Origin of the sequence: Streptomyces albidicamelliae (assembly GCF_025642175.1) — a bacterium.
Classification (GTDB): domain Bacteria; phylum Actinomycetota; class Actinomycetes; order Streptomycetales; family Streptomycetaceae; genus Streptomyces; species Streptomyces albidocamelliae.
In genome coordinates this window covers 5135151-5250493 of record NZ_CP106795.1, presented here as the reverse complement: position 1 = coordinate 5250493, position 115343 = coordinate 5135151, and the positions used below count along the sequence as shown (strand labels likewise).

Annotated in this window: 96 protein-coding genes and 2 pseudogenes (2 of these 98 cut by a window edge); 46 read left to right on the top strand and 52 right to left on the bottom strand. The window is 71.9% G+C overall.

Annotated elements, in window-relative coordinates; translation table 11 throughout:
* Positions 1-1025: the 5' portion of a glycosyltransferase gene (locus N8I86_RS24105; protein WP_263278685.1), read on the bottom strand. The gene continues 91 nt to the left of window position 1, outside the view; 1025 of the gene's 1116 nt are visible here — the first part of the coding sequence; its start codon is at positions 1023-1025; the stop codon falls past the left edge of the window.
* 291 nt (positions 1026-1316) lie between these two features.
* Here N8I86_RS24105 and N8I86_RS24100 point away from each other — a divergent pair, with 291 nt between their 5' ends.
* Positions 1317-1940 (top strand): tetratricopeptide repeat protein, encoded by a 624-nt coding sequence (locus N8I86_RS24100; RefSeq protein ID WP_263278684.1) that lies wholly within the window; start codon positions 1317-1319, stop codon positions 1938-1940.
* A 144-nt stretch (positions 1941-2084) separates the two neighbouring features.
* Here the strand turns inward: N8I86_RS24100 and N8I86_RS24095 are convergent, their stop codons facing one another.
* Both N8I86_RS24095 and N8I86_RS24090 read right to left on the bottom strand, forming a co-directional pair.
* A complete protein-coding gene (locus N8I86_RS24095; RefSeq protein ID WP_263278683.1) occupies positions 2085-2873 on the bottom strand; it encodes a hypothetical protein in 789 nt (262 codons plus the stop codon).
* 469 nt (positions 2874-3342) lie between these two features.
* Positions 3343-5166, bottom strand: coding sequence for a phosphoenolpyruvate carboxykinase (GTP) (locus N8I86_RS24090; RefSeq protein ID WP_263278682.1), 1824 nt, complete (start codon positions 5164-5166; stop codon positions 3343-3345).
* Between the two features lie 279 nt (positions 5167-5445).
* Between N8I86_RS24090 and trhA the strand changes: the two genes are divergently transcribed.
* The 5 genes from trhA (at position 5446) to N8I86_RS24065 (ending at position 12308) form a co-directional block, all read left to right on the top strand.
* A complete protein-coding gene (trhA, locus tag N8I86_RS24085) occupies positions 5446-6159 on the top strand; it encodes a PAQR family membrane homeostasis protein TrhA (RefSeq protein WP_263278681.1) in 714 nt (237 codons plus the stop codon).
* 95 nt (positions 6160-6254) lie between these two features.
* Positions 6255-7754 carry a glycosyltransferase family 39 protein gene (locus N8I86_RS24080; RefSeq protein WP_263278680.1) on the top strand — a complete coding sequence of 500 codons (1500 nt, stop codon included), beginning with the start codon at positions 6255-6257 and terminating at the stop codon, positions 7752-7754.
* A 136-nt stretch (positions 7755-7890) separates the two neighbouring features.
* Positions 7891-9741: a glycosyltransferase family 2 protein gene (locus N8I86_RS24075; protein ID WP_263278679.1), complete on the top strand. Its 1851-nt coding sequence runs from the start codon at positions 7891-7893 to the stop codon at positions 9739-9741.
* 255 nt (positions 9742-9996) lie between these two features.
* A complete protein-coding gene (locus N8I86_RS24070; RefSeq protein ID WP_263278678.1) occupies positions 9997-11532 on the top strand; it encodes a glycosyltransferase family 39 protein in 1536 nt (511 codons plus the stop codon).
* Positions 11533-11576: 44 nt separating this feature from the next.
* A complete protein-coding gene (locus tag N8I86_RS24065) occupies positions 11577-12308 on the top strand; it encodes a Mut7-C ubiquitin/RNAse domain-containing protein (RefSeq protein ID WP_263278677.1) in 732 nt (243 codons plus the stop codon).
* Positions 12309-12314: 6 nt separating this feature from the next.
* Here N8I86_RS24065 and N8I86_RS24060 read toward each other — a convergent pair whose 3' ends face one another.
* The 6 genes from N8I86_RS24060 to N8I86_RS24035 all read right to left on the bottom strand — a co-directional run bounded on the left by N8I86_RS24060 (position 12315) and on the right by N8I86_RS24035 (position 21617).
* Complete coding sequence (locus tag N8I86_RS24060; protein ID WP_263278676.1) at positions 12315-14714, bottom strand: galactose oxidase early set domain-containing protein; 2400 nt, start codon at positions 14712-14714, stop codon at positions 12315-12317.
* On the bottom strand, positions 14711-15895 hold the full coding sequence (locus N8I86_RS24055) for a glycosyltransferase (RefSeq protein WP_123436850.1): 1185 nt from the start codon (positions 15893-15895) through the stop codon (positions 14711-14713). Before N8I86_RS24055 ends, N8I86_RS24060 begins: the two co-directional genes overlap by 4 nt.
* Positions 15892-17544, bottom strand: coding sequence for an ArnT family glycosyltransferase (locus tag N8I86_RS24050; protein ID WP_123436851.1), 1653 nt, complete (start codon positions 17542-17544; stop codon positions 15892-15894). The genes N8I86_RS24055 and N8I86_RS24050 overlap by 4 nt, the downstream gene beginning before the upstream one ends.
* Positions 17541-18809 carry a glycosyltransferase gene (locus N8I86_RS24045; protein WP_073889060.1) on the bottom strand — a complete coding sequence of 423 codons (1269 nt, stop codon included), beginning with the start codon at positions 18807-18809 and terminating at the stop codon, positions 17541-17543. The genes N8I86_RS24050 and N8I86_RS24045 overlap by 4 nt, the downstream gene beginning before the upstream one ends.
* A gap of 206 nt (positions 18810-19015) precedes the next feature.
* Complete coding sequence (locus N8I86_RS24040) at positions 19016-21046, bottom strand: thioredoxin domain-containing protein (protein ID WP_263278675.1); 2031 nt, start codon at positions 21044-21046, stop codon at positions 19016-19018.
* Entirely contained in the window at positions 21027-21617 is a 591-nt protein-coding gene (locus N8I86_RS24035; protein ID WP_073889057.1) for a winged helix-turn-helix domain-containing protein, read from the bottom strand. Before N8I86_RS24035 ends, N8I86_RS24040 begins: the two co-directional genes overlap by 20 nt.
* Positions 21618-22270: 653 nt before the next feature.
* Here N8I86_RS24035 and N8I86_RS24030 point away from each other — a divergent pair.
* Positions 22271-25471: a tetratricopeptide repeat protein gene (locus tag N8I86_RS24030; protein WP_263278674.1), complete on the top strand. Its 3201-nt coding sequence runs from the start codon at positions 22271-22273 to the stop codon at positions 25469-25471.
* Between the two features lie 89 nt (positions 25472-25560).
* Here the strand turns inward: N8I86_RS24030 and N8I86_RS24025 are convergent, their stop codons facing one another.
* Positions 25561-25824 (bottom strand): hypothetical protein, encoded by a 264-nt coding sequence (locus tag N8I86_RS24025; RefSeq protein WP_263278673.1) that lies wholly within the window; start codon positions 25822-25824, stop codon positions 25561-25563.
* Positions 25817-26698 (bottom strand): mycothiol conjugate amidase Mca, encoded by an 882-nt coding sequence (mca, locus tag N8I86_RS24020; RefSeq protein ID WP_073889051.1) that lies wholly within the window; start codon positions 26696-26698, stop codon positions 25817-25819. Before mca ends, N8I86_RS24025 begins: the two co-directional genes overlap by 8 nt.
* A 147-nt stretch (positions 26699-26845) precedes the next feature.
* Here mca and N8I86_RS24015 point away from each other — a divergent pair, with 147 nt between their 5' ends.
* Both N8I86_RS24015 and greA read left to right on the top strand, forming a co-directional pair.
* A complete protein-coding gene (locus N8I86_RS24015) occupies positions 26846-27244 on the top strand; it encodes a DUF4307 domain-containing protein (RefSeq protein WP_073889049.1) in 399 nt (132 codons plus the stop codon).
* 185 nt (positions 27245-27429) lie between these two features.
* Positions 27430-27930 (top strand): transcription elongation factor GreA, encoded by a 501-nt coding sequence (gene greA / locus N8I86_RS24010; RefSeq protein ID WP_073889048.1) that lies wholly within the window; start codon positions 27430-27432, stop codon positions 27928-27930.
* A gap of 66 nt (positions 27931-27996) precedes the next feature.
* Here the strand turns inward: greA and N8I86_RS24005 are convergent, their stop codons facing one another.
* The 3 genes from N8I86_RS24005 to ilvA form a co-directional block, all read right to left on the bottom strand.
* Positions 27997-28854 (bottom strand): ABC transporter permease, encoded by an 858-nt coding sequence (locus N8I86_RS24005; RefSeq protein ID WP_073889046.1) that lies wholly within the window; start codon positions 28852-28854, stop codon positions 27997-27999.
* Entirely contained in the window at positions 28851-29834 is a 984-nt protein-coding gene (locus tag N8I86_RS24000) for an ATP-binding cassette domain-containing protein (RefSeq protein ID WP_073889045.1), read from the bottom strand. Before N8I86_RS24000 ends, N8I86_RS24005 begins: the two co-directional genes overlap by 4 nt.
* Before the next feature lie 195 nt (positions 29835-30029).
* Positions 30030-31259 carry a threonine ammonia-lyase gene (gene ilvA / locus N8I86_RS23995; RefSeq protein WP_073889043.1) on the bottom strand — a complete coding sequence of 410 codons (1230 nt, stop codon included), beginning with the start codon at positions 31257-31259 and terminating at the stop codon, positions 30030-30032.
* A 161-nt stretch (positions 31260-31420) separates the two neighbouring features.
* Here ilvA and N8I86_RS23990 point away from each other — a divergent pair, with 161 nt between their 5' ends.
* The 3 genes from N8I86_RS23990 (at position 31421) to N8I86_RS23980 (ending at position 32853) form a co-directional block, all read left to right on the top strand.
* Positions 31421-31927 carry a MarR family winged helix-turn-helix transcriptional regulator gene (locus tag N8I86_RS23990; protein WP_185091557.1) on the top strand — a complete coding sequence of 169 codons (507 nt, stop codon included), beginning with the start codon at positions 31421-31423 and terminating at the stop codon, positions 31925-31927.
* Positions 31928-32069: 142 nt separating this feature from the next.
* Positions 32070-32576 carry a sigma factor-like helix-turn-helix DNA-binding protein gene (locus tag N8I86_RS23985; RefSeq protein WP_107423589.1) on the top strand — a complete coding sequence of 169 codons (507 nt, stop codon included), beginning with the start codon at positions 32070-32072 and terminating at the stop codon, positions 32574-32576.
* A gap of 28 nt (positions 32577-32604) precedes the next feature.
* On the top strand, positions 32605-32853 hold the full coding sequence (locus tag N8I86_RS23980; protein WP_073889042.1) for a hypothetical protein: 249 nt from the start codon (positions 32605-32607) through the stop codon (positions 32851-32853).
* A gap of 11 nt (positions 32854-32864) precedes the next feature.
* Here the strand turns inward: N8I86_RS23980 and N8I86_RS23975 are convergent, their stop codons facing one another.
* On the bottom strand, positions 32865-34019 hold the full coding sequence (locus tag N8I86_RS23975; protein ID WP_123436859.1) for a cystathionine gamma-synthase: 1155 nt from the start codon (positions 34017-34019) through the stop codon (positions 32865-32867).
* A 320-nt stretch (positions 34020-34339) separates the two neighbouring features.
* Between N8I86_RS23975 and N8I86_RS23970 the strand changes: the two genes are divergently transcribed.
* From N8I86_RS23970 to N8I86_RS23960, 3 genes and pseudogenes are all read left to right on the top strand, one after another.
* Positions 34340-35458 (top strand): hypothetical protein, encoded by a 1119-nt coding sequence (locus tag N8I86_RS23970; protein WP_263278672.1) that lies wholly within the window; start codon positions 34340-34342, stop codon positions 35456-35458.
* Between the two features lie 121 nt (positions 35459-35579).
* A pseudogene (locus tag N8I86_RS23965) lies at positions 35580-36172 on the top strand (DUF4291 domain-containing protein).
* Between the two features lie 108 nt (positions 36173-36280).
* The gene (locus N8I86_RS23960; protein WP_073889034.1) at positions 36281-38716 is read left to right on the top strand and encodes a SpoIIE family protein phosphatase; all 2436 of its coding nucleotides are present in this window, start codon (positions 36281-36283) and stop codon (positions 38714-38716) included.
* Here N8I86_RS23960 and N8I86_RS23955 read toward each other — a convergent pair.
* Positions 38640-39359 carry a nitrilase-related carbon-nitrogen hydrolase gene (locus tag N8I86_RS23955; RefSeq protein WP_263278671.1) on the bottom strand — a complete coding sequence of 240 codons (720 nt, stop codon included), beginning with the start codon at positions 39357-39359 and terminating at the stop codon, positions 38640-38642. The genes N8I86_RS23960 and N8I86_RS23955 overlap by 77 nt on opposite strands.
* 45 nt (positions 39360-39404) lie before the next feature.
* Positions 39405-39929, bottom strand: coding sequence for a gluconokinase (locus N8I86_RS23950; protein ID WP_241840741.1), 525 nt, complete (start codon positions 39927-39929; stop codon positions 39405-39407).
* A 199-nt stretch (positions 39930-40128) separates the two neighbouring features.
* Here N8I86_RS23950 and N8I86_RS23945 point away from each other — a divergent pair, with 199 nt between their 5' ends.
* Positions 40129-41100: a 2-hydroxyacid dehydrogenase gene (locus tag N8I86_RS23945; protein ID WP_263278670.1), complete on the top strand. Its 972-nt coding sequence runs from the start codon at positions 40129-40131 to the stop codon at positions 41098-41100.
* 12 nt (positions 41101-41112) lie between these two features.
* Here N8I86_RS23945 and N8I86_RS23940 read toward each other — a convergent pair whose 3' ends face one another.
* Positions 41113-42741 (bottom strand): phosphodiester glycosidase family protein, encoded by a 1629-nt coding sequence (locus N8I86_RS23940; protein WP_263278669.1) that lies wholly within the window; start codon positions 42739-42741, stop codon positions 41113-41115.
* Positions 42742-42956: 215 nt separating this feature from the next.
* Here N8I86_RS23940 and N8I86_RS23935 point away from each other — a divergent pair, with 215 nt between their 5' ends.
* Positions 42957-43685, top strand: coding sequence for a type 1 glutamine amidotransferase family protein (locus tag N8I86_RS23935; RefSeq protein ID WP_263278668.1), 729 nt, complete (start codon positions 42957-42959; stop codon positions 43683-43685).
* A 125-nt stretch (positions 43686-43810) separates the two neighbouring features.
* On the opposite strand, the gene N8I86_RS23930 is transcribed toward N8I86_RS23935, so the two are convergent.
* Positions 43811-44854, bottom strand: a complete 1044-nt coding sequence (locus N8I86_RS23930; protein WP_123436865.1) for an NAD(P)-dependent alcohol dehydrogenase — start codon at positions 44852-44854, stop codon at positions 43811-43813.
* A 169-nt stretch (positions 44855-45023) separates the two neighbouring features.
* On the opposite strand from N8I86_RS23930, the gene N8I86_RS23925 reads away from it, so the two are divergent.
* A complete protein-coding gene (locus N8I86_RS23925; RefSeq protein ID WP_073889027.1) occupies positions 45024-45932 on the top strand; it encodes a helix-turn-helix domain-containing protein in 909 nt (302 codons plus the stop codon).
* Positions 45933-46016: 84 nt separating this feature from the next.
* On the opposite strand, the gene N8I86_RS23920 is transcribed toward N8I86_RS23925, so the two are convergent.
* From N8I86_RS23920 to N8I86_RS23900, 5 genes and pseudogenes are all read right to left on the bottom strand, one after another.
* The gene (locus tag N8I86_RS23920) at positions 46017-49256 is read right to left on the bottom strand and encodes a S8 family peptidase (RefSeq protein WP_385324139.1); all 3240 of its coding nucleotides are present in this window, start codon (positions 49254-49256) and stop codon (positions 46017-46019) included.
* 316 nt (positions 49257-49572) lie between these two features.
* Positions 49573-50256, bottom strand: a complete 684-nt coding sequence (locus N8I86_RS23915) for an ABC transporter ATP-binding protein (RefSeq protein WP_263278667.1) — start codon at positions 50254-50256, stop codon at positions 49573-49575.
* A gap of 42 nt (positions 50257-50298) precedes the next feature.
* Positions 50299-51770, bottom strand: a pseudogene (locus N8I86_RS23910) (ABC transporter permease).
* Positions 51771-51903: 133 nt separating this feature from the next.
* On the bottom strand, positions 51904-53151 hold the full coding sequence (locus N8I86_RS23905) for a L,D-transpeptidase (RefSeq protein WP_241840740.1): 1248 nt from the start codon (positions 53149-53151) through the stop codon (positions 51904-51906).
* Between the two features lie 217 nt (positions 53152-53368).
* Entirely contained in the window at positions 53369-53707 is a 339-nt protein-coding gene (locus N8I86_RS23900) for a hypothetical protein (protein WP_073889020.1), read from the bottom strand.
* A gap of 109 nt (positions 53708-53816) precedes the next feature.
* Here N8I86_RS23900 and N8I86_RS23895 point away from each other — a divergent pair, with 109 nt between their 5' ends.
* Positions 53817-54164: a hypothetical protein gene (locus N8I86_RS23895; RefSeq protein ID WP_073889019.1), complete on the top strand. Its 348-nt coding sequence runs from the start codon at positions 53817-53819 to the stop codon at positions 54162-54164.
* 42 nt (positions 54165-54206) lie between these two features.
* Positions 54207-54983, top strand: a complete 777-nt coding sequence (locus tag N8I86_RS23890) for a hypothetical protein (protein ID WP_241840739.1) — start codon at positions 54207-54209, stop codon at positions 54981-54983.
* 77 nt (positions 54984-55060) lie between these two features.
* Here N8I86_RS23890 and hutH read toward each other — a convergent pair whose 3' ends face one another.
* From hutH to N8I86_RS23875, 3 genes are all read right to left on the bottom strand, one after another.
* On the bottom strand, positions 55061-56599 hold the full coding sequence (gene hutH, locus N8I86_RS23885) for a histidine ammonia-lyase (RefSeq protein WP_073889016.1): 1539 nt from the start codon (positions 56597-56599) through the stop codon (positions 55061-55063).
* Between the two features lie 88 nt (positions 56600-56687).
* Entirely contained in the window at positions 56688-57830 is a 1143-nt protein-coding gene (locus N8I86_RS23880; RefSeq protein ID WP_073889014.1) for a GGDEF domain-containing protein, read from the bottom strand.
* A gap of 138 nt (positions 57831-57968) precedes the next feature.
* On the bottom strand, positions 57969-58763 hold the full coding sequence (locus tag N8I86_RS23875; RefSeq protein ID WP_073889013.1) for an enoyl-CoA hydratase/isomerase family protein: 795 nt from the start codon (positions 58761-58763) through the stop codon (positions 57969-57971).
* A 190-nt stretch (positions 58764-58953) separates the two neighbouring features.
* Between N8I86_RS23875 and N8I86_RS23870 the strand changes: the two genes are divergently transcribed.
* Positions 58954-59595, top strand: coding sequence for a hypothetical protein (locus N8I86_RS23870; RefSeq protein WP_263278666.1), 642 nt, complete (start codon positions 58954-58956; stop codon positions 59593-59595).
* A gap of 79 nt (positions 59596-59674) precedes the next feature.
* Here N8I86_RS23870 and N8I86_RS23865 read toward each other — a convergent pair whose 3' ends face one another.
* Complete coding sequence (locus N8I86_RS23865) at positions 59675-60823, bottom strand: adenylate/guanylate cyclase domain-containing protein (RefSeq protein WP_263278665.1); 1149 nt, start codon at positions 60821-60823, stop codon at positions 59675-59677.
* A gap of 249 nt (positions 60824-61072) precedes the next feature.
* Positions 61073-61933, bottom strand: coding sequence for a biotin--[acetyl-CoA-carboxylase] ligase (locus N8I86_RS23860; protein ID WP_073889010.1), 861 nt, complete (start codon positions 61931-61933; stop codon positions 61073-61075).
* Positions 61934-62043: 110 nt separating this feature from the next.
* On the opposite strand from N8I86_RS23860, the gene N8I86_RS23855 reads away from it, so the two are divergent.
* The 4 genes from N8I86_RS23855 to N8I86_RS23840 all read left to right on the top strand — a co-directional run bounded on the left by N8I86_RS23855 (position 62044) and on the right by N8I86_RS23840 (position 64761).
* Positions 62044-63657 carry an acyl-CoA carboxylase subunit beta gene (locus tag N8I86_RS23855; protein WP_123436872.1) on the top strand — a complete coding sequence of 538 codons (1614 nt, stop codon included), beginning with the start codon at positions 62044-62046 and terminating at the stop codon, positions 63655-63657.
* A 26-nt stretch (positions 63658-63683) separates the two neighbouring features.
* Positions 63684-63893, top strand: coding sequence for an acyl-CoA carboxylase epsilon subunit (locus N8I86_RS23850; RefSeq protein ID WP_073889007.1), 210 nt, complete (start codon positions 63684-63686; stop codon positions 63891-63893).
* 89 nt (positions 63894-63982) lie between these two features.
* Positions 63983-64111: a morphogenic membrane protein MmpB gene (gene mmpB / locus N8I86_RS23845; RefSeq protein WP_260148084.1), complete on the top strand. Its 129-nt coding sequence runs from the start codon at positions 63983-63985 to the stop codon at positions 64109-64111.
* 32 nt (positions 64112-64143) lie between these two features.
* Positions 64144-64761, top strand: coding sequence for a Maf family protein (locus N8I86_RS23840; RefSeq protein ID WP_073889005.1), 618 nt, complete (start codon positions 64144-64146; stop codon positions 64759-64761).
* Here N8I86_RS23840 and N8I86_RS23835 read toward each other — a convergent pair.
* Complete coding sequence (locus N8I86_RS23835) at positions 64733-65317, bottom strand: hypothetical protein (RefSeq protein WP_241840737.1); 585 nt, start codon at positions 65315-65317, stop codon at positions 64733-64735. The genes N8I86_RS23840 and N8I86_RS23835 overlap by 29 nt on opposite strands.
* Positions 65318-65681: 364 nt before the next feature.
* Between N8I86_RS23835 and N8I86_RS23830 the strand changes: the two genes are divergently transcribed.
* Positions 65682-67454, top strand: a complete 1773-nt coding sequence (locus tag N8I86_RS23830) for an acetyl/propionyl/methylcrotonyl-CoA carboxylase subunit alpha (protein WP_073889004.1) — start codon at positions 65682-65684, stop codon at positions 67452-67454.
* 204 nt (positions 67455-67658) lie between these two features.
* On the opposite strand, the gene N8I86_RS23825 is transcribed toward N8I86_RS23830, so the two are convergent.
* Complete coding sequence (locus N8I86_RS23825; RefSeq protein ID WP_256339494.1) at positions 67659-68570, bottom strand: DeoR/GlpR family DNA-binding transcription regulator; 912 nt, start codon at positions 68568-68570, stop codon at positions 67659-67661.
* A gap of 188 nt (positions 68571-68758) precedes the next feature.
* A complete protein-coding gene (locus tag N8I86_RS23820; protein WP_073889000.1) occupies positions 68759-70207 on the bottom strand; it encodes an NAD(P)H-quinone dehydrogenase in 1449 nt (482 codons plus the stop codon).
* A gap of 96 nt (positions 70208-70303) precedes the next feature.
* Here N8I86_RS23820 and N8I86_RS23815 point away from each other — a divergent pair, with 96 nt between their 5' ends.
* The 3 genes from N8I86_RS23815 to N8I86_RS23805 all read left to right on the top strand — a co-directional run bounded on the left by N8I86_RS23815 (position 70304) and on the right by N8I86_RS23805 (position 73754).
* Positions 70304-70741 carry a gamma-glutamylcyclotransferase gene (locus tag N8I86_RS23815; protein WP_073888999.1) on the top strand — a complete coding sequence of 146 codons (438 nt, stop codon included), beginning with the start codon at positions 70304-70306 and terminating at the stop codon, positions 70739-70741.
* A 138-nt stretch (positions 70742-70879) separates the two neighbouring features.
* A complete protein-coding gene (locus N8I86_RS23810) occupies positions 70880-71704 on the top strand; it encodes a purine-nucleoside phosphorylase (protein WP_123436873.1) in 825 nt (274 codons plus the stop codon).
* A gap of 403 nt (positions 71705-72107) precedes the next feature.
* Positions 72108-73754: a phospho-sugar mutase gene (locus tag N8I86_RS23805; RefSeq protein ID WP_263278664.1), complete on the top strand. Its 1647-nt coding sequence runs from the start codon at positions 72108-72110 to the stop codon at positions 73752-73754.
* 1050 nt (positions 73755-74804) lie between these two features.
* Here N8I86_RS23805 and N8I86_RS23800 read toward each other — a convergent pair.
* On the bottom strand, positions 74805-75503 hold the full coding sequence (locus N8I86_RS23800; RefSeq protein ID WP_073888970.1) for a PH domain-containing protein: 699 nt from the start codon (positions 75501-75503) through the stop codon (positions 74805-74807).
* Between the two features lie 136 nt (positions 75504-75639).
* On the opposite strand from N8I86_RS23800, the gene deoC reads away from it, so the two are divergent.
* From deoC to N8I86_RS23785, 3 genes are read left to right on the top strand one after another with little or no spacing between them, the layout of a single operon-like run.
* Positions 75640-76599: a deoxyribose-phosphate aldolase gene (deoC, locus tag N8I86_RS23795; RefSeq protein ID WP_073888968.1), complete on the top strand. Its 960-nt coding sequence runs from the start codon at positions 75640-75642 to the stop codon at positions 76597-76599.
* A gap of 5 nt (positions 76600-76604) precedes the next feature.
* Positions 76605-78041 carry an aldehyde dehydrogenase family protein gene (locus N8I86_RS23790; RefSeq protein ID WP_073888967.1) on the top strand — a complete coding sequence of 479 codons (1437 nt, stop codon included), beginning with the start codon at positions 76605-76607 and terminating at the stop codon, positions 78039-78041.
* Positions 78034-78918, top strand: coding sequence for an aldehyde dehydrogenase family protein (locus N8I86_RS23785; protein WP_263278663.1), 885 nt, complete (start codon positions 78034-78036; stop codon positions 78916-78918). Before N8I86_RS23790 ends, N8I86_RS23785 begins: the two co-directional genes overlap by 8 nt.
* 113 nt (positions 78919-79031) lie before the next feature.
* Here N8I86_RS23785 and N8I86_RS23780 read toward each other — a convergent pair whose 3' ends face one another.
* A complete protein-coding gene (locus N8I86_RS23780) occupies positions 79032-79433 on the bottom strand; it encodes a hypothetical protein (protein WP_123436877.1) in 402 nt (133 codons plus the stop codon).
* A 127-nt stretch (positions 79434-79560) separates the two neighbouring features.
* Between N8I86_RS23780 and N8I86_RS23775 the strand changes: the two genes are divergently transcribed.
* On the top strand, positions 79561-80196 hold the full coding sequence (locus N8I86_RS23775) for a uridine kinase family protein (protein WP_241840736.1): 636 nt from the start codon (positions 79561-79563) through the stop codon (positions 80194-80196).
* 192 nt (positions 80197-80388) lie between these two features.
* Here N8I86_RS23775 and N8I86_RS23770 read toward each other — a convergent pair whose 3' ends face one another.
* Complete coding sequence (locus tag N8I86_RS23770; RefSeq protein ID WP_073888960.1) at positions 80389-81162, bottom strand: SigE family RNA polymerase sigma factor; 774 nt, start codon at positions 81160-81162, stop codon at positions 80389-80391.
* A gap of 243 nt (positions 81163-81405) precedes the next feature.
* On the opposite strand from N8I86_RS23770, the gene afsQ1 reads away from it, so the two are divergent.
* From afsQ1 to N8I86_RS23745, 5 genes are all read left to right on the top strand, one after another.
* A complete protein-coding gene (afsQ1, locus tag N8I86_RS23765) occupies positions 81406-82083 on the top strand; it encodes a two-component system response regulator AfsQ1 (RefSeq protein WP_176985599.1) in 678 nt (225 codons plus the stop codon).
* Positions 82080-83693, top strand: coding sequence for a sensor histidine kinase (locus N8I86_RS23760; RefSeq protein ID WP_263278662.1), 1614 nt, complete (start codon positions 82080-82082; stop codon positions 83691-83693). Before afsQ1 ends, N8I86_RS23760 begins: the two co-directional genes overlap by 4 nt.
* Positions 83690-84292 (top strand): hypothetical protein, encoded by a 603-nt coding sequence (locus tag N8I86_RS23755; RefSeq protein ID WP_263278661.1) that lies wholly within the window; start codon positions 83690-83692, stop codon positions 84290-84292. The genes N8I86_RS23760 and N8I86_RS23755 overlap by 4 nt, the downstream gene beginning before the upstream one ends.
* A 55-nt stretch (positions 84293-84347) precedes the next feature.
* The gene (locus N8I86_RS23750; RefSeq protein WP_073888956.1) at positions 84348-84908 is read left to right on the top strand and encodes a VanZ family protein; all 561 of its coding nucleotides are present in this window, start codon (positions 84348-84350) and stop codon (positions 84906-84908) included.
* Between the two features lie 110 nt (positions 84909-85018).
* Positions 85019-85219 (top strand): PspC domain-containing protein, encoded by a 201-nt coding sequence (locus N8I86_RS23745; protein WP_073888954.1) that lies wholly within the window; start codon positions 85019-85021, stop codon positions 85217-85219.
* A 72-nt stretch (positions 85220-85291) separates the two neighbouring features.
* On the opposite strand, the gene N8I86_RS23740 is transcribed toward N8I86_RS23745, so the two are convergent.
* Together N8I86_RS23740 and N8I86_RS23735 are read right to left on the bottom strand one after the other, a co-directional pair.
* Entirely contained in the window at positions 85292-85675 is a 384-nt protein-coding gene (locus N8I86_RS23740; RefSeq protein WP_073888953.1) for an ATP-binding protein, read from the bottom strand.
* A 190-nt stretch (positions 85676-85865) separates the two neighbouring features.
* Complete coding sequence (locus tag N8I86_RS23735) at positions 85866-87014, bottom strand: adenosine deaminase (RefSeq protein ID WP_263278660.1); 1149 nt, start codon at positions 87012-87014, stop codon at positions 85866-85868.
* 146 nt (positions 87015-87160) lie between these two features.
* Here N8I86_RS23735 and N8I86_RS23730 point away from each other — a divergent pair, with 146 nt between their 5' ends.
* A complete protein-coding gene (locus N8I86_RS23730; protein WP_073888950.1) occupies positions 87161-87931 on the top strand; it encodes a dienelactone hydrolase family protein in 771 nt (256 codons plus the stop codon).
* Here the strand turns inward: N8I86_RS23730 and N8I86_RS23725 are convergent.
* Complete coding sequence (locus N8I86_RS23725; protein WP_123436881.1) at positions 87928-88887, bottom strand: LysR family transcriptional regulator; 960 nt, start codon at positions 88885-88887, stop codon at positions 87928-87930. The genes N8I86_RS23730 and N8I86_RS23725 overlap by 4 nt on opposite strands.
* Before the next feature lie 63 nt (positions 88888-88950).
* Between N8I86_RS23725 and N8I86_RS23720 the strand changes: the two genes are divergently transcribed.
* Both N8I86_RS23720 and N8I86_RS23715 read left to right on the top strand, forming a co-directional pair.
* The gene (locus N8I86_RS23720) at positions 88951-90240 is read left to right on the top strand and encodes an MFS transporter (RefSeq protein WP_073888947.1); all 1290 of its coding nucleotides are present in this window, start codon (positions 88951-88953) and stop codon (positions 90238-90240) included.
* Between the two features lie 172 nt (positions 90241-90412).
* Positions 90413-91426, top strand: coding sequence for a sigma-70 family RNA polymerase sigma factor (locus N8I86_RS23715; protein ID WP_263278659.1), 1014 nt, complete (start codon positions 90413-90415; stop codon positions 91424-91426).
* On the opposite strand, the gene N8I86_RS23710 is transcribed toward N8I86_RS23715, so the two are convergent.
* The gene (locus tag N8I86_RS23710) at positions 91310-91585 is read right to left on the bottom strand and encodes an STAS domain-containing protein (RefSeq protein ID WP_241840778.1); all 276 of its coding nucleotides are present in this window, start codon (positions 91583-91585) and stop codon (positions 91310-91312) included. The genes N8I86_RS23715 and N8I86_RS23710 overlap by 117 nt on opposite strands.
* 185 nt (positions 91586-91770) lie before the next feature.
* Between N8I86_RS23710 and N8I86_RS23705 the strand changes: the two genes are divergently transcribed.
* Entirely contained in the window at positions 91771-92691 is a 921-nt protein-coding gene (locus N8I86_RS23705; protein WP_263278658.1) for an AEC family transporter, read from the top strand.
* A gap of 118 nt (positions 92692-92809) precedes the next feature.
* On the opposite strand, the gene N8I86_RS23700 is transcribed toward N8I86_RS23705, so the two are convergent.
* The 7 genes from N8I86_RS23700 to N8I86_RS23670 form a co-directional block, all read right to left on the bottom strand.
* Positions 92810-94093, bottom strand: a complete 1284-nt coding sequence (locus N8I86_RS23700) for a thymidine phosphorylase (RefSeq protein WP_073888944.1) — start codon at positions 94091-94093, stop codon at positions 92810-92812.
* A 72-nt stretch (positions 94094-94165) separates the two neighbouring features.
* On the bottom strand, positions 94166-94573 hold the full coding sequence (locus N8I86_RS23695; RefSeq protein ID WP_263278657.1) for a cytidine deaminase: 408 nt from the start codon (positions 94571-94573) through the stop codon (positions 94166-94168).
* Positions 94570-95856 (bottom strand): ABC transporter permease, encoded by a 1287-nt coding sequence (locus N8I86_RS23690; RefSeq protein WP_073888941.1) that lies wholly within the window; start codon positions 95854-95856, stop codon positions 94570-94572. Before N8I86_RS23690 ends, N8I86_RS23695 begins: the two co-directional genes overlap by 4 nt.
* Positions 95856-96983 (bottom strand): ABC transporter permease, encoded by a 1128-nt coding sequence (locus tag N8I86_RS23685; RefSeq protein ID WP_073888939.1) that lies wholly within the window; start codon positions 96981-96983, stop codon positions 95856-95858. Before N8I86_RS23685 ends, N8I86_RS23690 begins: the two co-directional genes overlap by 1 nt.
* Positions 96980-98506, bottom strand: a complete 1527-nt coding sequence (locus N8I86_RS23680) for an ABC transporter ATP-binding protein (RefSeq protein ID WP_073888938.1) — start codon at positions 98504-98506, stop codon at positions 96980-96982. The genes N8I86_RS23685 and N8I86_RS23680 overlap by 4 nt, the downstream gene beginning before the upstream one ends.
* Positions 98507-98708: 202 nt before the next feature.
* Positions 98709-99764 (bottom strand): BMP family lipoprotein, encoded by a 1056-nt coding sequence (locus N8I86_RS23675; RefSeq protein WP_123436887.1) that lies wholly within the window; start codon positions 99762-99764, stop codon positions 98709-98711.
* A 672-nt stretch (positions 99765-100436) separates the two neighbouring features.
* Positions 100437-101672 carry an amidohydrolase gene (locus tag N8I86_RS23670; protein ID WP_263280145.1) on the bottom strand — a complete coding sequence of 412 codons (1236 nt, stop codon included), beginning with the start codon at positions 101670-101672 and terminating at the stop codon, positions 100437-100439.
* Between the two features lie 234 nt (positions 101673-101906).
* On the opposite strand from N8I86_RS23670, the gene N8I86_RS23665 reads away from it, so the two are divergent.
* Positions 101907-102560 carry a class I SAM-dependent DNA methyltransferase gene (locus N8I86_RS23665; protein WP_263278656.1) on the top strand — a complete coding sequence of 218 codons (654 nt, stop codon included), beginning with the start codon at positions 101907-101909 and terminating at the stop codon, positions 102558-102560.
* A 169-nt stretch (positions 102561-102729) separates the two neighbouring features.
* On the opposite strand, the gene N8I86_RS23660 is transcribed toward N8I86_RS23665, so the two are convergent.
* From N8I86_RS23660 to N8I86_RS23645, 4 genes are read right to left on the bottom strand one after another with little or no spacing between them, the layout of a single operon-like run.
* Positions 102730-103881: a hypothetical protein gene (locus N8I86_RS23660; protein WP_073888932.1), complete on the bottom strand. Its 1152-nt coding sequence runs from the start codon at positions 103879-103881 to the stop codon at positions 102730-102732.
* Between the two features lie 50 nt (positions 103882-103931).
* The gene (locus N8I86_RS23655; protein ID WP_073888930.1) at positions 103932-104870 is read right to left on the bottom strand and encodes an N-acetylneuraminate synthase family protein; all 939 of its coding nucleotides are present in this window, start codon (positions 104868-104870) and stop codon (positions 103932-103934) included.
* A 12-nt stretch (positions 104871-104882) separates the two neighbouring features.
* Positions 104883-106178 (bottom strand): N-acylneuraminate cytidylyltransferase, encoded by a 1296-nt coding sequence (locus N8I86_RS23650; protein ID WP_073888929.1) that lies wholly within the window; start codon positions 106176-106178, stop codon positions 104883-104885.
* 59 nt (positions 106179-106237) lie between these two features.
* Positions 106238-107548: a DUF6716 putative glycosyltransferase gene (locus N8I86_RS23645; RefSeq protein WP_073888927.1), complete on the bottom strand. Its 1311-nt coding sequence runs from the start codon at positions 107546-107548 to the stop codon at positions 106238-106240.
* A gap of 198 nt (positions 107549-107746) precedes the next feature.
* Here N8I86_RS23645 and N8I86_RS23640 point away from each other — a divergent pair, with 198 nt between their 5' ends.
* Positions 107747-108724, top strand: a complete 978-nt coding sequence (locus N8I86_RS23640; RefSeq protein ID WP_073888925.1) for a glycosyltransferase family 2 protein — start codon at positions 107747-107749, stop codon at positions 108722-108724.
* Positions 108721-110055: an alpha-2,8-polysialyltransferase family protein gene (locus tag N8I86_RS23635; RefSeq protein ID WP_263278655.1), complete on the top strand. Its 1335-nt coding sequence runs from the start codon at positions 108721-108723 to the stop codon at positions 110053-110055. Before N8I86_RS23640 ends, N8I86_RS23635 begins: the two co-directional genes overlap by 4 nt.
* A gap of 108 nt (positions 110056-110163) precedes the next feature.
* Here the strand turns inward: N8I86_RS23635 and N8I86_RS23630 are convergent, their stop codons facing one another.
* Together N8I86_RS23630 and N8I86_RS23625 are read right to left on the bottom strand one after the other, a co-directional pair.
* A complete protein-coding gene (locus N8I86_RS23630) occupies positions 110164-112479 on the bottom strand; it encodes a glycosyltransferase (protein WP_263278654.1) in 2316 nt (771 codons plus the stop codon).
* Positions 112476-113942 (bottom strand): glycosyltransferase family 29 protein, encoded by a 1467-nt coding sequence (locus N8I86_RS23625; protein ID WP_263278653.1) that lies wholly within the window; start codon positions 113940-113942, stop codon positions 112476-112478. Before N8I86_RS23625 ends, N8I86_RS23630 begins: the two co-directional genes overlap by 4 nt.
* Before the next feature lie 263 nt (positions 113943-114205).
* Between N8I86_RS23625 and N8I86_RS23620 the strand changes: the two genes are divergently transcribed.
* A protein-coding gene (locus N8I86_RS23620; RefSeq protein ID WP_263278652.1) for an acyltransferase family protein crosses the window boundary here: on the top strand, positions 114206-115343 show its 5' portion. It continues 71 nt past the right edge of the window; only the first 1138 of its 1209 coding nucleotides appear in the window; it begins with the start codon at positions 114206-114208; its stop codon lies off the right edge, out of view.

The window sequence follows — 115343 nt, the reverse complement described above, 5'->3', positions numbered from 1 at the left end:
CCGCTTTCCAGCAGGCGTTCGCAGCAGTTCTTCGACTCCTCGTACTCACCCACCCAGTAGGCGGAGACCGCGAGTTCGTCCAGTGCCGCCCAGTCGTACCAGCCGGACTCGACGAACAGGCCGTGAGCCGGCTGCGGGATCCGTACCGCCTGCCGCGCGTACATATAGGCGAGAGGCCAGCGCCGGCCGTTGAGGCGGCACCAGCGCGCGAGGGCCGCCAAGGCCTCGGCGCGCGTGGGCAGGCACTCGTGGGCCCGCAGGTAGCGGTCCATCACCTCGGCGGGCGGCCGGTCGAGAGTCTCCGCGGCCCGGGCGGCCGCGAGGTGGGCGCAGAAGGTCTCGTGGTCCCAGCCGTCCATGGCCGCGCGGCGGTCGTAGGCCTCGATGGCCTTCTCCAGCTCACCCGCGTCACGCCAGCTCTGCGCGAGGTAGAAGGCGTACCGCTCGTTGCCCGGCTCCTTGGCCAGACCGTCTTCCAGGATCTTCGCGTCGCGCAGGTACTTGTCCCGCAGGCCCTCGTTCCGCTGCCGCCCCCCGCCGCCCAGGATGACCATCCGGGCGCCTTCGAGAGTGCCGAGGCTGAACGGCACACCGCATTCCACGTACTCGTGCAGAACGCCGACGTACCGCCAGGGAAGCCGCGTCGAGACCAGGGCGGGACGCCAGTAGACGCTGCCCCCGTAGTGGATGTCGACCCGGTAGGCGTCGTGGGTCAACTCGGGCATACGAAAGCCCGGCTCCATCTCCATGACGTCGTCGGCGTCGATGAAGAACAGGAATTCGGCGCGGTCACGGGCCAGTTCGATCGCCTCGGTCCGGCTGCCGTCGAATCCCTTCCAGGACCGTTCGTACAGTTCGCCGGGCAGGTCGCGGTAGACGTCGCGGATGATGTCCTGGGTGCCGTCGGTGGAACCGGTGTCCACGATGACCCAGGTGTCGATCAAGGGCCGCACGGATTCCAGACAGCGCCGGATCACCGGGGCTTCGTCCTTGACAATCATGTTCAGACAGACCGTTGGTTTCATGGGTCCCATCCCACTCGGTGGCGGCATACAACCGAATCGGGACGGTATCCAGCAGTTTCGGCCCATGCAAAGAGGCTGAACCGGGAAAGCGTTTCCGACTCGTGCATCCGGGTGGTTCGGCTCGTGCGCGCGGACTCGGGACACCGCCGGATGGCTCGTGCATTCGAGTGGTCTGAACGACGCCGGAGCCTGCCGGAAGACACCACCTCAACCGTGGACTCGTAACGTCGGGATCGACCATCCGAGAGAACCCAACTCCACCCGCCCGCAAGCTTCCACGAAGAGTGACAAATGAAAAAATCGACCTTCTGGGCAGGAATCGCGACCGCGGCGACGGTCGTCACCGGACTGACCTTCTGGGCGGTGCACTCCCCGTCGGCGGGACCGTCGGAATCCAAATCCGTCTCGGTCGCCGGGGACACCAAGTCGGCCACCAAGCCGGCCACAAAGTCAGTCACCAACTCAGTCGACGCGCTTCTCCAGTCGGCCCTCAAGCGCCAGACGCATCAGGATTTCGCGGGCGCGGCCGAGGACTACCGGCGCGTTCTGGAAGCCGATCCGAACAACAAACAGGCCTGGTACGGCATGGGACTCATCGACCAGGCGTCCGGCAGAACGGCGGAGGCCCGCAAGGACTACGACAAGGCCCTCGAAGCCGATCCGCGCTTCACGTCCGCTCTCTACAGCCAGGCGTTCATGCTGAGATCGAGCGACCCCGACCGGGCGATCGAACTCCTCGGGCGTGCCGCCGCCATCCAGCCGAGGGCGGCAGCGGTCCAGCTGCAACTGGGCCAGTTGCTGGCGGAGCGGAACCGCGACGGCGAGGCCGGGGAAGCCTTCCGCCGTGCGGTCGCGGCCGATGGCCGTCTCCTCTCCCGGGTCCCGGAGGAATTCCGCGACGCGGCAAGCCCCTGACGGCAGAACCCCCCACCGGGCACTGCGTGGCCGACAAGCGAGCAGGTGCCCACGAGGCCGAAGCCCCGGGGCACCTGTTGCTCAGTGGTGGCCGGGAGGAGCGGGCAGTCGCTGCCGCTCCCCCCTCATCGGCCGGTCACTGCCTCACGACGTCCTGACACAGACCACGTAGGCGGTGATGTTGTTCTCGTTGTTGGCGGTGGTGGTGGCCGTCCATGCCGTCGGCGACGTCGTCGAGCTGCCGTCGGCGGGGTAGGTCTCGACCAGGTCGCCGTTGGTGGCGAGGGCACCGCCGCCGGTGGCGAAGTCGCCCTCGTCACAAGAAGCGGTCACCGAGCGCGTCCCGGTGGCGGTGTTGACGTACGTGCCTGCGATCGTGCCCGTGGCACCCGTCGCACCGGTGGCACCGGTGGCACCGGTCGCGCCGGTGGCACCCGTCGCGCCGGTGGCACCCGTCGGGCCCACGGAACCGGTACCGCCAGGACCCGTCGGGCCCGTCGCACCCGTGGCACCGGTGGCACCCGTCGGGCCCACGGAACCGGTACCGCCAGGACCCGTCGGGCCCGTGGCACCGGTCGCACCCGTGGCACCGGTGGCGCCCGTGGCGCCGTTCTCGCAGTGGCAGGGCTTGCCGCCGTCTCCGTACTCGTCGGAGCCGGTCGGACCCGGGCCGTACGCGTCGTCGTCGGAGCCGGTCGCCCCGTACGCCTCGTCGGAGTCGGTCGGACCCTGGCTGTACGCGTCGCGCTTCCAGTCGAGGGCGTCGACGGCGGCCCTGTCGATCGCATCGGCGATGGCCGAGCTGAGGTCGTCGTGCGGGCTCTGCCGCTCCGCGACGGCGCCGGCGCTGTGCCGGTCCATCTGCTGGGCGGCGGCGACCGTGCCCGGCAGGACGTTGAGGGCGACGGTGAGCGCGCCGGTACCCACCAGCATGGCGGACTTCAGGCGCGAATTACGAATCGATCTGCGGCTCAAGAGAACCTTCCCTGGGAGTGAGCGGAATACCGCGGGCGGATGCGCCGGGGAGCGCCTTTCCGCATGCGTGTCTCGCAGCGTCGTCCGCGGACGACTACAATGTGCACGCTTCGCTCACCGAGGAAAACGACTATCTGCGCGCCGCCTGGGAAGGATCACTCGGGTGGCGTTAATTTGAGACACGAAGCGTCCAACCACGGAGTGTCCGCTTTCGCGCGAGGATTCTCTGAATTACGGCCCCACCTCCGAAAGGGGGACGTGAGTATTTTGCGAAGTCGATGTGACGCCTCGTCAGGCCGCCTTTTCCGACGACGCGAAAGGCCCCGCACACCTTTGTGCGGGGCCCTTGCGCGTTCATGTCCGCGGCCGGTCGTGACGATCGCTGGTCAGGGCACATCCAAACCGGCCGCGGAGTTCGTGGTGGGCGTCAGCCCAGGCGCTCCACCAGGGCGCGGTACTGGTCCCACAGCTCCTTCGGGGTGTGCTCGCCGAAGGTGTTGAGGTGCTCGGGGACGAGCGCCGCCTCCTCGCGCCAGACCTCCTTGTCGACCGTCAGCAGGAAGTCGAGGTCGGCGTCGGCGAGTTCGAGGCCCTTGGTGTCGAGCGCCTCCTTGGTCGGCAGGACGCCGATCGGGGTCTCGACGCCCTCGGCCTTGCCGTCGAGGCGCTCCACGATCCACTTCAGGACACGGGAGTTCTCACCGAAGCCGGGCCAGACGAACTTGCCCTCGTCGTTCTTGCGGAACCAGTTGACGTAGTAGATCTTCGGCAGCTTGGACTGGTCCTTGTCCTTGGCCACGTCGACCCAGTGGGCCATGTAGTCGCCCATGTTGTAGCCGCAGAACGGCAGCATGGCGAACGGGTCCCGGCGCAGCTCGCCGACCTTGCCCTCGGCCGCGGCGGTCTTCTCGGAGGCCACGTTGGCGCCGAGGAAGACGCCGTGGTTCCAGTCGAAGGACTCGGTCACCAGCGGCACGGCGCTGGCGCGCCGGCCGCCGAAGAGGATCGCCGAGATCGGCACGCCCTTGGGGTCCTCCCACTCGGGCGCGATGATCGGGCACTGGGAGGCGGGGACGGTGAAGCGGGCGTTGGGGTGGGCGGCCGGAACGTCGGAGGCCGGCGTCCAGTCGTTGCCCTTCCAGTCGGTCAGGTGGGCCGGGGCCTCCTCGGTCATGCCCTCCCACCAGACGTCGCCGTCGTCGGTGAGCGCCACGTTGGTGAAGACCGCGTTGCCCCACAGGGTCTTCATCGCGTTGGCGTTGGTGTGCTCTCCGGTGCCGGGCGCGACGCCGAAGAAGCCGGCCTCGGGGTTGATCGCGTAGAGACGGCCGTCCTCGCCGAAGCGCATCCAGGCGATGTCGTCGCCGATGGTCTCCACGGTCCAGCCGGAGATCGTGGGCTCCAGCATGGCGAGGTTGGTCTTGCCGCACGCGGACGGGAAGGCGGCGGCGACGTACTTCGCCTCGCCCTGCGGCGGGGTCAGCTTCAGGACGAGCATGTGCTCGGCCAGCCAGCCCTCGTCACGCGCCATGACGGAGGCGATACGCAGCGCGTAGCACTTCTTGCCGAGCAGGGCGTTGCCGCCGTAGCCGGAGCCGAAGGACCAGATCTCGCGGTCCTCGGGGAAGTGCGAGATGTACTTGGTGGAGTTGCACGGCCACGGAACGTCCTGCGCGCCCTGCTCCAGGGGCGCGCCGAGGGTGTGGACGGCCTTGACGAAGAAGCCCTCGTCGCCCAGCTCGTCGAGGACGGCCTGGCCCATGCGCGTCATCGTGCGCATGGACACGGCGACGTAGGCGGAGTCGGTGATCTCCACGCCGATCGCGGACAGCGGGGAGCCGAGCGGGCCCATGCAGAACGGGACGACGTACATCGTGCGGCCCCGCATCGAGCCCCGGAACAGGCCCTTCTCACCGGCGAAGATCTCCCGCATCTCGGCGGGGTCCTTCCAGTGGTTGGTGGGGCCCGCGTCCGCCTCCTTCTCGGAGCAGATGAAGGTCCGGTCCTCGACGCGCGCGACGTCGGTCGGGTCGGAGGCGGCGTAGTAGGAGTGCGGGCGCTTGACCGGGTCGAGCTTCTTGAAGGTGCCCTTCGCCACCAGCTCCTCGGCCAGTCGCTCGTATTCAGCCTCGGAGCCGTCGCACCAGACCACGCTGTCCGGCTGGGTCAGTTCGGCGATCTCGTTGACCCACGAGATCAGTTCCTGGTGGTTGGTGGGGACGACGGTGGGAGCCGCGATGTCGCGCGCCACGATTGCTCCTAAAAGAGGGATTTTTGTCTTGTTCGCCCCGTGGGGGCCGCGACCCGGACGCTTCGTAGCTGCTCATCCGGTGCCGACCGCACTCATTTGATCATCCGATTCTAGTGCCCATCTGTCCAGAGGGCATCACAGGTGAGCGACGTGAGGAATCCCACGGTTTCCGCGAATCTTTGCGTCCACGTTGGGTTCAACTGAAGGACTTTTTGCCATGGCGCCTTCGGCCGAGCGGCACAGAGCGACGACTTACGGCGGCGTAGGTACCATGCCGCCATGACTGCGTCCGCCTCCGACGCGCCCATGGACACGCCGGCCGACGGCCGCGGTCCGGTCGCGCTCTCCTTGCCGCATCCGGTCAAGCCGCGTCTGCGCGGCTGGCTGCACCTCGGCATGTTCCCGGCCGTGCTCATCGCGGGCCTCGTGCTCACCGCACTCGCCGACTCCACCAGAGGCCGCATCGCCTGCGGCATCTACGTCCTGACGGCCTGTCTCCTCTTCGGCGTCAGCGCGCTGTACCACCGGGGCAACTGGAGCCCGCGGATGGACGGTGTCCTGCGCCGCCTGGACCACGCCAACATCTTCCTGATCATCGCCGGCACCTACACCCCGCTGACGATGCTGCTCCTGCCCGACAGCAAGGGCCAGTGGCTGCTCTGGGGAATCTGGGCCGCCGCGGCCGCCGGCATCGTCTTCCGGGTCTTCTGGGTCGGCGCCCCGCGCTGGCTCTACACACCCTGCTACATCGCCATGGGCTGGGCGGCCGTGTTCTTCCTGCCCGACTTCCTCCAGACCGGCGGCATCGCCGTCCTGGTCCTGGTGATCGTCGGCGGCCTGCTCTACAGCGCCGGCGGCGTGGTCTACGGCATCAAGCGGCCGAACCCGTCACCGCGCTGGTTCGGCTTCCACGAGGTCTTCCACTCCCTCACCCTCGCCGCGTTCGTCGTCCACTACGTCGGCATCTCGCTGGTGGCCTACCAGCACGCGTAGCGCCCCCGGCCACCGCTCATCCGAACAGGGGAAAGCGGACCGTCGCAGCGGGTCGCGGCCGGGCCCCGCCCGGCCGCGCCGCTATGGCTGTCCGCATGACGCTTCTCGCCCCTCCGACTCAGGACTCCAGCGACGTTCCCGACCCGGGTGCGGGGCACCGCCGCTGGACCACACCGGTCGGCCTGTGGCTCTGGCCGTCGATGGTCACGCTGATGGTCGGCACGTACCGCATCGGCCAACCGCTGATGGGACGCGACGAGTTGTCCAGCTGGGACGCGTCCGGCCGAAGCGCCGGACAGGTGCTGGCCACGGTGCGGCACGTGGACGCGGTGCTCGGTACGTACTACCTGCTCCTCCATGGCTGGCGGACGCTGTTCGGCGACTCGGCCACCTCCCTGCGCCTGCCCTCCGCCCTGGCCATGGCCGGTGCCGCCGTCTGCGTGGCGCTGCTCGGGCAACGGCTGTTCGGCCACCGCGCCGGACTGGCCGGCGGCCTGCTGTTCGCCCTGATCCCCGGAGTGAGCCGGTTCGCCCACGAGGCGCGCCCCTACGGCTTGGTGATGCTGGCCGTGGCCCTCGCCTCGCTGCTGCTGCTGCGGGCCCTGGACCGCCCGGGCAGCCCGTGGCGGTGGACCGGGTACGCCCTCGGGCTGATGGCCGTAGGACTGTTCCACCTGCTGGCGCTCACCTGCGTGGTCGGGCACCTGGCTCTCGTGGTCATGCGGGCGCGGCGCGAACGCCGGGTGTGGCTGGGCTTCGGCCTCGCGGTCCCGCTCGCCGTCGTCTGTCTGTCACCGGTGGTGGTGCTGGGCCGGTCGCAGACCGTCCGGCAGATCTACTGGATCGCCGAGCCGGGCGCCTCGGGTCTGATCGACGTCTGGTCGCAACTGTTCTACTCCGGCCTGTGCGCCGGAACGGTGCTGCTGCTGGCGCTGGTGGCGTGCCGGGAGCACCGTACGGCCGTCGTCTTCTGCGCCGTGTCCGCGGTGGCACCCGTCCTGCTGGTCTGGGCGCTCTCCCACGGGCACGTCTCGTACTTCTACTTCCGGTACATGCTCTTCACTCTGCCCGCGCTCGCCGTTCTCGCCGGGGCGGGACTCGCCGCCGCGGCCCGGTCCCGGCGGGTGTTCGTCTCGACCCTGGCGGTCCTCGCCGTGCTCACGGCGCCCGATCAGCGGTCGCTCAGGGAGCCGCTCGGGCACTACTGGGCAGGCGGCCCCGACTTCGCGGGGGCCGCGCGGACCATCCAGAGGTACTACGTCCCCGGCGACGCGATCGTCTTCGACAGGACGCAGGAGGAGGCTCTCTCCCTGGGCGTCGGCTACTACCTGCCGCGGAATCTGCGACTGCGGGACGTCTTCCTCGCCGAATCGCCCGTCCAACGCGACGACTTGGCGGCCGTCCAGTGCCCGGAGCCCGCCGCCTGCCTGCGCGCCGGCGAGAAGCGGGTCTGGCTCGTGGTGAGCGGGAACGCGGCCGACCCGCTGAACGGGCTGCCCGCCGACCAGTCGGCGGCGCTGCGCGCCCACTACAGGGCGTACGGGGCGGACCGCCCCAGCGGCCTGACCGTGGCGCTCCTGGTGCGCTCCGCATAGCGGCCCCGCCCGGCGGCGACAGCCGACGCGGCGTGCTTCGCCCGTCCGGCGCGGGCCGCCCTCTAGGGTGTCCGACGCCGGACATGGGGGACAGAAACCCTCGCAGCGGGGCGTATCGACTCGGAGGCGGACGCAGATGACCACCGTCGGACAACAGCCGGACCGGACCTCGGTGGCGACAGCCGAACACACCACCGTCCCCGGGCAACGGCCGCCGGGCCAACTCCGACGCGTCACCGGGACGATCACCCGTCGCGTCCGGCCCTTCGACGCCGCCGTCGCCGCCCTCTTCTTGCTCGCCGCCCATCTCCTCTACGTGAACCTGTGGAGCGACCTCGCCCACGGGTATCTGACCGACTCCGGAGGCGACCAGAACCAGGCCGAGTGGTTCATGGCGATCGCCGCCGAGAACATCGCCCACCTCCACAACCCGTTCTTCACCACCGTCCAGGGATTCCCCGACGGGGTGAACCTGATGGCCAACACGGTCATGCTCGGCCTGACCGTGCCACTCACTCCGATCACGCTGGCGTTCGGGCCGACCGTGACCTACGCGCTGGTGCTGACCTGGGGGCTCGCGGGAACGGGCATCGCCTGGTACTGGGTGCTGGGCCGGTGGGCGGTGCGCAGCCGTCCCGCGGCCGCGGTCGGCGCGGCACTCGCCGCCTTCGCTCCGCCGATGATCAGCCACGGCAACGCCCACCCCAACTTCACGGCACTGTTCATGATCCCGCTGATCGTCGACCGGGCGCTCTGCCTGTGCCGGGGCGACCGGGTCGTACGCGACGCAGTGCTGCTCGGGCTGTTCACGGCCTACCAGATCTTCATCGGCGAGGAGGTCCTCCTGATCGCCGCGGTGGGGATGCTGCTGTTCGCCGCCGCCTACGCCCTCGCTGACCCCGGGCGGGCACGGGAGGCGGCGCGGCCCCTGCGCAAGGGCCTCCCGATCGCACTCGCCATGGTCCTGCCGCTGGTCGCGGGGCCCTTGTACGTCCAGTTCCTCGGACCGGGCAGCTACACGGACGTGCCGCATGGCTACGGCGTCGTCGTCAACAGCCCGCTCTCCTTCCTGCAGTTCGCCGGACGATCACTGGCCGGCAACGAGGCGATCGCGGACCGGTTCGCCGTGAACCGCCTCGAACAGAACGCCTTCTACGGCTGGCCCCTCGCCGGGCTAGCCCTCGTGATCGCCGTCCGCCTGTGGCACAGGGCGCTGGTCAAGGCACTGGTGTGCACCGCGATCGGTGGCGCGGTGCTCTCCATGGGACCGCGCATCCAGGTCCCCGGCACCCACATCGTCCTGCCGGGCCCATGGCGGCTGATCCTCGACCTGCCCCTGTTCGGCTCGGTGATCGAGAGCCGGTTCGGCATGGTGTGCGCTCCCGTACTGGGCGTGCTCGTGGCACTGGCGGTGGACCGCATCACCGCCTCGTCAGAGCCGCGGCTGAAGGCGGCGGGCCTCGTCGCCGTCGCCGCGGCCCTGCTGCCCATCGTGCCCACCCCGTACCCCGTGAACGTCCGGCCGGCCGTACCCGACTTCATCGCCGACGGGACCTGGCGCCGGTACGTCGACGAGGGCCAGACCGTCGTCCCCGTACCGCTCGCCCACTCGTACACCACCGAGTCGCAGCACTGGCAGTCCGCGACCCGCATGGCCTTCACCATGCCGGGCGGCTACTTCATGGCTCCCAACGGCCCCGCGCACGTCGGGAACTACAACCCGGAGCCCCGCCCCACCTACAGGCTGCTCGGGACCGTGTACACGAGTGGGAAGGTCCCGGAGATCGGCCCGCGGCAGCGGGCCGAGGCCGAGGCGGACCTGTCGTACTGGAAGGCGGGCGTCGTCGTGCTGGCGCCCGGGTTCAACGCTCCGCCTCTCTACCAGACCCTGAGACAGCTCCTGGGCCGGGACGGCACCCTGATTGGCGGCGCCTGGGTGTGGGACGTGAACGACGGCACGTCCGCCACGCGGCGCCCCGGAGCATGACGACGCCGGGCCGTCCGTACCTTCGGCCCCCGGCAGGGCGTGTCTGCGCACCCATGGCGTTCACCGGCGTATAGGTTCGCGACGATCAGCCACGACAGCGCGATGCGCCCCGCTCACCGTCGTCCTGAGCACGCTCCGCGGGCCTGCGCCGATGAGCGGTGCCCGCCGGCGCGGCGCCTCGGTGAGCCACCTCGGCGACCGCATGGAAACAGACACCCAACGGCCTTGTCCCCTTGCGGGGCTCAGGAGATCTCGATGGCAGTCACCGCGCCTCTTCCCTCCCCCCGCGACGAGATCCAGAGGGCGGAAACGGCCGGATCCGGCGGTCGCCCGACAGGGCCCTGGCTGTGGCTGGTGCCGTTCGTCCTCACGGCCGCCGTGACCAGCTTCGGCCTGACCGACTCCCTGCTGGGCCGGGACGAGCTGGTCACCTGGGACATGGTGAACCGCGGCACGGGGCGGATCCTCGCCACCCTCCGACACGTGGACGCCGTCCACGGGACGTACTACCTGCTGATGCACGCGTGGGTCGGACTCTTCGGCGACTCCACCGTCTCCCTGCGGCTGCCTTCGCTTCTCGCCGTGGCCGGAACCGCGTCGGTCGTCGCCCTCCTCGGCGGCCGGCTCTTCGGCAGCCGCGCCGGACTGACCGCCGGAACCCTCTTCTCGCTGCTGCCCGCGGTGAGCCGCTACGGCCAGGAGGCGCGCAGCTACGCCTGGGTCATGCTCGCCGTCGCCCTGGCGACCCTGCTGCTGCTGCGGGCCCTCGATGCCCCGCGCAGTCCCTGGCGATGGGCCGCCTACGCACTCGCGCTGCCCGGCGTCGGACTTCTGCACCTGATCGCGCTGTCGGTCGTACCCGCCCACGTCCTGCTGATCGCCGCCCACGCGCGGCGCGACCGCTCCCTGTGGTGGAAACCCGCCCTGGCCCTGCTGCCCGCCGCCGCCTGCCTCACCCCGCTCGTCCTCCTCGGCCGGTCCCAGGCCCAGCGCCAGCTGTACTGGGTGCCGAAGCCCGACGGATGGGCGCTCATCTCCGTCTGGCAGGACGTCTTCGCCTCCGCGCTGACCGCGGGAGCGCTGATCACCCTGGCCGTGCTGGCCCGCTCGCCCCGCAGGACCCCGCTCCTCGTGTGCGCCGTCTGGGCCCTTGTCCCTCCCGTCGTCGTCTGGCTGAACTCCCACGGCGACGTCTCCTACTTCCGCCAGGTCTACCTGCTCTTCACCCTCCCGGCCTGGACCCTTCTCGCCGGAGCCGGTCTCACCGCGGTCTGCCGCTCCTGGAAGGCCGCCGCCGCGGTCCTCGTGGCGCTGGCGGTCCTCACGCTGCCCGACCAGGCGCGCATGCGGCAGCCCTTCGAGCACGACGCGCCCGTCCCCCTCGACTACGCCGCCGCGGCCGATGTGGTCCGACTGCACCACCAGCCCGGCGACGCGGTGGTCTACGACCGCGAGAGCACCTGGAAGCTCGACGGCGGAGTCCAGTACTACCTGCCCCGCGGCCTGAGGATGCGCGACGTCTTCCTCTCGAAAGCCCCCGGCGCGATCGACCAGTTGTACACGCTCGACTGCCCCGCGCCCGCCCGGTGCCTCAAGGGCGAGCAGCGCGTCTGGCTGCTGACCCAGGGCAACGACCCCGACCCGCTGACCGCGATCAACCAGGGGCAGGCCGACGCCCTGCGGGCGCAGTACCGCACGTCCTGGAGCCGGCCGGTGACGGGGATGACCGTCACCCTGCTCGTGCGCGGAGCCACCGAGCAGCCGCCCGGCTCCCGCGGGCCCGCGCGGTGAAAACCCGTTCGGGTCCGCGGTGCACGCCGTGCCATCCTGACGAGGTGAACGGAACCGAGATCCACGTCGAAGTCGCCTCCGCACTCCACCTGTTCGTCCCGCAGGCCCGCCGTGCCGGCGCCACGGCCCTGGCCACGGACGGCGTCTCGACCCTCGGCCACGTCGTCGAGTCCCTCGGAGTTCCGCTCACCGAGGTCGGCACACTCCTCGTCGACGGGCGCGAGGTGCCGGCCTCGCACATCCCGAAGGCCGGCGAGCGGATCGCGGTCCGCCCGGTGGCACGCCCGCAACAGGTGCCCGGGGCCCCGCTCCGCTTCCTGCTCGACGTGCACCTCGGCACCCTGGCCCGCCGTCTGCGCCTGCTCGGCGTCGACACGGCCTACGAGTCCACCGACATCGGCGACCCCGCGCTCGCCGCCCGCTCGGCGGCCGAGCGGCGGGTCATGCTCAGCCGCGACCGGGGCCTGCTGCGCCGCCGCGAGCTGTGGGCCGGCGCCTTCGTCTACAGCACCCGCCCCGACGACCAGCTGAGCGACGTCCTCGACCGCTTCGCGCCCGACCTGCGCCCGTGGACCCGCTGCACCGCCTGCAACGGCACGCTGCGGCAGGCCACCAAGGAAGAGGTCGCCGACCAGCTCAAGGGCGGCACGCAACGCTCGTACGACGTCTTCGCCCAGTGCACCGCGTGCGGCCGCGCCTACTGGAAGGGCGCGCACCACGAGCAGCTCGAAGCCATCGTGGAACGCGCCCTGACCCGGTTCGGCGGCGGAACGTGACGCCCGCTAGCGCCTCACGTCCCCCTTCCCGCACGCGGTGCCGTCCCGGTCGCGGTCCAGGCCCAGCGGGTCGTCGCCGCCGTTGACCCTCAGCCGGCCGTAGTGGTTCTGCCGCAGCCAGGTGCAGCGGGCCGCGGCCGTCCTCCTCACCTGCGGCGGGAAGACGGTCGGCACGCACACGTTGACCGAGCCGTAGTGCCGGTCGCAGCCGGAGATGGTCGGGCTGACCGGCTGCGACGTCCGCTTCTTGCCGGGGCCGGAGACCTTGCCGGACAGGGCGTCGGCGAAGGAGTGGACGTGCGGGGCGGCCGCCTTGGCGTTCAGCGCCGCCGGCCCCGTCAGGTGCACCCACTTGGCCACCGACGGCACCCCGTTGGCGTCCACCGCGAACAGCATGTACCAGCCGGGAGGCGCCAGGTTGGGGTTGTTCGTCACGTTCAGGTCGACGTTGTTGCCGCTCACCGAGAGCGGGAGGTCGACGAAGCGCTGGTTGGGGTCGGAGGAGTGGGTGACCGCGGCCGGGCGGATCAGCTCCGCCTTGGCGACGGGCCGGTCGACCGTGATCCGCTGGGTGTCGCCGTACTTCCACTCCTGGTTGATCACCGAGGTGATCGTCGGGCGGGTGCCCTTGTAGAGGTACGGCGGGGTGTAGATCGACACGTTGTGGTTCCAGGTGCCGTTGCCCGGGTTGTCGCCGGTGGCCATCACCCGGCCGTCGGGCAGCAGGAACGCCGAGGAGTGGTAGCCGCGGGACTCGGGGTCGGCGGCCACCGGGTCGAAGGTGTTGCCGCCCGGGTCGTAGATCGAGGACTCGTACACCGGGTCGGCGCGGTTGTGCAGGGCGCCGCCCGTCTCCAGCACCTTGCCGTCGGGCAGCAGCACCGCGGAGACGTACATCTTGCCCTGGGCGCCGGTCTCGGCGATCTTGCCGTTGCCGAGGTCCACCTTGCCCTGCGGGATCTGCGGGCCGGCGATGTACGACGGGTTCGCCTGCTTGAGGTCGATCACGTCGGTCAGCCGGTTCGCGTCCGGGTTGGAGTCGATGTTGCCGCCGCCGAGGGTGAGGACCTTCTGGTCCTGCGCCGGGGGCAGCAGCACGCTCGCCGACTGGTCCCGCTGGTCCTTGTTCCGCAGGCCCGGGATCTGCGTGACGGTGTTGGCGCCGTAGTCGTAGACCGCCGAGCCGGTGCCGGGGATGTTGTTGCCGAAGACGTGACTGCCCGAGTAGAAGAGGCGGCCGTCCTGCATCAGGATCATCGCCGGGTACAGACCCCAGTACGACCAGGTCTGGTTCACCTTCCACAGCGGCTGCCACTGCTGGTCCTTGTCGGACCACAGCTCGGCGGTCACCGAGCCGGTGGAGTCCTCGCGGAGCCCGCCGAAGGAGATGACGTCACCGTTGCCGAGCTCGGTGGCCGACGGGTACCAGTGCCCGTCGTTCAGGTCGTTCGTCCTGCTGTAGGTCTCGGTCTTCGGGTCGAAGACGTACGAGTCCTTGAACCCCTCGTAGCCGTGGCCGCCCGCGACCGGGTAGGCCTTGTTGCCGCTCATGACGAGGACTCGCCCGTCCTGGAGCTGCACGTGTCCGGCGCAGAACATGTCCTTCGGCGTCGGAACGACCTTGTACGTGCCCTTCGCCGGGTCGTACACCGCGGAGGTGAACGTGCCCGCGTCGAAGTTGGCCTCGCTGTTGCCGGAACCGGCGATCAGCAGCACCTTTCCGTTGTTGAGGACGACGGAGTGCATGGAGCGGACCGGGTTCTGGGTCGGCAGCACCGACCAGCTGCCGTCGGCGCACTGGGTGCTCGTGCCGGTGCACTGGGCGGGCGGGACCACGTCCGGGACCTGGTCCATGGTGTAGTCGTCGGTGGTCGCCGAACCGGTGCCGTAGACGGAGACGCCCCAGGTGATGCGGTCGGTGCCGGCCGGCACCTCGGGCGTGCGCACGGTGGCCTTCGTCCAGGCCGACGCCATGTCGAGGGTCTTGAGGTCGGTCCAGTACTGCCAGCCGGCGGTCGCGTCGTGCCGGAAGACGGTGATGTTGGCGTCCGGGGTGGTCGTCCTGTACCAGAGCCCGAGGTCGTACTGCTTGCCCACGCTCACCGCGGGCGCGCAGGCGGCGGACTCGGTGATCAGCGCCTTGCGGTCGCCCTCGGTGCGCCGGGTCAGCGTCACCTTCATCGCCTTGGTGCCGGAGTGCGCGTCGGCGACGGTCTGGAAGGTGAAGTCGTTGTCGCCCCACCCCGACTTCTCCCAGCAGGCCGGCATGTCGTCGGTGCCGGCGGTCTCGAAGCCGGGGTTCTGGACGAGGTTGGCGGCCTCGGCGTGCTGCGGCGAGGTGAGGATCAGGCCGGCGGTCAGGGCACCTACCCCGGCCAGCGCGGTCCGTCTGCGGCGGGTGTTCACACGGCTCTCCCAGCGGTCGTACGGGCCCCGCGGCGGCGCGGGAGGTACACCAGCGCTTCGGTCCCCACGAAGCGCAGAACGAAGGTCAGGACCAGCGCGAGCGCGGTGGCGGGGAGCGCGCCCAGGTGGAACCGGTGGACGAGCAGCGCGATCAGCGGGATGCGCAGCACCAGGTCGGCGTTGGCGAGCAGCGCGAACCGGCCGAGCCGGTCCCACCAGCGTCGGTGCGCGCGCCGGTCGCGGAACAGCAGGTGCTCGATGAGCAGGAAGTTCCAGGCGACGCCGAGCTGGTTGGCGAGGATCTCGGCGGGGACGTAGTGCATGTGCAGGGCGGTCAGCGCCCACAGGCCGGCCAGGTTCGGCACGAAGCCGCTCGCGCCGATCAGGCCGAAGCCGACCATGCGCGCGACGGGCGAGGCGGTGCGCAGCCCGGCCAGGTGGCGCAGGAAGCGCAGGCCCTCCCTGGCGGAGGACTTGGACTCGCCCGCGAACCGGTCCTCGAAGACGAAGGGCACCTCGGCCACCTGGCGGGGGCGGCTGCGGACGGCCAGTTCGAGGAGGATCTTGTAGCCGAGCGGCTTGAGGACGTCGGCGGTGACGGCGCTGCGCCGGATGGCGAAGAAGCCGCTCATCGGGTCGCTGATGCCGTGCAGCCGGCGCGGGAAGAGCGCCTTCGTCAGCCAGGTCGCGCCGCGCGAGACGGCCACCCGGTAGTTGCCGGCGAGTCCGGCCCGGCTGCCGCCGTCGAGGTAGCGGGAGGCGACGACGAGTCCGGCGTTCGCCCGCTCGCCGGTGGCGACCAGTTCCGGTACCAGGGACGGCGGGTGCTGGCAGTCGCCGTCCATGACGACGATCCACTCCGAGGTCGCCGCCCGCAGCCCCTCGACGACCGCCCCGCCGAGCCCGCCGACGGGTTCGTCGCGGTGCAGCACGGCCACCGGGAACGGGCAGTCCTGGGCGGCCTCGCGGATCACCTCGGGGGTGTCGTCGGTGGAGTCGTCGACGAAGACCACCTCGCAGGGCAGCCGGGCGGGCACCGACTCGGTGATCAGCCGCAGCAACCGCCGTACGTTCGCGGACTCGTTGAAGGTCGGTACGACGATGGTGACGGCGCCGGGCTCGGGGACCTCGACGGCGTCGATCCCGGGGACGGGTGCGGTGTACTCGTGGCTGCTGCTCATCGTGCGCCTCCCGCGGCGGCCGTCCGGATCCGCCGGATCTCGATGCGGTCGGGTCCGGTGCCGAAGGTGGCGACCGGTGTCGAATGCCGGATGGCGGCGCGGACGTTGGGCAGGTCCTCGGCGTCCCGGCGGACCGTCGGCGAGGCGACGACGTAGTCGAGGTCCCGCCAGCCGTGCGGCATGGTCCTGGTGACCGCCGGGTCGAGGTCCGCCTTGTAGAACCAGATCGCGCCGAGTCCGGGCCGGTACCCGGCGTGGACCAGGTCGAGCCACAGGGCGTCGTCGACGAGGACCCGGGTGTCCTCGGGGTCCGCGACCCGGGTGGAGAGCCAGTGGGACGCCTGGCGGTAGGGCCTGTTGGCGTCGGCGGTGACGGCGGTGCGGTCGCCGTCGTACCAGTGGGGTACGACGTAGGCGCCGGCGGCGAGCGCGAGGGCGGCGGCGAGCGCGTACCGTCCGCCGGTGACGTGGCGCGCCTCGGCGGCGGAGCGGCGGCGGCGCAGCACCGCGTGGGCGACGGATGCGGTGCCGCCCGCGAGGACCAGGGCGAGGAAGGGCAGTGCCCCGATGACGTACATGGCGGGCAGGTAGCCGCCCGGCCGCATGGCCACGGCGGCCAGCACGGCGACCGTCAGGGCCGGACCGGCGAGGGCGCGGGCGGTGACCGACCAGCGCCAGGTGACGAGCAGCAGGAGCGCGCCCGCGAGGCCGCCGATCGGCAGGACGCGGTCGTAGTACAGCCAGGAGTGCAGGACGCCGTACGAGCCGGAGTCCGCATCGAGGATGAAGCCGGAACCGGGCCGGGACATCTGGTACGTGATGCCGTCCCACAGCGACACGTGCCCTGCGCCGGGGAACAGTTCGCCCTTGAGCAGCGCGAACAGCGGATACGAGAGGCCGATCAGGGTGCAGGCGGTGACGGCGCCGGTGAGGGCGAACTTGCGGGTGTCGCGGTGGCTGTGCCGCCACATGGTGACGAACAGGGCGGGCAGGACGACGAGCATCGTCTCCTTGGTGAGCACGCCCGCCGCCGCGGCGAGGCCCGCGCCGAAGTGGTGCCACAGGTGGCGGCTGGGCGAGGCGGCGAGGCAGAACGCCAGCAGCAGCCACATCACGGCGATGTTGTCGAGGAAGATCTCCCGCTGGAGCACGACCGCGAGCGGGGAGAGGCCGAAGAGGGCCATGGCGAGTCCGGCGGCCCAGCGGGGCAGGGCGAGCCGGCGGCCGAGGACGTAGACGAGGACCGCGCTGACGGCGCTGATCACGAGCATGGTGATCCGCATGCTGCCGACGGTCATCGAGCCGGGGCTGACCGCCGAGGGGATCCAGCTGAGCAGGGCTATCTGGACCCAGCCGAGCGGCGGGTGGTCGTACCAGTAGGTGTAGTGGGCGAGGCCCCTGCCCTGCTGGACGGCCCAGGCCTGGGCGAGGTAGGTGCCCTCGTCGTCGCTGAGGGTCGGGTAGTCGGCGATGTTCCAGCCCTGGACGACGAGGATCGCCAGGAGCAGCACACCGCACAGGAGGAGGTCGGGGCGCGAGGAGCGGAGCCGCCGCGGTGGGCCGGTGCGGCCGGGCGGGCCGGATTCCGGCACAGGCGGGTGCTGCGCGGGGACCTTCGGGGCGGTCACCGCGGGGAGGGTGGAGGTCACGCGGGAACGTCCTCTCGGATCGGCTCGGCCGCGGCGAGGTGCGCGCCGACGTGCGTCGTCAACTCCCAGTCGTTGCGCCCGCGTTGCTCGCGCCAGACGGCACGGATCGCGGCGCCGGCGAGGAGGACCTGGTAGAACGGGCCGCCCACGATCAGCTTCACGTAGTGGACGAGGCGGACGCGCAGGCCGTACTGCTTGCCGAAGTCGTGCAGTCCGACCACCTCGAAGACGAAGGTGACGGCGGCGGTGACCAGCGGCAGGAAGGTGAGGAAGGCGATGCCGACGGGCACGTCGAGGAAGAGCGCCACGGCCGCGTTGAGCGGGATGATCACGCCGGAGAAGGCCTGCAGGAACGGTGTCATCAGGGTGTACCGGGCGAGCAGCCGCTGCCGCAGGGCGGGCAGTTGCTTCCAGTCCTTCTTCCGGTACACCTGGAGGAATCCCTGGTTCCAGCGGGTGCGCTGCTTCAGCAGCGACATCAGCGAGCCGGGCGTCTCCTCACGGGTGACCATGTCGGAGTCGTAGGCGACGACGACCTTCTTGCCGACGCTGGACAGGCGCACGCCCAGATCGCAGTCCTCGGCGAGGCAGTCCGGGTCCCAGCCGTCCGCCTCCCGGAGGACGTCGGTCCGTACGAAGACGGTGTTCCCGCCGAGCGGGATGAACCCCTTCTGCGCGTGCAGGTGCAGCCGGGAGCGGAACCAGAAGAAGTACTCCAGGCAGTTGCGCAGGCTGTACCAGCTGGAGTGGAAGTTGATGAGCTGGACGCCGCCCTGGACGACGTCCGCCCGCGTCGTGCGGAACGCGTGGTCGACGTGGGCGAGCAGTTCCGGGTGGACCTGGTCCTCGGCGTCGAAGACCCCGACGACGTCGCCGCGGCAGTGCGGCAGCGCCGTGTTCATGGCCTTCGGCTTGTTCTTCTTCTCGTGGGTGTCGACGACGACGCGGACGCGCGGGTCGCGGGCGGCGGCCCGCTCGGCGACGGCGGCGGTCTCGGGGTCGTCGTGCCCGACGATCACGATGATCTCGAAGTCGGTGTGCGTGGACTCCAGCAGCCGCTGGATGGTGTGGTCGAGCACAGCCTGCTCGTGCCGGGCCGGCAGGAGCAGGGAGAACGACAGGTGTTCGTCCCCGTCCGGTCTGCCGAACCGGGTGGAGGCCAGCACTTCGGGCGTGCGCCACGCGTGCATCTGCCACCACAGAGTGAAGGCCGCCATCCAGAACAAGGCCAGTGAGACGGCAGCGATGAAGACAGACGTCAGCAAAAAGATCCCCCCAGATCCCCAAAACCCCCTGAGCGCACGGCGGTTCGCTTCACCCGCCGTGCCACCGTGGAGAGACTAGGGGGGTTCTGTGAAATGCGGGCACTGTTCCGATAAATAGCGTGTTTCGGAACGGTGGTGCGATTAACGGGGCCTATCCGAACACCCGCTCAAATCAGGCATCCCGCAGGCCCCGCTCACCCCGCAGGTCAGTGACCCAGTGCCGTGCGCAGCCGCCCCCGGTCGGTGGTGGGGGCGTCACACGTGAAATTGCGGCAGACGTACGCCGCCGGTTCACCGGACACCAGCGGACGGTCCGCGAGCAGCGGGAACTCGTCGCTGTCCGGGGTACCGACGGCGACGACGGCACCGGGCGCGGTGCCCAGCAGCGCGGTCATGTGCAGGGCGGCCGTCCGCTCGTCGTCCAGCGCCGGGCCGACGACCGCCACCTCGCGGGGACCGTCGAGCAGCGCCTCCGCGGCGGCCAGGCCCCAGCCGATGAAGCGGGGGACGCGCGGCCCGAGGGTCTTGACGACGCCCAACGCCCGCTCGGCGGCGGTCCGGTGGGACTCGGAGCCGGTGTGCGCCGCGTAGCCCAGCAGGGCGGCGGCCGCGGCGGTCCAGCCGGAGGGGGCGGCGTTGTCGGTGGGGTCCTGCGGCCGGCGGATGAGCTGTTCGGCGTCGGAGGCCGTGTCGTAGAGGGCGCCGTCCTCGGGGTCGGTGAAGCGGGCGAGCACGTGGTCGAGGAGCAGTCCGGCGAAGTCGAGCCAGACGCCCTCGCCGGTGACGGAGGCGAGCGCGAGGAAGCCCTCGGCGACGTCGGCGTAGTCCTCCAGGACACCGGCGTTGGGGCCGACACGGCCGTCCTTGCTGGTCCGGGCGAGGCGGGCGTGTTCGTCGAGGTGGACGCGGACGAGCAGGTCGGCGGCGCCGAGGGCGGCCTCGACCAGGTCGGGCCGGTCGAAGTAGGCGCCGGTCTCGGCGAGCGCGGCGATCGCGAGGCCGTTCCAGGCGGCGACGACCTTGTCGTCCCGGCCCGGCGCCGGCCGTCCGGCCCGCACCGCCAGCAGCCGGCTCCTGACGGAGGCGACCTTCTCGGCGTCGAAGACACCCTCGGTCTGCGGGAGTTGCAGGACTGACTGGCCGTGCTCGAAGGTGCCCTCGTCGGTCACCCCGAAGTACTGTGCGGCGAGGTCGCCGTCGGTGTCCCCGAGGGCGGCGCGCAGCTGCTCGGGCGTCCAGACGTAGTAGGCGCCCTCGACGTGCCGGCCGGTGCCGTCGTCGCTGTCGGCGTCGAGCGCGGAGGCGAAACCGCCCTCGTCCGTGCGCAGTTCGCGCACCAGGAAGTCGGCGGTCTCCACCGCGACCCGCCGGGCGAGGTCGGAGCCGGTGGCCCGCCACAGGTGCGCGTACACCCGGCACAACAGGGCGTTGTCGTACAGCATCTTCTCGAAGTGCGGCACCACCCAGTCCCGGTCGACGGAGTAGCGGGCGAAGCCGCCGCCGAGCTGGTCGTAGAGGCCGCCGCGGGCCATGCGCTCGCAGGTGTCCGCCGCCATCTGCAGGGCTCCCTCGGCGCCGGTGCGCGCGTGGTGGCGCAGCAGGAACTCCAGGACCATGGACGGCGGGAACTTGGGCGCGCCGGCGAATCCGCCGCGCTGCGGGTCGTACTCGCGGGTGAGGCCGAGCAGCGCCTGCGCGAGTTCCTGCTCGCCGGGCGGCCGGGTGCCCTGGTGACTGAGCTCGCGCTGGGTGAGGTCGCGCACGATCTTCCCGGCGACCTCGCTGACCTCGTCGTGCCGGGTGGTCCACGCCTGCTGGACGCCCTCCAGCACCTGCCGGAAGGAAGGCATCCCGTGGCGGGGGGCGGGCGGGAAGTAGGTGCCGAAGTAGAACGGCTCGGCGTCCGGGGTGAGGAACACGGTCATCGGCCAGCCGCCCTGCCCGGTGGCCGCCTGGACGGCCTCCATGTAGACGGCGTCGACGTCGGGACGCTCCTCGCGGTCCACCTTGACGCTGACGAAGTGCTCGTTGAGGTAGTCGGCGGTGGCCCGGTCCTCGAAGGACTCGTGCGCCATGACGTGGCACCAGTGGCAGCTGCTGTAACCGACGCTCAGCAGTACGGGTTTGCCGGTCCTGCGGGCCTCGTCGAAGGCCTCGGCCGACCAGGGCCACCAGTCGACGGGGTTGTCGGCGTGCTGGAGCAGATACGGGGACGTCTCATGGGCCAGTCGGTTCACCGTTCCACTCTCCCACGGGCTCCGGCACCGCGTAGAGACGCACCAGCACCGGGCGCGCCTCCTGCGGTGCCTCCTCGCGCCGGTGGCCGTACCGGTCGAGCAGGGCGCGGTAGTCCTCCATGAAGGCGAGCAGGTCCTCCCTGGTCATCCAGGTGCCGTGGCGCTGCACCTGGGCCCAGCCGTCGGGGCCGCGGTACTCCTCGTGCGCGCGGCGGTACAGGGCCGTGTCGAACTCGATCTTGAGGTGGGCGAGCCGGGCGGCGGCCGCGTACTCCTCCGGGGACATCGCGGCGGGGTCGGGCGTGGTGTGGCTGAACGGCAGCGCCCGCCACCAGCGCTCGCGGCCGGCGGACTTCTCCGGGATCTCCTCGATGAGCCGCTGCTCGGCGAGTTTGCGCAGGTGGTAGCTGGTGGTGCCGGAGCTCTCGCCGAGTTCTCGGGCGAGCACGGTGGAGTTCGCCTCGCCGTGCCGGCCCAGGTATTCGAGGATGCGGCGGCGCAGCGGGTTGCCGAGGGACTTGTAGAGAGCGGTGCGCTCCAGGCTGGTCATCTCGGGCAGGCCGTCGGTCATGCGGCCACGGTAACCCTGAGGACCGACCCTGAGTCGTCCCCGATGTCTGCCGAGATTTCTTTGCAGAATTTTCTCTGCGGTCTACTGTGGAGACGGAACGTGCGAAGGCGAGAGCGCGAAGACGCAGGACGACATGACGGGGGCCGTGGTGAAGACGTTCGAGGTGCCGCAGAAACGGTGGACCCTGGTCCTGCTCGCGGTGGGCGCCGCCCTGCTGGTGGCCTGGACGGTGGTGCTCGCCCTGACCCTCCCGGCGAGCACCGAGGTCCGCCACTGGTCACTGGCCTGGATCGGGCTCGACGCCCTCATGACGGCGGGCTGCGCCACGACGGCCCTGCTCGGCCTCCGCACCGACCCCCGCGCCCGCCTCACCGCCTCGGCCACGGCGGCCGTCGCGGTGCTGGACGCCTGGTTCGACATCACGACGGCCCGGTCGGGCGGCGACCTCGCGCAGGCCCTCGCGTGTGCCGTGGCGGAGGCGGCCCTGGCCGCGGCGTGCGTGGCGCTGGCCCTGTCGGAACCGCGAAAGCCGCCCGCCGGTGAGGGAGTTGGCACCAAACCCTCACCCTCCCCTGATCACCGCCCCCTCGCGTTCCCGCTCCGCCCGAAGGACACTCGTACGCGAAGGAGTTGCCGCCGGAGGGGGACGGGACATGCGGGACGACCATCGGGCGGAAGCCGAACGGCTGCTGGCGCGCGCCGTGGAGGAGGAAGTACGGCGCTCGGGCGGCCGGATCGACGGTCAGCTGCTGCTGTCGCGGGCGCGCGGCGGACTGGACGCGATGGCGGGGACGGCAGGCGAGGAGTACGAGGCCTACACCCGGGCGCTGGACGAGGCCGAGGCGGACCGGCTGACCTTCGGCCAGCGGTACGCCCGCGCGGGCGCCGGAACCGCCCTGATGGTGGCGGCAGTCGCCGCGGTCGCCGCTGCGGTGGCCGACCTGACCCTCGGCACCGGCACCGGGACGGCCGTCGGCGCCGGTGCGATCGCCGGCGTGGTGGGCGCCGCGGCCACGGTGGTGAAGGTGGCCGGCTCCCATGTGCCGGCCGCCCATCACCGCGCGGGCGCGGCCGGCCAGCCCGGCGGGCCGGAGCAGCTGCGGTTGCAGTGGCTGACCGCGCTGGAGGTGCGGGGCATCCGTCCGTTCCTCGACCAGCAGCGGGTGATCAGCGCCTCCACCGGCCCGAAGAAGCCGACCGGGCCCGCGCTGCGCGGCGCGGACAAGAGCGCGGCGGCCCGCAGGCGTACGGTGCTGGAGCAGTCCTTCGGGCATCTGCCGCAGCCGGACGGCCCGTTCGCGGGCCGCCGGCCGGAGCTGGGCCGGATCAGGCAGTGGGCGCAGGCGGCCCGGGCGGCCACCGAGACCCGGCCGACGGTGGTCGTGCTGCACGGCGAGCCCGGTTCGGGCCGGACGACGCTCGCCGTGCGCGCGGCGCACGATCTGCGGGACCACTTCCGGGGCGCGGTGGTCGTCGATCTGCGCGGCGGCGGACGGGAGGCGCCGCTGTCCACCCGGGACGCCCTGCTGCACCTGCTCAACCGGCTGGGCGCGCCCCGCGAGCAGTTGCTGTTCCGGGAGCGCTCCTCCCTCGACCAGCAGGTCAAGCGGCTCGGCGAGCTGTACCACCAGCATCTGGCGGGCCTGCCGGTGACGATCGTGCTGGACGACGCCTCCGATCCGGAGCAGGTGCGGGCACTGGTGCCGGAGCGGTCCGACAGCCTGGTGCTCGTCACCGCGCGGACGGCCCTGGACCTCCCCGCGGACCTGCCGGCCTGGGTGCACCGGCTCGCGGTGGCGCCACTGGACGCGGCGGGCGCCGAGGACTTGCTGAGCACCGTCGCCGAGGACGCGTCGGGCCCCTATGACGCGGAGTCCGCCGACGAGGTGCGCGCGCTGTGCGGGGGCCTGCCGCTGGCGCTGCGGATCGCCGGATCGGCACTCGGCCCGCGCTCGCCCCGGCAACTGGCCACGGACCTGGGCGCGTACGGGCCGGTGGAGCCGGTGGAGCGTGCCCTGTGGCTGCGCTACACCGACCAGTCGGAGCCGGCGCGCCGGCTGCTGCGCCGGCTCGCTCTCGCGGGGCGGGCCTCGCTCGGCGCGGCGGCCGCCGCCTCCCTGCTCGCCACGGACGAGGCGGAGGCCACCCGGCATCTGACGGCGCTCGCGCGGGCCGGGCTGATCGACCATGTGCGCGGCAGCCGCTACCGGCTGCACGACCTGGTGCGCGCCTTCGCGCTCGCCCGGCTGGCGGACGAGGAGGACCCGGCCGAGCGCGCGGCGGCGCAGGAGCGGCTGATCGTGAACTACGCGGAGCTGGCCGACTCGGTGCTGCGTCTCGTCGACGGCAACATGTCGACGCGCTCCCACCAGTTCGGCTCGCACGGCTTCCCCTCGCTCGACGAGGCGCTGCGCTGGCTGGACGACGAGTCCAGCTTCATCACGGCGGCCCTGCGCCACGCGGAGGGCGTGAACCAGGCGGCCGTGCTGAACCTGCTCGGCGCGCTGTGCGACTACTGCCTGCTGCGCGGCGACCTGTATCGGCTGGGCGAGATCAGCGAGCTGACGCAGGCCGTGGACGAGGGGCTGCTGGTGCGCTCGGTGCAGTGGCGCACGGGCATCGCGGCCCGGCAGCTGGGCGAACTGGACAAGGCGCGCACGACGCTGGCCTCGGTCGTGGACCTGTACCGGGAGGCGCACCACGACGCGGGTGCCGCCCGCGCCCTGACCTCCCTCGGGATCACCCTGCACCACCAGGGCAACCTGACCGAGGCGGCGGCCAGGCTGCGGGAGTCACTGGCGCTTCAGGCGGCGCCGGAGCTGGCCACGGACCGGGCGTGGACGATGCACGCGCTCGCCGCGGTCGAGCGGGACCGTGCCCGGCTGGCAGAGGCGCTGGACCTGCTCACCGGCTCCCTGGTCCTGCATCGCGACGGCGGCTCGGTGCACGGCGAGGCCTGGGCGCACTTCCAGCTCGGCCAGCTGGCGCTGCGGATGGGCGACGTACCGCGCGCGGAGACGGAGCTGCGGGCCGCCCTGGAGCTGTACGGCCGCACCCGGGACGCCCGCGGAGAGGCCTGGGCGCTCACCCAGCTGGCGCGGGCCCGGCTCGTGGACGGCGACGCCTCGCCCGCCGTGGACGACCTCCGGCAGGCCGCCGCCCGGCACCGGGAGAACGAGGACGCGCGCGGCGAGGCGTGGACGCTGTACTACCTGGGGCAGGCGCTGGAGGAGACCGGGGACCTGGACCAGGCGGTGCGCGAGCTGGAGCGGTCCCGCACGATGTTCTCCCGGATGCGGGACGTGTACGGCCTGGCGTGCGCCCGGCACCACTCGGCCCGGGTCACCCGGGACCAGCGGGCGGTGCAGACCGGTTCGCTGCGCAACTCCGGCTTCGCCCGGCAGTTGCTCGTGGACGCGCGGGCCGACTTCCAGCGCATCGGGGTCGCCCACGGCGAGGCGTGGACCTGCCTGGAGCTGGCGGTGGTCGACGCGGGCAACGCGCGTACGCAGCAGGCGCTGGACCTGTGCGACGAGGCCCTCGCCCTGTTCGCGTCCTACGGGGACCGGCGCGGCGAGGACTGGGCCCGTTTCCTGCGCTGCACCCTGCTGCCGTACGCGGCACCGGGCGGGGTGGAGGTGGGCACGGCGGTCGCCCAGGAGGAGCTGGCCGAGCTGGCCCGCGCCGCGCATCCGCTGCGCGACGAGAAGCTGTCCGAGTACGTCTCGGCGTACGCCCTGCCGCTGGAGCGGGGCGTCCAGCTGGAGGCGGGCTGGCAGGCCTGGCGGCTGGGCATGACCCCGAACCGACACGCCCGCGAGGTGATGGGGGTGGCGGTACCGGCGCCCCGGTGACCGGGCGGCGCCGGCGCGGGCGGCTGACCGCCTCTGGGCGAACGGCGACGTACCGGTCCGGCGGGGCCGGACCGGTCGGGTGCGACGCCTCAGTTCCGCCGCGGCTTCGCCCCGCCGACGGCCTCGGCCTCGGCGGCCTCCGCGGTCTCCTCGCCGGAGGGGTCCGCCTCCTTGAAGTCGACCTTCCGCATGTGCTTGCTCATCGACTTCATCAGGCCCCACACGGCCAGGGCCATCACCGCGAACACGATGAAACCGAGGACGCCGGGGGTGACCTTGTTCTCGTCGACCTCCTTGGCGAGGGGGGCGAGGTGCGTCACTGCCAGGCTCACGCTTGCGCTCATGTCAGGCATTGTCCCGGATGCCCGCGAAGAGGTCGTCCTCGGGGAGGGAGGTGTCCACGAGGGATTTCGCCAGCTCGTACTCCTCGGTGGGCCAGACCTCCTTCTGGAGCTCCAGCGGCACCCGGAACCAGCCGCCGTCGGGGTCGATCTGCGTGGCGTGGGCGATCAGCGCCTTGTCGCGGATCTCGTAGAAGTCCGCGCACGGCACGTGCGTGGTCAGGGTCCGCTCCTTGCGCTCGAACTCGCTCCAGCGCTTGAGCCAGTCCCCGTACGGCGACTCCAGACCGCGGTCGAGCATCGCCTGGTGGAGGGCCTCGGTGCGGGGACGGTTGAAGCCCTGGTTGTAGTAGAGCTTGAGCGGCTGGTGGGCGGGGCCGTACTCCGCCTCCGGGTACTTCTCGGTGTCCGCCGCGCCCTCGAACGCCACCATGGAGATCTTGTGGGTCATGATGTGGTCGGGGTGCGGGTAGCCGCCGTTCTCGTCGTAGGTGGTGATCACCTGCGGACGGAAGGAGCGGATCTTCCTGACCAGCTCACCGGCCGCCTTGTCGACGTCCTCCAGCGCGAAGCAGCCCTCGGGCAGCGGCGGCAGCGGGTCGCCCTCGGGCAGCCCCGAGTCGACGAAGCCGAGCCACTCCTGCTTGACGCCGAGGATCTCCCGGGCCTCGTCCATCTCCTTCTTGCGCACCTCGTGGATGTGCTCCTCGATGTACGAGTCCCCCTGCAGCTTGGGATTGAGGATGGACCCGCGCTCTCCGCCGGTGCAGGTCACCACCAGCACGTCCACCCCCTCGTACACGTACTTAGCCATGGTGGCCGCACCCTTGCTCGACTCGTCGTCGGGGTGCGCGTGAACGGCCATCAGTCGCAACTGGTCAGTCAAGACTCAATCCTCGGTAAGTCGGCGCCCCCGCGTCCTCGGGTGCGATCGGCGGCTTCTATAGTGACCGAATCGGGGGGCGAAAAATTCCGGGGTCCGCCCTGGAGCCCCTTTCGGGACATACGTCCCGCTCCTGCCGAGAGGACGATCATGAGCACGGCGAGCACGCGGCTGCCCGAGGGCCGCTACGGCCGCTCCTCGGACGCGCGCGCCGACCGCAGGCTCAAGGTCGCGGGGACGGTGCTCGGCGCGGCCCTGCTCGCCCTGATCGGCTACTTCGCCTACCACTACGTCGCGCAGAGCGACATCAGCGCCCAGGTGGTCACCTTCCAGGCCTCGGACGACGCCGTCAAGGTGCACCTGGAGGTGCACAAGGACTCGGGGACCTCGGGCTACTGCACCCTGCGCTCGCAGGGCGCGGACGGCGCCGAGGTGGGACGGGCGGACTTCCGCTTCACCGGCTCCGCCACGCGTGTCGACAAGGTCGTCACGCTCCGTACGACCGCGAAGGGCATGACGGCCGAGTTGCTCGGCTGTCACGCCGGCTGAGGCCCGGACACTCCCGCATCACCCGGAATACGTACACGCTGACCTGCGTTGTTGTGATTCTGATGGCTTATGTCCTCCCCCTTCCGGCGTTGAATTGTTAGGCTCGTGGTTTCGCCCATCCAAGAGGGAACATTCTTCTGGGTAGGGCGATGCTTTGTATTCCCTGTACCGACGAGGAGCACCCTGTGACCCAGACCAGCGAGAACGTCACCTGGCTGACCCAGGAGGCGTACAACAAGCTCAAGGACGAGCTTGCGTACCTTACTGGTCCTGCGCGCACGGAGATCGCCGCCAAGATCGCGGCCGCGCGCGAGGAGGGCGACCTGCGCGAGAACGGTGGGTACCACGCGGCCAAGGAGGAGCAGGGCAAGCAGGAGCTGCGCGTGCGCCAGCTCACCCAGCTTCTCGAGAACGCCCAGGTCGGCGAGGCCCCCGCGTCCGCGGACGGGGCGGTCGCACCCGGCATGGTCGTCACGATCGCCTTCGACGGCGACGAGGACGACACCACGACGTTCCTGCTCGCCTCCCGCGAGTACGCGAGCGCCGACATCGAGACGTACTCCCCGCAGTCCCCGCTCGGCGCGGGCGTGATCGGCCACAAGGTCGGCGAGGACGCGGAGTACGAGCTGCCGAACGGCAAGAAGGCTTCGGTGCGCATCCTGAAGGCCGAGCCGTACTCCGGCTGATTCGGCCCCCCACCATCGGCTTCGAGCCCCCGGCGTCCGGACGACGCCGGGGGCTTCTTCATGCCGTCACGCCGTGGCGGAGCGGTACTTGCGGACCGCCAGGGTGCGGAAGGCCACGATGATCAGTATCGAGTAGAGCAGTGACGCCCAGACCGGGTGCTGCATGGGCCAGGCGCCGGAGGTGGACTGGCCCGGGTTGGCGAAGAGCACCCGGCACGCCTGCACCGTGGCGCTGAACGGGTTCCACTCGGCGATGTGGCGCAGCCACGGGGTCATGTTCGAGGTGTCCACGAACGCGTTGGAGATGAAGGTCACCGGGAACAGCCAGATCAGCCCGCCGGAGGTGGCCGCCTCCGGGGTGCGCACGGACAGGCCGATCAGGGCGCCGATCCAGGTGAAGGCGTAGCCGAGCAGGAGCAGCAGGCCGAAGGCGCCGAGGACCTTGCCGGCGTTGGTCTCGCCGTTGGATCCCACGCGCCAGCCGACCAGCAGCGCCACGACCGCGAGGACGAGCAGGGTGAGCGCCGTCTGTACCAGGTCGGCGAGGGTGCGGCCGGTCAGCACCGCACCGCGCGCCATGGGCAGGGAGCGGAACCGGTCGATGAGGCCCTTGTGCATGTCGTCGGCGATGCCGGCGCCGGAGCTGGCGGTGGCGAACGTGACGGTCTGCGCGAAGATGCCGGCCATCAGGAAGTTGGTGTAGTCGTTCGCGCTGGTGCTGGTCCCGATCTTCATGGAGCCGCCGAACACATAGGTGAACAGCACCACGAACATGATCGGCTGGATGAGCCCGAAGATGATCATCTCGGGGATGCGGGACATGCGGATCAGGTTGCGCTTGGCGACGATCAGCGAGTCCCGGACGGACCGGCCGATGGGGTTGCCGGGCGCCGCCGCGGGCACGGCGTCGGTCAGGGCACTCATTTCACGGCCTCCTTGCCGTTGTCCGCGTCCCGCTCGCCGGCCTCGGCGACATGCCCCGTCAGGGACAGGAAGACGTCGTCGAGGGTCGGGCGGCGCAGCCCGATGTCGTCTATCTCGATCCCGCGGGTGTCCAGCTCCCTGATCACCTCGGCGAGCAGCTTGGCGCCGCCGGTGACGGGGACGGTGAGCCGGCGGGTGTGCTCCTCGACGGTGGTGTCGCCCTTGCCGAAGCCGCGCAGCACCTCCTCGGCGGTCGCGATGTGGTCGCGCTCGTGCACGACGACCTCGACGCGCTCGCCGCCGGTGCGGGCCTTGAGCTGGTCGGAGGTGCCGGTGGCGATGACCCGGCCCTGGTCGACCACCGCGATGTCGTGCGCGAGGTGGTCGGCCTCCTCCAGGTACTGGGTGGTCAGCAGCAGGGTCGTGCCACCGGAGACGAGCTGTTTGATGACCTCCCACAGCTGCTGGCGGTTGCGCGGGTCGAGACCGGTGGTCGGCTCGTCCATGAACATCACCGGCGGGGAGACCACCAGGGCCGCGGCGAGGTCGAGGCGGCGGCGCATGCCTCCGGAGTAGGTCTTGGCGGGGCGGTCGGCGGCGTCGGCGAGGTTGAACTGCTCCAGCAGCTCCGCCGCGCGCGCCTTCGCCGCCTTGGCCCTCATCTGGTAGAGCTGGCCGACCATCTGCAGGTTCTCCCGGCCGGTCAGGTATTCGTCGACCGCCGCGAACTGGCCGGACAGTCCGATGGACCGGCGTACGGCGTCGGGATGCCGCAGCACGTCCACACCCGCGACGACGGCCCGGCCGCTGTCGGGGCGCAGCAGGGTCGTGAGGCAGCGGACGGCGGTCGTCTTGCCGGCGCCGTTCGGCCCGAGCAGGCCGAGGACCGTTCCTTCCGGCACATCGAGGTCTACGCCGTCCAGTGCCTTTACGTCGCCGAAGGTCTTCACCAGGCCTTCGGCATAGATGGCGCCTGGCATGTCTGTCTCCACGTCGTCGGGGATCGTTCGGGAAGGCTAGGTCCGCGCGCTCCATACCGCCCGCCTTTTTCCGCTGCGGGCGGCCGGCCGGGCGGTCACGCGACACACCGTAACGCGATGTATCGCGTCTCTCAAGAGTGTCCGGCCCTATGGGACTCGGACGAGTGAAGCCCCGCGTGCCGGATCGGCCCGGCCTCAGTCGATGACCGTGTAACCCGCGTCGCGCAGGGCCTGACCGACCTCGGCGCAGTGCGCCGGGCCCTTCGTCTCGAGGTGCAGCTCCACCTCCGCCTCCGTGAGCCCGAGCCGGGGATCGGTCCGTACGTGGCTCACGTCGAGGACATTAGCGTCGACCACTGACAACGCCCCGAGAAGCGTCGCGAGGGCGCCCGGCCGGTCCGTCAGACGGAGCCGGACGGCCAGGTAGCGGCCCTGCGCGGACATGCCGTGCCGCAGTACCCGCTGCATCAGCAGCGGATCGACGTTGCCGCCGGAGAGCACCGCGACGACCGGGCCCTCGAAGCCGTCCGGCGCCGCCAGCAGCGCCGCGACGGGGGCGGCCCCGGCCGGTTCCACGACCAGCTTGGCCCGCTCCAGGCACAGCAGCAGCGCGGCCGACAGCTGGTCCTCGCTGACCGTGCGCACCTCGTCCACGAGCTCGCCGACGATCCCGAACGGCACCTCGCCGGGGCGGCCCACCTTGATGCCGTCGGCCATCGTCGCCGGGCTGTCCAGCGAGACCGGGCGGCCGGCGGCGAGCGAGGGCGGGTAGCAGGCGGCCCCCTCGGCCTGCACGCCGACGATCCGTACGTCGGGCCGCAGGGCCTTCACGGCCACCGCGATACCGGCCGCGAGCCCGCCGCCGCCGACGCCCACGACGACCGTGCGCACCTCCGGGCACTGCTCCAGGATCTCCAGTCCGACCGTGCCCTGACCGGCGATGATGTCCGGGTGGTCGAAGGGGTGGATGAACACCGCGCCCGTTTCGGCCGCGTACTCCTCGGCGGCTGCCAGGGTCTCGTCGACCACCTGGCCGTGCAGGCGCACTTCGGCGCCGTACTCCCGGGTCGCGCTCACCTTCGGCAGCGGGGCGCCCTGCGGCATGAACACGGTGGCGTGCACGCCCAGCAGCGAGGAGGCCAGGGCCACGCCCTGCGCGTGGTTGCCGGCGCTCGCCGCCACCACGCCGGCCGCCCGCTCCTCGGGCAGCAGCCCGGCGATGCGCACGTAGGCGCCGCGCAGCTTGAACGAACCGGTCCGCTGGAGGTTCTCGCACTTGAGGTGCACCGGCGCCCCGACCAGCTGGGACAGATGCCGGCTGCCCTCCATCGCGGTCGCCCGGGCCACACCGGAGAGCATCTTCTGGGCTCCCCGCACGTCGTCGAGGGTCACGCTGCGCAAGGATCCGGCCGTGCGGTAGCTCATGACTCCAGCATCGCAGTTCACAGTCGCGTACGACGGGTGTGACCAAGCTCCGAGACCGGTTCGCGCAGCGCCGGTACGGTCCGGCGCCGGGCCGCGTACCCTGTCCCCCATCCCAGCAGCCTTCATGAAGCGAGCCTCCGGCCATGCCCACAACACCTGAAATGTCGATGGACATGACGACCGTCGGTGACACCGGTCTCCTCGACACCCTCCAGCACGAGGTGGCGGTGTTCGCCCGCCGTGCCGAACAGACCCGGCTCGGCGGCGTCGGGCAGGTGCGCAACTCCATGGACCGCGCCGCCTACCTGCTGCTCAACCGCCTCGACAAAGAAGGCCCGATGGGCGTCAAGGCGCTCGCCGCGAGCATGGGCATCGACTCCTCCACGGTCACCCGTCAGGTGGCTCCGCTGGTCGACACCGGACTCGTCAAGCGCACCTCGCACCCGGAGGACGGACGTGCGGTGGTGCTCCAGCTGTCGCCGCGCGGCACGACCCGGCTGGAGGAGGTGCGCTCGTCCAGGCGTCAGCTCATGGCCGAGTTGACACACGACTGGGCGCCGGAGGAGCGCGAGCAGTTCTGCACGCTCCTCACCCGCTTCAACAGCGCGCTGTCCGCGCGCATGGCGGTGCAGGGAGTTCCCTCGGCGGAGCAGCCGCCGGCCTCCTGATGCCGCGAAGGGCCCCGTCCGGTACCGGTGGGGTCCGGACCCTTGACCTCCGGCCGCCGCTGGCCTCATATGAGACCGGGTCCTGCGTCGTACGCGCTTCGCGTGTCCCGTACCGGACAGGGCCCCTTCAGGGGGAGGCACGGTGCGTGATCGGCAGGTGTCCCGCGATGCGCGGCGGGCCCGCGAGTTCGAGGCGTTCGTCGCGGGCGCTGCCGGACGTCTGCTGCACACCGCCACGCTGCTCACCGCGGAGGCCCCGGACGCGAGCCCGCGCGCGCGGCGGCTGCTGACCCTGGCCCTCGCCCACGTCTACGCCCGCTGGGACCGGCTGCGCGGCGAGGATCCTTATGACTGCGCCCGCCAGTACCTGGCCACGCGCTTCGCGCGCGCAACCTGGCACCAGTACGTCGCCCCCGCCCGCTCCCGGCGGCCGGATCCGGGCAACCCGCTCGCCGCCCTCGCACCGCAGGAGCGGCTGATCCTGGTGTTGCGGCTCTACGAGGGGGTCGCCGAGGAGCAGGTGGCGGCCCTGCTCGGACTGCCCATGGAACGCGTGCGCACCATCTGCGACCGTGCGACGTCCGCCGTGCTGCATCCGGCCGGACGGTCCGCCGCGCGCGCGGTGGGCGCGAAGGCGGTGTCGTCGTGAGGCGCGGGCGCACCGGCGGGAGCGGCCGGTGAACCGGGCCGAGCGGGAGAGCACCGCGCGCCGGATCATGGAGCGGCTGCCGGCGCCGGTGCCGCCGGACGTGCACGCGGACGCGGTGCGCCGCGGCGAGCGCCTGCTGCGGCGCAGACGGCTGGCGCGCCGGGTGCTGTGGCTGCTGGCGTGCGCCGCGGTCGTGGCCTTCACCGTGTGGGCGGTGGACGCGCACCCGTGGGTGGAGCCGCCGTCCCAGACGACTCCACCGATCACCGGCTGGTGATCCGGGTCTCGCTAGCCGAGGGCCTGCTGCAGGTCCTCCAGCAGGTCGTCGGCGTTCTCGATGCCCACGGACAGGCGCACCAGGTCGCCGGGGACCTCGAGCAGGGAGCCGGCCACGGAGGCGTGCGTCATCCGGCCGGGGTGCTCGATCAGGGACTCGACGCCGCCGAGCGACTCGCCGAGGGTGAACACCTTGGCCCGGTTGCAGACCTCGACCGCGGCCTCCTCGCCGCCCTCCACGCGGAAGGACACCATGCCGCCGAAGGCCTTCATCTGCTTGGCGGCGACCTCGTGGCCGGGGTGCTCGGGCAGGCCCGGGTAGAGCACGCTGGTCACGCGCGCGTGCCGGGTCAGCATGTCGGCGATCTTCGTGGCGTTCTCGCTGTGCCGGTCCATGCGCACCGCGAGGGTCTTGGTGCCGCGCAGCACCAGCCAGGAGTCGAAGGGGCCGGCGACGGCGCCCATCGCGTTCTGGTGGTAGGCCAGTTCGTCGGCCAGCGCCTGGTCGGAGACGATCAGCGCACCGCCGACGACGTCCGAGTGGCCGCCCATGTACTTGGTCAGGGAGTGCACGACGACGTCCGCGCCTAGCGCCAGCGGCTGCTGGAGGTAGGGCGTGGCGAAGGTGTTGTCGACGACGAGCTTCGCACCCGCGGCGTGCGCGACCTGGGCGACGGCGGCGATGTCGGTGATGCCGAGCAGCGGGTTGGAGGGGGTCTCCACCCAGACGGCCTTGGTCCGCGGGGTGAGCGCGGCCCGGACGGCTGCCGGGTCGCTGGTGTCGGCGACCGACCACTCCACGCCCCAGCGGGTGGCGACCTTGGCGAACAGGCGGAAGGTGCCGCCGTAGGCGTCGTTCGGGATGACCACGTGGTCGCCGGGGGTGAGCAGCGTGCGCAGCAGGGTGTCCTCGGCCGCGAGGCCGGACGCGAAGGCGAGGCCGCGGCGGCCGCCCTCCAGCGCGGCGAGGTTCTCTTCGAGGGCGGTGCGGGTCGGGTTGGCGCTGCGGCTGTACTCGTAGCCGCCGCGCAGCCCGCCGACGCCGTCCTGCTTGTAGGTCGAGACCTGGTAGATCGGCGGGACGACCGCGCCGGTGAGGGGATCCGCGGTGTTGCCCGCGTGGATCGCGAGGGTCTCGAAGTGCTGACTGATGTGCCTGTCGCTCATTGCACCGAGCGTAGTGCGCTTGGCCGGATGCTGACGGACACCGGGCTCCCCCGGGCTCGGTCGGAGGGTTTTCCCTGCGTGTACGGCGGTGGCGCGGGCCGGTCCGGCCGCCGGACTCGTCACGCCCACCACGCCCCCACCACGCCCGCCGCCTCGGCGCCTCGGCACCCCGGCGTTCCCCGTCCCCGTCGCCCCGGCCGTCACCGGCCCCGCCCCCGCCGTCTCCGGCCCCGCCTTCCTTGTCATGGCCAGAACCGGAGTTTTCCACAGGTCGGGGGTGGGGTTGGCCATTTGACGGCGGCGTCTGGTTCGCTTGGGGCATGGCGATTCTCTGGCTGCTGATGGCGCTGCTCATGCTGGGCTTCGTCCTGCTCCCGGTCGTGCGGCGCAGGCGCGGGGCGATCGGCCTGGTCCCCGCGGGGCACCCGGACGCCGCCGACCCGGCGAACTACGGCTTCGCGCGCCAGGAGGAGCTGGACGTGCGCATGCCCGGCCCGGACCAGGACCTGCTGGACGTCCTGGAGCTGGTGCAGCGCACCCACGACTACCGGGCGGCCGCCCAGCTGCTGGCCGGTACGGAGGCCGAGGGCGAGCGGCGCTGGCAGCGGGTCCAGGCGTTCGCGGGCGCCGCCGCGCTGGAGCTGCAGCAGCGGCCCGGCGGGGTGCACGAGACGCCGGGCGGCCAGTGGCTGCGGGTCTGGCGGACCGAGCAGCCCAAGGACGCGGGCGGCGCGGCCGTGCACGCGGAGTTCCTGGTGCAGCAGGCCTGGCGCACGTCGACACCGGGCACGGACGACTTCCGGATCATCATGGAGGAGGCCCGGGACGCCTGCGCACAGGCGGCCCTGCTGGCCCCCGGCGACCCGGTGCCTTACCTCGTCGAGCTGTCCATCGCGCGCGGACTGGCCTACTCGCAGGCCGAGTTCGAGCAGCTGTGGCTGAAGATCCTGGACCGCGCCCCGCATCACATGGGCGCGCACCTCGCGGCGCTGCACTACTGGTGCGAGAAGTGGCACGGCTCGCGCGAGCAGGCGTACTCCTTCGCGGAGGCCGCGGCGGCCCGCGCCCCGCAGGGCTCGATGCTCGCCGCGCTGCCGCTGTTCGCGGTCTTCGAGCACCTCCCCGAGGTGAACCTGGTCGCGGGCTTCCACCAGAGCGAGGTCGTCACCCGGGCGGTGCACGGAGCGCTGCACGCGGTGCACGCCGCCCGGCCGGACGACCCGACGCAGGCGCACGTCCGGCACCTGCTGATCTTCTTCCTGGTCCGCGGCGAGCGCTGGGCGGAGGCCATGCACCAGCTGATACACGTCGACGGTCACGTCGGTGCGCTGCCCTGGACGCTGTCCGCCGACCCGGCCGCCGAGTTCGCCGTCTACCGTGCGCTGGCCGTCGCCGGCTACGAGGCCAACGGCGGCAGCCCGGCGACCCTGCCGGGCTGACCGCCGGCCGAGCGGCCGGCGCTCTCCGCCGCGCGGGGGCCGATGGCGGGGACGAGGGGTGTCGCGGGGGGCGCCGAAAATCAGTGGCCGCCCGAACCGGCCGGACCCCACGCTGTACGCCATGGAACACCCCCAGCGCGAGATCCGTGCGGCCTACGCGGACTCCACGATCACCGTCTACCAGGCGTACTCCCCGGAGATCGGTCTGCCCGCCGTCCGCGAGGGCCGCTTTCCGCCACGTGGAAGCGCGACCGGATGACGTGGATCAAGCCGTCGTTCCTGTGGATGATGTACCGCTGCGGCTGGGGCGCCAAGGAGGGGCAGCAGACCGTCCTCGCCGTCGAGATCCGCCGGGACGGCTTCGAGTGGGCGCTGCGCCACGCGTGCCTGGCCGGCTATGCCCGCGGTGTGCACCCCGACCGGGCCGCGTGGCAGCGCCAGTTGAAGGCTTCGCCCGCCCGCGTGCAGTGGGATCCCGAGCGGGACCTGCATCTGCGGACCCTGCCGTACCGTTCCCTGCAGCTCGGCCTCTCCGGCGAGGCCGCACGGCGCTACGCGGACGAGTGGACGGTCTCCATCCGCGACGTGACCCCGCTCGCCCGCGAGATCCACGCCCTCGTCGGCGCGGGCGACCCGGACTCCGCCGCGCGGCTGCTGCCCCGTGAGCGCCCCTACCCCGCCGGGGAGGAGCTTCTCGCCCACCTGCGCGAGTGACGGCCGGTTCCTCCGGTGGCCGCCTCCGGGCCGTGGGGTACGTCAGGGAGAGTCGCGGACGTGGCCCACGGGGAGGAACATCGAAGGCACGGAGACAAGGTGGTGGCTATGGGGACGCCGTCGATCCATTTCAGCGAGAGTCCCGAGGATCCGTTCGCGCTGGGGCGTGGCGCGTCGGCCGTGCTCGACGACCGAGGCACCGTGGTCGGCTGGAGCGGCCGTGCCCAGGAGCTGCTCGGCTACTCGGCCAAGGAAGTGATCGGCCGGCCGTGGCGGGACCTCCTGGTCGACAGCCGTGACCTGCCGGTCGCGCGGTCCGCCGTCGTGGACGCCGTGAAGGCGGGGGGATGGTTCGGTGTCGTGCCCGTCCGGCACCGCGACGGGCGCCGGCTGGAGATGGGTTTCCGGGCACGTACGGTCACCCGCGAGGGCGGCGGTCAGGAATGGCTCCTGGTCGGCGCTCCCGCCGCGGAGGTCATTGCCTGGCAGCGGGACCGCGCACTGCTGGACGGCCTGTACCGCCGGTCCCCGATCGGACTGGTCACCTACGACCCGGACAGACGGGTCATCCGGGTCAACCGGGCGGTCGCGAAGGCGAGCGGGGTACCGGCCGAGGCGCCGGTGGGCCACCGGCCCCGCGAGTTCATGGTCGACGAGGACGCGGGACCGGCGGACGACCGGGTCCGGCACGTGTTGGAGACCGGCGAACCGCTGATCTTCACGGAGCAGTCCGCCCGGGCGCGCCACGAGCCGGGCCGGGAACGGATCGTGTCCGTCTCGGCGTTCCGGATGGAGGACCCCTCGGGCCGGGTGCTCGGCGTGGCCGAGACCATCGAGGACGTCACCGACCGCCACCGGGCACAGCGCAGGCTCGCCATGCTGAACGAGGCGAGCGCCCGGATCGGGACCTCCCTCGACGTGCGGCAGACCGCCCGGGAACTGGCCGACGTGGCCGTCCAGGGCCTGGCCGACCACTGCTCGGTGGACCTGCTCAAACCCGTGACGCTGGGCGACGAACCCAGTCCCGACGCGACGGGACCCCTGCTGCGGACCGCCCTCTCACCGTCGGAACACCGCATCCCGTACCGGGTGGGCGACGTGGTGCCGCTGTTGCCGGAATCCGCGCAGGCGCGGTGTCTGGCCGAGCGTCGCCCGGTCCTCGAACGGCTGCTGTCCCTCCGCCCCGAGTGGTACGCCATGGACCGGCGGCGGATCGAACTCGCCCTGGGGCTCGGTGTCCATTCGCTGATCGCGGTGCCCCTGATCGCACGCGGCATCGTCCTGGGGGTGGTGAGCCTGTGGCGGTCGCGCAATTCGGAGCCGTTCGAGGACGGCGACACGACGGTGGCCCAGGAACTCTCCTCGCGGGCTGCCGTCTGCATCGACAACGCGCGCCGCTTCACCCAGCAGCAGAACACCGCTCTGACCCTCCAGCGCAGTCTGCTCCCGAGCGCCCTGTCCGACCTGCCTGCTGTGGAGGTGGCCTGCCGCTACCTCCCGGCGAGCGGTGAACCGGGCCTCGGGGGCGACTGGTTCGACGTGATCCCGCTGTCGGGGGCCCGCGTGGCCCTGGTCGTCGGAGACGTGGTCGGTCACGGGATCCACGCCGCGGCCTCGATGGGCCGGCTGCGCGCCGCCGCGCGCACCCTGGCCAGCCTCGACCTGGAGCCGGACGAGGTGGTGGCGCGGCTGGACGATCTGGTCAGCCTGCTGGCCGGCGAACTGGAGGCGAACGCCGACGACAACCCGTCGGCGATCGAGCAGGTGCTCGGGGCCACCTGTCTCTACGCCGTCTACGATCCCGTATCCCAGCGCTGTTCCCTGGCGCGGGCCGGTCACCCGGCGCCGGTCGTGTCCACCCCGGCCGGCGAGGTGACCGTGCTGGACCTGCCCGCGGGGCCACCGCTGGGCCTGGGCGGCCTGCCCTTCGAGACGTACGAGCTGGACCTGCCCGAGGGCAGCCTGCTCACCCTCTACACCAACGGCCTCCTGGAAGCGGGCGTCGGCGACGTGGACACCGCGCTGGACCACCTGCGCGCCTGTCTCGCCGGCACCACGGAACCCCTGGAGCGCATCTGCCACGCCGTGGTCGAGGCGCTGCTGCCCAAGGGCCATCTCCCCACCGACGACGTCGCGCTGCTCATCGCCCGCACCCGGGTGCTGCGGCCGCAGAACGTCGCCTCGTGGGAGCTGCCGCTGGAGGCCACCTCGGCCGCCCGTGCCAGGGAGCTGACGACGGCGAAGCTCGACGAATGGGGGCTGGCCGAACTGGCCTTCACCACCGAGCTGGTCGCGAGCGAACTGGTCACCAACACCTACCGGTACGCGGCCGGCCCGGTCACCCTGCGTCTCATCCGCACGGACACCCTGATCTGCGAGGTGTCCGACACCAGCCACACGTCCCCGCACCTGCGCCGGGCCCTCAGCACGGACGAGGGCGGGCGCGGCCTCTTCCTGGTCGCTCAGCTCACGGAACGCTGGGGCACCCGGTACACCCACGACGGCAAGACGGTCTGGACGGAACAGCCGCTGCCGGCCGCCTGACGGTCCGTACGGTCCGCCGGCACGGGTTCACCGGCGCACCGGGGCCTCGACGGTTCCTCCAGGACCCCGGTGCGGGTGACGAGTTGGAAGTGGGCGAGGCGGGCGGTGGGCCAGGCGGCCGGCACGACCAGCTCCGCGCCCGCGTCGAGCAGCCCGCAGACGAGTTCGGAGTTCGGGGAAGAGTTCGAGAAAGCGGAGGTCGTAGCAGATGGCGAGGCCGGTCACGCCGAACTCCGGGGGGGACGGTGACGATGTCGTCGCCGCCGCCCATCACGGTCGCCTCGCCGGTGTCGAAGCCGTACCGGTGGATCTTGCGGTAGCGGCCGCGCTGTTCGCCGGCCCGGTAGACGAGCAGCGCGGTGTTGTACAGGGTCCCGTCGCCGTCCCGTCCGACGACGGATCCGGCGTGGAGCCGCACCCCGGCCCGGCGCGCCGCGGCCGACGTGGCCTCGGCCGTGGGGCCGTCGATGCCCTCGGCGTCGCGCTCCCAGCGGTCGTAGGACCAGGCGCCCGCCACCCACAGCTCCGGCAGGGCCACGAGGTGGTCGCCCGCCCGGTCGCGGACCAGGAAAGCCGCCCTGAGCCGGCGTTCCGCGGCGGATTCCGACGCGTCCACGGACAGCTGGATCAGCGAAGCACGCATGCCTGTCACCTCCTGGGCGAACGCGCGACGGCGCGGGGTGCGGGGCTACCCGTCCGGTGGCGGCACCGCACGCAGCACCTCCGCCAGAACCTGCTCGCGGTCCCCGGACGCGTCGACGGTGACGCCCGGCTCGTCGGCCGCGAGCGGATCGAGGATCGCGTACTGCGAATCGAGCAACTGCGGTGGCATGAAGTGTCCTCGGCGGCGGGCGATCCGTTCCGCGGCGACCGCCCGGTCCAGCGCGAGGTGGATGAACCACAGGTCCGCCCCCGTGCGGCGGAACCGGTCCCGGTACGCGCGTCTGAGCGCGGAACACGTGGCGACGCCTCCGTGCCCCCGGGCGGCCGTCGTGCGGATCCACTCCGTGAAGGCGGCCAGCCAGGGCTCACGATCGGCTTCGTCGAGCGGGTGGCCGGACGCCATCTTGGCGCGGTTCGCCGCGGGGTGCAGGTCGTCTCCGTCCACGTACGGCACGGCGAGCCGTTGCGCGAGCCACGCTCCGACCGTGGACTTGCCGGACGCCGACACGCCCATCACGATCACCACGCGTGAACCGTCGGCCCTGGTCAACGGGCCTCCCTGAGGGGACGGTGGAAGACTGGTCCCTGTCCACTATCGCCCGTCGCCGCAGGACGTGCCGTATGAGCCGACCCGCCCCGGGGAGCCTCCCGCTCGCACCGGTCGCTCCCGCCGGCCGGAAGCCCTGCCGGAAGCCGCACCGGGAGCCCCACCGTGGGCGCGGCCGGACGCGGGACCGGAAGCGCCACCGATGACTTCCGCCGGAACCCCGGACCACGCGAGGCTCCTGCTGCCGTTCCCGCCCGCCGAACTGGGCGGTCTTCCCCCGGGCTGGCCCGCGCTGGTGTGGGACGGCACCGGAGGGGCTCCCACCGGCCGGGACCTGGCCGCCGTCGAGTTCTTCGTCATGCCGTACACGTTCACCGGCGCCGCGCTCCCCCTGCTGCCGGCCCTGCCGCGCCTGCGCGTCCTGCAGTCCCTGAGCGCGGGCGTCGACGACGTGCTGCCGCACCTGCCCGCCGGGGTCACGCTGTGCAACGCCGCGGGTGTCCACTCGGCGAGCACGGCCGAACACGCGGTGGCGCTGACGCTCGCCTCGCTGCGGGGCGTCCCCGATTTCGTCCGCGCCCAGGACGCGGGCCGCTGGACCACCGGCTTCCGCCCCGCGCTCGCCGACCGCACCGTTCTGCTCATCGGCCACGGCTCGATCGGCTCCGCCGTCGAGGCCCGCCTGACGGCGTTCGAGTGCGAGGTGCTGCGCGTGGCCGGCACCGCCCGGGAGCTGCCCCAGGGGCCGGTGCACTCCATGGACGCGCTGCCGTCCCTGCTCCCGCGGGCCGACGTGGTCGTGCTGACCGTGCCGCTCACGGACACGACCCGGGGGCTGGTCGACGCCCGGTTCCTGGCCCGGATGAAGGACGGTGCCCTCCTGGTCAACGTGGCCCGCGGCGCGGTGGTGGACACCGCCGCGCTGGTCGACGCCCTGCGCACGGGGCGGTTGAGCGCGGCACTCGACGTGACGGACCCCGAGCCACTGCCGCCGGACCACCCCCTGTGGACGACTCCGCACACCCTGATCAGCCCGCACGCGGCCGCCACCACCTCCGCGTACCGGCCCCGAGCGCTGGCCCTGGTCCGCGCCCAGCTCGCCCGGTACACGGCCGGGGAGCCCCTGGCCAACGTGGTGGTGGCGCAGGGGCGGGGCACGGGCGGCGGCCGGTGAGCGGTGGGCCCGTCAGTCGCCCGCGGCGGGAAGGACCTGGATCGTGTCGCCGACGGCGCGTTCGCCGGCCGCGTCCGACGGGTGGTTGGCGAGGGTGCCGTCCACGGCCATCGTGGTGGAGCCGCCACCGTCCAGGTTCAGCGCCTGCACGGCGCCGAGCGAGCGCATGAACGCGGCGGCCTCGTACAGCGTGAAGCCCTCGCTGCCGTCGGTCTGCCGGCCGTCGACCGTGGCCAGGATCAGCCGGCCCTTCCCGTCGACGCCCGCCATGGTGCGCGGCTGGCGGACGTTGGCCCAGGCGTAGCCGAAGGACAGGTCCCGCGGGTCGACGACGCCCTCGGCGGCCGCGTCGATGTCGATGCGGCCGTCCCGTACCAGGGTGGGGGCGGCGCTGACGATCGAGTCGTCGCCGTCGAGCCGGACGCGCCGGCCACCGGTGTCGCGGACGACCTCGTCGACGTGGACACGGGTGCCGGGCCGGGCCTCGGCGGCCAGCCAGTCGCCGGCGTCCCCGATGCCCTGCAGGACCCGCCCGCCCGCCGGCACCCGCCCGCCGCGCGCACCGGCCGACACCACCCGGCCGGACCCGTCCAGCACGGCCTGCGCACCGGGCCCGGTGGGCAGGTCGGTGCCGAACGCGGGTGTGAACGCGACCAGGTCGTCGGTCATCCGGCAGGTGACGTCCTGCCAGGGCAGGGCGCTGGGTGCGGCGCCCGGACGGCCGCAGTCCCGCAGGGTCCCCGGCAGCCGGTTGACGCCCTGGACGCGGTACGAGGACTCCCCCGCCCGGGCGGTGACGGTGGTCGTCAGATCCGCCACCCGGGCCCGCCGGCCGCCGTCGCCGAGGATCAGCGCGGCACGTGAACCGGCCGCCAGCGACTCCAGCCGGCCGTCGTAGGCGCCCAGTCCGGAGACGGTGCCGGGCACGCCGTCGGCGTCCGAGATCACGAAGAAGCCGCCGTTGACGGCGACCAGCGAGTTCAGCCGGGCGGCGACCGACGACGTCGTCTCGCGCTGCGCGACCCTGCCGTCGTGGGTGCCCGTGACGGTGCCCTCGAAGACGCGCGGGTCGATCACCGCGACGTGGACGTTCTCCCGGTCGGCCGGTTCCTGGACGTCGTACCCGGTCCAGGTGACGGAGGTGTGGAAGCCGGCCGAGGTGACCGCCGTCGCGGTGGTCCGCGCGGCGGCCTGGGTGCCGTACGACCCGACGCGCACCCGGTAGCCCATCGTCCCGTGCGGTGTGTCCGCGTAGCGGGGCCACTGGACGTTCTCCACCCGCGGCTCGAATCCCGCGGCGCGCAGCTTTCCCGCCGTGGTGTCGGCCCAGCCGCGGGTTCCGACCTCGGCCCAGGTCGCGGCGCCCGTCAGCCGGCTGACGGCCGGGTACTGGACGGCGACCGTCCAGGTGTGCACGGCGTCGGCGTGCCGGAGGGTCGCCGTGCGCACCTGCACACCGGGCGCCGGCGTCCTGGCCGACCAGCGGGTGACGGTCCGGGGTGCGGCGGGCTCGCCGGGGCCGGCCTGCGCCGCGGCCGGGACCAGGAAGGGACCGACGACGGAGAGTACGGCAGCGACACCGAGGCCCGCACGGACACGGGTGGTGGCTCGCGGGCGTCTGCCGAGGGCACTGTGGCTCATGGCTTCCTCACGGCTCGGAACGGTGACGGCCGGCGGGGCGGAGCCTCACGGCCGCGTACACGCCCCAGTGGAGACAACGGCCACGACGACTGACGCTCTATCACGTGAAGAGCGGGGAAGGGAGCGGGAAACAACCCGCGTTCAATTCGGGCGACGGGACCGTCCTGATCCCGTACATTCGGCCCCTCGCGTCATGCGGAAGGGGAGGACACGAGGTGAGCAGCAGTGCGTTTCTGATCGGCGGTGGCTGGGACCGCGCGGAGGTGTACGTGCCGTTCCTGCGGGCCGCCGGGACCGACGGGCCGCCGCGGATCGGCTGTCTGGTCCTCGACGAGGGGGACGGGGACGCGCAGTTCGCACGCTGGGCGACGGCGCTGCGCCGGGCGGGGCGGTGCACGCCCGTGCCGCTGCTCGTGCCGCTCGGCGGGCGCTTCGAGCCGGAGGCCGCCCTCGCCGGGATCGACGGGCTGCTGGTGTGCGGTGGGCTCACGCCCGCCTATCAGGACGCCCTGGCGGGCTGTCTGGAGCGGCTGCCGGAGCTGCTCGCCGCGCGGGGCGTGCCGTACGCCGGGTTCTCCGCGGGTGCCGCACTCGCCGCCCGGCGTGCCGTGGTCGGCGGGTGGCTGGTGGACGGGGTGCCGGTGTGCCCGGAGGAGACCGGGGAGGACCTGGCGGAGGTCGAGGTGCGCGCGGGGCTCGGGCTGGTGCCGTTCGCGGTGGACGTCCACGCGGCGCAGTGGGGGACGCTCGCGCGGCTGGTCGCCGCGGTCGGGCGGGGCGAGGTGCCGTACGGCGTCGCCGTGGACGAGAACACCCTGCTCACGGTGACGGCCGGTGAGGCCCGCGTGTCGGGCGCCGGCCGCGTCCACGTCGTCCGGCCCACCGCCGACGGCGACGCCGTGGTCCGGTCCCACCGCGCCGGGGACGGCTTCCCCGTCGCCTAGGAGGCACCGAAGCGCCGGAAGGGGCGCGGGGAACTGCGCGACACGCCCCCACGCCCCCGCACCCGGGAACGGACCCGCGCCCCTCGGAACGGACCCGCACCGTAGCCTCCGCCCGACCGGCGGAGTCAGATCGTCGCGGTGTCGATCACGAACCGGTACCGGACGTCGCTCGCCGCCACCCGCTCGTACGCGTCGTTGATCTCCCCGGCGCCGATCAGCTCGATCTCCGCGCCCAGGCCGTGCTCGGCGCAGAAGTCCAGCATCTCCTGGGTCTCGGCGATACCGCCGATGCCGGAGGTGCTGATGCTGCGGCGGTTGCCGAGCAGGGACTGCAGGACGATCTGCACCGGCTCCTCCGGGAGGCCGACGTTCACCATGGTGCCGTCCGTGCGCAGCAGGGACAGGTATGCGGCGAAGTCGAGCGGGGCCGAGACGGTGTTGAGGATGATGTCGAAGGTGCCCGCCAGCTCCTCGAAGGTGTCCGGGTCCCCGGTGGCGTAGTAGTGATCGGCGCCGAGCCGGAGGCCGTCGTCCTTCTTGCGCAGGGACTGCGAGAGCACGGTGACCTCGGCGCCCAGCGCGTGCGCGATCTTGACGCCCATGTGGCCGAGACCGCCCAGACCGACGACGGCGACCTTCTTGCCGGGGCCGGCGTTCCAGTGCTTGAGCGGGGAGTACGTGGTGATGCCCGCGCACAGCAGCGGCGCGGCCACGTCCAGCGACAGCCCCTCGGGGATGCGGACGACGTAGTTCTCGTCGACGACGATCTTCTGCGCGTAGCCGCCGTAGGTGGGCTCGCCGTCCTTGCCGGTGTCGTTGTACGTCCAGGTGGGGCCGCCGCCCAGGCAGTACTGCTCCAGACCGGCGCGGCAGTTGTCGCACTCGCGGCAGGAGTCGACCATGCAGCCCACGCCCACCCGGTCGCCCACGGCGTACCGCGTGACACCGGGGCCGACCGCGGAGACCACACCGGCGATCTCGTGGCCGGGGACCATCGGGAAGGTGCCGGGACGCCAGCCGTCCTGGGCCTGGTGGATGTCGGAGTGGCAGATACCGGAGAACTTGATGTCGATCAGGACGTCGTGGTCGCCGACCGCGCGCCGTTCGATGGTGGTGCGCTCCAGCGGGGCCTTCGGGGCGGGCGCGGCGTACGCAGCAACAGTGGTCATGCCGGAACTCTCCTAGCAGGGGTCACGTGCCCGGCCGGTCTCCGCCGGGCACCGCTCCAGCCTGCCTCAGGTCCCCGGTCGCCACCCAGTCCACGCCTTTGCGTACGACCGCTGTGCCTACCACTGGCGGGGTCAGGTTCCGGGGCGTACGACCGTGAATACTGGACGTATGGAACGCAGGGACGAACAGCCGGGGACGGTGGCCGCCGTGGGCCGGCCCCTGGACCGGCGGGCCGAGCTGAGCGAGTTCCTGCGCAGCAGGCGGGCCCGGCTGAAGCCGGAGGACGTGGGGCTGCCCGACTTCGGACGGCACCGCCGGGTGCCGGGGCTGCGCCGCGAGGAGCTGGCGCAGCTGGCCGGGGTGTCGGTGGCGTACTACACGCGCCTGGAGCAGGGCAACGGACGGAACGTCTCGGCGGAGGTGCTGGACTCCATCGCGCGTGCCCTGCGGCTGACGGACGCCGAGCACGCCCACCTCACGCACCTGGCCAAGCCGAAGTCGCACAAGAAGAAGCCGGCGGCGCGGCAGCAGCAGGTGCGCGCGGCGCTGTGCCGGCTGCTGGACACGATGGACGGCGTACCGGCGTACATCGTGGGCCGCCGCTCGGAGATCCTCGCCTGGAACCGGACGGCGGCGGCCCTGTTCGGCGACTGGGCGGAGCTCCCGGCGGCCGAGCGCAACTGGGCGCGCATGGTGTTCCTGCGTCCCGAGTACCGGGAGCTGTTCGTCGACTGGGAGCAGAAGGCGATCGACGTCGTCTGCGGGCTGCGGATGAACGCGGGCTGCTACCCGGACGATCCGCGGCTGTCGGCGCTGGTCGGCGAGCTCTCGGTGAAGAGCGAGGAGTTCCGTCTGCTGTGGGCCACCCATGACGTCAAGGAGAAGAGCCACGGGGTGAAACGGCTGCGCCATCCACTGGTGGGCGAGCTCTCCGTGCACTTCGAGTCGTTCCGGCTGCCGGACGACACGGACCAGTCCCTGGTGACGTACCACGCCGAACCGGGCTCCGGCTCCGCCGAGTCCCTGCGTCTGCTGGCGAGCTGGGGCGCGGACGCGGCCCGGGCTGCGGCGGGCTGACACACGAGGAGGGGCACACCGCGGGATCGCTCCCCCGGTGTGCCCCTCGTCATGAGGTGCTACGGCCTTCCGGCCGCCGGCCGCCTACTTGCCGAAGTAGGCGTCGTGGATCGTGATCAGCGACGTGTTGCCCTTCTTGTCGGTGATCTTGGCGCGGAAGGAGACGGACTTGCCCTTCGCGGGGTTCTTGACGGTGATCCGGCCGCCGCGGACGTCGGTCTTCGTCCAGTTCTTGCCGTCGTAGGAGACGTAGACGGCGAGGGACTTCAGGTTGCCGCCCGCGGCCGAACCCTCGACGGTGACCGGGAAGGTGACCTTCTTGCCCGCGGCGACCCGGCTGTCCAGTCCGGTGCTCGCGCCGAAGTGCAGTGCGGAGGCGGGGAGCTGGGCGAAGTCGGACGACGGCTTCTTGGAGCGGAAGGTCCAGGCCGCGTCGATCCGGGAGGAGGCCTCCGAGACCTTGGCCGAGCGCTTGACCGTGGTGGTCAGCTTGTAGGCCGCGTCCCCGGCGGGGACCTTGAAGGTCTTGCCGCCGAACAGCGGGTCGTCGTTGGAGCCGACCTTGGTGCCGTTGCGGTACAGGGTGGTGTTCACCGAGGTGAACACCGAGGCGCCGGCGTGCTTGCCGGAGTCGGCGAACAGCGGCAGCGAGCCGAAGATGTCGTTGCCGTCCCGGTACAGACCGAAGTCCTTGGAGACGTGCGGGCCGAAGACGGCGGTGTTGACCGTCTTCGTGTAGGTCTGGCCGGCCTTGAAGGTGAACTGGCCGAGGCTGTAGGAGGCTTCGGTGAGCGGGAAGCCGTCCGCGTCGACGCCGCCGTTCTGCTCGAACTCCAGCTGCCAGGTCACGCCGCCCTTGGCGGACAGGTGCAGGGTGCGGGTGCCGGGCAGCTTCTGGGCGATGCCGACGGAGGACGCACCGGAGCTGTCGGGCAGCCAGCCGACGGCGCTGATCGAGCCGGTCTTGCCGCTCGCGGCGGCACCGAGCCGGGCCTTGACCGTGGCGAGCTCGCTCGCCTTGTAGTGCTTGGTGTAGCCGGTGGCGAGCTGCTTGACCTGGCCGCCGGAGGTGACGTCGTACTCCTCGCCCGCGCCCTTCGTCCAGTGGCCGTCCCACTGCTGGGAGAGCGAACCGGCGGGCAGCGAGCCGCCGAGGTGGGCGGTGCGGAAGTTCTTGTACGTGTCGAGGAACCAGCCGTAGCCGTACGAGCCGTTGCCGATGGTGACGTCGTAGGCGGGCGAGGCGAACACTGACTTGGCGCCCGAGGCGGGGACGGTGATGTCCACCGGCTTGGCCTTGCGCGCGTCGATCGTGATCGTCTGCTTCTTGGAGACGGTCAGCTTGGGCTGGGCGATCCAGTCGATGCCCTTGGTGCCGTCCTGCGGGTTCACGTAGACGGCGGTGTTGAGGATGTACGTGCCCTTCGGCGCGCGCACCTTCACCGTGCCGGACGGGTCGTACGGGTTCAGCCACTGGCCGTTCGCCAGGCCCGCCACGCCGCTGAGGTCGGCGTCGTAGTACGGGCTGGGCTTGCCGTCACGGCCGATGAACTTCAGCGTGACGTCGTAGGACTCCACCTCGCGCTGGACCGCGGCGGCGGTGCGGACGGTCTGGCCGCCGCCGGTCGCCGTGACGTACGCGGAGTAGGCGCCGTCGACGGTGCCGCCGAGCTTGGTGTCGGCCGTGAAGCCGACCGAGGCCTTGCCGTGCGCCGGGACGGTCACACTGGTGGCGGCCAGCTTGAAGAAGCCCGACGGGGCGGCGGCGCCCTTGGGGTTGGTGGCGGTGGAGGTCAGCTTGAGCGTGACGTCCTTGTCACCGAGGTTGCGGTAGGTGAGCTTCCTGGTGACCGGCTTGTCGTCGGTGTGCGGCCACTGCTGCACACCGAAGCCGACCGAGACCGGTTCGGCGACGACCGACTGCTTGATGGCCTTGTCGACGGCGATACGGCCCGAACCCTGCTGGAACGGCGTGTACTTGCCGCCCTTCGCGGAGCCGGTCAGGGCGCCCTTCAGCTCGGCGTAGCTCCAGTCGGGGTGCTGCTGCTTCAGGATCGCGGCGGCGCCCGCGACGTGCGGGGTGGCCATCGACGTGCCGGAGATGGTCAGGTAGCCCTCGGGCTTCTCACCGACCTCCTCGTCGATGACGCTGCCCTTGGCCGCGGCGGCGGTGATGTCCACGCCGGGCGCGGTGACGTCCGGCTTGATGGCGCCGTCGCCGGTGCGCGGGCCGGTGGAGGAGAAGTCCGCCAGCTTGTCCTTCTTGTCGACGGCGCCGACGGTGAGCGCGGCGTCCGCGCTGCCCGGCGAACCGATCGACTGGGGGCCGTCGTTGCCCGCGGCGATCGCGAACAGGACGCCCTTCTCGGCGGAGAGCTTGTTGACCTCGGCCTCGAGCGGGTCGATCTCGGGGGTGTCGTAGCCGCCGAGGCTCAGGTTGATGACGGAGGCGCCCTGCGAGACCGCCCACTCCATGCCGGCGAGGATGCCGGAGTCGTCACCGGAGCCGGTGTCGTCCAGGACCTTGCCGTTGAGGATCTTGGCGTCGGGCGCGACACCCTTGTACTTGCCGCCCGACTTGGCGCCGGTGCCCGCCACGATGGAGGCGACGTGCGTGCCGTGTCCGAAGTGGTCGGTGGCGTCGGCGGCCGGGGTGAAGTTCTTGGACCCGATCACCTGGTCCTTGAGGTCCGGGTGCCGGGTGTCCACGCCCGTGTCGAGGACGGCGACCTTCACGCCCTTGCCGGTCCAGCCGGCCTTCCAGGCGGTCGGGGCGCCGATCTGCGGCACGGACTTGTCGAGGGACGCCTTGCGGACGCCGTCGAGCCACACGTGCGCGATGCCGGAGGCGGTCCTGTCGCCGTTGGTCACCGCGTCCCAGAGGTCGGCGGTGTCCTTGGCCGGGGCCTGCACGGCGTCCGCGTTGAGCGCCTTCAGGCTGCGGCGCAGGTGGCCGGCGTCGCGGACGTCGGTCTTGGCGGCCGCGGCGGCGCCGCTGTAGCCGACGATGACCTTCAGGCCGTTCTTCTGGGCCTTGCGGGTGGCGGCCTTGTTCAGCTCGGTGACGTCGAACAGGCGCTGGTCCAGCTTGCCGGAGGCGACCAGACGGGCCGCGTCGGCGGGGATGACGAGGGTGTGTCCGTCGGCCCTGCGGACCTGGAAGGGTATGTGCTCGCGTCCCTCGGCCCGCTCCAGGCCGACGACACGGCCCTTGGCGTCGAGGGCGATGCGGTCACCGGTGATGAGGGTGACGTGGTGCTTGGCGGTGAGTGCGGACGCAGCGGCCGGGACGTGTGCGGGCTTCGCCGACGCCGGGCTGGTCATTCCCGCTGCGAGGGCGACGGCTGCGGCCGTGGCCACGGTGGCAGCAGCAGCTCTTTTCACTTGTCTGCGCAAGTTCTCCCCCTGGAGAGGTGGTTCCGGGCGAATTCCCCGTTCACCCGGCCGGGTGGAGATTCGTACGTATGCACGTCACCCCCCGGTGACCGCAGTATGCCGGGGGGTGATCACGCCGCTCAAGAGATGAGAGGACGGTGAGAAAGTGCGACCGGAAACTGTTACGTGGCGGCCAGGACTCCGTTACACAACCGCGAAGTCCCGGAAGGGTGCGCGGTGTTATAGGGCAACCTGTCCCGCGGCGTCACGCGCCGGCGTTCTCCTTCACCGTGATCCTGCCCTTGCGCAGGGTGGCCAGGCGCGGGGCCTTCCGCGCGATCGCGGAGTCGTGGGTGACCATGACGAAGGTCAGCCCGTGCTCCTTCCAGAGGCGTTCGAGGACGTCCATGATCTCGTCCCGCATGCCCTCGTCGAGGTTGCCGGTCGGTTCGTCGGCGAGCAGCACCTTGGGCTTCTTGACGACGGCCCGGGCGATGGCGACCCGCTGCTGCTGGCCGCCGGACATCTCGCCGGGGAGGTGGGTGAGGCGTTCGCCGAGCCCTACGGACCGGAGTGCGTCGGCGGCGAGTTCACGGCGCTCCCTGGCCTTGATGCCGAGGGGCACGAGGGCCGTCTCCACGTTCTCCTGGGCGGTCAGCGTCGGGATGAGGTTGAAGGACTGGAAGACGAAACCGATGTTCTCGCTGCGGACCCGTGTCAGGCGGGCCTCGGAGAGCTTGGACAGGTCCGTCCCGTCCAGCACGACGTCGCCGGAGGTGGGGCGGTCCAGGCCGCCGAGCATCTGCAGCAGGGTGGACTTGCCGCCGCCGGTGGGGCCCTGGATGACGAGCCGGTCGCCGTCGCCGATGGTGAGGTCGATGCCGTCGAGGGCGTCGACGGTGTCCTTGCCGCGCGTGTAGCGCTTGGTCACGTTCCTGAGTTCGTACATGGTGGCTCCTGGTGAGGGTTCGGGGGTGGGGCGTCCGGCCGGCTACTCGACCCGCCGCAGCGCGTCCGCCGGACGGAGCCGGGAGGCCCGCCACCCGCCGAACGCGCCGGCGACGAGTCCGCCCGCCACCGCGAGGGCCACCGCGAGGACGATCGTCGTCGGGCTCACCGGTGCGGTGAGAGCCACCTCCAGGGTCTTCGCCGCCTGACGGCCCGGCCCGCCGAAGCCACCGCCGCCGGCGCCGGCGCCGCCGAAGCCGCCTCCCCGCCGGTCCCGCCGCCCAACTGGGCCTGGAGCGTGGGGCTGACGGCCGTGACGGCGTAGGCGCCCGCGAGGCCGAGCGCGATGCCGAGGGCGCCGCCGACCAGGCCGTTGACGACGGCCTCGCCGACCACCTGCCGGGTCACCCGGCCCGACTTCCAGCCGAGGGCCTTGAGGGTGCCGAACTCGCGCACCCGGCGGGAGACCGCCGAGGAAGTGAGCAGGCCCGCGACCAGGAACGCGGCCACGAGCACCGCGAGGGACAGCCACCTGCCGACCTTGGTGGCGAGGGACGAGGCGGTGGAGAGGGAGCCGGAGACGGTCTTGGCGAGGTCGGAGGAGGTGGTGACCGTCGTGCCCGGGACGTTCTTCTGGATGGCGCCCTTGACCGTGTCGATCTGCTGCGAGTCGGCCGCCTTGACGTAGATCGTGGTGACCTTGTTCTTCTGGCCCGCGAGGGTCTGCGCCCGCTGGAGCGGTATGTAGAGGTTGGCCGCCGGGTCGCCGCTCGTCGCGGTGGCGATGCCGATCACCTTGAAGCCGGTGCCCTTGACCGTGACGGTGGAACCGACCCTGTACTTCTTCTCCTTGGCGTACGCCGAGTCGGCCACGGCCACCTTGGCGTTCGTCTCGCCGGACGTGAAGGTACGGCCGCTGCTGATCTTCGAGGAGGTCAGCGGGCCGAGGGCGGTCCTGGTGACGTCCGTGCCGAAGACCGTGTACTGGTTGATGTCGAAGTCGGCCCCGCCGCCGCGCACTTCACCCTGCGGCGGGCCGCCGCCGGTGCCCCCGGGACCGCCCTGCCGGCTGCCGCCGTCACCGTTCTGCTGGAACTGGCCGCGGGTGAACTGGCCGTCGACCTTCACGACGTTGAGGCTCAGCCCGCCCGCCGCGCTCGACACGCCCTTCTGCCCGGCCACCTCGGTGACCGTCGAGGAGGCCAGCGTGGTGAAGCCCTGGACCACGACCCGGTCGCTGCTCTGCTTCGCGTCGTCGTCGCCGTCGTTCCGCGCGTCGAATCGGAAGCGCGGGCGCTGCGAGCTGCCGGCCGTCGGCGTCGCCGCCTTGGTGACCGTCATGTCCGTGCCCAGGCCGTACAGCGACTGGAGGACCTCGTCCTGGGCCTTGCCCATGCCGTTGGACACGGAGTTGACCACGATGACCAGGGCGATGCCCAGCGCGAGCCCGGAGGCGACGACGAGGGCCGCCTTTCTGCGGCGGCGCAGTTCGCGCCTCAGGTAGGTGAAGAACATGGCCGCAAGCTAGGGACGGCCCGTGATGACAACATAAGGCCCGCATAAAAGAAGCATGAGAAGGCTGCGCCCGGGCCCAAAAACACCGATGCCGCCCCGGGGGGCGGCATCGGCGGAGGTGGAGGGGGCGGGGTCAGACCGCCGAACCGGCCTTCCACTGCGCCCAGTCCATGTTCCAGCCGTTGAGGCCGTTGTCCGGGGAGACGGTCTTGTCGCCGGTGTGCTGGATGACCACCACGTCACCGATCAGGGAGTGGTCGTACACCCACGCGGCGGGCGTGCCGGGGTCCTTCGCGCCCTTGGTGTCGGACAGGCCCACGCAGCCGTGGCTGGTGTTGACGCTGCCGAAGATGGACTTCGCGCCCCAGTAGTTGCCGTGCAGGAAGGTGCCGGAGTTGGTGAGACGGATGGCGTGCGGCACGTCCTTGATGTCGTACTCGCCCTTGCCGTCGTCGTCGGTGAAGCCCACGGTCGCGCCGTTCATGCGCGTCTGCTTGAACTTCTCGGACATCACCATGATGCCCGCGTACGTCTTGTTCTCCGGCGAACCGGCGGAGATCGGGATGGTCTTGACGACCTTGCCGTCCTGCGTGATCTTCATCTTCTTGGTCTGCGCGTCGACGTAGGAGACCTGGTTGCGGCCGATGTGGAAGGTGACCGTCTTCTGCTGCACGCCGTAGACGCCGTTCGCGCCCTGGACGCCGTCGAGGTCGAGCTTCAGCGTGACGGTGGAGTTCTCCTTCCAGTACGCCTGCGGACGGAAGTCGAGGCGGTTGGCGTTGAACCAGTGCCCCACGACCTCCTGACCGCTGCTGGAGGAGACCGTGATGCCCTTCTGGACCGCGGCCTTGTTGGTGATGGCCTTGTCGAAGTTGATCGACACCGGCATGCCCACGCCGACGGTGGTCCCGTTGTCCGGCGTGAAGTTGCCTATGAAGCTGTTGGCGGGCGAGACCGTGGTGAAGGACGCGTTCTCGTGCGCGACCCGGCCCTCGGAGTCCTTGGCCTCGGCGGCCAGCTTGTAGGTGGTCGAGCGCTGCAGCTGGACGCTCGGCTTCCAGCTCTTCTTGTCGGCGGACAGCGCGCCGGAGACCGGCTTGCCGTCCTCCGTGGTCATGGACACATCGGTGAGGGTGCCCTTGGCGACCTTGACGCCGGCCGAGTTGTTGATGGAGGCGTTGTTCGAGCCGTCCTTGGGCGTGATCGTGATCTGGGCCTCGGACGACTTCTTGGCCGCCGCCTCGTCGGCCTTCGCCTGCGAGGTGTCACCGCCGTCGGTCGCCTTGGCGTCACCGCCGCCGGAACAGCCCGTGAGCACGAGCACACCACCGAGCAGTGCGGACGCGACCGTCAGGCCCTTGCGCCGCTTACTGTCCGTCATCACACGCTTCTCCATCGTTGCCGAAACCGCAAAAACCCCGAGCCCCCGTGAGAACCCTCAAGCGTACGGACGCTCCGCCCCGTTCCCCACAGATCGCGCGTGTGTGACGTACCACGTCCGCCGCGGCGGGGTGGTGCGGAAGTCGTCCGTGCGCCCCCTGAGACGACAGAACCCCGGACGGCGGTTGCCGTCCGGGGTCACGGGTGCCCCGGGACGTTCAGCCGATGCCGTCCTCGTCGTCCTCCCCATCATCCTCGTCCAGGTCCCAGTCCGACGAGTCAGGGTCGAACTCGATCCGCTCGCTGGACCACGAGGCCTGCTGGAGCTCCACTCCGGGCACGTCGCTGACCAGGTCGAACGGGTCCACGAGATAGGCGAGGGCCTCCGCGGTGTCTTCCGTCACAGCGCTCTCGGCCTGGGTCCGTTCCCCGGGCGGCAGTTCCGCGTCGGCGGCCAGCCTGCGCAGTGCGGCCTTGGAGATCTCGTCCTCGTCCTGCACCTCGAGGACCAGATCGACACGAAGCCGTACGAAACGTGATGTGTCTTCAGCGCTCATGCCGCGAGCGTACGACCGAAACCTCCCGTGACTTTCCTGTGACCCGCGACTTTCACTAACATCGCCCCACCCGGCCAATTCACCAGCGTCACAAGGGGATCGATATTCCGTGTCATCCGCTCGCCGTCCGCTGCTGACCGCCACCGCCGCGGGCACCCTGCTCTGCGCGCTGTGGTTCGTCCCGTCCGCGAACGCGTCGCAGGACTCCTCGGCGAGAGGGGCGACGACGCAGTCCGTCACGGACTATGCCGCGATCCCGGTCACCCAGCAGGCCAGGGCGGTCTCCGCCGCGAGTACCGACAGCGGGCAGGAGACCCAGGAGTCGGCGGACGGCACCGAACTCGCCGACACGGGAAGCCCGGACACCACGCCGTACGTCGTCGGCGGGACCCTCTTCCTCTCCGTGGGCGCCGGGTTCGTCGTCTATTCGGTGCGCCGCGAACGCCTGGGCTTTTAATCTCCCTTGACGAACCTTTGACAGTGCACACATAGTGCGCGCATGAAGAGATCATCGGGCGTGCGACTGTGCGCCACGGCGGCTGTGGGTGCACTGTCGCTCGCCCTTGTCACGGGTTGTTCCGACGAGGGGTCGAAGGGTGCCGGCGGTACGGACGGCAAGCCGGCCGCGCGGGCCCTGGGCACCGCGGAGTTGAAGAAGCTGATCGTCGCCGGGGGCGAGGTTCCCGGCTACAAGGTCGGGGCCGTTCCGGCCACCCGCGCGAAGCCGATCACCACGGACAGCGCCGAGTGCCGTCCGCTGGCACGCGTGCTGTCCGGGCTCCCGCCGGCCGAGGCGGCGGCGCAGACGGACCGTCTCGCCACGCAGGACCTGAAGAAGGACCCCACGGACGACGCGACGTCCCTGGACGACATGGCCGACGGCAAGTTCGAGGACGCCATCAAGAAGTCCATGGACCTAGACGTCACCACGGTGAACCTGTCCTCGTACGACGGGGACGGCGCCGCGAAGGCCCTCGCGTCGGTCTCCGCCGCGGTGCGGGCCTGCGCGGGCGGCTTCGACGGCAAGCAGTCGGGCACCGGGATGAAGTTCACCAAGGTCGCGGAGTCCAAGGCCGCCGCCGCGGGCGACGAGTCGGTGGCGTTCGAGGCGATCAGCAAGATGGACGGGGACTCGGCGCCGGTCTACGGCGAGGTCGTCCGGCACGGGAACACCCTGGCGTCGTACTACACGGTGAACATCGGCGCGATGATGGCCAAGAAGGCGTACTCGGTGTCGCCCGAGGTCGTCAAGGCGCAGTCGGCCAAGCTGAAGTGACGCCCTGACACGGAAGTGACGCTCCGACAGTAGAGGGGCCCCGCCGGACGGCGGGGCCCCTCACGCGTTCCGCGGTCCTACCGGAGCGGTCCGGTGACCGTCTCCACGGCCGCCACGAGTCCGCCGCCGCGCACGAACGCGTCGGCCGCGGCCAGGTCGGGCGCCAGGAAGCGGTCGGGGCCGGGGCCCTCGACACCGGCGGCCCGTACGGCCGCGATGGCGGCCTGCGAGGCGGGCGCCGGGGTGAGGCCCTCGCGCAGCTCGATGGCGCGGGTGGCCGCGTACAGCTCGACGGCGATGATCCGGGCCAGGTTGCCGACGGCGGTGCGCAGCTTGCGCGCGGCCGACCAGCCCATGGACACGTGGTCCTCCTGCATGGCGGAGGACGGGATGGAGTCGGCGGAGGCCGGTACGGCGAGCCGCTTCATCTCGCTGACCAGCGCGGCCTGCGTGTACTGGGCGATCATCAGGCCGGAGTCGACGCCGGCGTCGTCCGCGAGGAACGGCGGCAGGCCGTGGCTGCGGTTCTTGTCGAGCAGCCGGTCGGTGCGGCGCTCGGCGATGGAGCCGAGGTCGGCGGCGGCGATGGCGACGAAGTCCAGGACGTAGGCCACGGGGGCGCCGTGGAAGTTGCCGTTGGACTCCACCCGTCCGTCGGGCAGCACGACGGGGTTGTCGACGGCGGAGGCGAGTTCGCGCTCGGCGACCAGCCGGGCGTACGCCAGGGTGTCCCGTCCGGCGCCGGCGACCTGCGGGGCGCAGCGCACCGAGTAGGCGTCCTGGACGCGCGGCGCGTCGTCCTGGTGGTGCCCGGTGAGGCCGGAGCCCTTGAGCACGGCCAGCATGTTGGCGGCGGAGGCGCCCTGGCCGGGGTGCGGGCGGATGGCGTGCAGCTCGGGGGCGAGCACCTTGTCGGTGCCGAGCAGCGCCTCCATGCTGAGGGCGGCGGTGACGTCGGCGGACTTGTACAGCATGTCCAGGTCGGCGAGGGCCATGATCAGCATGCCGAGCATGCCGTCGGTGCCGTTGAGGAGGGCCAGGCCCTCCTTCTCGCGCAGCTCGACGGGCTGGATGCCGTGCTCGGCGAGCAGCTCGCCGGCGGGCCGTACGACGCCGTCGGGGCCCTCGGCGTCACCCTCGCCCATGAGCGTGAGGGCGCAGTGGGACAGCGGGGCAAGGTCGCCGGAGCAGCCGAGGGAGCCGTACTCGTGGACGACCGGGGTGATGCCGGCGTTCAGCACGTCGGCCATGGTCTGCGCGACCTCGGGCCGGACGCCGGTGTGCCCGGAGCAGACGGTCTTGAGGCGGAGGAACATCAGGGCGCGTACGACCTCGCGCTCCACCCGCGGCCCCATGCCGGCGGCGTGCGAGCGGACGATGTTGCGCTGCAGCTGGGCGCGCAGTTCCTGGCTGATGTGCCGGGTCGCCAGGGCTCCGAAGCCGGTGGAGACGCCGTAGACCGGCTCCGGCTTGGCCGCCAGGGCGTCCACGATCTCCCGGGCCGCCGCGAGGGCCGCCACCGCCTCCGCCGACAGCTCGATGCGGGCACCGCCGCGCGCCACGGCGAGAACGTCGGACGCCGTGACACCGGACGTCCCCACCACCACAGTGTGCATATCCATATTCAGGAGCGTACGCATTGAATGCGACGATGTCACTAGTGGAGTACGGGGGTGACCCTTACCGTTCGGTGTGGGCTTCGCCTCACGGCCGGCGCCCGCGGAACCGGCGCCGCTCGGCGTGCGAGGGCGGGGGTTCGTCGGCCAGTCGTACCACGGGATCGTCCGGGCCCTCGCGGCCGGCCACCACCGGCCGGTCCGCGCGCAGGGCCTTCGCCCGGTACTGCGCCGCGTCCGCGAGCCGGAACAGCCGCCGGGCGTCGTGCACCGGCCCGATCGGGTCCTCGGTCGAGGCGACACCGCACGCGACCCCCTCGCCCGGCTCCAGGTCCCCGGCCCGGCGGCACAGCTCGTCCGCCGCCTTCACCATGTCGTCGGCGGGCGGGCCGACCGCGAGCAGGCAGAACTCGTCCCCGCCGAGCCGCGCGGCCAGCGCCCCCGGCACCATCGCCCCGCACAGCGAGAGGATCGAGCCGAAGCGCTCCAGCAGACGGTCGCCGACGGCGTGCCCGAGGGTGTCGTTGACCCGCTTCAGCCCGTTGAGGTCGCAGACGACGAGGCTCACGGTCACGCCCTCTGTCCGGTGCCGCTCCACGGCCTCCTCCAGGTGCACGTCCACCGCACGGCGGTTGGCGAGCCCGGTGAGGGAGTCGGTGAACGCGAGCCGGCGGGCCTCCTCCAGCCGCTCGGTCTGCGCGAGCCCGGCGGCGACGACCGCGGCCAGTACGGTCGCGAACTCGGCGTCGGCGGGCGCGAACACGGGCGCGCCGACCGGGCGGGCCACGTACAGCTCGCCCCAGGCCCTGCCGTGCAGCACGACGGGGGCGACCACGCAGCAGCCGCGGCCCCTGCGGCGCAGGGCGGCGACCCGCTGGTGGAAGTAGCCGGGGGTGCCGGCGGCCGTCCCCTCGGCGGTCTCCACCCAGGCGTTGGGGCCCCGGCCGCCAGCCCACCGCTCGTGCAGGAACTCGGTGATCTCCGGGAACTGGTGCACCGGGTAGGCCTCGGCCTCCGGGAACTCCTCCTCGTCCGGGCGGCGCACCCCCACGTTCACGAGGACCCGCAGCCGTCCGAGCTGCCGCTCCCACACCGACAGTGCGGCGAAGCTGCCGTCCAGCGCCCGGCAGGCACCGAGAGCGGCCGCCTGCCACGACTCCCTCGGGGTGTGCGCCGCCGCCATCCCCTGGGCCAGCGCCACGACGGCGACGAGCCGCTTGTCCTCACCCATTACTCCAGGTTAGGGAGGAATGGGCCGATTCGGGATGCTGGTGCGGCGATCAGGTGGACCGACGGCCGTTTTCCCCGCCCAGCCGCATGAGGACGGCCCTGCGGGGGTATCCGCACGGGCCGACCGCGACCACGTTCCTCACTCGCCGGGCCACTGGGGTGTGCGCTTCTCGTTGAAGGCCGCCACGCCCTCCGCCCGGTCGCCCGAGAAGGCCACCGAGCGCCACGCCGCGTCCTCCACCTCCAGCCCGGCCCGCAGGTCCAGCCCGTGGCCCAGCCGCAGCGCCCGCTTGGCGGCCCGCAGGCCCACCGGCGAGTTCGCGGCGATCCGGGCACCCAGCGCCAGCGCCTCCTCCCGGTCTTGGCCCTCGTCCACCAGCTGGTCGACCAGACCCAGCCCGGCCGCCTCCGCCGCCTCCAGCCGCCGCGCCGAGAAGATCAGCTCGGCCGCCCGCGCCGCACCCACCCGGCGCGGCAGCAGCTGCGTACCGCCACCGCCGGGGATCACGCCCACCGACACCTCCGGCAGCCCCACGACGGCCGTACGGTCGGCCACGATCAGATCGCAGGACAGCGCGAGTTCGAAACCGCCGCCCAGCGCGAAGCCGTGCACCGCCGCGATCGTCGGCATCGGCAGCTCCAGCACCCCGGTGTACGCGCCGCGCGCGACTGGCCGCTGCCGGACGAGGTCGGCGTCGGTGAAGGAGTTCCGCTCCTTCAGGTCGGCGCCGACGCAGAACGCCCGCTCGTGGGAGGAGGTCAGGACGACCACGCGGGCCTCCCGGTCGGCCGCCAGCGCGGTGCACGCGGCCGCGATCGAGCGGGCCATCTCCGTCGAGACGGCGTTCATCGCCTTGGGCCGGTCCAGCACCAGCTCAGCGACGTGCCCGTGCCGCCGCACCAGCACGAACTCCCCGAACCGCTCCTCGCTCATGACGCCCTCCAGTTAACGCGGGTTAACTCACTGCCTGCCCGATCATCGCAGCCCCGCCCCCTCCCGTGAAGTCCAGGGGGCTACGCCCGTTCGAGTGACATGCGTGCTTTCCCACCCCACACCGCCCACAGCAACGCATAGCGTGCGTCCGCCACGGCGCGCCCCGGGGCGCGCGGCCGGGAGGGAACCCATGACACCGATACGTGCACTGTCCCGTGCAGCACAGGAGAGCGCGCCGGGCGCGCCCGGCACCGACGCCGATGACGGCGCGCGACGCGGCCGTCATCGCAAGCCCCGCCCCCGGAAGGTCCTCCTCGCCGCGGGCGGCCTGGCCCTGGCCGCGGGGGTGCTGAGCCTGGTGCGGGTCGCCCCGGAGTCGGGAGTCGGCGTCCCGGGCACGGCGGAGGCCGAGCCCCGGCCCGACCACGGTGGCGGCGCGACGGAGGGTGCGGCGCGGACCGCCGCCACCGTCGCCGCCGGCCCCACCGCGCTGCCCTCGGCGACCTCCGCCATGGGCGGCAGGAGCCTCGCCCCCGCGGATTCCGGGACTCCCACCGCCGTCGCCGCCACCGCCACCGCCACCGACGCGGCACCGCCCGGCGAGACCGCCGTGCCGACCACCGTCCCGACCGGGGCGCCGGTCCCCCCGGGCGGCACTCCGCGGCCCTCGGCGACGACGTCCGCCCCGCGCCCGGCCCCGACGGCGTCCACGCCGGCCCCCACCCCGACACCGAGCCGCGGTACGGAAGACCCCGATCCGGGCGGGCTGTGCCTGCCGGTGATCAGCCTGTGCGTGGACGTCCTCGGCGACCGGGGCCGGGCGAACAACTAGGGCCCGGGGGACGAGCCGGGAGGGGCGTCGCGGACGAGCGCGTCCGGCGGGAAGGGGCCGGCGGAGACGGGCGGAGCGGCTACGGCCGCTCGTCGCGGCGGGTGAGCAGCCACGGCTCGACCACGCCGAGGCCACGCACCGGGCGCTGCCACATCGGCTGGAGCGCGTAGCGGTACACCGGCGGCTCCTCGCCCTCCTTCTCGGCGGAGGCAGCCGCCTCGGCCGCCTCCGCCTCCGAGGCGGGCGCCTCGCCGGTACGGATCAGCTCCTCCGCGAAGGCGCTGTCCACCAGCACGGCGTCACGCGGAGCTATCGAGGTGAGCCGGGAGGCCAGGTTCACGGTCGTACCGAACACGTCGCCCATGCGCGTGGTCACCGTGCCGAACGCCATGCCGACCCGGAGCTCCGGCATCGTCTCGTCGTTCGACAGCGTCTCGACCAGGCGCAGCGCGATGTCCGCGGCGACACCGGCGTCGTCCGCCGCGTACAGCACCTCGTCGCCGAGGGTCTTGATGAGGCGGCCGCCGCGCGCGGCCACCAGGTCGGCGGCGGTCGTCTCGAAGGCCTCGACGAGTTCGCCGAGTTCCTCCTCCTCCATGCGGCGGGTCAGCCGGGTGAACCCGACGAGGTCGGCGAAGCCGACGGCGAGCCGCCGGTCGACCATCTCCTCGTCGTCGGCCGACTGCACGACCCGGCCGGCCGAGGCGGCGAGCTGGCGGCGCCAGACGTAGACGAGGAACTCCTCCAGCTCGGGCAGGAGCAGCTCGACGATCGGGTACGTCACCTCGGTGCGGGTCATGCCCGGCTCGGGCGGCTCGGTCAGGCCCTCCAGGAAGGAATCCATCTGCCACTCCGCCAACCGGGCGGTGGTCTGTCCCGTGGACCGGGCCACCTGCACCGCCATGGCCTCGCTGAGCAGCCCCGCCTCGACGAGGCCGGCGAGGCGGCGCAGGGCTAGTACGTCGGCCTCGGTGAGGGCCTTGGCCTGGCCTATGTCGGCGAAGCCCATGGCCCGCCAGAAGCGCGAGGCCAGCTCCATGGAGACGCCGGCGCTGCGGGCGGCCTGGAAGGGGGTGTAGCGGCGCTCGGCGCCCAGGATGAGCTGTTCCAGACGCAGGGCCAGCGGGTCTTCGCCGGTGTCGGCGGCGTGGGCGTCGTCCCCCCGATCGAGGGGAGGGTCCACCCGGCCGTCCGCGCCCGCGCCGGAGCCCGTGTCGTCGACGGTCACGCCTGCTGCCCTTCCGATCTGCCGCGGTCAGGTTTCGACCGGCCTCAACTCTACGGCAGGTGTGCGCCAGCTCACTCCGTCGGGTTCGGCGGGGGTGGAGGCCGGCCGTGGCCGGGCACCGTGCGCACCTGCAGCTCCATCGTGGCCGCTCGCGCGGTTCCCCGCGCCCCTGGGGAGTCGCACCACCGCTCGCTCAACAGCTGGAGCCGGCCGCCGCCGCGGGCGGTCCGCCGAGGCGCGGCGCGGCGGCTACGCCGGGCGCAGGTGCACGATGTCGCCCGCGCCGACCGGTTCCTGGACGCCGGCCTCCGTGGCGATGACCAGGCGCCCGTCGCCGTCCACCGCGACCGCCTCGCCGACGATCGACCGGTCCCCCGGCAGCTCCGCCCGCACCGCCCGGCCGAGCGTCGCGCAGCCCGCCGCGTAGGTGTCCTGCAGCCCGCTGGCCGACGGATCGCCGCCGGCCCGCCGCCAGCGCCCGTACCAGTCCTCCAGGGACCGCAGCACCGCCCGCAGCAGCGGGTCCCGGTCCGTGCCCTGCGCCCCGGCCAGCGCCAGCGACCCCGCCTGCGGGACCGGCAGCTCGTCCGCCCGCAGGGAGACGTTGATGCCGACCCCCACGACGATGCCGTCCGCGCCGGCCCGCTCCGCGAGGATGCCGCCCGCCTTGCGCTCCTCCTCGCCCACCGTCACCAGCAGGTCGTTCGGCCATTTGAGTGCCGTGTCCACGCCCGCGGCCCGGGACAGCCCGGTGGCCACCGCCACCCCGGTCAGCAGCGGCAGCCAGCCCCAGCGGGCCACCGGCACCTCGGTGGGCTTCAGCAGCACGGAGAAGAAGAGGCCGGAGCGCGGCGGCGCTGTCCAGCGGCGGTCCAGCCGGCCCCGGCCGGCCGTCTGCTCCTCCGCCACCAGCACCGCGCCCTCGTCGGCGCCGCCCCCGGCGGCCCGTCCGGCGAGGTCGGAGTTGGTGGAACCGGTCCGCTGCACCACCTCGATGTCGCGGTACAGGCCGCCCTCCCTGATCAGCCCGCGCCGCAGTGCCGTGGCGTTCAGGGGCGGGCGGTCCAGGTCGGACCAGCGGCTGTCGTCTGATGCATTGTGCGGCGTCATGCAAGCCACCCTAGGTGTGGCAAACGACGCACTGCTGATCGGTAGCGCCGCCACTACTCTACGAATGAGTAACCGTCCCCCCTTTTGAGCAGGCAGGGAGCCGTATCCCGATGTCCGAGCCGGAAGAGCGTCAAGAGATCCAAGGGATCGACATCCACACGACCGCGGGGAAGCTCGCGGATCTCCAGCGCCGCATCCACGAAGCGACGCACGCCGGCTCGGAACGTGCCGTCGAGAAGCAGCACGCGAAGGGCAAGCTGACGGCCCGTGAGCGGATCGAACTCCTCCTGGACGAGGGGTCCTTCGTCGAGCTGGACGAGTTCGCCCGGCACCGCTCCAGCAACTTCGGGCTGGAGAAGAACCGTCCCTACGGTGACGGTGTCGTCACCGGGTACGGCACCGTCGACGGCCGGCCCGTCGCCGTGTTCTCCCAGGACTTCACGGTCTTCGGCGGCGCGCTCGGCGAGGTCTACGGCCAGAAGATCGTCAAGGTGATGGACTTCGCGCTGAAGACCGGCTGCCCGGTCATCGGGATCAACGACTCCGGTGGCGCCCGCATCCAGGAAGGCGTCGCCTCCCTCGGGGCCTACGGCGAGATCTTCCGCCGCAACACCCACGCCTCCGGCGTGATCCCGCAGATCAGCCTGGTCGTGGGCCCGTGCGCCGGCGGCGCGGTCTACTCCCCGGCCATCACCGACTTCACGGTCATGGTCGACCAGACCTCGCACATGTTCATCACCGGCCCGGACGTCATCAAGACCGTCACCGGTGAGGACGTCGGCTTCGAGGAGCTGGGCGGCGCCCGCACCCACAACGCCACCTCCGGCGTGGCCCACCACATGGCGGGCGACGAGAAGGACGCCATCGAGTACGTCAAGCAGCTGCTGTCGTACCTGCCGTCCAACAACCTCTCCGAGGCCCCGGTCTTCCCGGAGGAGGCCGACCTCGGCGTCACCGACGAGGACCGCGAGCTGGACACCCTCGTCCCGGACAGCGCGAACCAGCCGTACGACATCCGCACGGTGGTCGAACACGTCCTGGACGACGCCGAGTTCTTCGAGACGCAGGCCCTGTTCGCGCCGAACATCGTCACCGGCTTCGGACGGGTCGAGGGCCACCCGGTCGGCGTGGTCGCCAACCAGCCGATGCAGTTCGCCGGCTGTCTCGACATCGAGGCGTCCGAGAAGGCGGCCCGCTTCGTGCGCACCTGCGACGCCTTCAACGTGCCGGTGCTGACCTTCGTGGACGTCCCCGGCTTCCTCCCGGGTGTCGACCAGGAGCACGACGGCATCATCCGGCGCGGCGCCAAGCTGATCTACGCCTACGCCGAGGCCACCGTCCCGCTGATCACCGTCATCACCCGCAAGGCCTTCGGCGGCGCCTACGACGTCATGGGCTCCAAGCACCTGGGTGCCGACATCAACCTGGCCTGGCCCACCGCGCAGATCGCGGTCATGGGCGCCCAGGGCGCGGTCAACATCCTGCACCGCCGCACCATCGCCGAGGCGGAGGCGAACGGTGAGGACGTCGAGGCGGTGCGGGCCCGGCTGATCCAGGAGTACGAGGACCACCTGCTCAACCCGTACATCGCGGCCGAGCGCGGCTACATCGACGCGGTGATCATGCCGTCCGACACGCGGGCCCACATCGTCCGCGGTCTGCGTCAGCTGCGGACGAAGCGGGAATCCCTGCCTCCGAAGAAGCACGGCAACATCCCGCTGTAGCCCGGCCCGACCGAGAGGAAGCCGTCATGACGATCAAGGTCGTACGAGGCAATCCGACCCCGGAGGAGCTGGCCGCCGCCCTGGCGGTGGTCCGCGCCCGCGCCGCGGCGGCAGCGGTCCAGCCGTCCGGCGCGGAGGGCCCGAGGGACGCGTGGTCCGACCCGTCGCGGATCGCGGTCCGGCGCGTGCCGAACCCGGGCCCGGCGTCCTGGACCCGTACGTACTGGCCGGCCTGATCCAAACGACAGGCCCGAGGCGAGCCGCCCGGCCGATCTGAGTAGCCGTACTCAGGCGCCGCGGCCCGCCCGGGCCGCACGCTGGGAGCATGCTGTGGTCAGACCCCGAGGACGAGCCGCCGAAAGAACTGCGCGACATGCAGGAGATGCTGCGGCGGCTCGGCCTCTTCATGGCGCTGGCCATGATCCTGGCCATGATCGTCATCGGTCTGAGGTGAGCCGGGCGGCTCACCCTGACTAATCTGACGGCATGACTGCAAAGCGCCGCAGGCGACTCGTGCTCGCCTCCCAGTCCCCCGCCCGGCTCGGCCTGCTCCGGCAGGCCGGCCTCGCGCCCGAGGTGATCGTGAGCGGGGTCGACGAGGACGCCGTCACCGCTCCCACCCCGGCCGAGCTGGCGCTCGCGCTGTCCGAGGCGAAGGCCTCCGTCGTGGCGGCGAAGCCGGAGGTGCAGGGCGCCCTGGTGATCGGCTGCGACTCGGTGCTGGAGCTGGACGGGCGGGCGCTCGGCAAGCCCGCCGACGCCGAGGAGGCCACCGCCCGCTGGAAGGCGATGCGCGGACGCACCGGAGTACTCCAGACGGGTCATTGTGTGTGGGACACGGAGGCGAAGCGGTACGTCTCCGCGACCGCCTCCACCGTTGTGCACTTCGGCGAACCGACCGACGCGGAGATCGCCGCGTACGTGGCCTCGGGCGAGCCGCTCTACGTCGCCGGCGCGTTCACCCTGGACGGCCGTTCGGCCCCCTTCATCGAGGGCATCGACGGCGACCACGGCAACGTGATCGGCATCAGCCTGCCCCTGGTGCGCAAGCTCCTCGCCGAACTGGGTGTCGGGATCACGGAGTTGTGGGAGCCGGCGGGATGACCTCGGTGGGGACGGAGTCCCGCGGCTCCTCGTCCCCGTCCCGCGGTGCGCCGCGCTGCTCCGGGACCTGCTGCGGCGCGCCGGCCGGGGGTCCCGGCTCGGCCTGGGCCTGCGGGTCGCCGTCGGCGCCGGCACCGCCGCCGGGGGCCGCCTGTTCCGGGCCCTCGGCGCGGTCGTAGGTCATCAGGAGCAGGACGATGAGTCCGAGCACCACGACCATCGTCAGGAAGGCCGTCCAGCCCACCAGGCCCCAGGCGAACGCGCCCAGCAGGGCGTTCACCACGGCCGCGCTGATCAGCAGGACACGCCCGAGTCCGGCCGGGGCGCGGTCGCGGATCGCGACCAGTACGGCCACCAGGGCGCACAGGGCGAAGTAGAGGCCGAAGACGACGCCGCCGACCTTCGAGGACGTGGCCATCGTCGACGGGTCGAGGCCGGCCAGGGACATGTCCTGCCGGTCGACGACCATCCCGAGGAACCAGTTCAGCGCGGCGACGAGGAAACCCTCCGCCAGCAGGACCAACGCCACGACCCATGCCACCGGTCTGCGCACCACCGGTCCCCACCCACTTTCCAGCCAGCTATCTGTTACCCCAGGTACGTTCGAGCCATCGCGAACGCTACTAACGGGTAAACCGCGGGACAAGGGTCCGTGCGGCAGCAAAGAATCATTGGGCCATTCGTAGGGACTCGACAAAGAATCGGAGTGGGCCGCAGCACCCCACCACAGAGACCTTGACCACATGAGAGGGCTAGGGTTTTCCGGAGGAGTCCTGCGTACCGAGGTGCGACAAGGACTTTCGCGGGTCGGGCGAGCCTCGCATCACGCTCCGTGTGGGCAAGCTCACCATTGGGGACGGGTCGTAGTGCCGTGTCGGCAGTCCCTAAACTCGGCTTGTTTCAAGGAGGGAGCCTCAATCGTGCGCAAGGTGCTCATCGCCAACCGTGGCGAAATCGCTGTCCGCGTGGCCCGGGCCTGTCGGGACTCCGGGATCGCGAGCGTGGCCGTCTACGCGGAGCCGGACCGGGACGCTCTGCATGTCCGCGCCGCGGATGAGGCGTTCGCCCTGGGCGGTGACACTCCGGCGACCAGTTATCTGGACATCGAGAAGGTGCTGAACGCGGCCCGCGAATCGGGGGCGGACGCGATCCACCCGGGTTACGGGTTCCTCTCGGAGAACGCCGAGTTCGCCCAGGCGGTGCTGGACGCGGGTCTGATCTGGATCGGTCCGCCGCCGCAGGCCATCCGCGATCTGGGTGACAAGGTCGCCGCCCGGCACATCGCCCAGCGGGCCGGTGCTCCGCTGGTCGCCGGTACGCCGGACCCGGTCTCCGGGGCGGAGGAGGTCGTGGCGTTCGCCGAGGAGCACGGCCTGCCGATCGCGATCAAGGCCGCGTTCGGTGGCGGCGGCCGCGGTCTGAAGGTCGCCCGGACCCTGGAGGAGGTGCCGGAGCTGTACGACTCCGCGGTCCGTGAGGCGGTCGCCGCGTTCGGCCGGGGCGAGTGCTTCGTCGAGCGCTACCTGGACCGTCCCCGGCACGTGGAGACGCAGTGCCTGGCCGACAAGCACGGCAACGTGGTCGTGGTCTCCACCCGGGACTGCTCGCTGCAGCGCCGTCACCAGAAGCTGGTCGAGGAGGCGCCGGCGCCGTTCCTGTCCGAGGAGCAGGTCGCCGAGCTGTACCGCGCCTCGAAGGCCATCCTGAAGGAGGCCTCCTACGAGGGCGCCGGCACGTGCGAGTTCCTGGTCGGCCAGGACGGCACGATCTCCTTCCTGGAGGTCAACACCCGCCTCCAGGTCGAGCACCCGGTGACCGAGGAGGTCGCCGGCATCGACCTGGTCCGTGAGATGTTCCGCATCGCCGACGGCGAGGAACTCGGCTACGACGATCCCGCCCTGCGCGGACACTCCTTCGAGTTCCGCATCAACGGCGAGGACCCCGGCCGCAACTTCCTGCCCGCTCCGGGCACGGTCACCGCGTTCGACGCGCCGACCGGCCCGGGTGTCCGTCTGGACGCGGGCGTGGAGGCGGGCAGTGTGATCGGCCCGGCCTGGGACTCCCTGCTGGCCAAGCTGATCGTCACCGGCCGCACCCGCAAGGAGGCCCTGGAGCGCGCGGCCCGTGCCCTGGAGGAGTTCCGGGTCGAGGGCATGGCCACCGCCATCCCCTTCCACCGCGCGGTCGTCCGGGACCCGGCGTTCGCCCCGGAGCTGACCGGTTCCACCGACCCGTTCACGGTCCACACCCGCTGGATCGAGACCGAGTTCGTCAACGACATCAAGCCCTTCGCCGCCCCGGCAGAGACCGAGGCGGACGAGGACACCGGCCGCGAGACGGTCGTGGTCGAGGTCGGCGGCAAGCGCCTGGAGGTCTCCCTGCCCTCCTCGCTCGGCATGAGCCTGGCCCGCACCGGCCTGGCGGCCGGGGCCAAGCCGAAGCGCCGCGCGGCCAAGAAGTCCGGCCCGGTCGCCTCGGGTGACACCCTCGCCTCGCCGATGCAGGGCACGATCGTGAAGATCGCGGTCGAGGAGGGCCAGGAGGTCAAGGAGGGCGACCTGATCGTCGTCCTGGAGGCCATGAAGATGGAGCAGCCCCTCAACGCCCACCGGGCCGGCACCATCAAGGGCCTGACCGCCGAGGTCGGCGCCTCGGTCACCTCCGGCGCCCCCATCTGCGAGATCAAGGACTGACCCGCCCCACACCCGGAGAAGCCCGGAGCCCCGACCAGGAGGCTCCGGGCTTCTCGCATGCCTGGGCGTGTGCCGGCCCGATCGGACGAGCCGTGAGGCGGCCGCCGGGGCGCCGACAGGCTCACCGCGCCGTCAGGGGGCGGCCGCGGCCCACCGCGGACGAGGGCACGCGACACCCGTGGCCCTGCCGGACCTCCGGAGGGGTCAGCGGCGGCGGAGGTCTGCTACTCGGGCCCGGTCGGTGGTGGCCGGGTCCGCGAGGCCCGCGGTGGAGCGGAGGGGGACGTGGCCCCTGCGGGGGCCGGGGAGGGCCCGCTGCTGGCGTGCGGCAGGCCCCTGCTCACCCCCCGGGGCTCCGGTCGCCCCGGCCACGGCGATCTGCACCCCCTGGTCGGCCAGGGCCTGCAACTCGGTGGCGGCGCGGTCGTCGTGAGCCGGCGGCTCGTCGGTGACCAGGCGGGTGATGAGGTCCGTCGGCACGGTCTGGAACATCGTGTCCGTACCGAGCTTGGTGTGGTCGGCGAGGACCACGACCTCCGCCGCGGCCTGGACGAGGGCCCGGTCCACCGACGCCGAGAGCATGTTGGACGTGGACAGACCGCGCTCGGCCGTCAGGCCGCTCCCGGACAGGAAGGCCTTGGACACGCGCAGCCCCTGCAGGGACTGTTCGGCTCCGGAGCCCACGAGGGCGTAGTTGGAGCCGCGCAGGGTGCCCCCGGTCATCACGACCTCCACCCGGTTGGCATGGGCCAACGCCTGGGCGACCAGGAGGGAGTTGGTGACGACCGTCAGACCCGGCACGCGCGCCAGGCGGCGGGCCAGCTCCTGCGTGGTCGTCCCGGCTCCGACGACGATGGCCTCGCCCTCTTCGACGAGGCCCGCGGCGAGATCGGCGATGGCCGTCTTCTCGGCGGTCGCGAGATGGGACTTCTGCGGAAAGCCGGACTCCCGCGTGAACCCGCCCGGCAGTACCGCACCGCCGTGCCGGCGGTCGAGGAGTCCTTCGGCCTCCAGTGCGCGCACGTCCCGCCGTACGGTCACTTCGGAGGTCTGGACGACGCGGGCGAGTTCACGGAGCGACACGGCACCGTTCGCTCGCACCATTTCGAGGATCAATTGGCGACGTTCAGCAGCGAACACGAAACTGACAGTAACCCCAGCGACCGTCTGGTTTCAGCAGTTTGCGCCGAATAACAGAAGTTGTTCGCATGGTGGGGCGGGAAGTGGTATAGGACCTATCCGCCCCGACTATGCCGTACGCACACGCCACAACTCCCCGTGACCAGCGGGAAGTTGGGTGAAGGTCAGGCCTCCGCGCTCGCCTTGCGCGTGTGCAGCTGCCGGGCGACCTCCGCGATCGACCCCGAAAGGGAGGGGTACACCGTGAACGCGTTCGCGATCTGTTCGACCGTCAGATTGTTGTCGACGGCGATCGAGATCGGGTGGATGAGTTCCGACGCCCGGGGCGCCACGACCACACCGCCGACGACGATGCCCGTGCCCGGCCGGCAGAAGATCTTCACGAAGCCGTCCCGGATGCCCTGCATCTTGGCCCGCGGGTTGCGCAGCAGGGGCAGTTTGACGACCCGTGCGTCGATCTTGCCCGCGTCCACGTCCGCCTGCGTGTAGCCGACGGTGGCGATCTCGGGGTCGGTGAAGACGTTGGAGGAGACCGTCTTCAGGTTCAGCGGGGCCACCGCGTCGCCGAGGAAGTGGTACATGGCGATGCGTCCCTGCATCGCGGCGACGGACGCGAGGGCGAAGACACCGGTCACGTCACCGGCCGCGTACACGCCGGGAGCGGTCGTCCTGGACACCTTGTCGGTCCAGATGTGGCCCGACTCGCGCAGCTTCACACCGGCCTCCTCCAGGCCGAGCCCCGCGCTGTTGGGGATGGCGCCGACGGCCATCAGGCAGTGGGAGCCGCTGATGACCCGGCCGTCGGCCAGCGTCACCTCGACCCGGTCGCCGACGCGCTTGGCGGACTGCGCGCGGGAGCGGGCCATCACGTTCATGCCGCGGCGGCGGAAGACGTCCTCCAGCACGGCGGCGGCGTCCGGGTCCTCACCCGGCAGCACCCGGTCCCGGGAGGACACGAGGGTGACCTTCGAACCGAGGGCCTGGTAGGCGCCGGCGAACTCGGCACCGGTCACGCCGGAGCCGACCACGATCAGCTCTTCCGGCAGCTCGGTGAGGTCGTAGACCTGGGTCCAGTTGAGGATGCGCTCGCCGTCGGGCTGCGCGTCGGGCAGCTCGCGCGGATGACCGCCGGTGGCGATGAGGACGGCGTCGGCGGTGAGGGTCTCCTCGCTGCCGTCGGCTGCGGTGACGACGACCTTGCGCGAGCCGTCCAGGCCCTGCATGCCGTCCAGCCGGCCGCGGCCGCGCATGACCCGGGCGCCGGCGCGGGTGACGGAGGCGGTGATGTCGTGGGACTGCGCGAGGGCCAGCCGCTTCACCCGGCGGTTGACCTTGCCGAGGTCCACGCCGACCACCCGGGCCGCCTGCTCCAGCGGCGGGGTGTCGTCGGCCACGATGATGCCCAGCTCCTCGTACGAGGAGTCGAAGGTGGTCATCACCTCGGCCGTGGCGATAAGGGTCTTCGACGGCACGCAGTCGGTCAGCACCGACGCTCCGCCCAGACCGTCGCAGTCGACGACGGTCACCTCCGCGCCGAGCTGGGCGGCCACCAGGGCCGCCTCGTATCCGCCGGGTCCGCCACCGATGATCACGATCCGAGTCACGTACTCCATTGTCCCGCACGCTTCAAGGTGCTATTGCCCGGGGGCGTCCCCGGGGTTCCCGAGGGACACGAGTGGCCCGCGTTTCCCCTGCCGTACGCTCTCCTCATGTCGCTCTATGCCGCGTACGCCGGCAACCTCGACGCCCGGCTGATGTCCCGCCGCGCCCCGCACTCGCCGCTGCGCGCCACCGGCTGGCTGAGCGAGTGGCGGCTGACCTTCGGCGGCGAGCAGCTGGGCTGGGAGGGCGCGCTGGCGACGATCGTGGAGGACCCGCTGGCCCAGGTCTTCGTCGGCCTGTACGACCTCGCGCCCATGGACGAGGAGTCGCTGGACCGGTGGGAGGGCGTGGGCCTCGGCATCTACCGGCGCACGCGGGTGCGCGTGCACACCCTGGACGGCGAGGAGTCGGCCTGGACGTACGTGCTCAACGGCTACGAGGGCGGTCTGCCCTCGGCGCGGTACCTCGGTGAGGTCGCCGACGCCGCCGAGTCCGCCGGGGCACCGCACGACTACGTGATGGAACTCCGCAAGCGCCCCTGCTGAAGCGCCCCCGCCGAACGGGCGAAGCGCGGCTCTGCTGCACTTTTGCCCGCCCCTTGTGGAAAACGACAAGACAACGATCTCCATTACGTGGGCATTGTCATCTACGCGCGTAGGCGCAGACCGGCTACCCTCGTCGGCGTGAACGCATTTCTTCTTCCGGACGACATCCAGGGCGACCCCTACGCCGCCGCCGACGCCGCCGCCGCGCGCCTGCGCGAACTGACCGGCGCCGAGACCCACGACGTCGCCCTCGTGATGGGCTCCGGCTGGGCCCCGGCCGTCGACGCACTGGGCGCCCCCGACGCCGAGTTCCAGGTCACCGAGCTGCCCGGCTTCCCGCCGCCGGCCGTCGAGGGGCACGGCGGCAAGATCCGCTCGTACTCCTTCGGTGACAAGCGCGCGCTGGTCTTCCTGGGCCGTACGCACTACTACGAGGGCCGTGGCGTCGCCGCCGTCTCCCACGGTGTGCGCACCGCCGTGGCGGCCGGCTGCAAGACCGTGGTCCTCACCAACGGCTGCGGCGGCCTGCGCGAGGGCATGCGCCCCGGCCAGCCGGTGCTGATCAGCGACCACATCAACCTGACGGCGACGTCGCCGATCGTCGGCGCGAACTTCGTCGACCTGACGGACCTGTACTCGCCGCGCCTGCGCGCCCTGTGCAAGGAGATCGACCCCTCCCTGGAGGAGGGCGTCTACGCGCAGTTCCCCGGCCCGCACTACGAGACCCCGGCCGAGATCCGCATGGCCCGTGTCATCGGCGCGGACCTGGTGGGCATGTCGACGGTCCTGGAGGCCATCGCCGCCCGCGAGGCCGGCGCCGAGGTCCTGGGCATCTCCCTGGTCACCAACCTGGCCGCGGGCATGACCGGCGAGCCCCTCAACCACGAGGAGGTCCTCCAGGCGGGCCGCGACTCGGCGGCGCGCATGGGCCAGCTGCTGACCCAGGTGCTCGGCAGGATCTAGGCGGCACTCGCTCGCGGCACGCACGGCGCGCCGGACCGGGCGCGGGACGGGCACGGTGGCGAACGGGACGCGGTACGCGCGTCACGACGAGCCGGGTGCGGTGCCGCGGTCGGTTCGGGGGCGTGGTGCCGCTGCCCGCCAGGCGGGGTCCGGTGCGGTGCCGGGACCCGCGCGGAACGGGCCCGGACCGCGGTCGGCGTTCACCGGATGTCCCGGACCGCGGTGGGCTTTCACCGGATGTCCCGGACCGCGGCGCCCCGGCCGGACGCGCGCGCCCCGGCGGGCCGGACGCGGCCGCACGGAACGTGCCGTGGCGGGCACACGCAACGCCATCGGCGTCAACGGGGGTTCGGGGCCGAGTCCCCGGCCGGACCAGGCAGACACAGGAGAGGTTGATCCCAAGGTGCACGACGATCTGATCGCCCGGGCCAGGACATGGCTCGCCGAGGACCCCGACACGGAGACCCGTGACGAACTCGCCAAGCTGATCGACGCCGGGGACGTGACCGAACTGTCGGCCCGCTTCTCCGGCACGCTCCAGTTCGGCACCGCCGGCCTGCGCGGGGAGCTCGGCGCCGGCCCGATGCGCATGAACCGCGGCGTCGTCATCCGCGCCGCCGCCGGCCTAGCCGCGTACCTGAAGAAGAACGGGACCCCGCACGGGGACGGCACCGCCGGCCTCGTCGTCATCGGCTACGACGCCCGCCACAAGTCCGCCGACTTCGCCCGCGACACCGCCGCCGTGATGACCGGCGCCGGGCTGCGCGCGGCCGTGCTCCCCCGGCCCCTCCCGACGCCCGTGCTGGCGTTCGCGATCCGGCACCTGGGCGCGGTGGCCGGCGTGGAGGTCACCGCCAGCCACAACCCGCCCCGGGACAACGGCTACAAGGTGTACCTGGGCGACGGCTCCCAGATCGTGCCGCCCGCCGACGCGGGGATCGCCGCCGAGATCGACGCGATCGCCTCCCTGCACGACGTACCGCGTCCGGAGGCCGGCTGGGAGATCCTGGACGACTCGGTCCTGGACGCCTATCTGGCCCGTACGGACGCCGTCCTCGCGGCGGGCTCCCCGCGTACCGCCCGCACGGTCTACACGGCGATGCACGGCGTCGGCAGGGACGTCCTGCTGGCCGCCTTCGCCCGTGCCGGCTTCCCCGAGCCGGTGCTGGTGGCCGAGCAGGCCGACCCGGACCCCGACTTCCCGACGGTGGCCTTCCCCAACCCGGAGGAGCCGGGCGCGATGGACCTCGCGTTCGCGCGGGCCCGTGCCACCGACCCGGACCTGATCATCGCCAACGACCCCGACGCGGACCGCTGCGCCGTCGCCGTGAAGGACGGCGGCGACTGGCGGATGCTGCGCGGCGACGAGGTCGGCGCGCTGCTCGCCGCTCACCTGGTCCGTCGCGGGGTGAGCGGCACCTTCGCGGAGTCGATCGTCTCCTCCTCGCTGCTCGGCCGGATCGCCGGGAAGGCGGGGCTGCCGTACGAGGAGACCCTGACCGGCTTCAAGTGGATCGCCCGCGTGAACGGCCTGCGCTACGGCTACGAGGAGGCCCTCGGCTACTGCGTGGACCCGGAGGGCGTGCGCGACAAGGACGGCATCACCGCCGCGCTGCTGATCACGGAGCTGGCGTCCGGGCTGAAGGAGGAGGGCCGTACCCTCCTGGACCTGCTCGACGACCTCGCCGTGGAGCACGGTCTGCACGCCACCGACCAGCTGTCGGTCCGCGTCCAGGACCTGTCGGTCATCGCCGACGCGATGAGCCGTCTGCGGGAGCAGCCGCCGACCGAGCTGGCCGGTCTCGCCATCACCCGTGCCGAGGACCTGACCCGGGGCACGGAGACGCTGCCGCCCACCGACGGCCTGCGCTACACGCTCGACGGCGCCCGGGTCGTCGTCCGGCCGAGCGGCACCGAGCCGAAGCTGAAGTGCTACCTGGAGGTCGTGGTGCCGGTCGCGGCCCACGCCGACCTCCCGGCCGCCCGCGCCCGCGCCACCGAGCTGCTGGCCGCCGTCAAGCGCGACCTGTCGGCCGCGGCCGGCATCTGACACCCCCGGGGTGCCCCGTCCCACACGGGGCACCCCGAGACCCGTACACGCGGTCGCCGGCGGGCACAGGTGCGGGACCGGTAACCCACTGCCACCGCCGAGCGAGGCCCCCCGAGGGCACGGCGCAGGACAGGGACGGGCGGCCCGCGCCGCCGCCCTCCCGAGTCGACCCAGCCACCGGCCACACCCGGCACGACCGCCCGGGCCCACGCTCACGCCCCGAAGCCCCCAGCAGCCCACACAGCCGCCGGCGCCCCCAGGCAGCCACGCGAGCGCCCCTCGATGGCAGCGACGCGGGACAGGAAGACGGCCGGCCCGCGTCCCCGACGCCCCGAGCCGGCCCAGCCACCGGACGCGCTCGGCACAGCCGCCACGGCCCATGCTCACGCCCCGAAGCCCCCAACAGCCCACACAGCCGCCGACGCCGCCCCCACGCAGCCACCCGAACCCGGCCCTCCAAGGCCACGGCGCGGGACAGGAAGACGGGCGGCCCGCGTCCCCGACGCCCCGAGCCGGCCCAGCCACCGGACGCACCCGGCACGGCCGCCACGGCCCATGCTCACGCCCCGAAGCCCCCAGCAGCCCACACAGCCGCCCGCGCCGCCCCCACGCAGCCATCCGAACCCGGCCCTACCAAGGGCACGGCGCGGGACAGGAAGACGGCCGGCCCGCGTCCCCAACGCCCCGAGCCGGCCCAGCCACCGGACGCACCCGGCACGGCCGCCACGGTCCATGCTCACGCCCCGAAGCCCCAGCAGCCCACACAGCCGCCGACGCCGCCCCGCAGCCATCCGAACCCGGCCCTCCAAGGGCACGGCGCGGGACAGGAAGACGGGCGGCCCGCGTCCCCGACGCCCCGAGCCGGCCCAGCCGGACGCACCCGGCACGACCGTCCCGGCCCATGCGCACGCCCTGGAGCCCCGGCAGCTCACACAGCCGCGGACACGCCCCTTGGACAGCCGCCCCGGCAGCCGCCCTCGGCTCACCGCCCGAGCGTGCCGTCGCCCGACGTGAACCCACCGCCTCGCCGGCCCGCGCCGGGCGGGGAGGTCAGCCCGTCGTCAGCAGGATGATCAGCAGGATCGCGCCGGCCAGCGCCGGGGCGGCCACCTCGTACGCCCAGCGGACCGTCGTCTCGCCCTGGGCCGTCTCCTCCTCCGCGCGGCGTTCCAGCGTCTCGCGGAGGTCGTCCATGACCTGGTCGGTCTCGGACCGGGTCGGGCCGGTCTCCGCGCCGCGCAGGCCGAAGCCGCCGAAGCCGAGGCCGCTCGGCGAGAGGCCGCCGCCGACCCGGCCCGGTGTCGTGCCGCGGGCCGCGTCCGCCGCCGCCCGCTGCTGGCGGCGCGCCGCCTTCTTGCGAGCCCGCAGCGAGACGGGGATCGCCCACAGCTGGTACTTCGCGCCGGACTTGGTGACGACCTCGTTGGAGAAGCCGGAGCGCAGGCCGGAGACCTGGCCCCAGGGCAGGGAGATCACCCGCAGCGGGTTGCGGATGCGCAGCCGGTCGTCGTTCACGAAGACCGCGGGGCGCAGCGTGAAGGCCGCGACCAGCGGGACGACGAGGATCAGACCGGCGAGCGCCAGCCACGGGACGCGTCCGTGGCCCTTGAACAGCGCGTCGAAGCCCAGCCAGCAGACGACGACGAGCAGCAGCACCCCGCCCACGAGCGCCATGGGCGAGCGGTAGATCCGGTCCTTGGCGGCGGGGGCCGGAGACTGTGACGCGGGTGACGGGTGGTCCGGGGTCATGGCCCCGATTCTGCACGACCTCGCCGCGGGTGCTCCCACACGCCCCGGGACCGGCGCTCATCCGTGATCTTCGGGCGCGTGATGAGCACCGGGGCTGTACAGCCGCTACGCGCGTAGATATGCTCGTCTGGTGACCATGCCCACTACCGCACCCACAGCTCACGCTCTCGCCGACGTCACCGCGTCCGACAGCACGCTGCGCCGCTTCCTGCACGGGCTGCCCGGCGTCGACGCGGTCGGCCTGGAGGCGCGCGCCGCGTCCCTCGGCACCCGTTCCATCAAGACCACCGCGAAGGCGTACGCCATCGACCTCGCCATCTCGATGGTCGACCTGACGACGCTGGAAGGCGCGGACACCCCGGGCAAGGTCCGGGCGCTCGGCGCCAAGGCCGTCCATCCCGACCCCACGGACCGTACGTCCCCGGCCACGGCCGCGGTCTGCGTCTACCCCGACATGGTGGCCACCGCCAAGGAGGCCGTCGCCGGTTCCGGCGTGAAGGTCGCCTCGGTGGCCACCGCGTTCCCGGCCGGCCGCGCCGCCCTCGACGTGAAGCTGGCCGACGTCCGTGACGCGGTCGCCGCCGGCGCCGACGAGATCGACATGGTCATCGACCGGGGCGCGTTCCTCGCCGGCAAGTACCTGAAGGTGTACGACGAGATCGTCGCCGTGAAGGAGGCCTGCGGAAGCAGCGCCCGCCTGAAGGTCATCTTCGAGACCGGCGAGCTGTCGACGTACGACAACATCCGCCGCGCGTCCTGGCTGGGCATGCTGGCCGGCGCGGACTTCATCAAGACCTCCACCGGCAAGGTCGCCGTCAACGCGACCCCGGCGAACACGCTGCTGATGCTGGAGGCGGTGCGCGACTTCCGCGCCCAGACCGGCGTCCAGATCGGCGTGAAGCCCGCCGGCGGCATCCGCACCAGCAAGGACGCCATCAAGTTCCTGGTCCTGGTCAACGAGACCGCGGGCGCGGACTGGCTGGACAACCACTGGTTCCGCTTCGGCGCCTCCTCGCTCCTGAACGACCTGCTGATGCAGCGCCAGAAGCTGGCCACCGGCCGCTACTCCGGCCCCGACTACGTGACGGTGGACTGATCACGATGGCTTCCGTATTCGACTACGCACCGGCGCCCGAGTCCCGTTCGGTCGTCGACATCGCCCCTTCCTACGGTCTGTTCATCGACGGCGAGTTCGCCGAGGCGGCCGACGGCAAGGTCTTCAAGACGGTCAGCCCGTCGACCGAGGAGGTCCTCTCCGAGGTCGCGCAGGCCGGCCCCGAGGACGTCGACCGGGCGGTCAGGGCCGCCCGCAAGGCCTTCGAGAAGTGGTCGGCGCTGCCCGGTTCCGAGCGCGCCAAGTACCTCTTCCGCATCGCCCGGATCATCCAGGAGCGCAGCCGCGAGCTGGCCGTCCTGGAGACCCTGGACAACGGCAAGCCGATCAAGGAGACCCGCGACGCGGACCTCCCGCTGGTCGCCGCGCACTTCTTCTACTACGCGGGCTGGGCCGACAAGCTCGACCACGCCGGTTTCGGCGCGGACCCGAGGCCGCTGGGCGTGGCCGGCCAGGTCATCCCGTGGAACTTCCCGCTGCTGATGCTGGCGTGGAAGATCGCCCCGGCCCTCGCGACCGGCAACACGGTCGTGCTGAAGCCGGCGGAGACCACCCCGCTCTCCGCGCTCTTCTTCGCCGACATCTGCCGCCAGGCGGGTCTGCCCAAGGGCGTCGTCAACATCCTCCCGGGCTACGGCGACGCGGGTGCCGCGCTCGTCGCGCACCCGGACGTGAACAAGGTCGCCTTCACCGGCTCCACGGCCGTCGGCAAGGAGATCGCCCGCACGGTCGCGGGCACGCGGAAGAAGCTCACCCTGGAGCTGGGCGGCAAGGGCGCCAACATCGTCTTCGACGACGCCCCGATCGACCAGGCCGTCGAGGGCATCGTCACCGGCATCTTCTTCAACCAGGGTCAGGTCTGCTGCGCGGGCTCCCGCCTCCTCGTCCAGGAGTCGATCCAGGACGAGCTGCTGGACTCCCTCAAGCGCCGGCTGTCCACCCTGCGCCTCGGCGACCCGCTGGACAAGAACACCGACATCGGCGCGATCAACTCCGCCGAGCAGCTGGCCCGGATCACCGCGCTCACCGCGCAGGGCGAGGCGGAGGGCGCCGAGCGCTGGTCCCCCGCCTGCGAACTGCCGTCGGCGGGTTACTGGTTCGCGCCGACGCTGTTCACGAACGTCACCCAGGCCCACACCATCGCCCGGGACGAGATCTTCGGCCCGGTGCTGTCGGTGCTCACCTTCCGCACGCCCGACGAGGCGGTCGCCAAGGCGAACAACACGCAGTACGGCCTGTCGGCGGGCATCTGGACCGAGAAGGGCTCCCGGATCCTGGCCGTCGCGAACAAGCTGCGCGCCGGTGTCGTCTGGTCCAACACGTTCAACAAGTTCGACCCGACGTCGCCGTTCGGCGGCTACAAGGAGTCGGGCTTCGGCCGCGAGGGCGGCCGCCACGGCCTGGAGGCGTACCTCGATGTCTGATCGGCTCACTGTCTTCAAGACCTACAAGCTGTACGTCGGCGGGAAGTTCCCGCGTTCCGAGAGCGGCCGGGTGTACGAGGTGACCGACCCCAAGGGCAAGTGGCTGGCCAACGCTCCCCAGTCCTCCCGCAAGGACGCCCGTGACGCGGTGGTCGCCGCGCGCAAGGCGTTCGGCGGCTGGGCCGGCGCGACCGCCTACAACCGCGGCCAGGTCCTCTACCGCGTCGCGGAGATGCTGGAGGGCCGCCGCGAGCAGTTCGTGCGCGAAGTGGCCGACGCCGAGGGCCTGTCCAAGTCGAAGGCGGCCGCGGTCGTGGACGCCGCGATCGACCGCTGGGTCTGGTACGCGGGCTGGACGGACAAGATCGCCCAGGTGATCGGCGGGGCCAACCCGGTCGCGGGCCCGTACTTCAACCTGTCCTCCCCCGAGCCGACCGGCGTGGTCGCCGTGCTCGCGCCGCAGGAGTCGTCCTTCCTGGGCCTGGTCTCGGTGGTGGCCCCGGTGATCGCCACCGGCAACACGGCGGTCGTCGTGGCGTCCGAGAAGGCGCCGCTGCCCGCCCTGTCCCTGGGCGAGGTGCTGGCCACCTCCGACGTCCCGGGCGGTGTCGTCAACGTCCTGTCCGGCCGTACGGCGGAGATCGCGGCGCCGCTGGCCGCGCACCAGGACGTCAACGCGATCGACCTCGCGGGCGCCGACGAGGTGCTGGCGAAGGAGCTGGAGATCGCGGCCGCGGACAACCTCAAGCGCGTCCTGCGTCCACAGCCTGTGGATCATTTCGCGACGCCGGGCACCGACCGGATGACGGCGTTCCTGGAGACCAAGACGGTCTGGCACCCGACGGGGTCGCTGGGCGCCTCGGGGTCCGCCTACTGACGCGGACCGCGCGAGACGGGGTTCCACGGGATCCGTGCGGGGAACCGCGGGTCCGGCCGGGTGCGGGGCACCTCCGGCCGGTCACGCGGTTCCCCGTTTCCTTCTCCGGCGGTTCAGCGGCCCAGTGAGCCCAGGACCTGCCCGACCACCGGCACGCTGCCGAGCGACTGCGCCTGGGCCAGCGGGCGCGTCACCATCTGGGACGACAGCGGCTGGAAGTCCGCCAGCTGGGTGCCCACCCCGTTGTCCAGCGGGTCCACGCCCGTGCCCGCGAGCGGGTTGGGCTTGAGGCCGGCCACCGGGCCGGTGACGTAGCCGACGATGCCGGTCGCGGCGCCCACGCCCGCCTGGGGGTCGACGTTGCCGAGCCCGAGGGGCCGGTAGTTGAGACCGGCGACCGGAACCGAGTCCGCCGACGCCGAAGCCGCCCCGGCTCCGAGTGCCGCTCCGGCCGCCGCCAGGACGAGCAGGGCGCGCCGCGCGGTGGAGTGCTGGGATGAGGTGTGTCGGGCCATCGCTGGTGCCACCTTCTGGTGCGCAGGGTAATGATGTCGCCACGTAGGGTAGTTGAGGTGCGTCTCACGCTCAAAAGCCGACCCGCGGGGTCGGCAGGCGGGCCGTCGTACGTCAAACTGGTGTTCCGTGAGCCTTCATCCTCCGTCTCCCGCCCGTGTCGTGCTGCTGTGCGGCCCCTCGGGCTCGGGCAAGTCCCTCGTCGCCGCCCGTTCCGGGCTCCCCGTCCTGCGCCTGGACGACTTCTACAAGGAGGCCGACGACCCGACCCTGCCCCTGGTGGAGGGAAGTTCGGACATCGACTGGGACCACCCGGAGTCGTGGGACGCCGACGTCGCGGTCGAGGCCATCGTCCGGCTGTGCGCCACGGGGTCGACGCCGGTGCCGGTGTACGACCTCTCGCTGAGCGCCCGGACCGGCGAGGAGACGCTGAGCATCGGCCGTACCCCGCTGTTCATCGCGGAGGGCATCTTCGCGGCGGAGATAGTCGAGCGCTGCCGGGAACGGGGCGTCCTCGCGGACGCGCTGTGCCTGAACCGCGGTCCGTTCACCACCTTCCGGCGGCGGTTCCTGCGGGACCTCAGGGAAGGCCGCAAATCGGTGCCGTTCCTGGTGCGCCGCGGCTGGCGGCTGATGCGCACGGAACGTTCGATCGTCGCCCGCCAGGTGGCCCTGGGCGCGCATCCGTGCGACCGCGACGAGGCGCTGGGCAGGCTGGCGGCGGCGGCTGTCGGGCGGCAGACGCGGCAGCGGACGGTGGCCTGACCTCCCCGGCGGCCCGCCGGCCGTCGTACCCGCGCACCGCCGTATCCGCCGGGCGTCGGCACGGGAACGCGAAACGGGACTGGTTGGACCCCCCGGCCCACCAGTCCCGCTCCTCTGTGCTCCCCCGTGTTCCCCCGTGGGTCCCACCCCCCAGTGGTCCCCCGCTTTCCCCCGTGTTCCTCCCCCGTGACCTCAGGCGACCAGTTCGCCGAAGGCGTTCTCCTCGTCACGGCCGAAGCTGAGGACCTCGTCCTCGCGCAGCCGGCGGAGCGACCGCCAGATGCTCGACTTCACCGTGCCGACACTGATGCCGAGGATGTCCGCGATCTCCGGGTCCGTGCGGCCCTCGTAGTAGCGCAGGACCAGCATGGTGCGCTGGAGTTCGGGCAGCCGGGCGAGCGCCTGCCACAGGACCGCGCGCAGCTCCGTGCCGCGCATCGCGTCCGTCTCGCCGGGCGTCTCCGGCAGTTCCTCGGTCGGGTACTCGTTGAGCTTGCGGCGCCGCCAGGCGCTGATGTGCAGGTTCGTCATCGTGCGGCGGAGGTATCCGCCGACGGCCGCCTTGTCGCTGATCCGGTCCCAGGCCCTGTACGTCGAGAACAGCGCGCTCTGCAGCAGGTCCTCGGCCTCGAAGCGGTCGCCGGTCAGGTGGTAGGCGGTGGCGTACAGGGAGGCGCGGCGCTCCTGGACGTAGGCGGTGAACTCCGCCTCCGTCAGCGAACGGCGCTCCCCCGAGTCCTCCCTGTACGTGCTTCCCCCGTGTGTTTCCCCCGTGTGCGCGTCAACCACCGTCATGTACGCGGTGTGCTGACGCCCGGTACCGCGAGCGCACCCCCGCCCTCCCCCACGCTCGAATCCACTCGCGCGGGAGGGACCCCCCTCAGCACCGGACTTCTCGGAACCCCGGTGCACGTCGTGCAGACGCGTGACCACTGCGCTGGTGCTGATGCTGTGCAGCGTGTTCATCTCGCGCTCCCCGTCGTGGACTTCCGGTGAATCGGTCCTGCTCCGGGCTGGTTCCGGCTCCCCGCCGTGCCCGTGACCAAAAGACTGCCGGGGCGACTTCATCGCCGTGTCCGTCGACTGTCACAGACCTGTCACAGGGGCCCTTCCCGGCTCCGTCACAGCACGTGCACATACGGTGGCGATAGGGAAGGGCAGGCGTCGGCAGGTCGTCCGCGACCCCCTCCATGGGCCAGAATGAGCCCCGTGCCTTCCCTGTTGCTGATCGAGGACGACGACGCCATCCGCACGGCCCTGGAGCTCTCCCTGACGCGCCAGGGCCACCGGGTGGCCACCGCTGCCAGCGGCGAGGACGGTCTGAAGCTGTTGCGTGAGCAGCGGCCGGACCTGATCGTGCTGGACGTCATGCTGCCCGGCATCGACGGGTTCGAGGTGTGCCGGCGCATCCGGCGCACCGACCAGCTGCCGATCATCCTGCTGACCGCGCGCAGCGACGACATCGACGTGGTGGTCGGACTGGAGTCCGGCGCCGACGACTATGTGGTCAAGCCGGTGCAGGGCCGGGTGCTGGACGCCCGGATCCGGGCCGTGCTGCGGCGCGGCGAGCGGGAGTCCAGCGACTCGGCGACGTTCGGCAGTCTCGTCATCGACCGCTCGGCGATGACCGTGACGAAGAACGGCGTGGATCTCCAGCTGACCCCCACCGAGCTGAGGCTGCTGCTGGAGCTGAGCCGGCGGCCCGGCCAGGCGCTGTCCCGGCAGCAGTTGCTGCGGCTGGTGTGGGAGCACGACTACCTGGGCGACTCGCGCCTGGTGGACGCGTGCGTGCAGCGGCTGCGCGCCAAGGTGGAGGACGTGCCCTCGTCCCCGACGCTGATCCGAACCGTCCGTGGTGTCGGCTACCGCCTGGACACGCCTCAGTGACCGATACGCAAGGGGGGCTCCGCGGCTGGACCGCGGGGCGCAGGGGAAGTCTGTCGCGGCTGCGCTTCACCAGCCTGAGGCTGCGACTGGTGGTGGTCTTCGCGCTGGTCGCGCTCACCGCCGCGGTGTCGGCGTCGGGCATCGCCTACTGGCTCAACCGGGAGGCCGTGCTCACCCGCGCCCAGGACGCGGTGCTGCGCGACTTCCGGCAGGAGATGCAGAACCGCGCCGGGGCACTGCCGGAACACCCCACGCAGGACGAGCTGCAGCGCGCCGCCGGCCAGATGGCCGCCGGGAGCCAGCACTTCAGTGTGCTGCTGGTCGGCGAGGACGCCGGCGGCAAGAGGGTGTACGGCAACTCGGACGGCATCAGCGGCTTCTCGCTGGAGGACGTGCCCGCGTCGCTGCGGACGGCCGTGAACAAGCGGCAGAAGGTGACCGACTCCAACAAGGAGCCGTACCACCTGTACTGGCAGCGGGTCACGGAGCACGGCACGCCCTACCTGGTGGCCGGCACCCGGGTGATCGGCGGCGGTCCGACGGGCTACATGGCGAAGTCGCTGGAGCCCGAGGCCAAGGACCTCAACTCGCTGGCCTGGTCGCTGGGCATCGCCACCGGGCTCGCGCTGATCGGTGCCGCGCTGCTCGCGCAGGCCGCCGCGACGACCGTGCTGAAGCCGGTGCACCGGCTGGGCGTGGCCGCGAGACGGCTCGGCGAGGGCCGGCTGGACACCCGGCTGCGGGTGTCCGGCACGGACGAACTGGCCGATCTGTCACGGACGTTCAACAACGCGGCCGAGGCGCTGGAGAAACGGGTGGCCGAGATGGCGGCCCGGGACGACGCCTCCCGCCGGTTCGTGGCCGACATGTCGCACGAGCTGCGGACTCCGCTGACCGCCATCACCGCCGTGACGGAGGTGCTGGAGGAGGAGCTGGAGGCCGAGACCGGAAGCATGGATCCGATGATCGAGCCGGCCGTGCGGCTGGTCGTCAGCGAGACCCGGCGGCTGAACGACCTGGTCGAGAACCTGATGGAGGTCACCCGCTTCGACGCGGGCACCGCCCGGCTGGTCCTCGACGACGTGGACGTCGCCGACCAGATCACCGCGTGCATCGACGCCCGGGCCTGGCTGGACGCGGTGGAGCTGGACGCCGAGCGCGGCATCCACGCCCAGCTGGACCCGCGCCGGCTGGACGTCATCCTCGCCAATCTGGTCGGCAACGCGCTCAAGCACGGCGGATCGCCGGTGCGGGTGTCGGTGCGGGAGGCGGAGGACGAGGTGGTGATCCGGGTCCGCGACCACGGCCCCGGCATCCCGGAGGACGTCCTGCCGCACGTCTTCGACCGCTTCTACAAGGCAAGCGCGTCCCGGCCGCGCTCCGAGGGAAGCGGCCTCGGCCTGTCGATCGCCCTGGAGAACGCCCACATCCACGGCGGTGAGATCACCGCCGCCAACTCGCCCGAGGGCGGTGCGGTCTTCACCCTGCGGCTGCCCCGGGACGTCTCGGGGCTGGCCGAGGACGCCGAGGCGGACCGGCACGACGGGGAGGCCGGCCGGGCCGGGAACGGGAACGACGGACACGACGGTGCGGGGAAGGAGGGGTCATGACCGTAAGACGCCTGCTGGCGCTGCCCCTCCTGGGGCTGCTGCTCGCCGGCTGCGGCATCCGGGCCACGGAGGTGCCGACGGACTTCGGGGCGGCACCCTCCCGGGTGCCGTGCTCGCTGGCCGGGCCCGACGTCTCCGCGCAGTCCGCGCACGGGGTGCCGGTGCAGGTCTTCCTGCTGTGCCGGGCGTCGCTGGCGACCGTCGACCGGACCGTGCGGGTCCCGGACGGCACCCCGGACGTCCGGCGCCGCGTGATCGTGGCGCAGGGCCTGCTGGACCAGCTCGCCGCGTCCCCGTCGGCCGCGGAGCGGGCGGCGGGCTACGGGACGCACGTGCCGGGCGGTCTGCGCGTGTCCGGGCCCGGCCCCGAGGACCCCGAGGACACCCTGCGGCTGAGCACCGTGCCGGGCCGCCTGTCGTCGTACGCGCTCGCGCAGATCGTGTGCACCCTGTCGGACTCGGCGGCCGCCGAGGGCGACGGCGCGGTGGTCCTGGGCGGCCCAGGTGCCGCGGCGCCGCGGCGCTACGAGTGCACCGACGACGTCCGCACCGACCCGGGCTCCACGCCGCCCCCGTCGAGCGACGTCACGGGCGGCTAGCACGGGAAGGTTCCGGTGCGGAACCGATCCTGCCCCGCCCTGCGTCTTGGGGGGCGTGCAGCGTCAAGGCTCCATCGGCGACAGCGCCGAGATCCGCATCCGTGCGACCGGGGGTGTCCTCCTCGTCGCGCATCTCGCTCTCGTCGCCTGGCTGATGCTGCGGCCTCTGGACGTGCCCTGGGTGCTGCCGCCCAACCTGCGTCCGCTGGCCGGCATCCGGGCCGATCTGGCGCTGGGCTGGCCGGCCGCGGTGAAACCCCTCGGCGAGGGCCTCGCGCTGCTCGCGCCGCTGGGCGTGCTGCTGCCGATGGCGCACGGCAGGCTCGCCGTGTCCCCGGTCGCCTCCCTGCTCCGTACGGCGGCGGCGGGTGCCCTGGTCTCCCTCGGCATCGCCCTGTTGCAGACCGGCGTGCCGGGCCGGGTCGTGGACGTCGACTCGCTGCTGCTGAACACCCTCGGGGTGATCGTGGCGCACCTCGCCGTGGTGCCCGCGGGCCGTGCCCGGCTGCGGCGCCGGGAGGCGTACGGCCGGGGCGCGGCGGAGCCCGTCACCGTGCAGGAGGAGTTGTCTCAGGGTCGTACCCCGACGATTCCCAGGGTCGGGATCGCCCCGTAGAGCGACGCTTCGTCCGCTTCGTCTCCGTACCGTGGAAGACAGCTGGGGACGCCGCTCGGGCGGCCCCGACCATCGGCCCCGAGCGGGCCGACGACCACGGAGGAGCCGACATGACCGCCCTTGCCCGCCCCACCCACGGCCGCATGATCGGCGGCGTGTGCGCCGCGCTGGCACGGCGCTTCGGCACCTCGGCGACGACGATGCGGGTGATCTTCCTGCTGTCCTGCCTGCTGCCGGGCCCGCAGTTCCTGCTCTACATAGCCCTGTGGATCCTGTTGCCCTCGGAGGACAAGGCCCGCACCGCCTGGTGAGTGCCCGCACCCGGAAAGCCGTCGGGGCGCCCCGGATCCGGGGCGCCCCGACGTGTCGTACCGAAGCCGGTGTCAGCCGACCGGGACGCCGTTCACCGGCAGGCCGTGCGTGGGCAGGCCCTTCAGCGGCAGACCGCCCAGCAGGCCCGCGACCGGCTTGGTCGGCCCCTCGGCGATGACGCTCTCGGCGACCGGCTGCGCGGTCTTCAGGCCCTTGCCGACGGCCGGCATCGCGGCGGCGACACCCCGCTCGGCCACCGGCTTGACCTGCTTCAGGGCGCCGCTGTCGGGCAGCGCCTGGACGACCTGCTGGGGAGGCAGGGTCCTGGTCACGGAGTCGAGGGTCTGCGCGGAGTCCGGGACGGCCGGGGCCGCACCGGCCGCGCCCGCACCGGCGGCGGCGAAGGCGGCACCGAGGGCGGCGACACCGAGGGTCTTGGCGGCAGACTGCTTCATGGTGAATGCGTTCCTTGAATGCGGAGACGGAGATCACGAACGATCCGAGCGGTCCACGACCGTAAACACGCGGTACCGTCCGCCGCAAACACCGAAATGCGGACGCCTTGTGAAAGCGCGTCCGCATTCCCGGCCGGGGTCCGGTCGGCGACTAGCGCTCCGGATGACCGGAACCGCTGGTCGAAGCCGTCTACTGGAACAGCCATTCGGATTTCAGTTCCGCATATCCGGGCTTGACGACGTCATTGATCATCGCGAGTCGTTCATCGAAAGGAATGAACGCTGATTTCATCGCATTGACGGAGAACCACTGGAGGTCGTCGAGCGTGTAACCGAACGCCTCGACGAGGTGCTCGAATTCCCGGCTCATGGTGGTGTGCGACATCAGCCGGTTGTCGGTGTTCACGGTCGCCCGGAAGTGCAGCCTGCGCAGCAGCCCGATGGGGTGCTCGGCGTACGAGTGCGCCGCCCCGGTCTGCAGGTTGGAGCTGGGGCACAGCTCCAGCGGGATCCGCTTGTCCCGGACGTAGGACGCCAGCCGGCCGAGGGTCACCGCACCGTCCTCGGCGACCTCGATGTCGTCGATGATCCGCACCCCGTGTCCGAGCCGGTCGGCGCCGCACCACTGCAGGGCCTGCCAGATCGACGGCAGTCCGAAGGCCTCGCCGGCGTGGATGGTGAAGTGGTTGTTCTCCCGCTTCAGGTACTCGAAGGCGTCGAGGTGCCGGGTGGGCGGGTGACCGGCCTCCGCGCCGGCGATGTCGAAGCCGACCACGCCGGAGTCGCGGTGGCGGTTGGCGAGTTCGGCGATCTCCAGGGATCGGGCCGCGTGCCGCATGGCGGTCAGCAGGGCGCCGACCCGGATGCGGTGCCCGTTCTCGCGGGCGATCCGCTCCCCCTGCCGGAACCCCTCGTTGACGGCCTCGACCACCTGCTCCAGGGTCAGCCCCCGCTCCAGGTGCTGTTCGGGCGCGTACCGCACCTCCGCGTAGACGACGCCGTCCTCGGCGAGGTCCTCGGCGCACTCCCGGGCGACGCGGACGAGCGCCTCCCGGGTCTGCATCACGCCGACGGTGTGCCGGAAGGTCTCCAGGTACCGTTCCAGCGAGCCGGAGTCGGCGGCCTCGTGGAACCAGATGCCGAGCTTATCGGGGTCGGTCTCGGGGAGGTCCGGGTAGCCCGTCTCGCGGGCGAGTTCGACGACGGTGCCCGGGCGGAGCCCGCCGTCGAGATGATCGTGCAGCAGAACCTTGGGGGCCCGGCGGATCTGGTCCGCCGTCGGTACGTGTGCCGGGATGTTCGCCGGGACGGTCCCAGCCGGTGCAGTCTGGCTCGTCATTTCCGCACTCTAACGCCTACGCGCGTAGAGGGCCCGGTGTACGCGTGAGCCCGTCACCGGCTCCGCCGGCGGTGGTTTTCCGTCGATACGCAAAGGTGACCGCGAGTACGGGTTTCGTACACCGCGCCTTCTGACACTGTTCTGTCATGGGACAGCAAGCGACGCCGGTCCGAACGGCCAGGCTGGGAAAGGCAGTCGGCCCGGAGCCGACGGCGGTCAGCGGAGCGGTGCTGCTGCTCCCCGGCGGCGAGGAGGTCTCCGCCCGCAGGCCGTCCCCCGTCCGGGCGACGGCCTTCGTCCGCTCCCTGAGCCGCCGCATCGCCCGCGCGGGCCGCGGGGAGGGCCTGGCCGTCCACACCGTCCAGTACCGCTACCGGGGCTGGAACGGCAGCGCGGCGCATCTCGCCGCGGACGCCGAGTGGGCCGCGGGCGAGATCGTCCGACGGTACGGGGACGTTCCCGTGTGCCTGGTCGGCGTGGACATGGGCGGCCGGGCGGCGCTGCGGGCCGGCGGGCACGAGGCGGTGAACTCGGTCGTCGCCCTCGCCCCCTGGCTGCCGGAGGACGACGTCGCCGCTCCCGCGGAGCCGGTGAAGCAGCTGGTCGGACGCCGGGTGCTGATCGTGCACGGCACGAACGACGAACGGACCGACCCCGAGCTGTCGTTCCGGTTCGCGGCGCGGGCGAAGAAGGTGAACCGGGAGGTGTGCCGGTTCGAAGTGCACTCCGACGGCCACGGGTTGCACGGGCACCGCGACGAAGTCCTCTGGCTGTCGGCCGACTTCACCCTGGGGGCGCTGTTCGGGAACCCGGTGTCGCGGCCGGTGGAGGACGCGCTCGCCGCTCCGCCGCCGATCGGTCTGCGGATGCCGCTCGCGGCGGGGTTCGGCAAGTCGCTGCGGCGGCAGAACGCCTAGGGGAGCAGATTGCCCCGGCGCGAGAGCAGGAACTTCTTGAAGGCGGCCACCGGCGGGGTGTCCGGCCGGTCGGCCAGCCAGGCGACGCCGATCTCGCGGGCCGCCCTCGGGGCCGTCACCGTCAGCTCCACGACCCCGGGACGCGGGACCGTCGGCGGGGGCAGCAGCGCGACCCCGAGCCCGGCGGCGACCAGGCCCCGCAGGGTCTCCGCCTCCTCGCCCTCGAAGGCGATGCGCGGCTTGAAGCCGGCCTCACGGCACAGGTCGTCGGTGATGCGGCGCAGGCCGTACCCCGGTTCGAGGGTGACGAAGGTTTCCTCGGCGGCCTCGGCGAGGCGGATGCGGCGGCGGCCGGCCAGCGCGTGGTCCGCCGGGACCACCAGGCGGATCTTCTGCTCGTCCAGCCGCCGGGCGACCAGGTCGGGCGCGTCCGGGACCGGCGAGGTCAGACAGAGGTCCAGTTCGCCCGCACGCAGCCGCTCCAGCATGGCCTCGCCGTAGTTCTGGACCAGGCTGAACCGGATGCGCGGGTGGTCGGCGCGGAAGGCGTGCAGCAGACCCGGCACGGTCTCCGCCCCCATGGTGTGCAGGAAGCCGAAGGCGACCTTGCCGGTGGCCGGGTCGGCGTCCGCCCGGACCTCCTCCACGGCGCGCTCGATCTCCGCGAGGGCGCGTTCGACGGAGGCGAGGAAGGTACGGCCGGCGGTGGTCAGGGAGACCGTGCGGCCGTGCCGGGCGAACAGGTCGACGCCCAGCTCCTGCTCCAGGCGGGCCATCGCCCGGGACAGGGTCGACTGGGGGACGTTCATCTCCTGGGCGGCCCGGGTGACGTGCTCGGTACGGGCCACGCCGGCGAAGTACGCGAGGCGGGGCGCGAGCAGTCTCGACATCCCATGAATGTCTTCTGTGTCACCGGACGGTGACAGCCACGCCTGTGACCTCTGCTGATGCGCCATGGGAACGATTATGGCGATTCCATGCATTGGACGGATGAGTGGGGCCGTCCCTACGGTCGAGGCATGTCTCCCGCCAGTACCGGGGCGTCCACCACCGTGGACGCCGTCATGTCCGTCCCCTCCGCCGACTCCGCGACCGACTCCCGCATGGCGCCGGGCGGCCCCGGCTACCGCCGGATGAGTTTCGCCCTCTTCCTCGCCGGGGTCGCGACCTTCGCCCTCCTCTACTCCACCCAGGCCCTGCTGCCGCTGATCTCCGGTGAGTTCGGGGTGGCCGCGAGCGAGGCCAGCTGGACCGTGGCCGCCGCGACCGGCGGACTGGCCCTGTTCGTCCTGCCCATGAGCGCCCTGTCGGAGCGCTTCGGCCGCCGTACCGTGATGACCGCCTCGCTGGCCGTCGCGGTCACGGTCGGGATGCTGGTGCCCTTCGCGCCGTCGATCGGCGCGCTGGTGGTGCTGCGCGCGGTCCAGGGCGCGGCCCTCGCCGGTCTGCCCGCCTCGGCGACGGCCTACCTGGCCGAGGAGGTCCGGCCGAAGGCGCTGGTCACGGCGATCGGCCTGTTCGTCGCGGGCAACAGCGTCGGCGGCATGAGCGGCCGGGTGATCACCGGCTGGGTCGCCCAGGAGTGGGGCTGGCGGGTCTCGGTCGGGGTGATCGGGGCGGTCGCCGTGGCGTGCGCGGTGGCCTTCCGGGCGCTGCTGCCGGCGCCCCGGCACTTCCGCGCGGGCTCGCTGCGCCCCCGCGTCCTGCTCGGCACGGTCCGCGACCACCTCTCCGACCCGCTGCTGCGCCGTCTGTACGCGATCGGCGCGCTGTTCATGACGGTCTTCGGCGGCGTGTACACGGTGATCGGCTACCGCCTGACCGAGGCGCCCTTCGGTCTGCCGCAGGGCATCGTGGGCTCGATCTTCCTGGTCTACCTGGTGGGCACGGTGTCGGCGTCGACGGCGGGCCGTCTGGTGGGCCGCCTCGGCCGCCGGGGCGCGCTGTACCTGGCCGGCGGTACGACGGCCGCGGGTCTGCTCCTGTCGGTCGCCGACTCGCTGCCGCTGGTCCTGCTGGGTCTGGTGCTGATCACCGCGGGCTTCTTCGCCGGGCACGCGGTCGCCTCCTCGGCGGTCGGCAAGACGGCCGTGCACGGCCGCGCCCAGGCCGCGGCGCTCTACCAGTCCGCGTACTACGTCGGCTCCAGCGCCGGCAGCACGGCCGGCGCCATGGCCTTCCACTCGGGCGGCTGGACCGGCACGGTCGGTGTCGGCCTCCTCGCGGTCCTCGGTGTCGTGACGATCACCGTCCTCGGTTCGCGGGCGGCCCGGGTGGCGGCCCGGCGGGAGCCGGTGGCCGCGCACTGAGCCACGCGGCCGTGCGGCCGCGGGCCCGGTGCCGTCCGTTCATGTCCCTACGGCAACCGGTCCGGGCTGTGCTTTTCGCGCTCGGGGGGCCATTGTCAGTGGGCTGCGGTAGCTTCCCAAGTGCTGGCGCGCGAAGAGGCGTGAACAGGACGGCCACAGGGGTGGGTGGACGATGGGCAACGGCACGGCTACCGCGGATCTCGACACCGCGCTGGAGAAGCACCGCACCGAGCTGACCGGGTACTGCTACCGGATGCTGGGCTCCTCCTTCGAGGCCGAGGACGCGGTGCAGGACACCCTGGTGCGGGCCTGGCGGAGCTACGACAAGTTCGAGGGCCGCTCCTCGCTGCGCTCGTGGCTGTACCGGATCGCGACGAACGTGTGCCTGGACATGCTGACGGCGGGCAACAAGCGGGCCCGCCCCATGGATCTGACGGAGTCCACGCCGCTCGCCCAGGCCGCGCTCTCCCCCCGCCCCGACAACACGTGGCTGGAGCCGGTGCCCGACGCCCGGGTGCTGCCGGCGGTGGGCGACCCGGCGGAGGCCGCGGTGGCCAAGGAGTCGATCCGGCTGGCCTTCATGGCGGCCCTCCAGCAGCTGCCGCCCAAGCAGCGGGCGGTGCTGATCCTGCGTGAGGTGCTGGCCTGGAAGGCGAGCGAGGTGGCCGAGCTGCTGGACACCACCGTGGCCTCGGTCAACAGCGCCCTGCAGCGGGCGCGGGCCACGCTCGCGGAGCGCGAGGCGGCGGGTGAGCAGGGCTCGGTGTCCGATCCGCTGGACGAGGAGCAGCAGAAACTCCTGGAGCGGTACGTCAAGGCCTTCGAGGGCTACGACATGACGGCCCTGACGGCCCTGCTCCACGAGGACGCCGTCATGACGATGCCGCCGTTCGACCTGTGGCTGCGCGGCCCGGCCGACATCACCGGTTTCATGACCACCCTCGGTGCCTCCTGCGCCGGTTCCCGTCTGCTGCCGGTCACGGCCAACGGGCTGCCGGGCTTCGCGCACTACAAGCCCGACCCGGACAACGGCGGCTTCAGCCCGTGGGCGGTGCAGGTGCTGGAGCTGTCAGACGGCCGGATCACCGGTTTCCACTGCTTCCTCGACACCAAGCGCTGGTTCCCCCTCTTCGGCCTGCCCCTCCACCTGGAAGCGGAGTCCGAGGAGGTCGAGAAGAGCGGGTAGCGCGGGGTCGGGGTCCCGCAGCCGTATCCGCCCGCCGGCCCGGCGGGCGGCCAGCTCCAGCCGGGCCAGCAGGTCCACGATCCCGAGCCCGGGCGGCCCCAGCCCGCCTACGTCACAGACGACCACCCCGGTACCGCCGAGCTCCATCAGCGCCCGCACGTCGTCGCAGAGCCCCGGCACCGCGTCTCGGGTGACGGGGCCCGGCAGCACGAGCACGGCAGGTGTCCTGGCATCCACGTCGGGTAAGACCGGGCGGACCGGCCGAACTCATCGGCGGGGCGCCCGTCCACGGCCGTCGAAGATCACATTGACCGGGCCGCCCGCTCCCGTCGAGGGTGGGTTCCGTGGCGGGGGTGCTGAGCGGTTTCGCGGTGATCGCGGTCGTCATCGGGGTGGGCTACGTGCTCGGGCGGCGCGGGACGCTCGGCGCCCAGGGCGCCGAGGTGCTGACCCGGCTGGCCTTCACGGTGGCCGGTCCGGCGCTGCTGTTCACGACCCTCGCCGAGGCGGACCTCTCGGTGCTCTTCTCGGGCCGCCTGCTGGTGACGGCGCTGAGCACGGCGGCGGTGTGCGGGGTCTTCGTGGCGGCCGGCACGCTGCGCGGCTGGGGAGTGGGCCGTACGACGATCGGCGCGCTGTGCTCCGGCTACGTCAACTCGGGCAACCTGGGCATCCCGATCGCCGCGTACGTGCTGGGCGACGCGTCGCTGGTGGCACCGGTGCTGCTGTTCCAGGTCGTCCTGGTCACGCCGGTCGCGCTGACGATCCTGGACCTGTCCGGCATGGGCGAGAAGGGCACGGTGCGGCGCCGGCTGCTGACGCCGTTGCGGAACCCGATCGCGGTGGGCTCCCTGTCCGGGGTGGCGGTGTCGGCGACGGGGTGGCACCTGCCCGGGCCGCTCATGAACCCCCTCACCCTGATCGGCAACATGTCCGTGCCCGCCGCCTTGCTGGTCTTCGGCATGTCCCTGCACGGCAGCACGGCGCCCGGCCGGGGGCGGGACCGCCCGCTGCTCGTGCTGTCGGTCGCGCTGAAGTCACTGGGCCAGCCGCTGGTCGCCTGGGTGCTGGCCACGACCCTCTTCGGTCTGCACGGCGCCCCCCTGCTGGACGTGGTGGTCACCTCGGCCCTCCCGGCCGCGCAGAACCTCTTCACCTACGCGAGCCGCTACCGCGTGGCCGAGTCCCTGGCCCGCGAGTCCGTCCTGCTGTCGACGGTGGTCTCGGTACCGGTCCTGGTGGGGGTCGCCACGGCGCTGGGGTGACGCGGGGCCGCCGACGGGACCTCGCCGATGCCGATCGGTACGTCACCCCGCTCCGGCACGACGAACGGGACCGGCGGAGGTCCACCGGTCCCGTTCAGCCGTACGTTGAATCCGCGGGTCAGGCGATGCGCTCCAGCACCACCGGGTTCGCCTTGAAGTCCGTACCCGCCGCCGCGATGTCGTACGAGCCCGCCACCGACTCCAACGCGTACGCGAAGCGCTCGGGGGTGTCCGTGTGCAGGGTCAGCAGCGGCTGGCCCTCCGTCACCGTGTCGCCGGGCTTGGCGTGCATCTCCACGCCGGCGCCCGCCTGCACCGGGTCCTCCTTGCGGGCACGGCCCGCGCCGAGGCGCCAGGCGGCGACGCCGATGTCGTAGGCGTCGAGGCGGGTCAGCACACCGGAGGTCGGCGCCTTGACGACGTGCTGCTCCTTCGACGTGGGCAGCTCCGCGTCCGGGTCGCCGCCCTGGGCCGCGATCATCCGGCGCCAGACGTCCATCGCCGAGCCGTCCGCCAGCGCCTTCGCCGGGTCGGCGTCCTTGATGCCGGCCGCGTCGAGCATCTCGCGGGCCAGGGCCACCGTCAGCTCGACGACGTCCGCCGGACCGCCGCCCGCCAGGACCTCCACCGACTCGCGGACCTCCAGGGCGTTGCCCGCGGTCAGGCCGAGCGGGGTCGACATGTCCGTGAGGAGCGCGACCGTCTTCACGCCGTGGTCGGTGCCGAGACCGACCATCGTGGAGGCCAGCTCGCGGGCGTCCTCGATGGTCTTCATGAAGGCGCCCGTGCCGACCTTCACGTCCAGGACCAGCGAGCCGGTGCCCTCGGCGATCTTCTTCGACATGATCGAGGAGGCGATCAGCGGGATCGCCTCGACGGTGCCGGTGACGTCGCGCAGGGCGTACAGCTTCTTGTCGGCCGGGGCCAGGCCGTCGCCCGCCGCGCAGATCACCGCGCCGGTGGTGTCGAGGACGTGCAGCATCTCCTCGTTGGAGAGCAGGGCGCGCCAGCCGGGGATCGACTCCAGCTTGTCCAGGGTGCCGCCGGTGTGGCCGAGGCCGCGACCGGACAGCTGCGGGACGGCCGCGCCGCAGGCCGCCACGAGCGGGGCCAGGGGCAGCGTGATCTTGTCGCCGACACCGCCGGTGGAGTGCTTGTCGGCCGTCGGGCGGGACAGCGCCGAGAACTCCATGCGCTCGCCGGAGGCGATCATGGCCGCCGTCCAGCGGGCGATCTCGCGGCGGTTCATGCCGTTGAGCAGGATCGCCATGTTGAGCGCGGCCATCTGGTAGTCGGCGACCTCGCCGCGGGTGTACGCGTCGATGACCCAGTCGATCTGCTCGTCGGTCAGCTCCGCGCGGTCCCGCTTGGTGCGGATGACGGAGATGGCGTCCATGGCCATGGCTGCTGGCTTCCTTCCGGGAGGTGCGAAGTGCACGGCCCCCCTGAGCGGGTCAGGGGGGCCGTACGGGAGTTACTTGGTGAGATGGTCCGGGCCGAAGGCCTGGGGCAGCATCTCGGAGAGCGGCAGGACGCCCGCGGGGGTGTCCATGACCAGGGTCGGCCCGCCGAACTCGTACAGCAGCTGGCGGCACCTGCCGCACGGCACGAGCAGGGTGCCCGCGCCGTCGACGCAGGTGAAGTGCGTCAGCCGGCCGCCGCCCGTGCGCTGGAGCTGCGAGACGAGACCGCACTCGGCGCACAGGCCGAGGCCGTAGCTGGCGTTCTCGACGTTGCAGCCGGTGACCGTGCGGCCGTCGTCGACCACGGCCGCGGCGCCGACCGGGTACCCCGAGTACGGGGCGTAGGCGTGGGTCATGGCCTCCCGCGCCTCGGCGCGCAGCGCCTCCCAGTCGAACCCGGCGTCCGGAGCGGCCGTCACTTGCCCTGGCCCTTCCGGTAGCGCATGCCGTCCGCCTTGGGCATCCGCAGGCGCTGCGCGGACAGCGACAGCACGAGCAGCGTGACGACGTACGGGGTGGCGCCCACGAAGTCGCTCGGGACCTCGTCGGTGAGCAGGTACCAGGCCAGCACGAGACCGCCCACGATGAGGCTGATCGCGCCCTGCCACACCGAGGTGCGGTACAGCTTCCAGCCGGCGAGGACCACGAGCAGGACGACCAGCAGGAGCAGCAGCGCGTGCACGGTCGTACCGCCGTTGCGCAGCTGGAGCGCGTCGGAGTAGCCGAACAGGCCCGCGCCCATGGCGAGACCGCCGGGGCGCCAGTTGCCGAAGATCATGGCGGCGAGACCGATGTAGCCGCGGCCTCCGGTCTGGCCCTCCAGGTAGGTGTGCGAGGTGACCAGTGCGAGGAAGGCGCCACCGAGACCGGCGAGGCCGCCGGAGACGGCCACGGCCGCGTACTTGTACGTGTAGACGTTGACGCCCAGCGACTCGGCGGCGATCGGGTTCTCACCGCAGGAGCGCAGCCGCAGACCGAACGGGGTGCGCCACAGCAGCCACCAGCTGCCGACGAACAGCACCACGGCCAGGATCGTCACGACGGACAGGTTGGTGACCAGTCCGCCGAGGATGCCGGCGAGGTCGGAGACCAGGAACCAGTGGTGCTTCTCGATCGACGCCAGGCCGTCCGAGAGGCCGGGGACCGTGATGTTCGGCAGCGAGTCTGCGGGCGGGGACTGCTTGGGGTTGCCGCCCGCCTCCGAGGCGTTGCCGTCGGCGAAGAACAGCTTGGCGAGGTACTGGGTGGCACCGAGCGCGAGCAGGTTGACGGCGACACCGGAGACGATGTGGTCGACGCCGAAGGTGATGGTGGCGACGGCGTGCACCAGGCCGCCGAGGACACCGAAGCCGATGCCGCACAGCAGGCCGAGCCAGGGGCTGGTCTGCCAGCCGATCCAGCCGGCACCGAAGGTGCCGAGGATCATCATGCCTTCGAGGCCGATGTTGACCACACCGGCCCGCTCCGACCAGAGGCCGGCGAGACCGGCGAGGCCGATCGGCACGGCGAGGCCGAGCGCGGCGGCGACCTGTCCGGAGGAGTCGAGCGAGTTGGAGCCGGTGATCATGCGGACGGCGGCCACGAGCAGCAGGGCGCCGGCGACGATCACGAGGGTCTGGCCGAGGGAGCGGCCCGGGCGCCGGGGCGCGTTGCCGGCCTTGGGCGCCGCGGGCGGCGGCGTGTCGGTCATCGTGGCAGTCATCACGCCACCTCCTGCTTCTTCGTCGCGGCGGCGGCCTGTGCGGCGAGTTCGGCGCCGACCTTCTGCTGCTGGCGCTTCAGCCCGTAGCGGCCCACGACCTCGTAGGCAATGACGACGCACAGGACGATGACGCCCTGGATGACGCCGAGGATTTCCTTGTCGTAGCCCTGGAATTCCAGGTGGTTGGTGGTGCGCTCCAGGAAGCCCCACAGCAGGGCGCCGAGCGCGATTCCGACCGGGTTGTTACGGCCGAGCAGCGCGATCGCGATGCCGGTGAAGCCGATCCCGGTGGGGAAGCTGTTGTCGTACTGGTGGCTCTCGTTGAGCAGCGTGGGCATGCCGATCAGACCGGCCACGGCACCAGAGATGATCATGCTGGTGGCGATCATCTTCTTCACCGACACGCCGCTCGCGGAGGCGGCGCTCTCGGACTGGCCGACCGTGCGCAGGTCGAAGCCGAACCGGGTGCGGCCGAGCACGAACCAGTACGCGAGACCGACGAGGACGGCGACGACGACGAAGCCGTCCAGGACGCCGGCCGGGCCGGTGTCGATGTTGAAGAAGTGCGAGGCCGACGGCAGCGGCTTGGTGGAGACCAGGGTGCCGCCCTGCTGGAGCTCGCCCAGACGACCGGGCTGGAGCAGGTAGGCGATGACCGCGGTGGCGATCGAGTTCAGCATGATCGTCGAGATGACCTCGCTGACGCCGCGGGTCACCTTCAGGACACCGGCGATGGCCGCCCACAGGGCACCGGTCGCCATGGCGGAGACGATGATCAGCGGGATGGCGATCCAGCCCGGCACGGTCAGCGCGCCACCGAGGACGGCGGCGATGAACGCGGCGAGCCGGTACTGGCCGTCGACACCGATGTTGAACAGGTTCATCCGGAAGCCGATGGCCACCGCGATACCCGCGAGGTAGTACGTCGTCGCCTTGTTCAGGACGTAGACCTGGCTGTCGCTGGCGAAGCCGTAGGTCGTCATGTCGCTGAAGGCGTCGCCGGGGTTCTTGCCGGTCGCGAGGATCACCAGCGCGGTGACGACGAGCGCGGCGACGACCGCGAGCAGCGGCGCGGCGATGCCGAGGAGCAGCCGCTCCTTGTCGATCCGTGAGGTCAGCTTCTTCATCGCTCGTCGTCCTCTGTGTGCTCCAGGTGGCCGGTGGCCGCACCCGTCATGGCGGAGCCCAGCTCTTCGGGGGTGATGGTGGCGGGGTCGGCGTCGGCGACCAGGCGGCCGCGGTACATCACCCGCAGGGTGTCGGAGAGGCCGATCAGCTCGTCGAGGTCGGCGGAGATCAGCAGCACGGCCAGGCCCTCGCGGCGGGCCTCGCGGATGTAGTCCCAGATGGCCGCCTGGGCGCCGACGTCCACACCGCGGGTGGGGTGGGCGGCGATGAGCAGCTTGGGGTGGTGGCTCATCTCGCGGCCGACGATCAGCTTCTGCTGGTTGCCGCCGGACAGCGAGGCGGCGGTGACGTCGATGCCGGGGGTGCGGACGTCGTAGGCCTGGACGATCCGCTCGGTGTCGGCGCGGGCCGCCTTGATGTCGAGCAGCCCGCCGCGCGAGTTGGGGCGCTCGGTGACGTGGCCGAGGATGCGGTTCTCCCACAGCGGCGCTTCCAGGAGCAGGCCGTGGCGGTGGCGGTCCTCGGGGATGTAGCCGATGCCGGCCTGGCGGCGGTCGCGGGTGGCGGCGTGCGAGATGTCGGTGTCGTCGAGCGTGACGACGCCGGCGTCCGGGTGGCGCATGCCCATGATCGCCTCGACCAGCTCGGACTGGCCGTTGCCCTCCACACCGGCGATGCCGAGGACCTCGCCCTTGTGGATGGTGAAGGAGATCTCGTCCAGGATGATCCGCTCGACGCCGTCGAGGTCGGTCTGCGACAGGTGCACACCGTCCAGCTTGAGCATCGGGACGTCCGTGACGGTGGACTCCTCCGTCTCCGGGGTGGGCAGCTCGCTGCCGACCATCAGCTCGGCGAGCTGCTTGGGGGTGGTGCCCCGCGGCTCGACGGTGCCGACGGTGGTGCCGCGCCGGATGACGGTGATCTCGTCGGCGACGGAGAGCACCTCGCCCAGCTTGTGCGAGATGAAGATGACGGTGAGGCCCTCGGCCTTGAGCTCGCGCAGGTTGTCGAAGAGCGCGTCGACCTCCTGCGGCACCAGGACGGCGGTGGGCTCGTCCAGGATGAGGGTCTTGGCGCCGCGGTAGAGGACCTTGAGGATCTCCACGCGCTGGCGGTCGGCGACGCCCAGCTCCTCGACGAGGACGTCGGGGCGGACGTTCAGGTGGTACGCGTCCGAGATCTCCTTGATCCGGGCGCGGGCCTTGCCCCCGATGCCGTGCAGCTTCTCCGCGCCGAGGACGACGTTCTCGAGGACGGTGAGGTTGTCGGCGAGCATGAAGTGCTGGTGCACCATGCCGATGCCGCGGGCGATGGCGTCACCCGGGTTGTTGAAGGTGACCTGCTGGCCACCGACCGTGATGGTGCCCTCGTCCGGCTGCTGCATGCCGTAGAGGATCTTCATCAGGGTGGACTTGCCGGCGCCGTTCTCGCCACACAGGGCGTGGACGGTGCCCGTGCGGACCGTGATGTCGATGTCGCGGTTGGCGACGACGCCGGGGAAACGCTTGGTGATGCCGCGCAGTTCGACGGCAGCGGGAGGGCTGGACGCGTTGATGGCGCACTCTCCTCGGGGAAAAGGGGCTGCGTAGGGGAGGGCAGGCGTCGGCGACGCTAGCGCGGCAACTCCATGCTACACGCGTAGAGTTGACACATTGTTATGGCTCGGCGGGGAGCTCCGGAAGGCGCCCCCGCGCCGAGCCTCAGGTCCGACGGGAACCGTCAGATCACGGGGTGGTCTTGACCTTGACCGAGCCGTCGACGATCTTCTTCTTCGCCGCGTCCAGCTTGGCCTTGACGTCGTCGATGAAGCCGCCGCTGGTGGCCAGCGAGACACCGTTCTTCTCGAGCGAGTAGGTGTTGGTGCCGGTCAGCGGCTTGCCGCTGTGGACGGACTTGACGAAGTCGTAGACACCGACGTCGACGTTCTTGACCATCGAGGTCAGGATGGAGTTCTTGTACTTCGACAGACCCGGGATGTTGTACTGGTCCGAGTCCACGCCGATCGCCCAGGCGCCCTTCTTGCCGGCGACGGCCTCGATCGCGCCGTTGCCGGAGGAGCCGGCCGCCGAGTAGACGACGTCCGCGCCGTTGTCGAGCATGCCCTGCGCGGCCTCCTTGCCCTTGTCGGGGCTGGCGAAGCCGGAGGTGTCCGAACCGTGCGACAGGTACTGGGTGTCGACCTTGATCTTCGGGTTGGTGTCCTTGACGCCCTGGACGTAGCCCGCCTCGAACTTCTTGATCAGCGGGACGTCGACACCGCCGATGAAGCCGACGTGCTTCGACTTGGACTTCAGGGCGGCGGCGACACCGGCCAGGTAGGAGCCCTGCTCCTCGGTGAAGGTGATGCTGTCGACGTTCTTGGCGTCCACGACCGAGTCGACGATGCCGAAGCTGGTCTTCGGGAACTTCGCGGCGACCTTGGTCATGGAGGCGGCGTACGCGTAGCCGACACCGATGACGGGGTTGTAGCCGGCCTGGGCGAGGTCGGACAGACGCTGCTCGCGGTCGGCCTCGGTGTCCGAGGTCTTCGCGGTCAGCTCCTTGATGCCACCGCCGAACTCGGTCTTGGCCTTGTCGGCACCGCGCGCGGCGGAGTCGTTGAAGGAACGGTCACCACGGCCGCCGACGTCGAAGGCGAGGCCGATCTTGACACCCTTGCCGTCGCCCGAGGAGGACGAGTTGGTGTCGTTGTCGGAGGAGGTGCTGCCACAGGCTGTGGCAGTCACGGCGAGAGCTGCGGTGGCGATACACGCAGCAGAAAGCTTGGCTACCCGGCGCACGGGAAGGCTCCTTCACCTGACCTGAGCGCCATGTAGGCGCTTGATGGGAGCACCATGACGATGCCCCGGCCGAGACGCCCCTTCGGCGTCGGCTTCGCGGCATCGTAACGCGCGTAGATGTCGCAAAAAACCCTCTCGCGAAGCCGTTATCGATTCGAGGCAAACAGCATCTGAACTCGGAATCTTGATGCTGTCCGGGCAGTGTTGCGCAGCGTGAACGAATGGCTTGCGAACGTGTTGCGCCGCGAGGGTGAACGGGGCAGGGACCCCGGCGGCACACCATCCGAAACCGGGGCTGGACGGTGCGGCACGCGAGAGAGTCCCTCGGATCCCGGAGGAGGTCGGGCGTGCCCGGCACCGCTACCGATCGGACGAGCCAGGGCGGCACCCGCCATCCGAGCCGCCGGAGTCGTACGTGAACCAGGACGGCACCCCACCCGGTACGCCGGGGTCAGGCACCGCCACCGAGCGGACGAGCCCGGACGGCACCCCCACCCGGCACGCCAGGGCCTCGGGCGAGCAGGGACGGCACCCCACCCGGCACGCCGGGGTCAGGCACCGCCACCGAGCGGGCGAGCCGGGACGGCACCCCCATCCGGCCTGCCGAGCCTCGGGCGAGTCCGGGCGGCACCCGCCCGGACAGTTCTCCCGCCCGTCGGGGACCCGGATCCGTCAGGCGTTTGTCGTGTCCGCTTCCAGGAAGGCCGCTGCCGTGAACATCTCCACTCCGACCATGATCGCGTGTTCGTCCGCGTCGAAGTCACCCTGGTGCAGGTCGCGCACCGTGCGCTCACCCGGGCGGCGCACGCCGAGGCGGGCCATCGCGCCGGGCACCTCCTCCAGGTACCAGGAGAAGTCCTCGCCGCCGAGGCTCTGCTCGGTGCTCTCCACGGAGCCCATCCCGCGCCGGGCGACCATGGCCCTGCGCAGCAGGTCGGTGGACTCCCGGTCGTTGACGACGGGCGGCACCCCGCGCATGTAGTTGATCTCCGACTTGGCCCGGTGCAGGGTCGCGACCTCGTCGATCGCCGCGTGCACGATGTCCGGCGCGTCCCGCCAGGCGTTCAGGTCCAGGCAGCGGACGGTGCCGGACAGCTCGGCGTGCTGCGGGACGACGTTCGGCGCGTGCCCGGACTCGATCCGGCCCCAGGTCACGGCGAGACCGGCACGGGTGTCCACGCGCCGGGCGACGATCGCGGGCACGTCGATGGCGATGCGGGCGGCGGCGGTGACCAGGTCGGTGGTGAGGTGGGGCCGGGCGGTGTGTCCGCCGGGGCCGTCCAGGGCGATCTCCAGCCGGTCGCAGGCGCTGGTGATCGGCCCGTGCCGCAGGCCGATCCGGCCCGCGTCCACCCGGGGGTCGCAGTGCACGGCGAGGATCCGGCCGACGTCGTCGAGCGCCCCGTCGCCGATGGCCCCGAGCGCGCCGCCGGGCAGTACCTCCTCGGCGGGCTGGAAGAGCAGCCGCACCGGGCGGGACAGCAGCTTCTTGGCGTGCAGGTCGGCGAGGACCAGTCCGGCGCCGAGCACGACGGTGGTGTGCACGTCGTGGCCGCAGGCGTGGGCGCGGTCCGGGACGGTGGACCGGTACGGGCAGTCCGTCTTGGTGTCCGGGATGGGCAGGGCGTCGATGTCCGCCCGCAGGGCCAGCAGCGGTACGGCCGGCCGCTCACCCTCCGCGAGCCCGATGTCACAGACGAGTCCGGTTCCGGTGGCGAGGACGCGTGGCCGGAGCCCCGCCGACTCCAGCCGCTCCTTGATCGCGGCGGTCGTACGGAACTCCTGATTGCCCAGCTCGGGGTGCATGTGCAAGTCGCGTCGGAAGGCGACGAGTTCGGCGTGCAGGGACTCGCTCAGCGCGCCGGGGAGCACATCCCCCGCGAGGCCGGCCTCGGACTCTAGGGACATCAATTGCTTCACCCTCTGAAGGGTAGGACGCCCGGATGGTCAACTACCCCTCGATCAACAAAAGTTCAGCCCGTTAGGGGAAGAAAATCTGACCGGCGGACGCATGACGGCGGACTCTGGTGGGTAAAACCTCTGTTTCCTCCTTCCACGGATACCACGCATCGCGGTGGTCACGCGCGTCATGTCCACGAACCGGACCCCCCGACGGCCTCCCTCCGGGTAGGGTCCGCGGCCGTGAGCGACTCGACTGCCGATTTCCTGCAGACCACCCGCACGTCCTACGACGCGATCGCGAAGGAGTACGCGCGCCGCTTCCCGCACGGCCTTCCCCATCCGCTGGACCGCGGTCTGATCACCGTCTTCGCCGAGCTGGCCACGGCGAACGGCACGGCCCCGGTGGCCGACCTCGGCAGCGGTCCCGGCTTCGTCACCGCGCTGCTCCAGGAGAGGGGGGTCCCCGCCTTCGGCGTGGACGTCTCCCCGGCCATGGTGTCCCTGGCCCGTGAGGCCCATCCCCAACTGCGTTTCCACGTGGGCTCGATGACCTCGCTGGACCTGCCCGACGCCACGCTCGGGGGCATCGTCGCCCTGTACTCCACGATCCACGTACCCGACGACCGCCTGCCGGCGGCGTTCGCGGAGTTCCACCGCACCCTGGTCCCGGGCGCGCCGGTCCTCCTCGCGTTCCAGAGCGGTACGGAGGCCGGCCGGCTCCACCTGACGGAACGATTCGGCCACGAGATCGCCCTCGACTATTACTGGCGTACGCCCGACCAGGTCACGGCGCTGCTGACGGAGGCGGGCCTGGAGCCGGTGGCGACGGTGCGCCGTGAGCCGGCCGCCGAGGAGAAGCGCCCACGGGCCTTCCTGCTGGCCCGCAAGCCCTGACGGCGGCCCGCCGGGAGATCACTCGCCCGGCGCAGCCGGACGGCGCCGAAAGGATTCCCCCGTCGGCGGTACGAGCGGTGGTGCAGGTGGCCGAACCTCCGGCCGGGGCGGGCCGCTGCCGGCGCCGCCCGCCCACCGCCGCCGCCAGGGCCGGGGCCGGAGCCGGGTCTCAGGCCAGGGCCGCCACCGCCGTCAGGCGGTGGACGTCCTTCGCGGTGCCCGTGACACCGGACAGGAAGCCCTGGGCACGGGGCGAGGCGTGCTCGGTCAGCCAGCTCGGGTCGATGTCGCAGACCGCCACCCGCACGCCCGTGCCGGCCAGCGCCAGCGGCAGGGTGTGGACGACCGTCGACGGGAAGCTGAGGATCGTGCGGCCGATGGGCCCGCGGCGGGCGATCAGCTCCAGGGGCAGGTCCGGGCGGACGATCTCCAGCCCGGTCTCGGCGGCCAGCCGGTGGAGTTTGTCCGCGCTCTCGCGCCGGTGGGCGAAGTAGCGGGTCGCGCCGTGCGCCCTGGCCAGGTCGCGGACGGCGACCAGGTAGCGGTCGCCGTCGACCACCCCGGTCTCCACCAGGGAGGTGCCGACCATGTCCGACCCCTTGGTGATCCGCGGCGGCCCGAAGCGCGACCGGGTCCAGGAGAAGTCGTTGGCCGTGACGGTGACGCCCTCCGGGGTCTCGGTCACCGGCATGGAGGAGAAGACCTCGACCCGGCGGCGCGCGCTGGGGGTCAGCCGGCGGCGGGCGGAGGAGGACACCGGCGCGAAGAGCAGGTCGCGGGCGCCGGGCCGGCCGCCCTTGCGGTGCCAGCGGACCAGCCGCTCACCGCGGGCCAGTTGGGCGACGAACTCCATCGTCGCCGTGCCGTCGTCGACCACCACCAGGTCGCGGGCGCGGGTGATGGTCAGCAGCAGCTGGACGTAACGGGAGAACGGGTCCCCCATGACGATCCGGTCGGCCCGCCGCAGCGGGCCGGCCAGACCGCCGATGGTGTGGAAGGGCGCGGTCGTGCCGCCTCGCGCCTCCTCCCAGCGCACCCGGTACCCCTCGTCCCGGGCCAGGTCGGCCATGCGGCGCAGCTGGCCCCGGGTCATGGGGTCCGTCGGGGACAGGACGACGACCGTGAGTTCCGGCTCGGTCCGCGGCGGCCCGCCGGCCACCGTCCGCCGTGTCTGCGCGGGCAGGGACGGCAGGGCGTCCTCCTCCGCGCCGTGCAGGCCGTGCAGGTGCGCCCACTCCAGTACGTTCAGCAGCTGGACCGGGCTCTCCACGAAGGCGAGCGTGCGGGGAGGGTGGCCGGCATGACCGGCGCGGGGGCTCATCGGCGTACGACCGTCCCGTCGTAGGGCAATCCGTCAGGCGACCGGGGCGCTCAGACCGCGACCGGCTCGCCCGCGGCCGCGGCGATCTCGGCCTCGGCGACGACGCCGGCGACGCGGCGCAGCTTCTTCATCGGGCCCTGCTCGGACTCGTAGACCTTCTTGACGCCGTCACCGAGGGAGGCCTCGATGGTGCGGATGTCGCGGACGAGGCGGACGAGGCCCTGCGGCTCCACGGAGGCGGCCTGGTCGGAGCCCCACATGGCGCGGTCGAGGGTGATGTGGCGCTCGACGAAGGTGGCGCCGAGGGCGACCGCGGCGAGGGTGGTCTGCAGACCGGTCTCGTGGCCGGAGTAGCCGATCGGGACGTTCGGGTACTCCTTCTCCAGCGTGTTGATCACGCGGAGGTTCAGCTCCTCGGCCTTGGCCGGGTAGGTGGAGGTGGCGTGGCACATGAGGATGTTGTCGCTGCCCAGGACCTCGACCGCGTGGCGGATCTGCTTCGGGGTGGACATGCCGGTGGAGAGGATGACCGAGCGGCCGGTGGCGCGCAGGGCGCGCAGCAGCTCGTCGTCGGTCAGGGAGGCGGAGGCCACCTTGTGGGCGGGGACGTCGAACTTCTCCAGGAAGGCGACGGCCTCGGTGTCCCACGGGGAGGCGAACCAGTCGATCCCCTTCTCCTTGCAGTACTCGTCGATCTGGCGGTACTCGTCCTCGCCGAACTCCACACGGTGGCGGTAGTCGATGTAGGTCATCCGGCCCCAGGGGGTGTCGCGCTCGATGTCCCACTGGTCGCGCGGGGTGCAGATCTCCGGGGTGCGCTTCTGGAACTTCACGGCGTCGCAGCCGGCCTCGGCGGCCACGTCGATCAGCTTGAAGGCGTTCTCCAGCTCACCGTTGTGGTTGATGCCGATCTCGCCGCAGATGTAGACGGGACGGCCGGGGCCGACCTCGCGCGAACCGAACGTACGCAGACGGGAGTTGGTGCTCATCAGGGGATGTCCTTACTTGGGGAGGGAATCGAGAGAGGGGCCGAGGATCCAGCTGGCGATCTCTCGGATCGCGCCGTCGCCGCCGGGGACGGTGGTGACCGCGCGTGCGGCGCCGCGTACGACGTCGTGGGCGCTTCCGACCGCCACGGGCCAGCCCACGAGGGCGAAGCACGGCAGGTCGTTGACGTCATTGCCGACGTAGAGCACGCGCTCCGGCGCGATGCCCTGCTCCTCGCACCACTGTTTGAGGGCGAGGTCCTTGCGGTCGATGCCGTGCAGCACCGGGAGCCTGAGCTTCCGGGCGCGGGCGGCGACCACCGGGTTCTGTTCCGTGGACAGGATCAGCATCTTCAGGCCGCTCCTGCGGAGGGCCGCGATGCCCAGTCCGTCCCCGCGGTGCACGGAGACGAACTCCCGTCCGTCGGAGTCGATCAGCACCCGGTCGTCGGTCTGGGTGCCGTCGAAGTCGAGGACTACGGCGTCGATGTCGTCGTAGGTGGGGAGCGAACCGGGGCGGTCCGCGTCGAAGAGGGGCGCGAGGGCGCGGGCGCGGGCCAGGTCGTGCGGGTCGTCGATCTCCAGCACCCGGGCCGGGTCGGTGCGGACCAGCTCGGTGTGGCCGAAGAAGCGGTGCCGGTGCTCGCGGAAGCCGGCCGCGTCCATCGCGTAGGCGGCGCCGGTCTCCAGCAGGTCCTGCGGGCGGTCCTGGCGGCGCGGGCGGAAGGACTTGTCGTGGTTGACGCCGTAACCACCCGCGGCGGCGGTCTCGGCGACGCCCACGCCGGCCGCGGCGCTCCCGGCGTGGGCGGGCTCGACGGCGACGGCCTCGTCGGCCGCGTCGCGCCAGATGAACCCGTGGAAGGGGGCGACGGTCACCGCGGTGTCGGCGCCGTTCTCGACGACGGCCGCCGCGACCCCGTCGACGTCCTCGCGGGCCAGGAAGGGGCTGGTGCACTGCACGAGCAGGACGGCGTCGACGGCCGAGCCGTGCAGGGCCTCGTGGGCGTCCATGGCGTGCAGGACGGCGGCCTCGGAGGTGGCGGTGTCACCGGCGATGGCGGCGGGCCGCAGCACGACCTCGGCGCCGGCCTGCCGCGCGGCGGCGGCGATGGCCTGGTCGTCGGTGGAGACGACGACGTCGGTCACCAGGCGGGCGGCGCGGCACTCGCGCACGGCGCGGGCCACCAGCGGCACTCCGCCGACGGGGGCGAGGTTCTTGGCGGGGACGCCCTTGGAGCCGCCGCGCGCCGGGATCACCGCGAGCACGCGGCGCACGGTGGCGGCGGGTTCCGCTTCGGGGTTGGTCATGGGCTCTGCTCCTTGCGGCGCTCGGGACTCTTCGCGCACCTGGCGCGGGATCGGCTCGCTCACAGCTCCCCCATCCGCCGGATCACGGGGGCCACCCGCTGCACGCCGTGCCGGTAGGCGCCGCGCGCGGCGCGGCGCACGATCTGGCGGACGGGGCCGGGTGCCTTGTCGGCGGCGGGCGCGCCGGGCAGCGGGGCGCCGTCGGGACCGAGGTGGTGGCGGGCGAGGATGCCGGGCAGGTAGCCGGGCGCGGTCTCGGGTGTGTAGTAGGGGGTCAGGGGCGGCAGGCCGCCGGGGCGGTCCAGCAGCTTGGCGATGCGCTCGCGGGCGGTGTCGAACGCGGTGGCGTAGCCGCCGTCGGCGGCGACGCCCTGGCGGGCCACCCACTCCTCGTTGGGCGACGGGCGGTGACCGGCGTCGAGCTGGTCCCAGGAGGCGAGGCACCCGGAGCCGGTGAAGTGGTGGTTGCCCAGCGTCTCGCGCACCCCGAGGTCGGTCAGGACGACCGTCGGGACGCGCCGGTGCAGGGCTTCGAGGGCGGCTGTGGAGCTGACCGTGACCAGCAGGTCGGTGCGGTCGAGCACCTCGCCCATGTGCCCGTACACCAGGCGGAGGTTGGCCGGCAGGTCCTTGCCCTGGACCAGCTTCTGGTACGGCAGTTCCTCGATGTGCGTGGTGTGCTCGCCTGGCTTGGACCGCAGCTTCAGCAGCACCTCGCGCTCGGGGTGCCGGCGGGCGTGCCGGATCAGCCGGTCGAGCAGGTACGTACGGTCCCTGCGGTTGTCCGGGACGGACGGCTGGGCGGCGAACACCACCGTGAAGGGGTCGTGTTCGCCGGTGTACGGCTCCCCGCCGAGGAAGGGCAGCGCGACCTCGGTGACCGAGGAGGCGTCGGCGCCCACGCCCTCGTACACGGCCCGGAACCGGTCCGCGTCGTGGCGGGAGTTGGCGAGGACCAGGTCCGCGCCGTGCCGCAGCAGCAGCCCGTCGGTGAGCTTCTCGTAGACGACACCGACGTAGCCGGTGACGACCGCGGGGCGCGGGCCGGATCCCCAGGCGTTGCGCAGCCCGTGCAGCATGGCCTGCACACCGCCGCCGACCAGGGCGAGGACGAGGACGTCGTAGGACTCCTCGGTCATCGCCCGCAGGAACTCGGCTCCGGTGACCTCGCGGAGCGAGTCCGCCCGGACGCCGACCTCCTCCAGCTGGCGGGGCGTCGGGGTGGCGCGGCCGCGCAGGAGGTAGCCGTCGAGCCGGACACCGGCAGCCGAGGGAGTGAGACGCTGCGCGGTGAGCGCGCCCCACTTCCATCGGGTGTCGGAGTCCGCGAGGACGGCGACCCGCAGAGACTTCGTTGCACTTGCTGGCACGTCGAAGACGCTAGGAAGCCATTCCGAGGATCCGCCCAACCCGAATGCAACAAACGGTTAACAGCACATCGCCGAATGGCGAATCGGGCCGCGATCGGGGCGGGAAAAAGCCTGGTTCACAGCTTCGCCACGTGTCGTTCACCCAGCATCAAGCAAGCCGTCAAGACGAATGACGGCCTTCGCCCTAACGTCCCTGACGTGGTCAAGCTCTCCGTCATCGTGCCGTTCTTCAACGTGCAGCAATACGCGCCCGACACGCTCAGAAGCCTGAAGGCGAACGCGCGTGAGGACTTCGAATTCATTCTCGTCGACGACTGTTCCCGCGACGGGACACCAGACATTCTCGCGCGCGCGGAGCGCGAGCTGCCGGGCGCGGTCCTGGTCCGGCACGAACAGAACGGGGGGCTGGCGACCGCGCGCAACACCGGGATCGACCGGGCGCGCGGCGAGTACGTGACCTTCCTGGACGGCGACGACTGGCTCGCCCCCGGCTACTACGAGCGGCTGGTCGCGGCCATCGAGGGCCTGGGGTGCGACTTCCTGCGCACCGACCACGTGCAGTGCACGGCACGGGCCCGCAGCGTCCACCGGGTGCCCGTGGGCCGGCGGAACACGGTGCTGGACCCGCGCGCGGCGATCCTGCCCGCCGACCGGTCCACCTCCGTGGACTACGCGTACGCCTGGGCGGGGATCTACCACCGCCGGCTGGTGGACAAGGGGCTGCTGCACTTCACCGACGGGCTGCGCACGGCGGAGGACCGGCCGTGGATCTGGAAGCTGCACCGGGAGGCGGGATCCTTCGCCGCGGTGAGTCTGCTCGGCGTCTTCTACCGGCGCGGGGTCGCTTCGTCACTCACCCAGATCGGTGACGTACGGCAGCTCGATTTCCTTCGCGCGTTCGATCAGGTCATCGCGGAGACCGCCGCGGACCGGGAGGCCGACGCGTTGCTGCCGAAGGCCGTCCGCACCTATTGCGCCATCATTTCCCATCACCTGGGATCCATCGAAAGGTTCGAGCCGGCGGTGGCGAAGAAACTGAAATCCCTGAGCGCCGCGGCCCTGCGGCGCATGCCGCAGGACGTGCTGGACGAGGCGCTGGACTCCATGGACCTCCAGCGCGCCACCAAGCTGCGCCGGCTGCGCCGCCGTCCCGCCGCCACGGGGGTCGCCGCGTGACCACCCAGATCTTCCAGGCGTCGACGCTGTACGGCGCGGCCACGCTGGCCGCCGCCCTCGACTCCGGCTGCTTCCGCCCGGCCGACCGGCGGATCCTGCTGGTCTGCAACAACGCGGCCACCCCCGAGACGACGCCCGGGCCGGACGCGATGCCCGGCTTCGAGCGGCTGCGCGACCGGTTCGACGACGTGGTGTCGTACAACGAGGCGATCTTCCCGTTCCACCCGGGCGGCTGGGCGCCGCGCGCCGATGACCTGCCGCTGTGGGAACGCTACCTGCGCCACGAGTGGCGGCTCGCCGACGACGCCGTCGAGCTGGCCGTGGAGTCCATCCAGGTCAACCCGTCGCTGAGTCTCGCGCAGATCTTCACCGGCGCCCCGGTCACCGTCTACGCCGACGGCCTGATGAGCTACGGCCCCACCCGCAACAAGATCGACCCGCTGGTCGGCACCCGTGTGGACCGGGTCCTCCACCTGGACCTCGTGCCGGGCCTGGAGCCGCTGCTGCTCACGGAGTTCGGCGTGCCCGGCGAGGTCGTGCCGACGGCCGCCTTCACCAAGGTGCTCGCCACGCTCGCCCCGGCCGGGGACGACCTGCCGGCGGTCGAGGAGCCCGCGCTGCTGCTCGGCCAGTACCTGTCCGCGCTGGACATCCTCTCCGCCGAGCAGGAGGAGGACCTGCATGTGCGGATGCTCAGGGGTGCGGCCGGACTCGGCCACACCAAGGTGGTGTTCAAGCCGCACCCGTCCGCCCCGGCCCGCTGGGCCCGCTCCCTGGAGGAGACGGCGGAGAAGCTCGGTGTGGAGCTGACCGTGCTGGACACGCCGGTGCTCGCCGAGGTGCTGTACCAGCGGATGCGCCCGGCGCTGGTCGTCGGCTGCTTCTCCACGGCCCTGCTCACCGCCTCCGCGCTGTACGGCCTCCCGGTCGCCCGGGTCGGCACCGACCTGCTGCTGGAGCGGCTGACGCCGTTCGAGAACAGCAACCGGGTCCCGGTCACCGTCGTGGACGCCCTGCTGCCCGACCTGGGCGAAGCCGCCGCCGTCACCGAGCAGCGCACGGGCATGGACGTGGAGTCGCTGGGCGCGCTGGTGCGCGCGGTGGGCTTCGCGATGCAGCCGAAGATCCTGCCGCGGCTGCGCGCGGAGACCGAGGCCTACCTCACGAAGAACCTGGACGAACGGACCGTCCGCTACTTCAAGCGCAAGCGCCTGACGTCGCTGGCGCTGCCCGGCGGGGTGCCGGCGCAGCTGTCGTTCATCCCGCGCAACGCGACCGTGCGCCGGGTGGCCCGCAAGGCGCGCAGTCTGCGCCGGGTCGTGCGCCGCTGAGTCCCCACTTGGCGAGGGCGGGCCCGGTAATCCGGGTCCGCCCTTTCCGTTCGTCCGGCCTGCTCGGCCTGCTCGGCCTGCTCGGCCTGTTCAGCCTGTTCAGCCTGTTCAGCGGCCGAGGATCGTCCGGATCCGGGCCGCGTTGTCCTGCGTGACCTTCCACAGCTGTTCCTGCCGGTCGTGCACGTCGGCGACGGTCCGGTCGTGGTGGTCGAGGATGTCCAGCGCCCGCTCGGTGAGCACGGCGCCGAGGTCCCGCTCGTGGACGGAGACGCCCCACTCGGGACGCTCGATGTCACGGAGGAAGTACGCCATCTTCGGGTGCGAGATCAGGCTGATGACGGGCGTGCCGACGCCGAAGGGGATCATTCCGGCGTGCCCGCGCATGCCGATGACCAGACGGGTCCTGGCGTACGTCTCGCGGATCGCGTCGTTGTCGAAGTCGTACATCGGGATCACCGGCAGCGAGATCCCGTGCTCGCGGCGCAGGTCGAACGCGATCCGCTCGTCGTCCAGGGAGTGGGCGACGCACCGGACCTCGGTGTGCGCCCCGATGGCCCGGACGGCCTTGGCGATCTCGCCGAGGAAGTGCGCGTAGTCGTGGCCGAAGCGCAGCCCGGCGCGGTCGTAGGCGGCGTTCAGCAGGACGGTGTCCTCGCGGTGCGCCGGGTCGGTCCAGCCGGGCAGCAGCCGGCGCATGACCGTCGTCGGACAGGGCTGGAAGACGACCTTGTCGTGCAGTTCCGGCGGCAGCAGCGAGCGGACCTTGGCGATGGAGCCGTGGTTGCGCAGCCCGAAGAACGAGGACTTCTCCACCAGCAGGCGCAGGCTCTCGTTGAACCGCCGGGCCCGGTACGACTGTCCGTCGAAGGCGTTGAAGCCGACCGCGAACACCATGATCGGCACGTCGACGGCGTCAAGGTGCTCGTCCGGGACGTTCCACTGCCAGGCGCTGTTGCCGTTGGGCATGGTGTCCGGGATGAACAGTCCGCCGCCGCCGATCACCAGGCCCCGGCGGGCGTTGACGCGTTCCAGGGCCGCCTGGTCGAAGAGGCGGTGGGCGTGGACGGAGTGCCAGCGCCGGGAGGTGGTGTCGGCGCCGAAGGCCAGCCGGACGGTCTCGGGCAGCAGCTTGTCGCCGGCGTTGCCCTGCCGGTCCATGTAGAAGGCGACGTGCGCCAGCTGGTCCTCGGCGGCGCCCTGCTCCTGGGCGGGCACCGCGGCGGAGCGCTGGGCCCACAGGCGGCTGGAGCGGTGGGTGGGGTCGACGGTGAGACCGGCCGTGGCGTACTTCAGGGCCTCGGTGTTGTCGCCGTGCACCCATGCCAGCTGGGCGAGGCGGGAGTAGGCGGTGGCGGCCCGGTTGGGGGCGGCGGTGGCCATCAGCAGCTGGGTCCTGGCCTCCTCGTAGCGGGAGACGCTCAGCAGGGCGTGGCCGAGGATCTCGTGCGGCCAGGCCTCGTCCAGCGGGATGCGGACACCGCTCAGGATGTCGACGGCGTCCTGGTACTCGCCGGCCGCGATGTGCGCGGCGGCCAGCTTGCGCGCGGCCTCGACGTCTCCGGTGCGTCTGACGTGCGGGGTGCCGAAGTGCACCAGCAGGTCGTGGTGGTGGCCGCCCTTGGCCAGGTAGGCCGCGTGGAACTCGGCGTCGCCGAGGACGAACTCGCGCCAGCGCTCCTCGGCCTGCGCGTACCCGGCCTCGCCGCCCTGCCAGGGCTTGTGCCGGCCGGTGAAGTGCAGGATCGCGGTGTCGTCGGGGACCGGCAGGTCGCCGGAGAGCCGCCGCTTGACGAAGTTGTAGCGGGTGTCGAGGCGGACGAAGTCACCGTCGAGGACGGCGTTGAGGATGCCCTGGTCGTGCTTGTCCAGCTCGTAGGCACCGGTGCGTCCGGCCTGGTCGATCTTCGCGCAGAACTCGTCCGACAGGTACTCGCGCTGGATGACCAGCAGCCCGGAGTTCAGCTTGTGCCGGCCGTAGAAGAACTGCGGGACGGCCGCGAGTCCCTCGCGCAGCTCCAGCAGTTCGCCCAGGTCGCCGAGGACGACCATGTCCGTGTCGAGGGTGATGACCGTGTCGTAGTCACGGGTCCTGAAGACGTCGAGGATGAAGTACGCCTTGCGGACCAGGTAGTTGTCCTGGTCGCCCTTGACGTAGGAGTCGTAGTGGCCGGCGTCGACGCGGCGCAGCACGATCCTCGGGTGCAGGGCGCGGATGCGGGCGATCGAGGAGGGCTTCAGGTCGTCGTGCAGGACGATGAAGTCCTCGCAGACGCCGGGGTTGGACAGGGCGAGGCTGCGCAGCAGGACGAGGAAGCCGGGCAGGTAGTTCTCGTCGACGAAGCTCGCGAAGGCGATGCGCCGTTTGCCGGTCAGTGCCTGCGCCGAGGTGTCCGGGACGGCGGGGCTGAGTGTGGTGGTCATCGCAGGGATATCCTCATGTCGGTCACGCTCTGGGCCCGCTCCATGACCCATGCCTTCTCGCTGGTGTATTCGTGCACGGAGGTGATGGCGAGCTTCATGGCCTCGGGCACGCGGTAGGCGCCGCTCTCGTAGAAGTCGAAGCCGATCAGGTCGAGCTTCGGGCTGACGTCCAGGAAGTCCAGCAGCCAGAGCATGTTGAAGCCGGTGGTCGGGATGCCGGACCAGACGTCGTTGCCGAGCCGGCCGATGTTGCGCACGGGCCAGCGCAGCGACTCGTCGCCGAGGTACTGCTGGGCGCCGGGCACCAGGCGGTTGCGCAGCGAGTGCTTCCAGTCGCCGGTGACGCCGCCGAAGACGAGCCGGGTGGTCACCGGCTTGCCCCAGTTGAAGCCGTGCTTGTGGATGGTGGCGTGGATGTCGGTACGGCTGCCGGTGTGCCCGGGGTCGATCCTGTACGAGTTGAAGCGCACGACCAGGTCGTAGCCGTCGATCTCGGCGCCCATCCCGCTCTCGCCCACGCGCCCGGAGTTGGCGATCAGACAGATCGACTTGCCGGCGATCAGGTTGCGGAACTCGCCGAGGCCGATCCAGCGCACCCCGCCGACGGTCGGGTCGGCGACCGGGCCGCGCATCCTGAGCCGGCGCTGCTCGGCGTAGAGCGCGACGGCCTCGCTGAGGGCGGCGGGGTCCGTCGCGTGGACGCCGGTGCGCAGGTCCAGGTACTGGCTGAGCAGCTCCTGCCGGTCGGCGACGGGGGCCTCGTCGGCGGCGAGCGCCAGCAGGGCGCCGACCAGCCGGGGCTCGGCCGCCGTCCAGTCGCCGGCGGCGTGCAGGGCGAGGCCGTCGGCCCACACGTCGGTGGCGGGTCCGGCGGCGAACTCGGCGGCTCCCGGGCACTGCTTGCGCAGCAGGTCCAGCAGTTCGCGCTCGCGTTCGGCGGCCCGGCGCAGCCCGGCGATCCGGGCGGCGACGCCGAACCCGTCCTCCGTGGTCAGCTCCAGGTAGCGCTCGTAGGCCCGGACGGCTTCGAGTTCCTCACCGACGGCCTCCAGGACGCGGGCGCGCAGCCGCCAGCCGGCGCGGGAGTTCCGGCGCTCGGCGAGGACGGTCTCACTGATCCGGAGGGCGAGGTCCAGCTCGTCGGAGTAGCCGCATTCCAGGGCCTTGTTGGCGACGGCCAGCAGGGCGTCCAGGAGGTCGTTCGTGATGCCGCCTGCGGGTGCCGCCGCGCCCTTCACGGCCCGCTTGAGCAGGGCGGTCGCGCCCGCGGCGGGGGCCGGTGCGGCGGAGCCGGTCGCGTCGGTGCTGAACACGACGAGCAACTTGCGCAGCTGCTCCGCCAGTTCCGTGCGGCGGCGGTCGAGACTGCCGACGACTTTGCCGCTGTGCACGGCGCACGCGCGCAGGCAGTCGTCCAGCTCCCCTGCACGCACAGGCGTCCGCCGGTTCTGGACCCTTGTCATAGCTCTCCTGATTTTTGCCAAGCAAATACAGCCTTTACGGCTGAATGCCATGCGTTTGCCAAAACGTGGGGGTGGATGGAGAAACTAGGAAGCTAAAACGACGTTCAGGTGAACTGACCGGGGCGCCCGGACGAATGGTTGGGCTGTCAACCAAGCCGTTTCTGTGATTCGCCCAGGTGCCGCAGGTGCGACTCCTCCGTGCCGGGGACCTTCACAAAAGAAACCGAGATGATCAATGGTTGTCCGGGTAGGCGCCGAGCACCATGCCTGCCTCATCCCCCACCCTCGCCGCCGTTTCCGTGTCTCCCGCTCCGGGGACGGCCTCCGCCCCCTTCACCTCCTCCGCTCCCGGCGGCCGCCGGGAGCGCCTGCTCGCCCTGGACGGCCTGCGTCTGGTGGCCGCCCTGATGGTCTGCCTCTACCACTACGCCGGGCGCGGCGGCACGGTGTCCGAGTCCTGGCACCAGACCCCGGCCCATGTCTTCCCGACCCTGTCCCGGGCGGCCACCTACGGCTGCCTGGGCGTGCAGTTCTTCTTCGTCATCAGCGGCTTCGTCATCTGCATGAGCAGCTGGGGCCGCACCCTCGGCGACTTCTTCCGCTCCCGGGTCGCCCGGCTCTACCCCGCCTACTGGGTCGCCCTGGTGCTGGTCACCGCGGCCGCCATGGTCCTGCCGGCCGTCGTGCACCCGGTCCGCCCGGACGAGTTCCTGGTCAACCTGACGATGATGCAGCAGCCCATGGGCGCCGACCGGATCCTCGGCGTGTGCTGGACGCTCTGGGTCGAGGTGCGCTTCTACGCGCTGTTCGCCCTGCTCGTGGTGGTGCGCGGCGTCACCTACCGCCGGGTGGTGCTGTTCGCCTGCGGGTGGACCCTGGCGGCGGTGGTGTGCCGTACCTCGGGCAACGCGCTCACGGACCAGATCGTCATGCCCGACTACGCGCCCTTCTTCGTCGGCGGTCTCGCCCTCTATCTGATCCACCGCTTCGGGAGCGACCTGCTGCTGTGGGGCATCGTCGCCGTGTCCTGGCTGCTCGGGCAGGCCGACGCCACGCGCGGGCTGTGGCACGCCGGCGCCCAGGGCGACTTCCACCGCGAGCCGTCGGTCATCCTGGCGATCGTCACCCTGGCCTTCGCCGCGGTCGCCGCGGTGGCGCTGGGCTGGACGCGGTGGGTGGGCTGGTCCTGGCTGGTCACGGCCGGCGCGCTGACGTACCCGTTCTACCTGGTCCACGAGCACCTGGGCTGGTTCGTCATCCGGGTGCTGCACCGGGGTCTGGGCCTGCCGCCGTGGCCGACGCTCCTGCTGACCGTCCTGGTCATGCTCGGGCTGGCACAGTTCATCCACCGCTTTGTGGAGAAACCTTTCGGTCCGCGGCTGAAAAGGGCGTTGAAGAGGG

What these genes read in the sequence shown, in the direction of transcription:
- N8I86_RS24100 (WP_263278684.1), top strand. Translation starts at nt 1,317, where the DNA reads ATGAAAAAATCGACCTTCTGGGCAGGAATCGCGACCGCGGCGACGGTC.
- N8I86_RS24095 (WP_263278683.1), bottom strand. Translation starts at nt 2,873, where the DNA reads ATGCTGGTGGGTACCGGCGCGCTCACCGTCGCCCTCAACGTCCTGCCG.
- trhA (WP_263278681.1), top strand. Translation starts at nt 5,446, where the DNA reads ATGACTGCGTCCGCCTCCGACGCGCCCATGGACACGCCGGCCGACGGC.
- N8I86_RS24080 (WP_263278680.1), top strand. Translation starts at nt 6,255, where the DNA reads ATGACGCTTCTCGCCCCTCCGACTCAGGACTCCAGCGACGTTCCCGAC.
- N8I86_RS24075 (WP_263278679.1), top strand. Translation starts at nt 7,891, where the DNA reads ATGACCACCGTCGGACAACAGCCGGACCGGACCTCGGTGGCGACAGCC.
- N8I86_RS24070 (WP_263278678.1), top strand. Translation starts at nt 9,997, where the DNA reads ATGGCAGTCACCGCGCCTCTTCCCTCCCCCCGCGACGAGATCCAGAGG.
- N8I86_RS24055 (WP_123436850.1), bottom strand. Translation starts at nt 15,895, where the DNA reads ATGAGCAGCAGCCACGAGTACACCGCACCCGTCCCCGGGATCGACGCC.
- N8I86_RS24035 (WP_073889057.1), bottom strand. Translation starts at nt 21,617, where the DNA reads ATGACCGACGGCCTGCCCGAGATGACCAGCCTGGAGCGCACCGCTCTC.
- N8I86_RS24030 (WP_263278674.1), top strand. Translation starts at nt 22,271, where the DNA reads ATGCGGGACGACCATCGGGCGGAAGCCGAACGGCTGCTGGCGCGCGCC.
- N8I86_RS24025 (WP_263278673.1), bottom strand. Translation starts at nt 25,824, where the DNA reads ATGCCTGACATGAGCGCAAGCGTGAGCCTGGCAGTGACGCACCTCGCC.
- N8I86_RS24015 (WP_073889049.1), top strand. Translation starts at nt 26,846, where the DNA reads ATGAGCACGGCGAGCACGCGGCTGCCCGAGGGCCGCTACGGCCGCTCC.
- N8I86_RS24005 (WP_073889046.1), bottom strand. Translation starts at nt 28,854, where the DNA reads ATGAGTGCCCTGACCGACGCCGTGCCCGCGGCGGCGCCCGGCAACCCC.
- N8I86_RS24000 (WP_073889045.1), bottom strand. Translation starts at nt 29,834, where the DNA reads ATGCCAGGCGCCATCTATGCCGAAGGCCTGGTGAAGACCTTCGGCGAC.
- ilvA (WP_073889043.1), bottom strand. Translation starts at nt 31,259, where the DNA reads ATGAGCTACCGCACGGCCGGATCCTTGCGCAGCGTGACCCTCGACGAC.
- N8I86_RS23990 (WP_185091557.1), top strand. Translation starts at nt 31,421, where the DNA reads ATGTCGATGGACATGACGACCGTCGGTGACACCGGTCTCCTCGACACC.
- N8I86_RS23975 (WP_123436859.1), bottom strand. Translation starts at nt 34,019, where the DNA reads ATGAGCGACAGGCACATCAGTCAGCACTTCGAGACCCTCGCGATCCAC.
- N8I86_RS23970 (WP_263278672.1), top strand. Translation starts at nt 34,340, where the DNA reads ATGGCGATTCTCTGGCTGCTGATGGCGCTGCTCATGCTGGGCTTCGTC.
- N8I86_RS23960 (WP_073889034.1), top strand. Translation starts at nt 36,281, where the DNA reads ATGGGGACGCCGTCGATCCATTTCAGCGAGAGTCCCGAGGATCCGTTC.
- N8I86_RS23955 (WP_263278671.1), bottom strand. Translation starts at nt 39,359, where the DNA reads ATGCGTGCTTCGCTGATCCAGCTGTCCGTGGACGCGTCGGAATCCGCC.
- N8I86_RS23945 (WP_263278670.1), top strand. Translation starts at nt 40,129, where the DNA reads ATGACTTCCGCCGGAACCCCGGACCACGCGAGGCTCCTGCTGCCGTTC.
- N8I86_RS23940 (WP_263278669.1), bottom strand. Translation starts at nt 42,741, where the DNA reads ATGAGCCACAGTGCCCTCGGCAGACGCCCGCGAGCCACCACCCGTGTC.
- N8I86_RS23930 (WP_123436865.1), bottom strand. Translation starts at nt 44,854, where the DNA reads ATGACCACTGTTGCTGCGTACGCCGCGCCCGCCCCGAAGGCCCCGCTG.
- N8I86_RS23925 (WP_073889027.1), top strand. Translation starts at nt 45,024, where the DNA reads ATGGAACGCAGGGACGAACAGCCGGGGACGGTGGCCGCCGTGGGCCGG.
- N8I86_RS23920 (WP_385324139.1), bottom strand. Translation starts at nt 49,256, where the DNA reads ATGACCAGCCCGGCGTCGGCGAAGCCCGCACACGTCCCGGCCGCTGCG.
- N8I86_RS23915 (WP_263278667.1), bottom strand. Translation starts at nt 50,256, where the DNA reads ATGTACGAACTCAGGAACGTGACCAAGCGCTACACGCGCGGCAAGGAC.
- N8I86_RS23905 (WP_241840740.1), bottom strand. Translation starts at nt 53,151, where the DNA reads ATGACGGACAGTAAGCGGCGCAAGGGCCTGACGGTCGCGTCCGCACTG.
- N8I86_RS23900 (WP_073889020.1), bottom strand. Translation starts at nt 53,707, where the DNA reads ATGAGCGCTGAAGACACATCACGTTTCGTACGGCTTCGTGTCGATCTG.
- N8I86_RS23890 (WP_241840739.1), top strand. Translation starts at nt 54,207, where the DNA reads ATGAAGAGATCATCGGGCGTGCGACTGTGCGCCACGGCGGCTGTGGGT.
- hutH (WP_073889016.1), bottom strand. Translation starts at nt 56,599, where the DNA reads ATGCACACTGTGGTGGTGGGGACGTCCGGTGTCACGGCGTCCGACGTT.
- N8I86_RS23880 (WP_073889014.1), bottom strand. Translation starts at nt 57,830, where the DNA reads ATGGGTGAGGACAAGCGGCTCGTCGCCGTCGTGGCGCTGGCCCAGGGG.
- N8I86_RS23875 (WP_073889013.1), bottom strand. Translation starts at nt 58,763, where the DNA reads ATGAGCGAGGAGCGGTTCGGGGAGTTCGTGCTGGTGCGGCGGCACGGG.
- N8I86_RS23870 (WP_263278666.1), top strand. Translation starts at nt 58,954, where the DNA reads ATGACACCGATACGTGCACTGTCCCGTGCAGCACAGGAGAGCGCGCCG.
- N8I86_RS23860 (WP_073889010.1), bottom strand. Translation starts at nt 61,933, where the DNA reads ATGACGCCGCACAATGCATCAGACGACAGCCGCTGGTCCGACCTGGAC.
- N8I86_RS23855 (WP_123436872.1), top strand. Translation starts at nt 62,044, where the DNA reads ATGTCCGAGCCGGAAGAGCGTCAAGAGATCCAAGGGATCGACATCCAC.
- N8I86_RS23850 (WP_073889007.1), top strand. Translation starts at nt 63,684, where the DNA reads ATGACGATCAAGGTCGTACGAGGCAATCCGACCCCGGAGGAGCTGGCC.
- mmpB (WP_260148084.1), top strand. Translation starts at nt 63,983, where the DNA reads ATGCTGTGGTCAGACCCCGAGGACGAGCCGCCGAAAGAACTGCGCGAC.
- N8I86_RS23840 (WP_073889005.1), top strand. Translation starts at nt 64,144, where the DNA reads ATGACTGCAAAGCGCCGCAGGCGACTCGTGCTCGCCTCCCAGTCCCCC.
- N8I86_RS23820 (WP_073889000.1), bottom strand. Translation starts at nt 70,207, where the DNA reads ATGGAGTACGTGACTCGGATCGTGATCATCGGTGGCGGACCCGGCGGA.
- N8I86_RS23815 (WP_073888999.1), top strand. Translation starts at nt 70,304, where the DNA reads ATGTCGCTCTATGCCGCGTACGCCGGCAACCTCGACGCCCGGCTGATG.
- N8I86_RS23800 (WP_073888970.1), bottom strand. Translation starts at nt 75,503, where the DNA reads ATGACCCCGGACCACCCGTCACCCGCGTCACAGTCTCCGGCCCCCGCC.
- deoC (WP_073888968.1), top strand. Translation starts at nt 75,640, where the DNA reads ATGCCCACTACCGCACCCACAGCTCACGCTCTCGCCGACGTCACCGCG.
- N8I86_RS23790 (WP_073888967.1), top strand. Translation starts at nt 76,605, where the DNA reads ATGGCTTCCGTATTCGACTACGCACCGGCGCCCGAGTCCCGTTCGGTC.
- N8I86_RS23785 (WP_263278663.1), top strand. Translation starts at nt 78,034, where the DNA reads ATGTCTGATCGGCTCACTGTCTTCAAGACCTACAAGCTGTACGTCGGC.
- N8I86_RS23780 (WP_123436877.1), bottom strand. Translation starts at nt 79,433, where the DNA reads ATGGCCCGACACACCTCATCCCAGCACTCCACCGCGCGGCGCGCCCTG.
- N8I86_RS23770 (WP_073888960.1), bottom strand. Translation starts at nt 81,162, where the DNA reads ATGAACACGCTGCACAGCATCAGCACCAGCGCAGTGGTCACGCGTCTG.
- N8I86_RS23755 (WP_263278661.1), top strand. Translation starts at nt 83,690, where the DNA reads ATGACCGTAAGACGCCTGCTGGCGCTGCCCCTCCTGGGGCTGCTGCTC.
- N8I86_RS23745 (WP_073888954.1), top strand. Translation starts at nt 85,019, where the DNA reads ATGACCGCCCTTGCCCGCCCCACCCACGGCCGCATGATCGGCGGCGTG.
- N8I86_RS23740 (WP_073888953.1), bottom strand. Translation starts at nt 85,675, where the DNA reads ATGAAGCAGTCTGCCGCCAAGACCCTCGGTGTCGCCGCCCTCGGTGCC.
- N8I86_RS23735 (WP_263278660.1), bottom strand. Translation starts at nt 87,014, where the DNA reads ATGACGAGCCAGACTGCACCGGCTGGGACCGTCCCGGCGAACATCCCG.
- N8I86_RS23730 (WP_073888950.1), top strand. Translation starts at nt 87,161, where the DNA reads ATGGGACAGCAAGCGACGCCGGTCCGAACGGCCAGGCTGGGAAAGGCA.
- N8I86_RS23725 (WP_123436881.1), bottom strand. Translation starts at nt 88,887, where the DNA reads ATGGCGCATCAGCAGAGGTCACAGGCGTGGCTGTCACCGTCCGGTGAC.
- N8I86_RS23720 (WP_073888947.1), top strand. Translation starts at nt 88,951, where the DNA reads ATGTCTCCCGCCAGTACCGGGGCGTCCACCACCGTGGACGCCGTCATG.
- N8I86_RS23715 (WP_263278659.1), top strand. Translation starts at nt 90,413, where the DNA reads ATGGGCAACGGCACGGCTACCGCGGATCTCGACACCGCGCTGGAGAAG.
- N8I86_RS23700 (WP_073888944.1), bottom strand. Translation starts at nt 94,093, where the DNA reads ATGGCCATGGACGCCATCTCCGTCATCCGCACCAAGCGGGACCGCGCG.
- N8I86_RS23690 (WP_073888941.1), bottom strand. Translation starts at nt 95,856, where the DNA reads ATGACTGCCACGATGACCGACACGCCGCCGCCCGCGGCGCCCAAGGCC.
- N8I86_RS23685 (WP_073888939.1), bottom strand. Translation starts at nt 96,983, where the DNA reads ATGAAGAAGCTGACCTCACGGATCGACAAGGAGCGGCTGCTCCTCGGC.
- N8I86_RS23670 (WP_263280145.1), bottom strand. Translation starts at nt 101,672, where the DNA reads ATGTCCCTAGAGTCCGAGGCCGGCCTCGCGGGGGATGTGCTCCCCGGC.
- N8I86_RS23660 (WP_073888932.1), bottom strand. Translation starts at nt 103,881, where the DNA reads ATGAGCCCCCGCGCCGGTCATGCCGGCCACCCTCCCCGCACGCTCGCC.
- N8I86_RS23655 (WP_073888930.1), bottom strand. Translation starts at nt 104,870, where the DNA reads ATGAGCACCAACTCCCGTCTGCGTACGTTCGGTTCGCGCGAGGTCGGC.
- N8I86_RS23650 (WP_073888929.1), bottom strand. Translation starts at nt 106,178, where the DNA reads ATGACCAACCCCGAAGCGGAACCCGCCGCCACCGTGCGCCGCGTGCTC.
- N8I86_RS23630 (WP_263278654.1), bottom strand. Translation starts at nt 112,479, where the DNA reads ATGACCACCACACTCAGCCCCGCCGTCCCGGACACCTCGGCGCAGGCA.
- N8I86_RS23625 (WP_263278653.1), bottom strand. Translation starts at nt 113,942, where the DNA reads ATGACAAGGGTCCAGAACCGGCGGACGCCTGTGCGTGCAGGGGAGCTG.